A 115,343-nucleotide genomic window follows, 5' to 3' on the forward strand; every position below is an offset into this window, starting at 1 on the left:
TGTTGCCGTATCTGCCAGCAGTGTGGCGACCAATGTGCGTAATTCGTTGGACATGGTTCATTCCTCCCAGAGCGGTAACAGCCGTGACAGATCGGTGTCGGGATGATTGCCGCAGTTCCTGTAGCTGTCGTGGTCGATGGGCAGGCGGTATTTGACCCGCAGGGCGTGCAGCCCCCGCGCCAGCCGGATGTAATAATCCAGCGAGGCGTTTTTGAAGCTCCCCAGCGGGGTGTCGGGGCGCGGCGACCAGACGATGAAGACCGTGCTGACCCCCTGTTGCGCCAGGCCCTCGGCTTCGGCCAGCGTCCGTGCCAGCGCTTCATCCTCGCTGCGGAAACCGTGCGGCCCGGCCAGCTCGATGCCGGCCACCAGTCCGGTGTTCACCCGGCCCGGGCCGAATACATCCACCGCATCAATCAGACGTTTTTTCCACTCTCTGTAGCCGATCCATTCCGCCTTACCGGGGCAGAGACGGTTAAACTGCTCCTCGTCCAGCACTTCGATGTCGGAGGTATAACTGGTCAGCCCGGTCTGGGCGTAGAGCCTTTTCAGCTGATCTTTTTCAAAGGCGGTGCCGATCATCTGGCTGGGGAATTTGTGGGTACGGAAGTTCCGGCCGACCTCTTTCAGGATGGCGATGTAGTAATCCACTTCGTCATCGAAGGGCCGTGCGCCGCCAACCATGGAACCGGCGGTCAGGAACACGGTTGAAAAGCGCCCCTGCTCTTTCAACGCTTCGCCGACCACCTCCCCCACTTCGACCGGATCCAGCCTGGCCGGGATCTTGAGTTCCTTGCCACCTTTTTTCAGCTGGGAGACGATATCGCAGAAGGCGCAGCCCTTGCCGTTGTTCCAGAAGGTGCAGTAACGATAGGGAAAGATATTCAGCCGCTGGGGGCGGGCACTGACGATGTTCTTCATCGGCACCCCGGAACTGCTGGTCCTGGCATAAAAAGCCGGTGCCGGCCAATAGTCGACCGGTTCCACCGGCAGGCCTCCGTCAAACAGCCAGGGCTCCCCTTCCAGCAGGTCCACCACGTAGGGGCCTTCTTCCAGGGCGGTCGGGGTAGTGATGATCGAGCTTCCGTCCCGCAGCAGCAGCGACTCGGGACGGGCAGCGATCCGGCCGTCGCGGGCTCCGAAGATATGGGTGCCAGTAGTCTGGTGCAGCCGTTCATCCAGCAGTCCGACCGCCGCATCGCTATAAAACGCACCGCGCCGCTGTACGTCGGTCTTGAGGATAATCAGGCGGGGCACATCCGGATAGCGCTGTGCCACTAAATCCAGGTCTGATACGTGGGCTTTTCGGGCCAGAGCGAGTGTCATTGTCAGTCTCCTATAAACCTGTCCGGGCTAGAGACGGAGCCAGCGGTACTCCGGTCACCAGCGGCAGATTTTTGTCCCTGGACCAGCCGATCCAGGAGCTGTCGTAGTTATGCAGTTTATCCAGCGGTCAGCCGGCCAGATAGAGGGTAAACAGGGCCTGGGTTGAGCGCACGCCGGACTGGCAGTAGAAATACTGCTCTTTGCTGCGCTCGTAGCCGAGATTGTGCAGCACACGCTGGAGATCTGCGGCGGTCAGCCACTCGGCCTGGTTCTCCTTTTTCTTGAATACCGTCCAGTTGCTGTGAACGCTGCCGGGAATGCGGCCGGCGCGATAGGCACCTTTTTTCAGTTCCTCGCCGGTAAACTCCTTGAGATCGCGATTGTCCCAGATCTGCGCCGCAGCACTGTTCTGGGCGGCAATCACCTCAGGCGTATCCACCCGGAGCGCGGGCAGCGCGACCCTGGCGACGAACGTGCCAGTACGGACGGGTGCTGCATGCGCCAACAGATCGACCGGATAGCCGGCATCCTTCCAGGCCTTGATGCCGCCATCCAGCACCCGCACATCCCCTTTGCCGTAGTAGCTGAAGGCCCACCAGAGGCGGGTGGCATCATACCTGGTGTCATAAACCACCACCTGCGAATCCCGGTTGATGCCCAGTCTCTGGGTCAGCTTGGAGAAGCCGGCGGCATCGATGATATTGCCGCTGATACCGTGCTGTGTTTCCGGGGGGGCCTCTATGGCCGGCCGGTCCACCTGCAGTGATCCGGGGATATGCCCCAGGTGGTACTCGACGCTGTTCTCGGCTGCCAGGACCACCAGCCTGGGGTCTTTGGCATCGATCAGACGCTTGAGTTCCTGCACGCTGATCAGGGCCTGCCCGCGCGGATAGCCTTTATAGCCGCTGCCTTCGGCAAAGGCGTTGACGGTCAGCAGGCTCATCAGGGTCAACAGCGTCAGAATAATACGGATCGGTTGTGTGTTCATGATTGGCTCCTGTGTTGGGTGTGGAATAAAAAAAGAGGCCAGGCATGGACGGGGCATATCTATCCCGTTCCAAGCCTGGCCTCCAGTTTTTCTGGTCAGCCCGTTTTAGGTAACCTAGCAAACCATAAACAGCATGTCAACTTATTTATATATTATCTACAAGTTTTATATACATTAAAGACTGATTCAGGCGTTACAGCCCTGCCCTGATGTCCTCAGCCTTCATACAACAGCATCTATCAGGTAGCAATCCGGTCTTCCCGGATACTGAAGTCCGGGCAGCCGCCACCAGGTGTAACAGCCAGGATCTGCACCTCGTCAACCAGCCCGTTTTCGGGACCGATGCTGCACCATGCGATCACGGCATCAACAGCGCTTTCCTCGCCTTCAAGGCAGGCTTCTACGGAGCCGTCAGTGACGTTGCGCACCCAGCCGGTGACGCCGTGATGCCTGGCAACCCACTGGGTATGCATACGGTAAGAAACCCCCTGAACAATACCTTTAACCAGAATCTGTTTGCGTATCGACATGCGACATTCCTTGGTTATTGATGGATTGAAACCCAACATACTTCTACTCATGATACGGATACGACAGGAACAACGGCAGGGACAGCCCGGTTGGCTTGCGGGTCTTCAGAGAAAAGGAACTAGCTGACGCTGATCCTGTCACCCGCGCCCGTCAGCCGCTCAGGCAGCAACCGGTCGCGATCCACCAACTGGGGGAACAGGTACCGCCACACGCCGACGACCAGCAGGGTGCCGACGCCACCCAGCACGGCCGCAGGAACGACCCCGAACCAGGCGGCGGTCAGACCGGATTCGAACTCGCCCAGCTGGTTGGAGGCCCCGATGAAGACGGCATTGACGGCACTTACCCGCCCCCGCATCTCATCGGGCGTATCCAGCTGCACCAGGGATGAGCGGATGACCACACTCAGCATGTCGGCCCCGCCCAGGATGATCAGGGCCAGAAACGACAACAGCATGGAGGTCGACAGGGCAAAGACGACCGTGGCGGCACCGAACAGGGCCACGGCATTGAACATCTTCCGGCCGACCTTCTTCTTGAGGGGAAAACGTGCCAGGTACAGGGAGGCCAGGAAGGCGCCCACCGCCGGGGCGGAGCGCAGCAGGCCGAGCCCGCGGGGAGAGGCGAACAGGATGTCGCGGGCATAGATCGGCAGCAGGGCTGTGGCGCCTCCCAGCAGCACGGCAAACAGGTCGAAGGAGATGGCCCCCAGCAGGACCGGCCGGCTGCGGATAAAGGCGATTCCGGCAAACAGCCGCTCCAGGCTGATCGGCTCCCGGGAGCGGGCCATGTGCCTGATCCGCAGGCAGGAGATCACCACCGCCGAAAGCAGGAAGAGCGCTGCGCCGATGCCGTACACCACGGCAGGTCCGGCCATGTAGATAAACCCGCCCAGCATCGGCCCGACAATGATGGAGGCCTGCGCCACCGAGGCGTTCACCGCCATGGCCCGAGGCAGTTCCTCCGGTTCGACCAGCGACGGCACCATGGTCTGCATGGTGGTAAATTCAAAGGCCCGGCCGCAGCCCAACAGAAAGATGAAGGTAAAGATGACCTCCCGGCTGATCCAATTGCCGAGGGTCGCACTCAGCAGCACCAGCAGGGCCGTTGCCTCGGTCAGCTGCGCCAGGGAAACGATCCGGCGGCGGTCATAGCGATCGGCCGTGTGCCCCACCACCAGCACCAGCAGCGCTGACGGGATAAACTGCACCAGTCCCACCAGTCCCAGGTCGAGCGGCCGGCCGGTCAGCGCGTAGATCTGCCATCCGACAGCCACCGCCACCATCTGGTAGGCGATGATGCCGGCACTGCGCGCCATCAGCAGCCAGAGGAAGGAGCCGCGGTGCGTGCCGGTCTGCGGTTGTGTAACGTCTGATTTCATCGGCACCGGTATGTTGGATTTAATGGTGAGGATGCAGAACAATTCAATAGACAGCGGTCAGTCAAGGCGCCCCCCGCCGCGATTTGAACGGTCATCATGGTATTCCCTGATCACAAAACAGATGACAACATCAATGAGAAATGCTGCACCAACGGTGAGCTCCAGCTTGAGGAAGATGTCCGGACTCCAGGGCGCAAACCACAGCTGGACAACGCCAATCACAACTGCAGCAACAAACAGGACTGATCCAAGAAAAATACCCGTTTTCATACCTGCCCCGCCATCGGCTGAACGACAACCGCCGTCCCGTAACAAAGCACTTCGGTAACACCGGCCATAACTTCAGTGGCATCATATCTCACAGCAATGATGGCATTTGCTCCATGACTTTCCGCCTGGGTACACATGATCTGAAAGGCGTCTTTCCGGGTCTGTTCACACAGATTTGTATAGATGGAAATGTTACCGCCAAAAATCGTCTGCATCCCTCCCAAAAACGAACCAACGATTGACCTTGACCTGACAACAATACCGCGGACCACACCGATGTTGCGGACTATTTCATATTTTGGCAGTTCAAAAGCCGTAGTAACCATTTGCACGTTCATCAATGGCCTCCTTATCTAATATCGAGCAGTTCCACTTCAAATATAAGAGTAGCGTAACGCGGGACGGAACCGACAATACCATCATCACCATAGGCAAGATTTGACGGGCACTCCAGTTCTGCCTTTCCGCCGACCTTCATCATCTGCAACCCCTCGGTCCAGCATTTGATGACGTTTTTCAGCTGAAAATCAACCGGCCCTCCGCTTTTATAGGAACTGTCAAATTCGCGGCCGTTCAATAATGTGCCCCGGTAATTGACCCGTACCGTGTCGTCAGGGCGAGGAACAGATCCGGAACCTTCCCGGAGCGGGGTGTATTTCATCCCGGATTTTGTTGTTATTGTCTCTTTCGCCACCGGCTTAACAGGGTCAGCGGCAAACGAGGTCGCGGCAAGCAGGCAGATCATGGTTGAAATAACGAGTCTGTGCATATTAATTTCCTTTTCTTTCGCCCGGACGGGCTTAATCAGTGTAGCGGTTATAGCTCACGTTCGGATAATCCAGTTTTTCGGCGGGGACCGGCGTTTTGATCTCGTCCGGATACCCGATACTGATGATTGCGGCAACCTTGATCTGCTCCGAAAGACCCAGATGCCCCTGAATGAATGATTCTGCTGAGACACTTTCGCTGTGCGGCCGGCTCCGTATCTGTATCCAGCAGCTCCCCAGCCCCAATGACTGTGCCTCCATCTGAATCAGCAGTGCGGCTATGGCACAGTCCTCGATCCAGACATCCGACCTGGTGATGTCGGCACAGACAACAATCCCCAGCGGCGCCTGGCGCAGAAACGCTGAACCGTGTGTCTTGGCCGTCGAAAGCGTTGCCAGCAGTTCAGGATCATCCACCACGATGAATTTCCACGGTTTGTTGTTGCGTGAAGACGGTGCGCGCAGCGCCGCCTCCAGCAGCAGGTCGAGCGTTGGCCGGTCAACCGGCTGGCTGGTATATTTCCGGATACTGCGGCGTCCGCGTAACAGGTCAATCATAGATAGAAACCTCATTCTTACAAAGTGATTATTACGGACAATCCCCCAGCCGCTTGGCCTTGACCTTCATATTCATGGTCTGCCCCTGGCTCTGCATCTTCATGGTCGAATCGTAGGCATCACCCTTGTACACCGTCTCGCCGCTGAAAGTCCCGGCATTCTTTCCGGTACACTTCATCTTCCAGGTGACTTTGTTGCCGGTCTGTTTCAGATCGGTAACGGTACAGTTTTTGTCAGTAGAGATGGTTTTCTTCTGATCCTTGACATCTTCCTTGGTGTAGCAGTGCTTTACCTTGGTGGGCGCCATTTTCACCGGCATGCCGGGCATGTCCATAACGGTGATCAGTTCCCAGTAACCTTCACGCATGGTGTCGGCGGCAAAGCTGGTAGATGAAAGGAACAGGGCGGACAGAATGACAATGATACTTTTTTTCATGGCTCATCTCCTTTGTGGTTTGTTGTTCTGTCTCGGGTGGTGAAAAATCACTTGTCGGCATCTGTCAGAAGAAAAACAGTCCCAGCATTCCCGTGAGGACCATAACGATACCTGCGAGTATACGGAAAGCGGCATTATAATCATTTTTTTCTTCAGTAGAGAACGTACTCAGCAATCTGGACAACCCTCTGTTTTCAACCCTGAAAGGCAACCTGCGCCAACCACCGATGACGAGAATGACACCAACGCAGATCAATAGTACGAAAAAGGCTACGGGTGGATTATCATTCGGATTGGCAGCTCTCATACGTATCACCAATGTTGCCGGCACAGTTTTTTCAAATCGGTGACAAAACAGGAACGCTCCCCATTTGAATGGGAAGTTTCGCTATGTATCGCTTGCTAATATCTGATCAGGTCAATTTTGGTCAGCAGCGACTGATTCGAAACACGTGGTGCATTCACCATATTCCAGGCAACATACTGCTCAGCGTACGTACTGTCTGCAGACATGCCGTCCACGGGCAGGATGACCTGCATTCCCCGGAAGGCAGCCCCGCTGGCCGTGTACAATACGGCCCCGTGTGCTGCCGTTCCCGTTACCATAACGGTTTTTATACCTTTTTCCTTAAGGATTTTTTCCAGATCTGTCCCTAGGAATTTATCGGGCCCCGATGTCACCACCGGTTCTTTGCCGAGCGGCATCAACTCCCTGGCAATGTCGGCAACAGCAGCGCCGGCAGAGAGGCTGTATACCACGTAAACACCATGAGCGCGTGCCTCCGCAAGAAGTTTTTGCACTTTGGGAATGGAGGCAATACAACGGGGGCGTTTGTCGGCATTGCAGGTCTGTTTGTTAAAATCGAGCAGCAGGAGGGCTGTCACTTTCGGGTCGATTGTCACTGATTTCAATTCCGGCGCAGTGGGCGTCTTCACGGAGTTCCATTCATCAATGATATTCTGTGCTGCCGCGGGGTAACAAAAAAGTACCATTGCACAAAAACAGCAAATTAAAAGTACACCGTGCCGACATAAAGCATTTTGTATCCTTTTCATCTTCCTCTCCTTTCCAATCGGCAGCGCGAGTGCAGGCGGCTTTCAACGGTCAAATCCGGAATCAACGGAACGACGCGCCTTGAGTCGTACCGTGCAACGTATAAATATCGTAATACTCTTCCTTCTTTTTGTACGAATTCAGGATGTCACGGGCGGTTGAGTTGGCTGTTCGTTCCATCTCGCTGCAACTGTGCATCGGACGAAGACCTGAAAGTACGGTTTCGATTTCCTGCGCCGCTTTTATAGCAAAATCCTTGTGCCCGTCTTCATGGTTCTGGAGGGCCTTCGTATAGCTCTGCCAACGCTCCCTCAACTCCGGGCTCCCTTTGGCGGCGTTTTTCCATCGGGGCATGATGAACGTAACTTTTGCGGAAGTGCTGACATTATGCAGGCGACATCCCCCGGCAACCTGTTTCAATCCGAATCTGCAGCTTACTACCCACTTCGTGCGGGCATCTCCCTTGATTTGACCCTTGGCTCCGGGGCCGGCTTTATCCATCTGTGTTCTCAGGTCATGCGAACTAACTCCCGAAACAGGGTAGAACGTGTGCTTGATGGAAACTGACGGCTTGGCATGGGCAAAACCGGCCAAGCAGCAGAATAATACCAGCGCAATGAATAAACTTTCAATCCCTGTTCGGAGGCGGGAAATAGTATTGAACAAAAGCTCACCATCCTCTTCTGTAACCTAATCGAATTGACCGACCGGGTTGTCAACCCGGCCTGCCGTGCCGCTTGGCGCCTCTAAATTGTCATCATGCGATACTGCACAAAGAATTCATCCAGCTCCCTGATCCATCCCGCCTTGGTGCTTTCATCCGCAAAACTGGCCTGAAAACTGTTGCGGGCCAATTGGTAAGCCTCTTGCGCCCCTAGCTCAGGCTGTGCTGCAAAGGTTGCGGTGTAATTTTGGTTCAGGTAGCCACCGAAATAGGCCGGATCGTCGGAATTGATGGTTGCTGCAATGCCGGCTGCCAGCAGCTTGGCGATGTTGTGAGCGGAAAGGCTCGGGAACACGCACAGCTTAACATTGGAAAGGGGGCATACGGTCAATGGTACCTGTTGCTGGGCCAGCCGTGTAACCAGGGTGAGATCATCCAGGCAGTGCACGCCATGGTCGATCCGTTCCGCATTCAGAAGATCAAGGGCATGGATGATGTATTCGGCTGAACCCTCTTCACCGGCATGAGCCACCAGGCGCAGCCCCAGTTCCCGGCAGCGTGCAAAGACCCGGGCAAATTTCTCCGGCGGGTTTCCGCGCTCACCGCTGTCAAGGCCGACCCCAATGAACTTATCGCGGAACGGCAGGGCTTCCGCCAGGGTCATAAAAGCGTCCTCTTCACTCAGGTGGCGCAGAAAGCAGAGTATCAGGGAGGCGCTCAGTCCCAGTTCTTCACGGCCGCGACGGATTGCGCGATCCAGTCCGCTGATCACGGTTTCAAATTGAATCCCTCTGGTTGTATGTGTCTGCGGATCAAAGAAAATTTCTGCATGTCGTACATTCTCGGCTTTGGCACGCTTCAGGTAGGCCCAGGTCATGTCGAAGAAGTCCGCTTCTGTCTGCAGCACGCCGGCTCCGGCATAGTAAATGTCCAGAAAGCTCTGCAGGTTTGTAAAGGCATAGGCCGCCCGCAGTTCATCTATGGTCTGGTAAGGGAGTTGAATCCGGTTCCTGGTTGCCAGTTCGAAAATCAGTTCCGGCTCCAGTGATCCTTCGATGTGAATATGCAGCTCTGCTTTCGGCATGCGGCAGAGGATATCCTGCAGCTCTTTACGTGGAATAGAGTCGAAATTCATAGTGACGTCACTCCTGATTTCATTGAAATCGCGACGGGGTGCCTAAAATCTCTGGATTAGCGACTAACGGTTAAGGGTTGTGCAGAGCCGCGTCGTTTGCGGCATCCGACACCACACCCATGTTATTCGACGATTATTGCAGGCTATGAGTCAGATGGCTCTTTGCGCCGTATATTCTCTGGAATGAACCAGAAAAAGAATAGTGTTTCAAAGACCATTCTCAACTTTTGACCAACTGAAAATTCTGCGTAGTTTTCCTCATCAGTAACTTGGCGTTCAAGTAGATCGGTAATGATTTCCCTTGCTCTGTTTGCATCCGCAGGAGAAACCATAATGGTTTTTTTATTGAAGAGATCAATTTGCGGGCCGACTTGCATAGACCCGAAGTGATCGTTGTGAATGAAGTAATTGATGCTTTCGGTATCAAAGACACCGCGAATCATCGAAAGCTCAAACTCATCATTGGGAGAATAAATTTTTATCATTTTTTTTCACTTACAACGGTCTGAGTGTCTGTTTTGCTGGATTCAGCCTTTGCCTCATTATTGATAGTGATCCCACCATAAATCCAAAACGCAATCTCCAGTATGAAACCAAGTAGCGGCATCCAATAATAACCGGCTAGCATTCCGACACAGAGTAGCAATAGTACCAATGCATGAAATGCACTTTTAGTTTTCTTTGAGTTTTCCATAGAATTAATTCCGTAACTCGAAAATCACCGGAATCCGGTCATCTACCCATCAAAGCTTCAATTCAATGTTTTCATCACGTACAACATTTACATATCTCACTGATTTTGAAAGGAGCTGAATACCGGATAACTTCCCATGTGACCTGTTGACCGGTTTTCCGGCCAACATCCCGCCGTCTTCTCCTGAACATTTACATTGAACAAATCGAGGCATCTGCAAGAGGAGTCTGTTTAAGGATTTTCATCAAGGCGGACTATAGTACTGTTTATATGGAGTGTCAAAGGAGATCAGGCGGGGGAAGCTAGTCAAACAACGAGGCCAGAAGAATTATCTTCTAGCTCTTGTTGTTCAGTCATTCAATAGCAAATAAAATGCATCGTTCTCACATTTATATATCTGCCGCTACCGTCAAAATGTTTTCGCAGGCATCCGTACATTACGCCTGAGCCATCTGGTAGATGGCAGCTACCGCATGGCTGCGGTAATAATGGCTGATGCGCCGTAATCCGTGAGGATTTAACAGCGTATCAAGTTCCTCGTGGGTCAGGGTTTTGGAGCACTCGCCACACGAGAAATAGTCAGCACAGGCTGTGTCACATCTCTCCTGCGGATTGGGACAGCGCACCTCCATCAGCAGGTACCCGCCAGGCTTCAGGTTTGCTACGGCGTTATCCAGGTAGACATGCCGCTCTGCGCTGTTCATGATGATGTTGAAGACGTAGGTTGACAGCACCAGATCCACGTTCAGCTTGCTCTGGGGCAGCTCATTGGTGGCCAGCAGGCGCTCGACATGCATCAGGGCCGGACAATTGCGCAGCTTTTCGACCTGATCCGGAAGATCTGCGGCATAGACACTAAAGCCTTCCTGCGCCAGATAGACCGCGTTACGCATGGTGCCGGTTCCGTAATCAAGGACGTCCATGGCCTGCTGCTTTTTGAAAAAACGGCTGTAACGCCGGACACTTTCTGCTACTGCAACCATAGCAACCCCCTTCTACATATATTACCTATTCTTTTTATAGATTATGTATAGTCACACTAAATCTGTCAAGTAAAATTCGCTACAGCGTTTATCTGAATCGTTACGGCAGGTTTCATTCGTTATATCAATTGGACAGCGCTGTCGAATTAGATTAGGGTAGCGACCATGGGCACATAGCTTAGCTGGTAGAGCAGCCGACTCTTAATCGGCAGGTCGTTGGTTCGATCCCAACTGTGCCCACCATTTCCACTCCTCATCTCCCGCTGCATCAATCACATGAGCGCCATCACCCCCCACGGACGTCTTCATTAAATAGCCGCCCCATCTGTCACCAGGCCGTTTTCCAGTGCATACAGCCGGTCTGCCCATTCTTGTGCCCATATCCTCAGCTGCTTCTGGGACAATGGCCTGGGCTGCTGCTTGACCGTCAACCTGCTCGCTTCATCCACAATCTGGTTTGCCAGCCGCCGGTAAAAGTAGGATTGGTTCGATAAGGGCGACGCCTCTATAACCGTCTTGCCGTAAAGCTCGCACTGACGAACCATCAGCGATCGGGGTATCCTGCCCAGGGTATGGGTGCCGGTATGCTGGGCAAAGTCGGAAATGAACGACTCTTCGAATGAGCTGAGGATGCCGTTGGGCAGCAGACCGCCAAAGGGTACCGGTACATGATTGTCGGCAAAGCGTTCCAACTGCTCAACAATCGAGTTGACGGCCGTAAGTGACATGAAATCGGCCGTAGTAACAGCAAAGACCCGGTGCAGGTCAACCTTTTCACATAAGGTTTGCAGTACCGCGCTGGTCTGGTCTCCCGAAATATCGTAGAGCACAAAATCAGGATTCAGCGCCGATATCAAGTCATGCTTCAGGAGCAGATCAAGCCCCTGCCCCGCCCAGGATGCGCCCTGTTCACCCTGCGGTCGGCCCAGTTCAATGCAGTAGATATCCTTGAAACCGCGGCGTACAACCGAATCGAAGGTTATGGGATTGCATTTTTCCTGCTGCTCCCAGACCGAAGGGATCGGAAAGCCGCCGTTGAGGATGGCGCAGGAGTCACCTTTCTGGCTGAAGCCGATCTGCAGGATGCGGAATCCGGACTCAACGAGGGCGGCGCTGATATTGGAAATAAGGGTCGATGTGCCGACACCACCCTTGCCGAAAAATGCCAAATGATCTGCCATGATGCCCTCTTGCTGACAATTCCCACCACTGATACACAGTAATAAAAAAGGCCGGAGACTATTTTTCAATAGTCTCCGGCCTCCGGTTTTCCGGTCAGCACGGTTTGTTAACTCACTATTTCAATTACATTAAATACCGCAGCCGTCAATATGTCCCGCCCTGTTCAGGCGAATCTTCTCACTCTTGTCTACTTGTATGACCCGGCCATCCTGGACCACCAGGGAAACTGTCCCGAAACGGATCGATGCCAGCGCTTCCCGCACCAATCGTTCCAGCTCCCGGCTCCAGATGTCGGAACTGGGGGATGACATCAGATCCCTTCGAATAGTGCCGTGGAAAGATAGCGCTCGGCTCCGTCAGGCAGTATCACTACAATCGTCTTGCCGGCAAATTCATCCAGCTTGGCAAGTCGGACTGCAGCGGCTACTGCGGCTCCGCAGGAGATGCCCACCAGCAGCCCCTCTTCCTTGGCCAGACGCTTGGCAAACTCAAGGGCTTCATCGCTGGAGACCTGCTCGACCCGGTCCACTATGGAGAGGTCGAGGGTGTCGGGGATAAAGCCGGCGCCGATGCCCTGGATCTTGTGCGGGGCCGGTTTGATCTCCTGACCGGCCAGCTTCTGGCTGATGACCGGGCTTTCTTTCGGTTCGACCGCGACCGAGATGATCTTTTTGCCCTTGGTGTTCTTGATGTAGCGCGAGATGCCGGTGATGGTGCCGCCGGTTCCGACGCCGGACACCAGGACATCGATCCCGCCGTCGGTGTCATTCCAGATCTCGGGACCGGTGGTCTTTTCATGGATTTCCGGGTTGGCCGGGTTCTTGAACTGCTGCGGCAGGAAGTATTTCTCCGGTTCGGCGGCGGCGATCTCTTCAGCCCGGTTGATGGCGCCCTTCATACCTTCGGCGCCGGGGGTCAGGATCAGGTTGGCACCCAGGGCGGCCAGCACACGACGACGCTCGATGCTCATGGTCTCGGGCATGGTCAGGGTCAGCTTGTAGCCGCGGGCGGCAGCCACGTACGCCAGGGCGATGCCGGTGTTGCCGGAGGTCGGCTCGATGATCTCGACACCCGCTTTGAGCACCCCACGCTTCTCGGCATCCCAGATCATGTTGGCCCCGATGCGGCATTTGACCGAATAGGCCGGGTTGCGGGCCTCGATTTTGGCTAGGACGGTGGCCTTGGCGCCATCGGTAATGTGGTTGAGTTTGATAAGCGGGGTATTGCCGATGGACTGGGAATTGTCTGCGTAGATTTTGCTCATGTTATTCTCCTTTCGATAGGCCGCAGTATTTTCTATAGAACTAGTAGACATGTGTGGCAAAAAAATTAAATGCTGTAATCTACCACTTTTTCGCGCTTGCTTCGCTCAACTTCACTTCGTTCAACCATATCTGCCAATGTAAGACCGTCGAGTACATTTGAAAGTGCAACGTTAACATCTGCCATGGTTAACCGGATTCCACAGGTCACTTCATCCTGGCATTCTTCGCAGTGGGCATAATTGGTTGTGCTCAGGCATTGTACCGGGGCAAGGTCACCTTCCAGAATCCGAACAACAGCACCGATTGTTATCCTGTTGGGAGGCAGCGCCAGAGAATACCCGCCCCCTTTTCCCACCCTGCTGAGCAGAATGCCGCCTTTTCGCAGCGACAGGAGAATGAACTCCAGGAACTTTTTCGGTATGTTCTCATCCCGGGCAAGATCGGAAATCAGGATCGGTTGACCGCTTGGCTGACCTGCCAGATGTATGAGAGCCTTAAAGGCATATATAGTTTTCTTGGATAGCATATCTATTAAAAATATAGATAAAGCAAATTATTAAACCTGTCAAGATTTTTTTTCCAGGTACATGTCGGCGTTGTTTCACAATGACCCTGGGTAACACCATCGTACGCTCAGCAGCGAAACAACTCCTGTCTTTTAAAACTGAACGGCAATTACGCGGTTCCTGCCGGTCGCTTTTGCCCGGTACAGGCATTCATCTGCCTTGCCAAGTATAACATCCATCGACATTTCATCGATCAGACTGGTATTCTCGATGGTAATGGCGCCAAAACTTACCGTTACATCAACAGCTCCCTCTTGAACCATGACTGGTGTGGCGGCGATAAGTTTTCTGAAGCGTTCGGCAACAATCAGGCAGCCGGCCGGAGGGGTCTCGGGCAGGACAATCACAAATTCCTCACCGCCATAACGTGCCACCCAGTCGTTTTCATTGCGGATTGACCGGTTGATTCGGGTGACAAACTCCCGCAGGACCTGATCACCGGCCTGATGACCATAGCGATCATTGACAGCCTTGAAATGGTCAATGTCACACATGATGATCGATAGCGGGTGGCCATATCGCCAGCTTCTCTGGATCTCTTTGGACAGCTGCCGGTCAAGATAACCGCGATTGTAGGCACCGGTCAGTTGATCATGCAGGGCCAGCTGTTTCAAGGATGTTTCAAGATCAAGGAAGCGACGGGCCGCCTTCAATCGTGCTGCCAGTTCGACCGTATGGACCGGCTTGACCAGATACTCGTCTGCCCCGGCATCAAGACCGGCAACCAGCTCGTCCTTTTTATCCAGTGATGTCAGCAGAATAATAAATACATAATGTTCCGAGGGCATGCTGCGCATGGCGCGGCAGAATTCGATACCGTCCATTTCAGGCATGACCCAGTCTGTAATAATGATCGAAAAATGTTCCTTCTGGCAAAGTTCAAACGCCGCGCGCCCATTACCCGCAAGCACCACACTGTACCCGAGAAGCTCAAGAGCGTCTTTGAGGATGGTTTGAGCAAAGAGATCGTCTTCGACCACGAGAATTTTCATATTGAATGGGTTCACACGTACCTTTCAATTGAGCCAACGGATGCCGACCACCTTTGGCATCAATGCAGCTACATTTGTCATAGAGACAACACAACGCTATCTAGCATCCAAGCCTTCGATTCACAACAAAATAGTATACTCGTACAGACAATAATTAAACAGACTGTAATTTCCTGTTCCAGGTGCTATACTTTAATCAGCTGGAAGAGGTACAAATCGATTCACAAGGAGGCTTGCATTATATGGAAGACACTCCGCCTGGCCTGTTACTCAAATAAAATGCAACACACATCCGATTGACGTAATGGATCGGATACATGCCTGAAAAGGAATCAAAGACTCAATAAAATAGAAGCCCACCGAAATTTTGGTGGGCTTTTCATTTTTCACTTCCGCGCATCAGCAATCAAACCTCCTGACAGCTCAGGCCTGTTATCGAACATCCCGGTCTATCGACTGATGGGCCTTTCTGCCATGAACACGCTCATAGGCCTTGCAAAAGGGGCAGATGCTTGCCTCAACGTTCTTGACTATAGCAAAGGCTAATCCCTGCTGGCTTTGCCGGGCGTGGCGACAAACCGGGCACAATTCGCAAATCCGGGCCAGTGAACGATCCAATGATGTGACAATCCGCTTGTTCATGATTGCATCCTTTTTCCACCCCGCTTACCTTGCACGGGAACGGTACCAACTATGCTGCTAAAACCATTCGGGTCATATCTCAATATCACCCTCGCGCTTTACCATTGACGACAGACGCGTTTTGTTATAAAAATACCGCTTGCGAATGTTTAGCCGTTGTGGCTCAGGGGTAGAGCAGCTCACTCGTAATGAGCAGGTCGTCGGTTCGATTCCGACCAACGGCTCCATAAAACAGTTAGTTACGCAAGCAGTACAACTCATTATTATCATAAAATTACACCGAATTACACACAAAAAAAGCCGGTGAACCTCAGGAGGGCGAGACTCACCGGCAATGGGCACCACGGCCCGCAATTACCACGTATATCGTAAATTCACAAACGCTCCCGCTGCCAGCTCACCGCCAACCGTGCCAGCTCCACCAGCAGCTCCGATGTTGACCCCGCCGATCCGCAGTACATCCTGGCTAACATACATCAGCGCAGCGTCCCCTTTGGTAGTCACCCCGGCCATGGCACCGATTGAGGTCTTACCGCCAAACCCGAATAATGGGCGCGGTTCCTCTTTGGTGATGATCTCGGTTTTGCCGGTCTCAATGTTGGTGACAGCCGCGATGGTGTAACCGCCTTCACTCGGTTTTACTTTTCCATGTCCGACCAGCTCCAGCTTCGGATCAGATAGGATGATCTCCGGTATGTTCATCTTCTTGACGGCGGTCTCTTTATCGTACGCCTGCAGCTTGACCGGTGGCGTGGTATGCGTGGGCGCGTTTGCCATGCCTTTGGCCGGTTCTGTGCCGGTCCAGATACCCGTGACAGGTGCATGATAGAAAAACGTCTTATAGACGAATAGGCACCCGGCCAGCACCAGAATGCCCAGGCCGATATACATGGCGGTGCGCTTGCCTTTTTCAGGGATTACCGGCAGATTGATTTGCATCAGGCGACCCTTTCGTCTCTATCGTGGTGGTGGTGGCGGTGCTGGACGATGTTCCCTTTTCCTTGTAGGCGGTGATCCCCTTGCCGATGAACGAACCGGTTACCAGGGTGCCCACAATGATCTCCACGAAGGTCTCAAACGAAGGCGGGACCACCGGCAGGGATAATGACATTTTGAACAACGGACCTATCACCACGGCCACGACAAGCAGCATTACAGTCGTCAGGAACAGGAACAACATTACCCTGTTGTTTGATGGCTCCCCGTTCTCCGACATCTGGCGCCTGATAAATTCGGTAAATTTCATACTCCCTCCTGTCTGCAGATATCCAAAATGTTATTGTAACGCCGTTCGCAGTCGGCCCAATGCTCCCGGCCGTACTTGGTATGCTCCAGCTTGAAATGCTGCACATCCTGGTGAATGATCGGGCGCTTGGTGTCGATCTCGTTGAAATAGGCGGCGATGCCCTCCCCTTCGGATCCGTACTGGTTGACGTAATCAGCCACACACAGGATGGCGGCGGTCTCTACCATGATAATGCCGCGGGCGATATTAAACTCCATGGCCTTGTTGATGCAATAGGATAGCTGGGCCTGGTCGTACTGCTCAATTATGCTGGCATGGGCAATCAGGCGGGCTGCGAATGGTTTGACATCAACAGTTTGATTAACGATTTTTTTAATTTCGCCATCGTTGAAGCCGCAATCCACCAAACAGTTGATGGCCTGGCCGTTGTGCTTTGTGTCGAACTGGCATAGGCCGAACGACCAGCCGCTGCGCCCGCTGGCACCGTCCGGGTCGGAGAAGCGCAGGGCGGCGCTCTTGTTGCCGCTCAGTTCGTTTTGGAGGATGACCAGGTAGAACAGTTCGTTGATGGTTTTCATTCATTCTTCTCCTTGCAATACCTGCAGGTAAAGTCAGAGTAGGTACATTTCGCGCCGGTTATCGGGCAATAGCGTTCTGTTTTCATTTGGGTGCCTTTCGGATCACGATGCCGTTCTGATCCAGATAGGTGTGACGGGCCTCGATATCCTTAAGCCGCTGTTCGTGGTTCTGGACCTTCTCATCCATGCGGGCAACAACAACATCGTTTTTACCCAGCAGAGTCTCCACATTGCTGAGTTTCGCCAGGATCAGGGAGCACATGCCGCCCACGATCAGGATGGCAATCGACATAAGCACCGAACCGACCTTGAACCAACCGGATTGCTTACTCAGTTCCTTGTCCATTTCATCCATCCGTTTCTCATGTTCCTTGCAGTCCTTATCCTCCTGCCTGCGATCCTCTACCCGCTCATGCTCGTATCCGTTTGGCACCTGTCACCTCCCTATTTAAAACATGACCAGATTTTTGTATTTATTCCCCACCGACCACCCAGCCTTTTGCCGTTAATCCCACTATTGCTGAAGTACTTAAAGCGGTGCGGCCTGGATTGCTGGGCCAAAAGAAATAAGCATTAGTTACTTGACCGCTCATGCTGTTCAAGTTAATACACCACGCATCGATGACACCCGCAGGGACAGATGGGTTAGTTGCCAGTAAGACACTTCGTAGGTTGTTACAACCATAGATCGAAGCATAAGCCAGGCCTGTATTGAACAATCCGAGGTATGACAGGTTAGGCGCACTGCTTAGGCCCATAACATTGGTTACATTTTGTCCTTGATCGCAACTGAATCTAGTCAATGCGGATGCCGGTGATACGGTTACATAATTGTGTCGGTGAGCCACGCTGCCAAAAGAATGATTTCTGGAATCTGTATATGCGCCGGTACTGGTATATGTATCATCAGCAGAGCCATCCCCCCAATGCCACGTTATAGTAGCCGCGCCATTCACATCAACCCGCATAATTGCACCAGAGCCATCGGTTTCAAAAACAATCTTGGTTGCCGAATATGTCCTCACTGTATTTGATGCAGCAGAAGCAGCACCTGTGCCTATTGAGTTTGTGGCGGTTACAGTAAATGTATAGTCGGTATCGTTTGTTAAATCAGAAATAACAATCGGGGACGAAGTCCCTGATACCGCTATACCAGAAGGGCTGGGGGTTACTGTGTAACTGGTGATGGGACTACCGCCGTTTGCAGGTTCAGTAAAATCAATAATAACTGAACCACCGCCAGCGTTACCCGCCATAAGTATAGTAGGAGCAGACGGAGCGGTTACGGATGCTACTGTGGAATTTCTGGTTACTGACCATCCTCGCCCTGTTAGAGTTGTGGCATGTGCCTCCCCCGTAGATGTTGGCCCTGAATTTGTGCCGCCAACATTTATTGTGCCGTTTGTCCTTGCATTAGCAACCAGTTGCCCCAGTAGGTTATCTACCGCAACAGCACCCATCAAATTGTTATTCACATTGAGATTTGTTAGCTGGACACATCCGGTCACATCTATAGAGGTCAGTTCATTGTCGCTCAAATCAATCAGCCCGCTATTACCGAGATTTTGCAAAGCACCCCTGAAATCAGCAGATGTATAATGATTTCCTGCTGCCAATATCTCTATGTTGCGGGTAATACTGGTCGAGGGTACTCTAAACATTCCCGTTTGGTTGTCATTCCATATCCAAAACTCACTGACAACCGGCCACTGAGTACAATCAGCGAACATATTCTGGTACGACATCTGCCCATTATTGGGAATACAAATATGCCACTGGTTCATGCCAACCGATCCCCAGTTTATTGTAGGAAATCTATTGCTTGCACCTCGCAAATCCTGGAGATTTGGAGATGTAGATAAATCGAGAGCCAATAGATCACACTGTTCGAAACACGCTCTTATCAGTTGCGGAGTATTGGTCAATATTGCGACCTGCAGATTGGTACAAAGATAACATTCGATGGTGTGCAGTTTTGTGCAATTACTAAAATCTAGTGATATGAGATTTACGTTATTACCAGCCAAAAAATATAACAGTGAGGAAGAAACCTCAGAAATTCCGGTCACAGCCGTAACATTCTGCTGTGCCAACATCGTAAATTCAGTCGATCCGCCGTCACCAGCATCGTAACCTATGTTTATTCCTGTTACTGCACTCCAGGGAGTAACAAGCAGGGTGTTTACTCGGCTTGCCGCAGAGCCATAGTTTTTTGACGGGGTTGCAGATGTTGATGTAGTTCCGTCTGCAAAAGTCCACAGAATTACAGGAGTCCCTATAACGGTTATAATCGGGGCAAATGTTGATCCCTCTGAAGTGAACGTCATTGATCCTGATGGTGTCACAGCATTTGATGCAGCTGACGCTGCACCTGTACCGTGTGAGTTTGTAGCGGTTACTGTGAATGTGTAAGGGGTGCCATTGGTCAATCCAAATACGGTCAATGGGCTTGCCACACCTGTGGCGATAAAATTACCTGGGCTTGACGTGACAGTGTAATGATCGATAGTTGCGCCACCGTTATCTGCTGGGGGAGTGAATGGGACCTGTGCTGAACCAGTGCCAAGTATAGCAGTACCGATTGTTGGGGCTGCAGGTACAGTAATTGGTGTGCAGGGTATTGTGGGTTGTGACGCTGGACCTGTACCTATGGCGTTGGTCGCAGTGACCGTGAATGTGTAGGCCGTGCCATTGGTCAGACCTGTAACGACATGGCTCAATCCGGTAGACCCGGCATTGGAATCGACTCCACCGGCAGGGCTGGAGATTACCGTGTAGCCGGTGATCGCGCTGCCGCCGTTAGAGGCCGGAGCAGAAAACGACACTACAGCGCTACAGTTACCAGCTGTGGCCACAACAAAAACAGGCTGAGTGGGGACCGTTGCGGCTCCGTTCGCCATAGAATCAAGGACATACTGAGCGATATCCGCGGGAGTGGTTTTCGTTGCCAGGGTATTGCCGACACGGCCAATAGGAATGCAGTCAGTATCCTGTAACGCCCCTATATTGGTAACGGCTGGATCATTGAGTCTAGGCATAGGTCATCTCCTGATTATTGTCGAAAAGCATGGGGGTATTGTCTGAGAATCCCAGGCTGCTGGTGGATGAAAGATTGAACCCTCTGACGGTAAAGGCCGGAGTGATCACAACCTGCCGCACAAAGCTGGCAGCGTAGGGCGGGGTCAGATTGCCGGGGGTTATGACGGTTGTACGGCGGGTGACGACTATGGCGCTCACTGGACCACCCCCGGCGGGGTCAGGATGCCCCCCTGCAGTTCCGGCTGGTGGATGCCCTGAGGGTTGGTAATCCTGATCCCCCACACATGCCCTACGCTCGGATACACAGCCAGCAGGGCGGTGTTTGCGGAAACGAAATCAGTTTCGATCTCACCTTCCAGCGGGTTGGGGATCGAGCAGGTAAATGTAGTGATCAATTTGCCGGACAAATCTCGGACACAGCCGACAGCCGTGCAGCCGGTCAGGTTGGCCGGTGTCCCGGTATCCAGGTCGATCAGAGATACCGTGTCGCGGTAGGGGTAACCGGGTGTGATCAGTAATACGCACTGATGCATGATGTTGCCGTATATGTTGGACATGGTTGCTCCTTACCAGGTTGTCAGGGCGGTTCGTTTCCACGTATTGGTTGCGGTGCAAACATAGATATAATCAGCGGTGTATCTGATTTCGCCCAACACGCCGGCGGCTGTTGCAGATGCAGGAGGTGTGTTCAGAGCGCCCACTCTAAAAGCGAATGCCGCTATGATTGATTGTGTTGCGTCGACAAGCATATTTCCGACAGTAATTGTTGACGTATTTCTGTCGATTTCAAAAAGCAGTCCCTGTCTATCTTCAGTCGGCAGGAAGTTATCGTCGTTGACGATAAAGGATCCACCACTATTCAAAGCAATTGAGGCAGAATCATTTATCATCGTAGCGCCCAAGATGCCGGATACCCCATAAAACAACGGAAGCCACGCCGTATTTGCCGCGTTACGCTGTTTCAGCACCGGATTCGTCAGCGAGGTATCCACCCAGAACTGGAAGGCATAGGGTGTTGCGGGGGGTGTTGTGCCACTGTTATTGCTGGCCAGCGCCTGCAGTGCGGCGTTAACCGCGGCGCGAAAATCTGGGCCGCCGGGGGCGTCTGCATGGGTTATTTCAAAATCTACTTGGCTCATGACGGTCTCTCCTTACGGTATTGTGTCTACGTTGATGGACAGGCTGTGAACGGTCACTGCATCCGGAAACTGGCTGATCGCTTCAATGCTGAATGCCGCCCGCCAGAAGGTATAATCTCCGGCGAACAACGGCTGCTTGAAGGTCGGTGTGCTGTTATCCTGGGATGTGTAAATGAATGCCTGGACGTTGGATTTGCCCGAGGGGTTATCCAGGTCCAGCACGGCATCCAGATCGGTAATATCGTCAAAATTAATGGTATTCGACAGCCAATCGCATTGCGCGGTTACCCGTGCGGTTGTAAGTGCGCCAAAGTTGATGGCGGTACCGACCAGGTATTCGGCATTACTTCCGCCCGAGACGACCAGCTCGCCGGCGGCGATGTTGAAGTTTGTTCGTGTGCCGCCCCAGGTTGGGTCCTCCTGAATCAGGGCGTGCGGCGTCAGGCCGACGATGCAGGGAACGCTGGTGATTACTACGCTATCAGCGACAGCGGATTCTTTCGGCGGATTGCATGCGTCCATCGCCTTGATAAAGTACGTGCCGGGCTGGGCAATGCTCAGGTTGGCGTAGTTGGCGGCGGTGCGGGTCAGTTCGCTGGCACCGTACCAGCTGGCACCGGTCGTCAGTGGGCTGTGCTTGATCAGATAACCGGATACGTCCAGATCCGCGATACGCGACCAGTCGAAGCGAATGCCGCCGGTGGCCACCGGTGTGGCGTAAAAGTCGGTTACATTGGATGGTGGCGCGGTTTTGCCGAAGATGTAGGTGCGATACGGGACCAACCCTGCCAGGGACTGAGATTCACCGGCGAGGTTAACGACAGCTACAACGAAATTCCAATACGCTCCATCCACTGGTACAACCCATTCAAACGAATCGGCGCTGATCGGATTGTTACTGATCTTCTGCGGGGCGGATCCATCCTGCCAGGCCCATACCTCAACGGAGGGGAAAGCAAAGCGATTGAGAACCGGTGTCCAGTAGATCGTGGCGATGGACTCGACCAACCCGCTGCCGTATTTGCGCATGTACTCATCGACCGTCAGACCCACGATGCTTTCAAATGGTGGCGCGAATGTTCGTAACGGGTCTGTGTAGTCAAGCACACCTACAACAGGGATATCGTAATCCACGTTGTAGATACCTGCCACGTACTCCACCGCGCTGATTTTCGCTTTCAAGTCGCTGTCGCGGGAGATGTTGGAAACGCGGAAGGGTTTGGCAGTCTTCAGTATCTCCCCAACGGTGAAGACATCGAACTGCTGCGGGGCGCTGCTGAACGCCGGGGAGACGGTCAGCACGGTAGCATCTCCGGCTGCGTTGGTGATGTCGCGTTCCACCAGGCTATCATCTGCCATGCGTACCAGTATGGCGTACTGTGTTGCGGGCTGGAGAGTGATGGTCTGGTCAACGGTTATTGCCGTAGTGGTTGCCGATACGATCCGCCCACCGTAGCCCCATTGCGGCACGTCATGCTGTACCAGGATCACGTCACCAACGGTGCAGGCGATGGCGTCAATGTCCGCGCCAAAGTCGATGATCCGGCCGATGTGTTGATTATAGGCCAGCTTCCGCATGGCGTTGCGCCAGGCCATGGACGGCTTGGTAATCCCGAACAGCGATAGATTGACCTTGCTGGTGACGGTGGTCATCTCGGCATTGATAACGGTCAACTTGTCGCGCTGGTAGTTATTCTCCTGATTGATGAAATCGACCTCAATCTCAGCGGCGCGGTCCTCCATGGGCAGGAACGTTTCTTTGAATGAATCCTGATCGATGTTGCCCAGGCTAAACAGCTGGACCGGATCGGCGGGCTTGTCGATGGTGACTGATAGACGGATACCATTCCAGACCGGCGCGGCATAGGCAACTGTGCAGATACGTAGAACCGCTTCCCACAGGCTCATCTCGCTATCAAATCCGCCGTTGAACTCGATACGCTTTTCGGTGCCGCCGTTGCCGTCCGGCAGGAGCTCGTCGCAGTAATCCGCCCATTCCTTGAATTTGACATGATCGATGCGGGCGGGGTTTATGCCGTCGTAACGGTAAACGGGTGCTGAGTTATCGCTTATGGTTATCGAGTCAATTTCAAAGGCGTTGTCGTTGTCGTAACCAAAATAAAAGGATAGGCCGGTGATGGTGCTGCCGTTCCACGTATGACCAGAGCCTGAAGTAGCTGACATGTCCCATACGACATCTACGAAATCACCTGTCCATGTAGGCTGTGCAATACTCAACGTGAAAATATCAGCGTGGTCTGCTGTACTGGCGTAACACCATCCGCTCCACGTAGATCCTGCAGTACGTTTCATGCGTACCGTTATTTTGAAATAACTGGCTCCAATAAAATTGATTTCGCTTTTTATGATGCCAGCGTTAACGCCTGTTGGGGTCACGGTTATTGAATTCGTATTGATGCTTAACGTCGTGTTTGCAAGCGCAGTCCAGCCTTCAGCAACGCCATTGAACCCCCATGACATCGGGGTTGTCGATAATACGGGCTGAGTCAGCACGTCATAACATATCCATGCAGGATTGGTGCTGTATTGGTTGGTCCATGCGCTCCCGTCCCAGACACGCACAATGGCGCATTCAGCAATGCAGGAGAAGCGCAGAGACCCTGAAAGCTGATTAGTGGCAAGTGCACGTAATCCGACTAGTACCTGCCGGGGATAGGTAAACGCCTGGCCGGTTACCTCTTTGACGCTGGCCATGTATAATTCACCTAAATGGCGTGTTGTGGTGAAGTCTGCGGTGAGGCGCTCCACCTTGATATCGTAATAGTCTTTATCAGGAGTATTGCCGACACAAGTGATGCGAATAGGGTTTGCTTGTGCCCCGGTAACAACACCATAATCATGAAAACTTGTAACTATGCTTTCATTGCCTCCAATCCAGTGCCACCACTCCGTTTTGTATCCTGATAGCGGAGAAAACAGTCTGAAAATTTCGCCTTCGTAATGGGCGCTATAATCATTTGACCCTTCTGTTGTTTCGTGCCAGACCTTAGAAACTCCGTCAGGATAGACCCAGTAACCGGAACTCCAGTGGTTATCCGCTGTCAGGCCATGCTGGTATGGTGTCTTTGAAATGACTGTCCATACTGTATCGGTATGTTTTTTTATGGAGATCCTATACTGCACCGTCAGAGATGTTATCCCGCCCTGATCGTTGTAATATCCAAGGCCACGCGGGAGCTGCAGTAATATCTCCAGGCTGTCGAAGTCATTACCCTGTGTGGTGTAGATTACCGGAGTGCTGAATGTTACAAGTCGAGAGGTGCTGTATTCAACTGTCGCGTCCTTGAAATCAGATAATACAGGTTGGTTGACATATCCAAGTCTGATGTCCGGCGCCTGGACTCCGGAAAAGTTGGCAACTGGCTGGTCATTGATTTGGTAGTCAGTCAGGGATTTATAAGGACCAAGGCCCAGGTTTATAATGGCATTGACGTAGCTGCTGGCCCCGGAATAATCCACATGTGCAACGATGATGTTGCCGTACAGTTTGTTTTTGCCATACCAGCGGGGGAGCACGGTGCCTTGCTGCTGTGTGGATTGTGGCGACCATCCATATGATGGGGAGTTGGTGACATTATCCCCGTATGTCTGCAATCCTCCCCCGCCTGGTGTATTCGGAGCAAACGCCATGTTGACGATCAATCCGCCCACCATGGTGATAGCTGCGCCAATGATTGAGGCAGCGGCCATGCTCCCACCGAAATACGCCCCTGCAATTATGGGGGCGACGTACCATGCGACAACAGCGATGATGACCATGGCAATTAGGCGGCCAATCATTTTGCCATCATTGCCACCCTGTAGCACCGGAACGGCCGTGACCATATCGCCACCCCGCGGGATGGTCTCCAGATCGGTAACTGTGCGGCCATTGATCGACAGGGCAAAATCAACCGTTGCTGGCAGGAACAGAGTCTGCATCTCTGCCAGCGTCAGGCCGGATTCAATCTGTCGGGTATCCCGGCCGGTACGTTCAAATGCGTTATGTATGGTGACCAGCGTTACCCGTTCCATCGATAGTACCCCGCGACCTTGCGCTGCCATTGTAGTGAGTCGATCCGTTCCCGAGATACGCGGGTGCCCTTGGTGATGTGCAGAAATTCGTACTGAGTGACCATGTACCCGATGTGAGAGACGAAGGGCGGGCGCAACATGAAGCCGACAAAATCACCAGGCCGCGGGACGTCCACTCGAGTAAAACCCTTTTCCTCTGTTTCCTCTACCAGCAGGGCGATGCGCTCCGGTTCTTCCGCCCATGCTGAATCAGGGATGATCTGACCATTGCGGCGCGCCAGCTCGATGCAGATGCCGTAGCAGTCAAAGCGCTCCGGCCCACGTCCGCCCCATTCGAATTCTTTTCCCAGCAGGTCGATGTAATTCATGCGAGCCTCAATGATCCGGAAGCAAGGCCACGGTATCCGCCAAAGCGGGGAGCGTTGGCATGGGCGATACAATCTTCAAGCGTCCGCTTGCACGTTGTCAGTATCCCGGCATAGGCACACTCGGCACCCTTGTACTGCCAGTTGCAATGCGCGGCGATGTAACGATGTAGAGGGAAGCGCCGGCGCAACGGATTGGATGCACCCAGGCTGATCTCTGCCCATTGTGACGTGCAGGATGCGCTGATGATGTCGAAGTCCATGGTCAGTTCGGCATAGTTCTCAGACAGCAGGCCTGCGTTGACGATGTAGAGCGTGACCGGATTTCCGACACCGCCGCTGTATTTCTCGAACTCAACCTGCAGAAAGCGGGTGACGTTGGAGATTGATATTTTCAGCGAGGGGATTTCGCCTTTGCTGCTTTCCTTTGGCAGTTCGATATTGATAGGGCAGGCAATGTATTCCCGCGTCTGGAACGTGATGTCTTCGTTGTTGGCAACAAGACGAAACATAGGCCCGCCCACGCCGGTCAGGTCGAGGTCAAGCATGATCAGCCAGGGGGAATCCTGCCCGAACTGGTTCTTTGCCTGCCTGAGTGCGAGAGGAAGTGTTTTCACGCTGTCTCCAGGGTGAATTCAACGGGGTAGAGAAAGCCGGAGCCGGTCTTGATCGGGTCTGTTTTCGGCCGGGAGGTAAAACGGACCTGGTGAACGGTCGAATCGACAGGATCCGTCCAGTTGAAGATTGACCAGCCGCCGACCTGTAAATCAAAGGCTTTGAGTAGTGACCAGTCCGCTGGCGGCAAGATCATTTTTACCGGTCCGAACTTGAACCGTTGGCGCGTGTTGCGCGGGCGAGTCTGGTTGTATCCGCCCTCTGATTTGGTTGTAATGGTGTCGTCAATCGGCTCTCTTGGTACGGCCTGAGCGGTGACGCTGAGTGTCGGGAAATCTGCCATTACGCGCCCCCTCTCATGGCCCATCTAAAGGAGGGGTCCGTGTCCATGGCTTCGAGGAAGATGGTCTTGACCCAGCTGGTGCCGTCAAACTTCATGCCGCCGTCTTTGGCCTTCTGCTGCTGGCCGGTGGCGTTGATGATCTCGACCTTCAGGTTGACGTTGCCGCCCATGGCATTGTTGGGTGTGATGCCGCCCGATGCGCCTGGTGTGAATATCTCGGGACCGCGCTCACCGACCAGGTAGGATTGACCACCTGTTACGGGTCCGCCGTTTGCACGAGCTCCTGATATGTTCGGCGGATTGTTTGCCATCTCCATCGTGTTGGAATCATATCCACCGAGATAGCTGGTAACGGCGCCGCTTACCATACCGAAGAGGCCGGACACCGCCTGTTTCATCTGGATTCGCACGAGGTCGCTTATGATTGAGTTGGCCAGGTCCTTGAAATTGAGCTTGCCGGTCGTTACGAAGTTGGTCAGGGCCTGTTCCATCTGCTGCATGGTATTCACGGCCATGTCGCTGAACTGGTCCCCGAGGTTCTTTACTTCGTCGGCATAGTCCTGAATCCCGCTTTTCATCCCTTCCCATGGTGATGATCTGCGGAGGTCTTCCTGTTCCATCAACACCTCTTGATATGCATCGGACATGGCCTGTGCAGCTTTTTCGGTCGCGGCCTGCTGGTCCTGCAATTCAAGCTGGTATAGCTCTGACATCTGCCTGAAGACTGCAGCCTGCTCCTGCAATTCAAGCTGGTACAGTTGAGACATGAGGTTTTCAGGTTCTACGATAGCGGCTTTAACAGCGGCAACGGCTGCGGGCGCCGGAGTAAATGTTTTCCCCTTAGGCGGCTTTGCTCCCAGCGGGTCACTGCGGTCATCGAATGCAATGCCAGCTAGCAGGGCTTTGTTTGTATTCTTGGCATGCTCCACGATCTTGCCGGCAGCATCGCCGATGGTCTTTTCTCCGTTGGTCCATCCTTTGGCCAGCTCGGCCATGGCGCCCTTGACGTCACCTGTGGCAAGCTTGCCGATTGCCAGCACAACGCCTTCAGTTACGTCAACGAATGCTACCAACGAGGCCATGGTCCCCTTGATGGCGATGTACGCAGCCGAATCAAGGCCCAGTAGAATCGAAGAGAATGCCCAGGTAACGCCCCGGAAGAAATTGACGATAGATGGCCACCCGTCGCGCAGGTACGTTGCGAAGTTGGTCAGGATCGGCATTACATTGTCGGCAATAACACGCTTGATACCTTCGCCCATCAACCGCGTCTCGTTGTTGAACTCCAGCATGGCAACCTGGTAGCGCTTCACAGCATCTTGCGTGTCGGTGCCGATCCCGAGTCCATACTCGTCAAGCCGCTGTTTGGAGTTTTGCAGCTCCTGCTGGTTCACCCTGAGATAGTTATTGATCTGTTCATAGCCACCGATACCCATGGCAACGGCTGCGGAGTTGCGGTCCCATCCGGGCGTGAATTCATCCAGTTTGTTCTTGGCATTCTGAACGATGGTGGCGTTGTCCAGAATCTTGCCGTTCAGGTCTTTGTATGCGACACCGAGCCGGTCAAGCTCTGACGTATCCCCGTGTACCTTGGTGTCAACATTCCCGGCAACTGCGGTGATATCCAGTTTGTTGATTCCAAGCCGCGACAGGGCATCTTTCAGGGCATTGGCGTCTTGTGCTGCAATGTTCAGTTCCCGCTGAAGTTCAATGACTTCCTTGTTGGTTGCAATCAGCGTGTCAATGTTCTTACTCTTGTAGCTCTCTCCGGTAATCAGCCCTTTCATGAAGCCGGCGGCATGGTAGGCAGCGATTCCTACACCTACGGCAGTTGCAGCTACCGCCCCCAGCGCGATACCGACTGCTGCAATAGCAACCCGCGTGGCTACGAACTCTTCAACACGGTCAGTGGTGTCCTGCATCTGCGCGGCGGCTTCGGGACCGATAGCATCCTTGAACTTGGCCCCGGCAACGTCCATGCCTTTCGACAGTTCTTTCACGCCTTCCAGCGAAGCGTTAGCGGCTGCGGTGATGTCGCCAATTGAATCAGAGGAAACCTGAGCGGCCTTGGTTATCTCTACGCCTGATTTGTTTATCTCTGCGCCCATGGCTTTAGACTGCGACTGCACCTGAGCGGCGTCCTTGGAGAAGTTCTTTTGGAAGTCGTTAACAGCTGCAGACGATCCGATCATGTTGGCATGCGTCACAGCCTTAACGTCAGCCATGGCATTGACTACGCCGGAGACGTTGGCTGTAACGTTTATGTTCAGGTTTGCGAGTGCCATATTATTTTGACCTCATAACCTTTTCGAGTTCGGTCTGGAACTTCTCAATAGCCCTGCCCTGGGACATATCAAACGCGGGACGCATGAAGGGTTTTGCTGTCATCTTGCTTGTTCCGTATTCCAGCAGGACCGCATACCACTTGATCCCGCCCTTCTTGGAGTCAGCAACCTGGATGGTTGACCGCGCCCATGATTCTCTTGACCTTGCAAACGCTTCGATACTGGCCTTGAGCGCCCCGGTTTTAACTGGTGCGTGACGGGAGACTTCCTGAAGTATTTCGTTCCCAGCTATCTGAGTGATGCGCTCCAGCTCCTTGCCGCTGATCTTTCGGCAGAGGTCTTGAATATCGGTGTCGAGTTGGTCAAGACCTTCCACTGTTTGCATCCGTTGCCCCTATAGTCCGAACACTTGTGAATCGATCAGGCTGTACGTTTCTTCCGGTGTCAGTTCTTTTTCCGGCTCATTCAGGAAGTTCATAAAGCTGGCTACGGTCTTTGGTGCGCCTTCGTTCTTGAAGTGGGCGGCGTCAGTGAGCTGCATTAATTGGCCGTGTCGCAATTCGCTGCGGTACTCCCCGAACGGTTCGATTGCAGCGTACGCCTGCCATCCGTTCCACTGAGCAGCGGTCAAGCTGTTGATCAGCTCGTCTGGGTCTCTGATTCCGAGATGCAGGCAGAGTCGATAGGCAAAGAGTCTGTCGGGCCTGCATCGGAGTTTTTTATCTCGTCACCTGCAACGCCGTTCAGGCGCTTTGCAACTGCGGCGATTTTGAGTGTTGCGACGTAAGAAGCGCGGGAAAGCTCCGCAACGTCACTGTCGGTAAAAACTCTGTTGCCGGACTCATCAACCACAGCGCATGCAATCAGCGCCGGGGTGAACTTGGACATGTCAATGTTTCCGGCTGCGTCCTGGTATGATTTGTCGGTCCACAACCGGATGTAATCGGATGCCCCCATTTCAGAGACGATGAACGTCACACCGTTAACCTCGACGGGTTCGGTTTTGAGTGCCAGTGCTGCGAGTAGTGCTGATTTCATGGTTGCCCTCTGGAGTTATAAAATACGGCGCGAGTCGCCCCGCGCCGACTTGATTACGATACGGTTACTGATCCTGAACGTCTCAACTCGATGGAGCCGGATACAACTCCGTTGATTGCGGCCTCTCCGATGTCGGGGAATTTTTTGACAGATGCGCTGAACGTCCTGACCGGAGTCGCCCCGGATGGGTACGTGACCTTGAACGACTTGAGCGCCTGAGAGTTGAACGCGGCCAGCATTGCGGCCTGTCCGACGTCACTATCAAGGCAGAAGTTATCCAATGCGATGGTGCCGGGGTCAGCAAGGCCGGTCTTGAATTCCTTGGCTGTGCTGTCCAGGTCCGTGACGTCGATATCATCGGAGGTTGAGCCGGAAGGTTTGATGGTCTTGATGTTGCCGACCTTGATCCATGCCGACGGCGTGGCGGTGGCGGTGCCGATGGTGATGGTCCTACCCACGGTGTTGATCTGTACGGTAAACGTGTCGTTGGTTGCCCCGGTTGCCTTGTTCATAACAACGGCGGTCTGACCGTTCAGCAGTGCAGCGTCAGCTCCGGCGAAGTTCGCAAAGGTGACAACATCGCCGTTTGCAACTCCTGAATGACCTGTCATGGCGAGGATAGTCGGGAATCCGACTGTTACAGCTGTGAGTGTGGCGGGTGTGCCGGTTGATCCGGCGATGTGCAGGGTGGTGCCCTGTGCCTGAATGGCTGCTGAGGACATGCCCATGAGGACATGCAACGGAAAGAGAAATACGGCCCTGAAAAACGAGGTGATTTTTTCGTACATGGTGTTGCTCCTTTCGCAGCTGTCATCACGACGCGGCGGTGTTTATTTGTGTCAGTCTGTTGATCTCTTATGGTTAGCGTGTCGCTCGTCACAACGTGCGTTGATGGTTGCAATCGCCAGTGCGTTGGCTTCGGCCTGTGTCTGGTGACGATCGATCTTGTCCCAAAGCGTTTTGAATTGCCGCTCCACCTCATCTTTCATACTGGCAAATCCTGTGCTGAGTAGGTATCCGATTATTCCCAGCATGAGCAGTATCAAGCCCGCGATACCTGCCCACATAATGGCTCCTGCACTTGGCATGAGTGGCCTCCGTTAACTCCAAATTGAGAAATCAGATGATATGCGGTAAAGCTGTGTATCCTGTTCGTACAGTTCCCGGCTGGCAAGATGCACACTCTGCGGGAATGCGGTTTTCATTGCTCTTCGGGCGGTGCCACCCTTGCCGCCGATGGCCTTACATGCGCCATAGGTCGTGTGGTAAATGTCAACCTGTATCCGGGCATTGCTGAGGCTGTTGCCGTTTACATCTCCGTCCAGGTCGTTATCGGTTATGTCCGAAACCACGGAAAACACGATGTACGGTTTAGCCACCGGATCAGGCGCTACAAGTGGATAACATCGACCTGATACAAGTGCGCCGAGTGTTGCCTGTATAGTAGCAGTGCTCATCCTTCGTTCAATCCTTCAGACGCCATGATGATCAGCTCCCGGTGCCGCAATTCAGGATCAATAACCGATTGCAGGTTGTAAAATTTTCCTTCAAAAATGATTCTGTCCGCTGGCTTTACATCCGCCAAATACCGCATGGTGATGCGGGTTGATGTTTCCGCGTTGACCGTCTGAGCGTTGACCAGCTCCCGCCCCTGGAGCGGTTCGACTGAGGCCCATTGATTCGATATGTTCGCCCATGCCTCCACCGGCCCGCCAAAGTTATCTGTCGTCAAGGATTTGCGTTGTACGGTGATGAAATGTCGCAGTCTACCCGCTTTCATAGACGTACTTCCCATCGTTCAGGGTCAAGCAGTGAATCCACCACCGTCTGCAGGTCGATCACCCCGCCCTGCCCGATTACTATCGATTCCCTGTTTTCGTAGAGCGTTGCGATATTCAGCAGCATCCATGCTCGGATACATTGCGGCACGGCTTCCCCGGCGTTTATCGGCTCCCAGTTATCGGTAACGGTTGGGAGCGTTCCGGCTGCTCCAGTGAGAATGCAGGCGTATGCTGCCCCCTGGTATGTGACGCGCTGATCGATGGCATACACTGCTAATGCATCGAAAGCCGGGAAAGCATAGCCGGCAACAAACTGGATACGAACAGCGCCCGGGTAATCAAGCGATACGGGCCATGTCTGCCCGTATGCAGGGACAATTCGCCCTGGTGTAGTGTTGGTATCCACCGTGTAGAGAGACGGGCTTAGAGTGGTCAGCACGTTCGATTCATTCAGATACCTGATTGACGACACCGACTGCAGCGGCGGCAATGGTATTTCGATTACAGCAAATGGGTTGCGAGGTGAAGGCCATGGAAATGCATCCAGTGACAATTCCCATGCCTGAGGTATCAGCGCCCGTCTCAATGCAGTCTCGGCCTTTGCAGTCACGGCGGAGATATACACGTCAACCAGAGAATTTTCTGCTGTCAGATCAGCCCGCATATGATCACCGACATCGATGACGGTCAGTGGCTTTTCTGTAGGCGCTGTTATCAGTTTCAGAGTCATGTCACTGCCTTGTCAATTCACCGGACGCACAGCCGGTGAAGTTGGTAAATGGTGTCGAGTTGTTGACGATCCGCTGTGTTGTCGCATTGGCCGCCATGGTCTGCCTTGCCCCTGCCCTGGTTGCGGTACTCATCAACCGGTAACTGCAGGCCGTGGGGGTGTAGGCGCTCCAGGCGATATCGTCGCGCATGTCCTTGGTGACGGATACGACGGTGAGCGCCTGATTCTTTTTGCCGTCGGGGGCGAAGCCCATGATTTTAGTCCCTGTCAAATCCCTGGGAAGTTCGGGCTTTGCGGCAAAAGCGGCGGCGGCAATGAGCATGATTGCTGCAATGATCAGCTTTTTCATGGTGTAGCCCTCACATATTCTGCTAACCCGGCATCAACCTTGATTTTAGCCTCTACCGCATCAACACCGCACACCTGCCCTTCCTGCCAATTAAGCGACACGTCAGGTCCTGCCGAAGTTGTTTTCATGCGGATTTTGATAAGAGCGGCCACCGTTTCCGGCTCAATCTCCGGGGCGGTTTCTTCTGTCGTTTCCGGCTCAATCGCCGGGGCGGTTTTCACTCTTGCCATGTCAACCTCCCTTACGATGCCGCGTAAATGCCGACGCCCTCAAGAGCAGTGACTATGGCATTGATGCGGGTATTTGTAGCATTAACAGCGGCAATAACTTCGGCTTCTGCATCAAGTTCGCCTGTTGTGTAATTAACCTTTAGAGCGGTTAAGTGGGTTGCTTGAGTGCCGCTATTCGGGGTGATCTTTGCTCCGGTCAGTATCCGCAGTTCCCCGCCGATTACCTTACGGGCTCCGCCCTGCTCATCGTAATTTTTTGTATTATTTGACATCGATATAACCTCCGGGGCGGCTGTTCACCGCCCCTTTGAAAGTGGATTATGCGGCTGCGGGGCTTGTTGCGAATGAAGCTGCCAAAAGCTGAGTCGTAACTTCCGGTTTAACTTTTCCGTTGTATTGGACTGCGACAACGCCCAGAATTTCGGAATTGGCAACACCAAGCGTCAGCATCGCTTCAAGATATCGGCTGGTTGCAGGATCAGGTTGATAAATATCAACCACGATAGCCGATGAGGTCAGGGCGGCGGTTGTAGCAGTGACGGTATGAGTAGCACCTCCCGCAAGCTTTGTGCCGCCTGTTGCGTTGGTCGTATTGCCGTTAATATCGGCGGCGATAGTGCCTGTGTTCAGAATCGTACCGAGGCTGAAGATAAACATGCAGCCTTCATATCCGGCCATATCGAGAATGGCTGACTTGCGGGCCGTCTGCGCTGCGGCAAAATAGCCGAGTAACTGTGTGACTTTTACGTTTTTGCTGAGATTCATAGTTATTCTCCCTTGCCCCGGCTCTTCACCGGGGCTTAAATTGGTTGATTAAGGTGCTGCGACAGTACCTGTTTTGATACGGGTGAATGCTTCCGAAAGAACCGGCATGCCGTCAAACTCGGTATCAAACAGGAATCCGACCTGACGAGTCGCGGCAAACAGTTCATTCAAACGCTTAATGCGCAGAGAAAGAGACTGTGCAGTCCAGTACCAGGAGAAATCGCCAAACATACCGACGTACTGCCCGCTGGTGAACGTGTTGGGCACGTATTCCGACATATACAACTTAGAGCCTTTGAGCTGATCCATTTCGCCGATCTTGTCGGTCATCTCGAACAGGTAGTTACCGTCACCGTCCTTGACTTTGGCGAGCTTAGCAACAGCGGTCCGGTTGAACAGCCAGCAGGCGGTTCGCATGTACTGCGCTTTCTGGTTGTATTTGATATTGACAATATCGTCGCCGGTGAAGTCGTTGTTGAAGGTCAGAGTGAGATCTCGGTCAGTGTCGATACCCTTTGCAGACGCCACGAACAGGCCCAGAGGCTCCTGATTGCCTGTGCCGAGCAGATACTTGTTTTCTTTCAGGACGCTATACTTGTAGGCGGCGCGGTCCATGACGATTGCTTCCGGATTCATACCGTCGGCACGGAGCATGGCGTCACTGATCTTGATGAGCTTCGAGGAAGGGTGCGGCTTGAATTCACGCTTGCCAAAAGAAAGCGAGGTGTCTTCAGGGGCGGTTTTGATTTCCGTAATCATCTGGAAATCATCAACATCATTTTCCAGGGTGGGGAAACCAAGACCGTTTGCGTTGGTCGTGGTGTGGGCGGTTGCCAACTGCTCAAGGAATGTTAGGTTTTTGACCTTCGCGATGAGCTGCGGCACGAACTCCTGCGGGGCATTGAGAAAACCGCCGCCTGTGTCGCTGCCGGTGACAAGAGCGCGTTGCTCTTCTGCTGACAGGTTGCCGGTACGTAGCAGGTTTCTGAAAGCGGCGCTGCGGGCTTCAGCTTCGGGGGTGGTGGGCTTGTTGCGTGTTTCGTCAGCGGCTTCGAGCGCGGCGGCTGCGTTTGCGCGTTCTTCACTCTGTAATGTGGTCTCACGGTCGATGCTTGCGCGGAGATTACCGGCTTCCTGCATGTAGGCATCAACCTGTTTCCCTTCATCTTCTGTCAGTGCCCGCTTTTCGGCATCGGCCTTATCTACCAGCGCGCGGCCTTCTGTTACTGCTCTGTTTCTCTTTTCCAGCATTTCACGTAATTTGACACTCATGGTGTTGACTCCTTCGGGGCTGTCGTCACGACGCTCCTTTTTTGGGTTTATAAAACGGCTTCGAGTTCCAATCGACGGCGGCGTATTTCGTTATTGTTAACAGGCGGGGTTTCTGCCGCCTGGACTTTCTCAAGCGATCGCATTGCACAACCAGTGTCAGGATATGCGGGGTATGTGACAGGCGAAACATCCCAGAGCTGATCTATTTTGCTGATCGTGCGCGTCCAATTACCGCTGCCGTCCGGATCTCGCGCCCATTCGTCGCCATCTTCGGCAACCGTGAAGCCAAAGGACATTTCTTTTATGTCGCCGCGCCTCATCGACACCTGCAGGTCACGGCTGCACATGGTATCAGGAGGATCTATCTCTATTGCAAGCCCTGTGGCGTCCTCCTGAAGCCTGAGGGTCCCGGCAGACGTGCGGCCAAGGATGTTATCAGGATTATGGTTGAACAGCGCCCGGACGTCAGATCTCTTGATTGCTTCGGTAAACGCTCCCGGCTGGATAACTTCGCGGAAACAACCAGCAAGTAAAACAGACGGGGAATCAAATACTGCGGCATGACCGCGCATCATCGGCGTTTCGCCTTCGCCCATACCGTCCATGCGGAGTTCAATGGATACCGCGCGGCGTTCTTTATCGGGGATTGTCGGCTTGTTCATTTTTTCACGTCCTTTCCCGCGCCTGGTGCGAGCGGTTTTTGTCCTGCCATTTTTGCGGGCATCATGCCAGATTGGAGATACAATTGTTTACCCTCTTCGGTACCTGTGGGGTTCTCTCCCTCATATGCACGAACCTCATCAGGGGTCATCGACGCCATATTAACTCGGGCCTGCAAGTAGGTTCCGCGTGTTGCTGCGTCAGCCCTCATCAGTGAATCAAGATCAAAGTCAACTTCTACGCTCCCTATTTCTGAAGGGAAGAGAATGTCGCGCTCCATCGCACTTTCCCACCGAATCACAATCGGCAACATCGTATGGACTTTGAACGACATAAAGAACTGTTCAGCACTGGCAAAAGTCGCGGCCTTGTCACCGGCACCGATAAGAATCAGCGGGACGTTGAAAAAACGAGCGATATCTTCAACCTGGAATTTACGTGTTTCGAGGAATTGCGATTCATCGGCGGTCATTCCTATTTTTTCAATCGTCATGCCGCCTTCAAGGATCATGGTTTTACCTGCATTACCAGACCCTGCATATTCACCGTTCGACCTCAACTGTGCTTTCAGGCGGTCAAAGGCGTCATCTTTAAAAGCCGTAGGATGTTTGACCACCATAGGGATTTGTGCGCCGTTGCTGAACATCTTCGCGCCATGCTCTTCAGCGGCCATTGCAAGCCCGACGGTTTCTCTCATAACGCGCTTAATAACACCGATGCCGACAATCCCATTTGTGGAATAACCCTTTACGTGGAGAACTTCCGCCTGGCTCAATATCTCGGTCTCACCATATGGAGAGAGATATTCGTACCAGAGCACAGACCCCGCAGGAGGCGGAGGTGAATTGTCGTAGATGTAGTGTTTGGTGCCTGCAGATGTGACAATAAACGGCCACACATAGTCAGGGTGCATCGGTATCCATTCGTTTTTTTGCTTGCCCGGGTTGAACACATTTCGAGCGTATCCATTGCCGCGCCCCAGCCTATGGCCTTCCAGCATTTCAAAGAATTCAAAAGACGACTGCCAGCGATTCGCTCTGTTATGAATCTGCTTGTAGCAACGATGATCGCGTAAAATATCTTTGCCACCATCTGGTCTAATGCTCTTGATATGTTTTGGCAGCATAGCAAGAGTCTGTGAAAGGATTGTGATACAGGCAAAGACAGCGGATGTTCTCATTGCGGTATCAGCGGTCACGTTCTGCCCAGATGCAGTCTGACGCGTGCCGAAAAAATCAGAGACAGCAGGGTCCCCAGCCGAAATATTGATTGAAGAGCGAACCTCGAACATGCGAGAAAGCGCCCCCATTACGCGGCCACCCGCCTGAACATAGGCAGAACCACAGGAGCGATAAACAGTGAACCGATGATGATAAACATTGCGGGGGGATAAACGAGGTACAGCCCGTATCCAAGCATAGAAATGCCGGATACGAGCTGGACGTCTTGCAGATCTATCTGGGAGAGAAACTTTTTCATTGCGCTCCATCGTCACGACGGTGCTTGTTTTTAACTAGGTTACTGTTTTTTTACACAATGTCAAATGTTTTTTACTCAGTGAGTAGAAATCTTACACAAACCGTATGCGTGTTTCAACTTCCTCTGCAACCTCGATAATGCCAGCGGCCATGACTGATGCAACGATTCCGTCAATCCTTCCCGTTGACCTGGACTTGTCAAGCTTCTTATTTTCTGCAGGATCTTCAACCGCCACGGCGTTGGCTGCGCACCATGTCAACACGGGGTTGCCATCGTGCTTGATTTTATCGTCAAGCAGCTTCTCAAACTCCTTCACGGCCGGTCCCATGGACTGGAAACCCTGTCCGAACTCTACCATTTCAGGTAATTCAGCGCCTATTCTGTCCACCTCTTTGACGAAGTTTGCCATGTTCCAGCGGTCGAAGGCCGTCTTCTGGACGTCATAACCCGCGCAAATCTTCATCATGTCGGTAATGACGAACTCGTATTCGATGGTTTTACGGTCGATTGTGGTCAGATATCCGGCCTTTTGCCATGCGATATACGGAACCCTGTCCTGATCTTCCTTTTGCTTCAGGCCTATTCCCGGTATCCAGAACCAGACTTTCAGCCTCCAGTATGGATCTGAATTCCCTGGCTCGAACAACAGAGCAAATGCGGTCAGGTCACGCACTGCCGACAGGTCAAGGCCTCCCCAGCATCTACGGCCGACTAGCAATCGCTCGTCAAAGTCTTTATCCTGGCATGCAAACCATGCGTCACTTCCGATCCACGGGTTATCCGCTTCCGTCCACTGGCAGAAGCACAACCGCTTGACGGTGGCCATCTTCGAAGGCATGCCGAGTGCTTCCTTGACCTGGCTGCGGATGTAATCGTAACCGGGAATACCCGCATCAAGCGACGGGTTGACCTTCGGCCACAGAGTTTCGTCGGTCAAATACCGATCATCCACCAGATCCGCTTCATCCAGCGCGCAGATGTAAGCAAAAAACTCATCATTTTCCAGCTGGCCAGAGCTGACCATGACGCCCATGTCGTGATATTCCCAGCAGACGGTGGTCTTATCGTGCCCTGAATTGGTGATCATGACGGACAGCGGCTGCCGGCGGAACTTGAAGCCGGCGCGTAGCATCTCAATCACGGTGCCGTCTCGGTGTTCGTGGATCTCATCCAGCAGGGCCATGTGTGGCCGGGGACCTGACTGCCCTTTCTTCTCTGAGGATATGACGCGAAAGAATGAGCCCTTGTCCAGATATGCCAGGTTCCATCGTTGGGCGCCGGTGCCAGATGGTGTGAGTCTGGACTGCAGCTCCGGTGACTGATCGTAGAAAGCAATCGCATCGCGGAACAGAACCATAGCCTGGTCTTTGTACGTGGCGGCCGCGTAGATTTCAGCGCGGGGCTCGTTGTCGGCAACAAGGCCTTTCAGTCCGATGCCGGCGCATAATGGAGACTTACCCGATCCCTTCGGAGTCTCGATATAGACGACACGGAAGCGCCGGCAGTCGTCAGATATCCGTTTCCATCCGAAAATATTACCCACTATGAACGTCTGCCAGGGTAAGAGGTTGAACGGGACGCCCTCGAACTGGCCACCGTTCAGGCATAGGCACTCTTCGAAGAAAGCAATAGCCTCTGCTGCTTCGTTTTTATCGAAATAAAACCCACGTTCCCCGGCGTGTATCAGGTCATTCAGGTGACGTTTGCACGCGTCCCGGACGTGGGGCCCTGCGATGATGAGGCCGTCAACGACCTGCTGAGCGTAATCCGTGCACCGGTCGCTCATTTAAAAAACCTCTCTTTGCCTTCGGGTTTCTTTTCTTTCTTTCCGGACCCGCTGACCTTCGTCCGGCTGGCCGGCGTCAGTCCGAATTCAACCAGGAACTTGTGGGCTGTTAGCTTTGCCTTGTTGCTGATGCCCACCCATGGAGATTGGATTACGTTCCCGTTGGTGGTTTTGATAACATGGCCATGCCTCCGGATCATGTACTCAGCTTTGACATGATCGCCCCACGCCTGGCAGTACATGGCGAACGCTGACCGGTCGTGTTCAGTGATCAATCCCATCTCATCAAGAAGCGGAGACATGCGGTCCCATTCCTCCCGGGCGTGTTTCGACAGATGGTGAGGCGCTGAAGGTATTTCTATTTCCGGTTTCGGTTCATCATGAAGCGTCCGGCCTGGTCGGTTGGTTCCCTGTACCAGTTTTAATGCTGTCGGTATAGTAGGTCTGCCCATTGGTTTTGACCCCCTTTTGTTGTTTTGGTTTTGCGCAAGCGAAGGTTCAGGCTCGGTCTGGAAAGGAAACGCTCCAGAGATTTGACCCGCCCCCTATCGCTTCCACTCGTCATATGTGAAGTTCACTTTGTACCAGGATATCCATGCTGCTAAACGCATCAGCTGTGTTGAGATCCATATCCTGATACGGTACTCCTTGCACCTTCTAACCCTGACCGTGATTGTTATGGATTTAGCCGCTTCTTTCATCGACATATCTGTCTGTGGTTTCATCGTCATGCCCCTTTATTCCAATGATGTCTCGAATCAACAGGAAGCCCGTCAAGGCCACAATCTGCTTTTACCCTACCATTACCCTGCCTGTTTCCAAAAGCTCCATCCTCGCGGGCGGTTTTGCGGTCGTGGCACGTCTTACAGAGCGACTGCCAATTGGTCTTATCCCAAAACAAAACCATGTCGCCTTTGTGTGGCTTGATATGGTCAACGATGGTTGCAGCAGTCAGCCTGTTGATCTTGTAGCAATCCAAGCACAAGGGGTTTTCTCTCAGGAAGACGATCCGAGCTTTCTGCCATTCCGATGTGTAGTGTCGTTGATGTGATGTTAATCGTTTCTGCATAAAATTACCCCTGTTACAGCCTGTTACAAAACTTGTTACCTATGATTTCAATAACTTGCGCTGTTTTGTTACATGCCTTGTAACACCATTTTTATTTTTAATTTCAGCCACTTACGCTAATAAATAAATAAAAGTTACAATAAATATTATTATTATTATACATGTACGCGCACGCACATACGCGCATACGCACGCACACATACGCACACATATAGTTTCTTTTTCAGCAGTTGTAACGTAACACGTAACATGGTTGATGTTGTTGATGTTTTACCGTTACAAGGGGTTACGATGTTACGTAACAAATAAGATTTTGCATCGTTACGCATGTTTGTGAACATGATGTGCGCACTGTTAAAATTAAGGTTGTTAAGGTTAAAATTAAGGTTATCGTTAAGATTGCAGTTAAGATTTGACACGATTCGCCTCACGATATTTATTAGCCGTTCTCTGTAATTTGAAGTAGCACGCATCAAGTGGGTTAATAATTCCCCTGGATACCACGTTAGAAATTGCGCACACCAGTACGTCTATTGCCTCATCATCGGCCGCCTTTTGCGACTCATGCACCATGGCCGTGGCAAACTCATTCACCTCGTCAAAGAGCTTGTCAGCACGCGCCTCTGGTGTGGTATCGATGCTGAATTCCTTATGAAAGATATCGATGTGATGTAGCAGGTCTGGAAATTCCATTTATAACTCCCGCAGCAGCGGACTGATGAGGCCCGCCGCTGTGCTTACTGTTATAATCATCTTGGCTCTATGGCCTGTCGGCCAATGCTTCGCGCGCAATCAGTTGCAGCAGAGATATGGAAATTTCAGGGTCACACTCGTCGCAATCCTCAATTTTCTGTAGTGCCTCACGGTAATGATCCAGTTCCGCTTTCATCTTACGGCCATCTTCATAATATCGGCCAGAGGTTGCCTGAGCCTCTTCTGTCTGGCACCAAGGACACCCCCTGCGGTCTATATCCACCTCATGCAAATCACATTTAGTCATCATTTTTCACCCCCAGAGCCAAACGGGCTATATCTTGCATCTTGGTAGCTTGCAAATAGACATGCCCCGGTTCTATAGTTCCTTGTGATATTTGCCTTAGTGCTTTTTCCAGTTTCACAATCTTTTGTTCCTGCCTTAACATCGTCGCATGGCAATCGGCTATTTCAGCTAGATACATCTTTCGACAATTGTGTATCTGGCCCTCCATTATGCTCTGCCCGCAGTGTTTGCACTGGGCATACTGGTAGTTTTCACTCATAATTTCTCCTTATTGGTGCTTCACATCCGCAAACAGGACAATATGATTTTCTCCCCCATTGAGTGCGCCGGTCTTCTGGCTTCCCCCTCCATCCACATTGGCATGATGCGTAATCATCCATGTTTGACCCCCTATGCCTTCGGCAGTGCTCCGCACGCGCCAAGATGATTCTAACCAAACGTCGGACCCGACAAGCGGGTCAACTCAAGCCGTTATACTTCCCTCAACATCGTCATAGGTACCATCACGCCCCTGGACAGCCCACCACTGAACCGTGTGGCTTCTTGTTTGAATGCTCCAGGCAATCGCGCAAGGATACGACTCCAGTTATTTGCCCACGGCGTTTTCTCCAGCATCTTGGCAACACCTGAATGCTTGTTTGCAATGACGAACCCGCCCATAACATGCTTGATGCCATGCCGTGCCAGTATGTCCTTCTCAGGACAGGTACCGATTATATTGTCACTCTCCAGCAGCAGCTCTGACACGCTGAGGTTATGCCCTGGACCGACCATAATCAGTGATTCCAGTATCGCACTGAGACACGTCCGCTCGTCGCTCTGATCATCCGTAATAACGTGCCCTTCCCAGTCCTGACGACCTACAAACTCCCGCGCCTGTTCGATGGTGACGATATTCGAAGAGCACAGGGAATAAGCACAAGCCAGCAACGAACCATACTGATCACCGCAGCGCCTGGAGCCCATCATTGCCGTCACTGCCCGTTGGAATATCTCTGAATTTTTGTTTATGGTCGGAATCTGCATGATCGACCTGGAACGAATACCGCGCAGGTACTCTGGTGTGAAATGCTCCGTATAGAATGGAACGATTACCCCGTCAAACTGCTCTTTTGAGCCGTTGACCAGACTGAGCACTGACACCCGGGAGAGGTCTGCTTTCTGACTCATATTCACGTTGATTGACGCCACACCAATGCATGACCTCGGCTGATATGAGTTGACCCCACCACCACCTGACTTCGCCTTGTAGATCTTCGAATCTTCATTGCTTGACGCAGGCCTTGCAAACTCCAAGATTGCCTGAATCCTTGCCGCGGCGTTGCGGTCCTCTGCTTCGAACTCATCGAAGAACACCGAGAACGCATCATTCTTCAGAACGTTCCTCAATCCGGCTTCAGTTGTTGATCCGAGCATGCCCTTGATATGAGGTCCGGCCACCGCTTTGATCACATTGTGAATGATCCAACTCTTGCCGGATCCGGACGGACCGGTCAGCCACATGTGAGGGCGCCACTTGAGTGCACCGCATACGATAGCAGCGACACACCAGCCAGCCAGCAGCCGCCCGTTGATTGGCTTTTCCCATGACAGCATATCGCAAAGCTGAATCAGCTTGTTTGCTTCACTGGCCTGGACCGGCTTTGTCTCTTCGTCTGATATGGAGATTGCCCGCTCGTAAATGAAATGCGACTTGAACGAATTGAGAGGAACGCGCTTGCCATCCACCACAAGCGTATCTCCCAGATGCAATACGGACCTTGATTTATCTTCCCATGCGCCCAGGCCGCGCACCCTGCTGCTGTCGTAGATACCGACACCGTGACTGGTCTGTATCAGCATGTTCTTTGCCGCCGATTCGTTGTATGAGGTCTTTGCCGGAAAATGAGATTCCCACCAGACCAGAGGGGCCAGCGTCAAGAGGTGTGCCAGAGTATGCTTATCCGCGGTCAATGACTTGACCTGGCCATTGCCATTTGACAAATAAAAATACTCTCCATGGTCATATCCCAGCAGCTGGAACGGTGCCGAATTCAGCGGATGTTCCGTGTATTGATCATGATCGATCTCAGCCGGCATATAATCATCATCAACCGGTGGCGGCTCGTACTCTGCCATCGGCGGGGGGAATATCTGACGCTTGACAGCTGCAGCACCCTCGAGAACATGAAGGTCATTGAAGTCTGTCGGATGGGTGGATATGTCGGTAAAGGCAGGAAACTGCACTGCGGCCTTTATCGCCTTCGCGGCCTCACTGGCTTTGATCCTGCCAGTGTTGATCCTCTTGCCGCCGTTCAGCTCGCAGGGCACCTCATGGTATATCACCGTGCCATCGGGCTTGAATTCCTTCGCCCACTGGTCATCATCCCCGGCAATGATCAACGTCCAGTTGGGACGCTTCGAGCGGGTAGCCTCTGCAACAGCCTTCAAGTTGCCAGCGACAAATGCCACCAGCACAGCATGGCCAGTTGCTTCATGGATACTGGCGCCAGTCGCGTACCCCTCGGTAATGATCAAGGTATCATCGACCGGCTTACCGATCAGGTGCACCGCCCCGGTATAATCAACTCCGGTCTTGAATACCTTGGAGCCGTCCGGCTTGATGAACTGAATGCCCTGCAGCTCATTTTTCAACGTCTTGATAGGGACTAGCAAAGCATCACCCATCATTTTCAGGCCGTAGGCCTTGACCTGCTTCTTGACCAGGTACGGGTGGTCATCCGTGGCCGGCACCGCATTGGCCCAGATGGTTTTACACTTCGAAATGCACTCTTCAGCCGCCTGCTTGCGGTCTTCAACCTGCTTGCGCCTGAGGTCATTCTGTCGTTTGGCATAGGCGGCTTTCTCTTCTGGGGTGAATTCGGTCGCCGTTTTATTGCACCACTTGATAGCGCCGTTGCTGTCGCCCACCCATCGCCCGAACGACCCCGCCTGAATGCCGTTCTCAATGGGATACAGGATATACCAGTTCTTTTTATTCTGAGGCTGATCAGACGGCCCTGCATAACGGTGAATCTTGCCGTCATCGGTTAGTGTGTCCGGGGGATCTATCCCGGCATCTCGCATGGCGTTTATCATGCGGCCACCACCCTACGCGTGAACCAACGCCGCAAACAATACGATCTGACGACTGAAATCACCGTAAAATACAGCCCGATCATGATGTTGTCTCGGAACGCTACGTGAATACCGAACAGAGGGAATATTGCCAACTGCGAGGCCAGGGCTACGAAATACCCGATCAAAACATTGATAATGCTTTCGATGAAGCTATGGCGCCGTGTCTGTTTCATATCTCTACCCTCGCAGCCGTCAACCCATCCTGAATAGCCTTGACCGCAACACGCCCTGATGGTGATGTGATTTTTTCATATAATTGCATGGTTGAGACTCCTGGAATAATTTATGGAATAATTACAGCAACGGATTACACACGCCCAACGCTTCATCTACATTTCGAACTACACCAGCCCGCCCGCCATCCTTACGCACCGCATTGATGAAATTGGCCTGCTCGGGTGTCGGTTTGCCGGTAGCGGTCTTGACCTCCATGGCCAGAAATACCGCCACGTGCCTGCCCACCATCTCAGGTGTGATCGTGACCCTTCGCCAGCCGATCAAGTCGGAAGACCCGACGCAAAGACCGAACTGTACGCGCCGGCCGTTGACAATATGGAACTGCCCGCCCTCCTGTTTGACTACCTGACCGAGTACGCCGTTGCCGGTATTGTTGCGGAATACCTTTGCGCCGGCCTGACTCGCTGCCAGCATGATCTGGGTTTGTATGTTTTTTTCACTCATGCCGCCTCCCTTTCCAGCAGCGGCACTTGTAGCCATCCGTCTTCAATCTCCATGAACGGCGCAGTTGCCACCGGCTCAAGTCCTGTCCATTTCTGCGGCCAGGTATTGGCATTGATCAGACTTTCTATTGCTTGCTGTTCTTCGGGGTTGATCAAGAAATATTCTGGATCACCACAGGCTCTTGCACCGACGTTTACCGCCTCCTGAATATCAAGAACCTGCTGCATTCCCCACCGGCGTGCTTCCATGGTGAGCGGACCCATACGGTTCTGATTCTTACTAAGTACCCCGGCCTTTGTCTTTTCGCCCGTCGGTTTGCGTAGTCTGTTGTGTGGCTTTTTAAGTTCAGCGTACAAAGGGCGCAACCCCATTAAAGGCTGAAGATATGCCCACCGTTCATTTGTCAGTAAGGTTTCAAGGGCCATGTCACGAGCTGCAAGATTACATCCGACACAACCTGTCCGTGCGTTGATTTCCTCAGCCTCTTCGCCGCCGTAAGAGTCTGCAACGCGCTCGGTCGGAAAACCGCCTTGTGGAGCCCACTGACGCAACCATTTCCAGACGAAGCACACGCGCCAGTGCAGAAGTGGCGCCAGCGTATCCGCTACATGTTCAGGGGTAGTTTCCTGAAACCATCCTTGCCCGCATTCAGCGCCATTCTTTCCGCACGAAAGGGATATACGGGCGTCACGTTGTGCCGATTCCCCCAGGCGCACACCGGTCAACATAAGAAACTTCTGGTCGTGTTTCTCGCGGAGTTCTGCAAGCGCGGCCATCATCGGCTCGATCTTGATTTGCGAGGTGCACCAGCGGAACGTGTTAGAAGGGGGAGGGACGCCGCGGCCAAACATATAAACAAAAAATCTATCTTCCATTTTCGGAAGCACAACGTGACATTCGCAACCCAATTCCTTCAACCGATCCATGACGGCCATGGCTGAATTTTGAAGGGGTGGCAACTCCATACGTGTGTCTGCATAAAGTATAGTCAACGATTTAGGTGCCGGGATATTGCCGTTTGCTATTAACTGAGGTATGAGGGTGGCGACGGCTGAAGAATCTTTGCCTCCACTATATGCGATTACCCAGTGGTCATAGAGAGGGCCAAACAGGTTCATTGAATCGGTAGTGATTTGAATCGCCTCGGTCATTGTTTGACGAATTCCGTCAAATAAAGTCGGTTGTGCTTTTATAATTTCAGTGTCAGTTATATTGAGCCCAATATTCATTATCCCCTCCCATGATTAAGTGATGGTGCGCCGTGCCCGCTACGGCCCTGCTTTGCTCTGTACCGATGGTAGGCCCAACCAGGCGCATATCCGCGCTTATCAGCCAGCCGCTGGAAATCCTCCAGGGTCTTGCACTGCCCCTCTTCGCGCTTGCGGAACATCTTGGCGCGGTCGGCCTCGATCTCTGCCAGGCGCTTGGTGTCGAGCTCCTGCAGCTCCCCGTCAGCCGTCTCAATCTCTCTGGCTGTGACCTCATACACATAGCCGCAAAACGGGCACTTCGGAGCGGGTGCGTGCACGGCATAGCACTGCTCGCACTGCTTGATTTTCAAATCTTCATCGTCCTGTTTCTTGCTCTTTGCTACCTGCTTGGAGCCTTCAAGCGACCATTCCCGATCTTCCTCCGGCATGCCGTGCCGCATGACATTACCGACATGATCCAAAATGATTGCATGCTCTTTGCCGGGATACATCCGCAGCGCCCGCCCTACCTGTTGCAGGTACAGCCCCATTGAAGCGGTCGGCCTGAGAAGGATCGCCGCGCCCACTATCGGAATATCAGTGCCCTCACTTATTACGTCGCAGCTGGTCAGCACGTTCAGCCGGCCGTTCCCCAGGTCTGCAATCCGTGCCTTGCGGTCGGTATCGTGCATCGTGCCGTCGATACTTGCCGCCCGATATCCCGCCGCCCTAAACTGTTCAGCTACATGCTCGGCATGAGCTACCGAAGCACAGAACGCTATGGCCGGGACACCGTTGCAGAGATTGCCGTAATGCTTCACGGCACAGCCGGTGATTACCGGCTTATCCATCGCGGCGGCGGCATCAGCCGTAACGAACTCGCCGTATTTCTTCCGCAGGTTCGACAGGTCGGCACCGACGGGCGGGGCGTAAATCTTCGGTCTGGCCAGATAACCCTGCTCGATCAACCATGAGACTGTCGGGCCATTGACCATCGAATCGAAGAACCCGCCCGCAGATCGGCCTAGACCTTTGCCGTCCAACCGGCAGGGTGTAGCTGTAACGCCCAGGATGTTGGCCTGCGGGAATTTGCTGAAAATCTTTGACCAGGATGATGCCCCAGCATGGTGGCACTCATCTGAAATGATAAGCTGTGGCGGGTGGATTTTATCCAGGCGCCTGACGAGCGTCTGCACGCTGGCCACCTGGATATTATCCCATGAGGGAGTGAACCCCGGCGCGATAATGCCGTGATCCACCCCGATCTCGTTAAGTGAAGCAGAAGTTTGCCGAATGAGCTCCTGACGGTGCACCAGGATCAACACTCGGTTATTGCGCTTGCTGGCCCCCTCGGTGATGTATGAAAATACCACCGTCTTGCCGCCGCCTGTCGGGAGCTGGTACAGCACGTTGCGGTCGCCAGCCCTGAAACGGGCGCGTAATCCGTCAACGCCTTGTTGCTGGTATGGTCGGAGGGACAGGATCATTGCGGTCCCCCGAACAGGACGAGTCGGGCATACACGCTAACTTCAATTTTCAACTTTGCAGCAGCGATCTTGATATGTTTCAGTTCAAGGTCAGATACCCGCAGCGATAGAACGTTGTAGCGCGGGTTTTCTTTCATGCGTCCCATGGCTACGCTCCTATCATTTCCGCTTTGGCTTCACCGTTCAGCCAGTACGAGCAGCCAGCACCAGACTTCGCCAGATTCGGCACCAAATCCTTGGCATCGATCGTCATTGAAACCAGCGCCGGGAGGCCTGTCGCCTTGACAGTCTTGAACAGCCCATTGCGCCCGCCCTTGTCCAGGATATCGGCCGCATCGATCACCAACGCCTGAGACTTATCCAGCAGGGCCATGCCGATCTGGAGAATTACCCGGACGCGGAACTTTGCGGACTCGGACAACAGTAGGTAGATGGTCCCGCCATAGGTAGGGAGGAAATCAGGCTCCAGCGCCACTGTCCGCCAGCCGGCCGCTGTGGTGAACTTCTCCAGGGAGGTATTGAACGACTTCAGCGCCCGTGCGAGAACGTCGCAGCGGATACCCTCGGGGGCAATCTTCGCGTACAGTTCGGTATTATTGCAGATAGCCGTGTGCAGCCGGTCGGCTTCGAGCTTGGCCTTGAATGCCTTCAGCCGCTTCTCTGCCACCGCCAGGGTGGTGCGACAGTCGTCAACGGAAACATCGGACTTGCCAGCAACCGGCTTGGCCAGCTCCTGCTCGGCAAGGGAGGATTCCCCCAGCAGACGCAGCGCATCCGTAATAGCCCGCTCGTTCGCCTTCTCAGCTTCGCGGATATTGGCCTGAATGCCAGATACCGCCGTCATGTGCTTTGATATGGCGTCGTTGACGCTATCGAGCTTTGATTGAATCTCAGTGATTGCGGCTTGCCGCTTCGTTATTTCATCTTCAGACAGCACAGCAGCGACTGCCAGTTTATTGCCTGCTACCTGCAGCATGGTCTCGCAGTGCGGGCATGCCATACCGGCCGCCTGTTTTGCCGATGGTAGCTCGTTCAACTCTTTCTGAATGGCGTCCCGCTTCTCCGACATGCCCTTGATGAAGCCTTGCGCCTCATCGATCTGCGCTTGCATGGCAGGGTCAACTGTCGCAGCCTTGGCAGCGGTAACAGCGGCTTGACGTTCAGGTACCAGCGCGGCCAGTGCTTCGAGATCTGCCCGCTTGGAATCGTCAACGGCATCGGAAGCAATGGCAGATTCCAGCGCGTCTCTGGCATCGGTAACGAACGCGGCCAGTGTAGATTCGGACTGCCCCATCAGCTCGTTGTCGTATCCCTCGGGAATCCAGCTCTCTCCCTTCCTGCTGCCGTACTGTTCGCCAGCTACTTGCTGCCACTGGCCTTTCAGTCGGGCGCCCTTCTCTTTGATCTGTGCCGCTGCACCATCCCAACCCTGTTTTTCTATCAGGTCCCAAAGCTGGTCAATAACAGTAGCGGCAAGGTTCATGCTGGCCAGCTGCTTATCGAGGTCTTCCCGTGTCGGTGTGGCGCGCAGGTATTCGGTCAGAACCTTCACGCGCTCTTTGTCGTCCAGGTTGACGATTGATTGCAGGCCCGCGGCAAAGTGTGAAGCATACGGCGCGGTCCCTTCCGTTTTGACCTTCGCAGACGGCCATGTGATATTTGTATTGCCGTCAGCGCTGGACAGCTCAACGCTCCCGTTCGCAGTACCGGACCGGACCAACATGCCGGCCTGTGTTTTTTTAACACCGTAGATCGGGATCGGTTCTCCGGTCAGAGCTGCTGCCAGCGCCTGGCTTGCCGATGTCTTCCCGGCCTCATTCGGGCCAGCCAGTAGACAGATTTTGTCGATGTTGAGGCTGGCCGAAGCCAGCCCCCTGAAGTTGGTTATGGTGACGTTCATGCGGTCACCTCGGCTTTGAATGACGAGCACTCGGAAACATCCTTGCCGACATGCTCGATCGTGCATCCGTCAAAGGCGGATTTAGAAAAGGAAGGGCAGTCATCGTTCAGGCAAACTGAGGCTGCGACGACGGGTATTCTGTGGGGCTCATCCTTAAAACAGATGCAGTCGATTTCGTTCTGCTCGGTAAAGCAGATATCAGAGTGTTTGCATTCGTTCCAGGTCTTGCAGATGCCGGCGCGGCGGATGGATTCCTGCTCCTGCTCCTGCAAAGCAATTCCATACTGACAGTCGCAATACCCGTTGTTTTCGCCGTCCTCTATAATCTCCCCGGCGTTCCCGCAAATGCCGCATGTGGCTATTTCCTGCACAGCCTGCTTGCACTCCCACACCATTTCATACTGCTTGCAGCCGTTGCCCTCGGTGGCGTCGTGATAGTGGCATCCCTCATTGCCACAGATAGTAATATCCGGTTCATCCGGATTGTGCTCGATCTGCAAGAGCTCACCCTCAATGACCGGTGATGGTGCAGCTGCTTCCTCTTTGCGTTCCTCGGCTGCGTCTCTCCGGTCCTGCTCTCCTTCGAAGTCCAGCCACTCTTGACGTTCTTCATCTGACAGCTTACGTTGACCGATCGTGACGTCACTGTCTGTTCTGACGGTGTAAACCATGCCTGCTGCGTAATCGAATACCAGATCGCATTCAACCTGGCGGTCTTCTTTGCGGGTGGATATCTTGCGAGCCAGCAGCCGACTATCAGCCACACATTTATTCAGCTTAGCTGTGAAGTCGGAAAGAACCTCTTTCTTTTGAGCTTCAATTTCAGATTGCTCGGTTGTTACGTTGGCCAGCTCCTGGCTATATGTGGCGACCTCATCAATGGTCAGGTCGCAGGACAGAGTTTTCCATAGGGTGTGCTTTGACATTTATATTTTCCTCTCGTAATTGGTTGAGTTAGAACAGATCGCCCATATCTTCAGACGGTTCGGTTTCGGCGACGGCCGTCTCGTCGGCAGGGTGTGGCGGTTCTTCCTGATTTGTGCCGGGAGGATCAGGGAAATCGTCTTCTGTGACGTGTGCGGTTGTGGTTACCGGTCCCGGCTCCTGCGCCTTAGCATCCGCCTCATCAGCAAGCCGGTCCTCTTCGACTTCGGCGGCTGTACGGCGCTGTTTACCAGGGGAGGGCTTGCCGCGTTCACGGGTAGGAGCTTGCACCGTTTCAGTGACCTCACCGGTTCCAGCGTCAATGACTTCTCCGTCCTCAATCAGCGGTTCAACGAGGGCGGGTGTTTCTTTTGTGGCTGCGGGGCTGGTCTTTTCGGGGGTCACCGTTGTGGCGGCAACCAGGGCAGGTGCTTCTTTTCTTTCGGGAGTGATATTGATGGGAGACACATCTTCCATCTCTTCACGCGTCTGCATGCCCATGGTGATATTCGGCGCATATATCTTTGCGAAATAAGATGCAGCTCGGTAACGAAACATCAGGTCTGGCATGGTTTTCCACTTGCTGCCCTGCTTGCCAAGCCAGCCCTCGCCCTCAACCATCTGATACGTAATCCACGGACCCTGACAAAGTTTGCCGGTTTTCTTCATCGTTGCCACGGCACGGACCTTGAAGCTTTTTGCGTGCGGATCGTCGCCAACGACTTCGAAATCAAGAGGGTCAACAAATATCCCTGAATCATTCACCAGGGCGATGATCAGTTTCGCCTCCATGCTCGGTTTGCCCTGGATGATTACAAGCGACTGGAGCATTGCAAACGGGCTGATACCCATACGGTCTGCCATCTCAATGGCGATGAAACAATTTTCAGGCTTCCCCTTGTAGGCAACTGGCACCAAATCAGAAGACGCAAAAAGCTTTGACGCCCTCCAAATCTGATCAAATGCAGCGGGGTTATAAAGGGCAGGCTTGCCGTTATCTATCTTGGCAACTGCGGTGGTCTCCTGTACTGCTGGCATATTTTCAGTGCTCATTATTTATCCTTTCGTTAATTCGCAGAATGAGGTCCCGAATGCGGGACAGTATTTAGGTGTGCACATCATTGATGACTGGTTGCATGGGAACGCCAGTTCAAGATCACCCTGCGGCCTTTTATCCGTAACGCTGTCGTCAAACAGTGCCATGTCGGACTTAATCCGGTGAATCGTACCCATGGCGTTACGCTCGCACGGGGCTACACCGTAGGACGTCAGAATTGGCGGCGTCTGGTGTTTGGTCTTTCCCATCCGGGGGATGTACCTCATCCCGACACCTGATAGGTCCGTTATCCCGTTCGACCTGACAAGCAGGGAATACCCGCCCAGCTGGCCTTGATATGGCCGGACTACCGCGCCGGTTTTCGTATCCTCAAGGAATCTGTCAACATCGATCAAATCAGGGTGCCCGGTCAGAATCCACCCATCCCCGCAGTTGGCCGACAGGCCGAACTCCCCGCCAATCTCCACCGCTGGCTCACCGTTGCTGAGGGTCAGCGGCATGCGGGGTGTATATACCGCCGTCATTCTCTGTACCTGCAACTGTGCTGTGTTGAGATTCGGAGTCGTATCGTCCCAGACAGCCCCTTTTGACAGTTCGTCAACCATATCCACAATTGCCAATTCGACTGCAGCATTGATGTTGATGGTGTCCCCTCGCCAAAGGGCTTTATTGAGTTCTGCTGTAGCGGCATGCACCGCCGTTCCCACGGATGAACCAACGGAGGGCGGCAACTCTCTGAACTCGTAACCAAGTTTCTGGAATTTGCGCTTGTACTGCTTGGCTACGGCGCGGCGGGTACAGTCGCTGTATCCCGGCAGCATGGAGGCTCGGATGTTCATTGTCCAAACTCCACAAACTGGCCTGCATCATCCAGCGTGTACCAGACTTCTGCTTTGAGCTTTCCGTCACTGCCATCACCGCAACCTGTTTCAGCGCAGCGCATCTCCCCTCGCTCGTCTTCTTTATTCCACCAAGTCAGGGCGATACATCCGTACTTGCCAGCCTGTGCTTTACTGGAAAGGCCGGTACATACGGCGGCTGATCTGTCGCCGGTAGCCGATGATGCTGATCTGTCGCCGGTAGCCGATGATGCTGATCTGTAGCCGGTAGCCGATGATGCTGAGCTGTCGCCGGTAGCCGATGATGCTGATCTGTCGCCGGTAGCCGATGATGCTGAGCTGTAGCCGGTAGCCGATGATGCTGAGCTGTAGCCGGTAGCCGATGATGCTGAGCTGTCGCCGGTAGCCGATGATGCTGATCTGTAGCCGGTAGCCGATGATGCTGATCTGTCGCCGGTAGCCGATGATGCTGATCTGTAGCCGGTAGCCGATGATGCTGATCTGTAGCCGGTAGCCGATGATGCTGATCTGTCGCCGGTAGCCGATGATGCTGAGCTGTCGCCGGTAGCCGATGATGCTGATCTGTCGCCGGTAGCCGATGATGCTGAGCTGTCTGCAACAATGTGGTTCGACGTGGATGTTTCGTACTTGCGGGAAAACATAAATTTGAGACTTGCGCCGATGAAGTCGGGCAACGAGAGTGAGGCACCTATCTTGATTTCCGTGCAGGCAACCTTGCTATCATCTGCATGCTTGTCGGTTTGTCCTGATCCCTCGACCTGGTGGAAAACGCTTTCCCCTGGAGAGTAGTAGCTGAATACGTCCAGTGGATTTTTGCAGAAGTGGAAACCGGAGTTGCAGGCCGAAGCCGAACCTTCATGCTTGAATGTTTCGCCTTCCTTGAACTGGAAGCCTCGGCACTTCATATCCCGGTCAAACCCCTTGAAGCCGGTAATCACGGGTGTAGACTCTTCATTTTTCTTGATCTTTTTCGCCATTCTCATTATCCTTTCACTGCTAGTGTTTTGGATTAGCCCTGTTCCTGCAGGGCTTTTTCATTCAAGCAAGAGTCGCATATTCCGTGCGATACTCCCGATGTGCCCCTTCCGTCCTTCTGCCCGTATTCCTTGTTGCAGTACATACACACAACGGTGATCACCGACTGCCATCCGGCCGGTATCATTTCAGCCCCCTCGCCCTTTTCTCCATCTCGGCGTTAAATTCATACGTCCACCGTGCGAGTTCCGATGTTGAACCGGTCAGAATTTGTTCACATGTGACAGTCGGCAAGACGTGGCGATGGTTGATATTGTGCGCGATCCTCCATCCGATGGCTGAGAAGAGGGCGATCACCGCCAACACGCTTGCAATGGTTTTTACCGCCTCACTCTTGTCGATTCGTTCCGGTTCGATTCGTTCCGGTTCAAATCTGTTCAAATCCCTGCTGAAGATGTTCATTTGTGATTCCCTCCCGTTAGTTTTCTGTTCAGCTCGTTTCTAGTCTCCTGCAGTCTTGCGGCAAAACTCCCCGGACGTACGTTGACAACTTCTACCTGCTTTCCGGCGATCATTTGCCGTAGTAACTTGTTTTGCTCAACCAACAGGGCTGCTATGTCGTCTAGGGTGGCCATGGCTTAAATTCCTTGATTCTGTTTCACATCTTGTGAGTTAAATGCACCAGTGTTGACGAAAAAAAAGGACGGAGGTGAATCTAAAGCAGTCATTATCTTTGCAATGTTTTCAGTATTTGGCCGGACCTCCCCCCTTTCCCACAACGATACCTGTTGTGATGTTAATCCGAGCATTTCAGCAAGTTGAGCTTGAGTCAATCCCCTGGACTCACGAGCTAAAACAATTCTGCTTGGATCGAAATGTATTGCCATGCCTATCCCCTTTCCTGAATTAGTGTTTGCGACGTTGACAACTTACTAACATGAGCCAAATGCAACAGTCAATAAAAAATTGAGACAAAATAAAAAAATATGATATTCTTTTGTAAACCACATGAACCGGGAGGATATATGTTAACCGTACTGCAAGAATTCATTACCAAAAGTTTGCAGGAAGGCAAGACATACAGGACTATCGAAAAGGAATGCGGGGTGGATCATAGCAATCTATCGCGCTATCACACCAAAGGCACTACTCCGGATTCAAAGAACCTTGTAATGCTGGCTAAATATTACGGGGTTGAATTCCACGAACTGCTGGAGCAATCAAATAACAAGCGGGCCAATGACATACCATATAAAAATCCCCGGCAAATGCTTGCAGGGGATCTTTTTGCTTCTTTGCCTGAAAATATCCAGGAAGAGTTGATAGGAATTATGATTGAGCGGAAACAGAGGCTCGCCACTCGGTCAGAATAGAGCTCGTGTTTTCGGCATGGCTTTTCCCGATCCTGAATGAAATACGATTGAGTAGTTCGTCATGGTCACATGGTTTAATAATATAATCATCGGCACCAAATTTAAAACCGGCAACGATATCTTTTGCCGAGCTGAGACATGTTTTGACGATGATTGGAGTATCGCGAGTTCTTTTGTTTTCTCGTAACTGTCGGCACACTTCATGCCCGTCAACTCCAGGCATCATGACATCGAGCAGAATTAAATCAGGTTGTGAGAATATTGCACGATTGAAACCGGTTTCACCATCTTCAGCAACCAGTACTTTGTATCCGGCTGAGGTTAGAACATGGCTCATTACATCTAGTTCCCGGTAATCATCATCGATAATTAGAATAGTTTTCATACATCCTCCACGGTTTTTGATGGTCGCTGAGAACAGTAAATAGTTTTTGTTCTTAATGAACAATTAAATTAATGGCCAGTAGCGACAGAATACGCGCATCGGATTTGTGGGGCTGTTTGTGGGTACAAGAAAAACGATAAATTAGCGGGGAAGTATTGGAAAGAAATAATTACAGTTTAGCGTGCTCGGTTGTAATCAGGTGAATGATGCAGGCGGACATGTCCATTCCCAATTTCTCCGACAACTGTTTTAACATTTCTTTCTGATGTTCGGTCATGCGGATTTTTACACTTTCTGTCTTATATTTCGACATTTCACGGCAACATACAATAAATGGAGGAGTTATGAAAAGGATTTTATTGATTTTTCTGATGCAGCTTATATGCGGGTGTGGCGGTGGTAGTGGTAGTGCTCCCGAAACACCTCCTGCTACATCTCAAAATGTAAACCTATCCGGGGCATACGCTTTACAGAGTTACACTTTCCCCCTCCCAAATCCGAATACGGTAATAAACAACAGGCTTCCCGGCGGGAGCTTGACAATAAATCAATCTACATGGTCAGTTATTTATCCGGCCTCCCCTCTGGATGTTACATACAGTGGAACATACTCACTTGTTTACGCAGATACGACTTCAGGCACCTTCACGGTAAACTCATTCTTTGGCCCTATATCAGGTGCTTTTACACTTTTAGGAAATACTTTCCTCGTTAGATATACGTCCGTCCCTGCCACACTTGGAATAACTGGAGAATGGGACACCTATACCAAAATCAATTGAGGTAACACCATGAGCTACCGCAAGCATCCTACAAAAGGTGACGGCCATTGGTACATAGTTGTTGAAGGTGATTTTGTCAACAAGAAGGGTAAACCAATCCGCCAGAAGTATGTCAAGTTCCAGGGCACTGAGGCCGAAGTTCAGGCCGCCGATGCTGAATTGAACAACAGGCCGGCCGACCTACAATACCCGACCCTGTTAAGCATCATCCCCCGCTTCCTGGCTGCGTATCAGAACAACACACAGCCGAAGTCATATCGTGCCATGGAGACATCACTGACACATATTCTGCCGTATTACGGTGAAATGCGAATACCGCTGATATCCAGCCATCACCATGAAGAGTACAAGAGCATGCGGCTGGCGTCCACATACCTCCCCGGCAAACCATGGCAACAACTGGCAGACGATACCGAAGAGGAAACCGCAAAGCGTAGGGCAATCAGCAAACTCACCATCAATCGTGAACTTGCCAGCCTGAAAGCCCTTCTGACGTATGCAGAAGAACAAAAGATAACTGTCAACTCCCGGCCCCTCATCTTTGGGAAGCGCCAGTGTACTAAAAAAGCCATCGTACCGCTGGCCCCGAGTCAACTGGTATCGCTGGTCAACGTGCTGGACGGACCACAAGCCATATCAATTGAGTTAATGTTGTATACCGGCATGAGGTTGAATGAAGCCACATATATGAGGTGTGAGAACATTCACCTGGATAACAATACAATGTATGTGATCGGCAAGGGTGGAGCAATGCAGCTTGTCCCAATCCCCGCGCCGATGGTGCCACGGCTCAAAGCAGTTAAAGGAGATCGTGCCACCGGCTGGCTGTCCGTAAACCCCATAACAAAAGAACCTTATGGAGATATCACGAAGCGGCTGAATACCCTTTGCAAGAAAGCCAAGATCACCAAAACAATTGGGCACCACACCCTGCGGCATAGTTGCGCCACGGCTTTAATTCTTGCCGGTGTAGAGCTCCCAAAGGTGCAGTCCATACTCCGGCATGAAAGCATTGATACTACCATGCTGTATGTTCATATTGCCGCTTCGTTTGGGTATTCAAAGGAGGGATTGATAGCGCGGGCGCTGTTTGGATTGGACAGTAACGAAGAGTCATCGAATAAAGCCGGTGTAATTAGTGTAACTGAAATGTCACTAAAGGGGCCTGTTTATGCGGATTCACAGTCTAAGCTTTCTCACTCGTAATGAGCAGGTCGTCGGTTCGATTCCGACCAACGGCTCCACGTTTTTCAGCAGATCAATATTCCTGCACCACATGAAACCTGTATTTGACACAGTATTTGATCTGTGCTGACACAGGTTTTTCCATGCCTGTAAATTTACTTCAACCGCAACAATTGCTGTTTCTATCGATCAACGGCCTGACAAATACGTCCGGCAGGGAAAATCCCTGGCGGCCCGGCATCTGCTGAAGCTATCACACTGCCTGCAGCTCTTCAACAAGCTTTCGATGCCATTTAATACGTAGAGACAACAATCATCATCGGAGCAGAACACACTACAGCTGTTGCCCTTTATATTTCTCAGCATCAATGCTATGTGTTCTTGGCAGTTTTTATCAACGCCGCAATAACAAGATTTGCAGGGTACCCCATGCTGTTCAGATTGTTGCTGATACTTATACTGACCCTTGCGGCCACAACCGCCCAGGCAGATGATACTGTTTCTGCGGATGAAGATCCGGCATCAGAGCAAACCGATGTGTACTACAACGCCATGATCCGAAGCATTGATCTCGATAAAACCAGGTGGAAACCATTCAGCAGATCCATGGATAGCGGACCCTGGTTTTATGACACACAGAGTATCGGACGGAATGGCCAGAAGGTGGCCGTCATGGTAACGGTATTCCCTCACCCCCAAAAGACGGAGATGTATAGTTCCGTCTACAGTGACCACTCAAAAATCAGAAAAATCGTCTTCGAAACAGACATCAACTGCACGGCACATACCTACCGGCAGCCCCGGATACACGTCTACGGCTATTACAAGGATCTCCTGGCCGAACATTCAAACAACAACTCCAGGTTTTCAGCGATCAAAAAAGGGACCACGACAGATACCCTCCAGGGCCTTGTCTGTGGAACGGGTCACAAGAAAAAACGCTGAACAGCCCCGCATGCCCTTTAACAGACAGCGTGACAGGTTAATATGGTGCGGCACCATTTTCATCAGTGAATTTTTTTTCGATCTGCTGTATACTTACAACTATAACAATGTTCTCTGCATCTCATGGTATACAACTGCCCTCATAAACAGGATTAGTACGTGCACGATATCATTTCTGACGTACTAAAAAGGAAGTTTCCATGTCCCTGATTTTAGAAGCAATCCTTATGTCGATGGGAATGATCGTTATATTCTTTCTTGCCTTTCTGGTGCTGTATATTCTTGCGCTGACCCTGGCTCCCATCGAGCGGGGGCTTTCTAATTATATCTGGACACACACCACGCCACCACCACCCAAAATCCCGCTTCCAACCGGCTCGTTCAGGGATTTCAGCAAAAAATACTGATTCACAGAAGAAGCAACAAACATCAAGAGGCTGTTTCCGTCAGGGAACAGCCTCTTGATGTTTGCTCATGTGTCGGATCGGCAATCAGAAACCGAACAGACCCCGCAGACGGTCTCCCACTCCGCTTTTGGATTTTTCAGAACCTGACCCCGCCTCATCTTCAACAGCCCGCGAATCGCTGGAATCTTCGTCCTGCGACTTGGATGGCTGTCTTTTTTTGGATGAAGACCGGCTTTTCCCACCACTGTCATCATCACCTGCCAGCAATGACGTCATGCCGGTTGATTTGAGGCGAACCTTGACCGACCACTGGGGATTCCATGCCTGTTTGGGATCCTTGGGCTTGGGCGGATGCACCAGGTTCAGCTCTTCACCATAGGCGATGAACTGCAGCATGGCACCCTGGGTATTCTTGAAGACAGGAGGTACGGTGCAGGTTGTCCGGGAGGCATCCATCACCACCTTTTCCTTGATAAAACGCTTCACATCAGCGGGGGTCAAATAATCCTGCAGCGCAAAACCGATCTCGGGCACCTCACTGGCTGACCAGAAGATGGAGTCGCCGGATTGCTGGTCATGCCCCATGGCAGTGGCAAAATATCCGATTGCCGTTGGAATCGCCTGCCAGTCCACCTTTGTGCCGCCGGACGGGGTTGCCTGGAGCGCTGAAAACTCTACCGGTTCCATGAAGTCACGTTTCTTGTCAAGGGCAAACGAGATCTCCGGCAGATAATTTCCTTTGACGACATGGTTGCCGATCAGCGAACTGTCCTTGGGTACATCGCTTCGATCATCACTGTTGGGCCATTCTCCATAGGTCCAGCCTTTATGGGCCGAGGGCGGGACCTGGTGCGCCGGCGATCTGCCGGCAAAGGACTTGCCGAATTCAGCGGGACTCATCTTAGCCGTATCGATCACCCGGGGCTGACCTTTGCCGATGGCCTCACCGCACCCCCAGTAAATCAGCATGCGCGCCTTCGGTTTTTCATACCGCTCCGGACGCTCTCTTTCACCCGGCAGATGCTCCCGTTTTTCCACCTGGGGAGTTACCAGCGGCAGAGACTCGCCCATATTCTGTCCGGGGGGGATGACGTGGGCAGCCTGCGGCTTGCCGGCCGCCAGTTGTGGCGATTCAAGCTGCAGAAGTAACTCGCGACGCGGACCAAATGCGCTTTTCCCGCCAAACAGATAGGCCATTCCGGACATCTGCCCGGACATCCCGGGCATGCTCTGGCTGGTCGTGGCAACACTCATCCAGTAATGGGGATAGGGCTTGATTTTCTCGGCGGCATGAGCGGATACCGACAAGAGCAACAACATACTGCATGGGATCACAAGATTCACCACCCTGAAACCTGCCATAATGCCTCCTTCTCCACTGGTTTTTAAAAGCTTGACGACAAATACTGGTTATTAGGATTCAATACCCATCAATTTCGAAGAATTATACCTGGGTTTGCTGCATTATCAAACGCAATTTTGTCTGCACGACACTGGTGACAAGCTGCATGGAGTAATGGTATAGTCACACCCTTGCATCATGCAACCTCGGTAGCCGGGAGACATGCTGACCATGGATTTCATAACCTTCACTCCACTGAACCCGACGGATATCGAAACACTGCTTCCGTTGGCGCACCAGATCTGGCATGCCCATTACCCCGGTATTATCAGCGTTGAACAGATAAACTACATGCTCGAACGTGGGTACACCCGCGAGATCATCCTTGATGAGATAGAGCATCAGGACATTTCCTGGATGGTCATCCGGGATGGCATGACGATGATCGGCTTTATCTCTGTCGGCCCGTACGGTGACGGCATTATGAAACTGCACAAGCTCTACCTGCTCCCCGAATACCACGGCCGGGGCATCGGCACTCGTGCGCTGGCCGAGGTTGAACGGATTGCAAAACAACGCAATACCGCTACACTTGTGCTCAATGTGAACAGACATAACCAAAAGGCCATCAGCGCCTATGAACGTGCAGGGTGGCATGTCGCGGACGAAGTCACCGTCGATATCGGCAGCGGCTTTCACATGAATGATTACGTTATGGCTAAACAATTGACATAAGGAGAATGAATCATGCTGAACCTGAAAGATCCCACTCTTTTGAAACAGCTGTGCTACATCAACGGCCAATGGCTGACAGCAGACCACGGGGCAACCATTGATGTTGCAAATCCGGCAACCGGAGACACCCTGGGGACGATACCCAGAATGGGCGCAGAGGAAACACGCCGGGCCATACAGGCTGCGGAGGCCGCCCTGCCCGCCTGGCGGGCAAAAACAGCCAAGGAGCGCGCCACCATCCTGCGGCGCTGGTTCGACCTGATGCTGGCCAACCAGGAGGACCTGGCGATCATCATGACAGCTGAACAGGGCAAGCCGCTGGCTGAATCCCGGGGTGAGATCGCCTATGCCGCCTCGTTTATCGAATGGTTTGCCGAAGAGGCCAAGCGGGTCTATGGCGACACAATCCCCGGCCATACCGCGGACAAGCGCATCGTGGTTTTGAAGGAACCGATCGGCGTCTGTGCCGCCATCACACCCTGGAACTTTCCGGCCGCCATGATCACCCGCAAAGCCGGTCCGGCACTGGCGGCCGGCTGCACCATGGTGGTCAAGCCGGCCACCGCCACACCGTTTTCCGCACTGGCATTGGCCGAACTGGGCGAACGGGCCGGCATCCCGGCCGGTGTATTCAGCGTCGTCACCGGATCAGCAGCCGCCATCGGGGGTGAGATGACCGCCAATCCGATCGTGCGCAAGCTGACCTTTACCGGCTCGACCGAGATCGGCAAGGAATTGATGGCCCAGTGTGCCGCCACGGTCAAGAAGGTCTCGCTGGAACTGGGCGGCAACGCCCCCTTCATCGTCTTTGATGATGCCGACCTGGATGCTGCGGTGGAGGGCGCCATTGCGTCCAAATACCGCAATACCGGTCAGACCTGTGTCTGCACCAATCGCATGCTTGTCCAGGATGGCGTCTACGATGCCTTCGCCGGGAAACTAGCCGCAGCCGTCGCCAGGATGCAGGTCGGCAATGGATTGCTGGGTGATTTCCAGCAGGGCCCGCTGATCGATATGGCCGCAGTGGAAAAGGTGGAGGAGCATATCGCCGATGCCGTGGCCAAGGGAGCGCGCATCGTGCTTGGCGGCAGGCGTCACGAACTGGGCGGCAGCTTCTTTCAGCCGACCATCCTGGCGGATGTGACCCCGGAGATGCTGGTTGCGCGCGAAGAAACCTTTGGCCCGCTGGCGCCGCTGTTCAGATTCCACAGCGATGACGAGGCCATCCGCATGGCCAATGACACCGAATTCGGCCTGGCATCCTATTTCTACACGCGCAACATCAACCGTGTCTGGAAGGTGGCGGAAGCCCTGGAATACGGCATGGTCGGCATCAACACCGGTCTGGTTTCAACGGAACTGGCGCCTTTCGGCGGTGTCAAGGAATCCGGCATCGGCCGGGAGGGCTCGAAATACGGCATCGAAGAGTTCCTTGTGGTCAAATATCTCTGCATCGGCGGAATACAATGATCACACAAGGATGGCTATGACGACTCAGCCCGACATACCCGCCAAGCCGCGCGTCCTGATCGTCGAAGATGACCCGGTGTCGCAGAACCTGCTGAAATCAGCCCTGAAGAAGGAGGGCTACGGCTTCGCCGTTGCACATAACGGGCAGGAAGCGATCGATCTTTACAGCCAGGAATTTTTTTCGATCATCATAACCGATTGGCTGATGCCGGAAATGGATGGGCTCGAGTTGTGCCGACTGATCCGGAGCATGAATATCGATCGGTACATCTACATCCTCATGCTGTCCGGTCAGAACTCCAAGGCACACCTGGTCAAAGGGCTCGAATCCGGCGCTGACGAGTACATCTTTAAACCGATTCATCATTCGGAACTGAGGGTGCGTCTGGCAGGCGCCTGCAGGATTCTGAATCTGGAGTCGTCCCTGAAACGGAGCATGGCCGAGATCCATGAGCTTTCGGTTCGTGATCGCCTCACGGGGAGCTTCAACCGTGTCTACATGGATCACCAGCTGGCACAGGAGATCACGAGGGCCGCTCGATATCACCACCCGTTATCTGTTCTCATGTGTGACCTCGACCACTTCAAAATCATCAATGACACCCACGGCCACCTGGCCGGTGATGATGTTCTCAAATCCTGTGTAGCGAACCTGACCGCCACATTCCGCCAGGGGGTCGATTGGATAGCCCGCTATGGCGGTGAGGAATTCGTCATCGTCCTGCCGGAAACAGATCAACCCGGCGCACTGCTGGTGGCTGAACGGATGCGGGAGCGGATTGCCGCCACGCCGGTAAATTTTGGTGGTTGCGACATTGAAGTTACGGCAAGTTTTGGAACCGTAACACTGATTCCAACCCATAAAGAAAACACCCGTGTCACGGAACAGGTGCTGAACATAGCCGACACATGCCTGTACCAGGCGAAGAATGCCGGCAGAAACCGTGTGGTTTCTGCTGAAATGTAAGCTGGGGCCAGTATCAGAGCAATGAGCAGACACCCTCTTTATCCTGTACAGGGAACAGGGTCAAAGGATACTCTCCACTGATGTTTTCTCTTTTCGGCATACGCCGCAGGATGGCTTTTGCTTTCAGCGTGTTCCTGGTGATCGTCTCCATCGCCAGCGTCTGGGCTATCATGACAGCCGTCACAAGCATGTCCCGCGAAAACATAACCCGCCAGCAGACCTCAATGATCACGATGCTCGCCAGCAGCATCGACGACAAGCTCGGTCTCTACCTCAGCGCCCTGAGCGACCTTTCAACCACCCTTAAACCTGATCATTTCAGCAACCCTGCCCGTGCCCAGGCCTTTCTCGAAGATCGAAAAGTCATCCAAGGCCTCTTTAACAACGGCATCTACCTCTTCGACTCCCGACAGAATATTCTGGCCGAATCACCGCACGTTAACGTGAGACAAAACCCCAGAGTCGAGGAACTGGTACCCTTTTTGAAAAAAATCGCCGAATACGGCATGCCGGACATTTCAGACCTGTATTACTCTCCCCGCTCCCAGGGCGCGGCCATCCTGATGGCAGCTCCGATCTATGACCATAACAACCGTTTGCTGGGCTACCTGGCAGGCAGCCTCAACTTGGTGAATGATTATTTCATAGAAGAGGTCATGACCCACAAAATCGGCACAAAGGGCTACCTGTACCTGTTCAACACCAACCGCACCATGGTCGTCCACCCGGACAAATCCCGCATCATGAAGCAGGACGTCCCCCGGGGGGTGAACATACTTTTTGACAGGGCCAGTGAAGGATTTGAGGGGAGCGGCGAGACCGTCAATTCACGCGGCATAGCCCAGATTGCATCATTCAAGCGCTTGAAGATGACCAACTGGATCCTGGCCTCCACCTACCCGATTGACGAAGCCTACGAACCGATCAGACACTTCTTCTGGCATCATCTGCTGCCGGGAGCAGTCCTGCTGACACTGCTATCTCTGCTGCTGGTCTGGACGCTTTCCAGCAGGGTCACCGCCAAGCTGAACACCTTTACCGAACAGATCGGCCATATCCGTAAGCACCCAGAGGAGCTGCACGAAATCCAGATCACCAGTAATGACGAGGTCGGCGTGCTGGCCGATGCGTTCAACAAACTGATCAAGAGCCTCGACGCAAAAGAGACGATGCTGCATGAAGTCGAAGACCGCCTGACGCGCGCCCTGCAGGGTAGTAACGACGGCATCTGGGATTGGGATATGGCAGCGGGGCGGGTGTTCTATTCTCCGCATTATATCGACCTGCTCGGCTATACCCAGGAGGAATTTGAACCGACAATTGACTCCTGGGCCATGCTCATCCATCAACAGGACATTGACCGGGTCTGGGACCTGTTCCGGCAGCATTTCGAGAGTGAAACCGCCTTTTTCACGAGTGAACACCGCATTCTATGCAAAAGCGGCGACTATCGCTGGTTCCTGGCGCGCGGCCTGGCCTGGCGGGGTCCGGGCAACACCGTCGTACGCATGGCCGGTTCGCTTTCCGATATCAGTGACCGCAAGCTGATAGAGGATGAACTGGTCGCCGCCAAAGTGGCCTCAGACAGTGCCAACCGGGCAAAAAGCGAATTCCTGGCCACCATGAGCCATGAGATTCGCACCCCGATGAACGGCATCGTCGGCATGGGAGAACTGCTGGCAGGAACCGGACTCTCCCCTGAACAGCGCGACTACCTGAAAAACATCACGGTCTCGGCCGACAATCTGCTGGCCATCATCAATGACATTCTTGATTTTTCCAAGATCGAAGCCGGCAGGCTGGATCTTGAATGCATTCCGTTCGGGCTGCGGAGCACGTTCGGCCAAACCGCACGTGTTCTGGGGGTCAAGGCCGCTGAAAAGGGGGTCGAACTTCTGCTGGACATCGCCCCAGACGTCCCGGACCAGCTTACGGGCGACCCGCTCAGGCTGCGCCAGATCATCACCAATCTGGCCGGCAACGCCATCAAGTTCACCGAACGGGGTGAGGTGGTTATCAGCATCTGCTCGGATGCTCCTCACGATAACGCAATCCGCCTCAACTGTACGGTCCGCGACACCGGCATCGGCATTTCACCCGACCAGCTGGAATACATATTCACCCCCTTCACCCAGGCCGACAGCTCCACCACCCGCAGGTTTGGCGGCACCGGACTGGGGCTTTCCATCACCCGCAGACTGGTCGACCTGATGAATGGTGATCTCACCGTCGAAAGTACACCCGGCATTGGCAGCACCTTTCGGGTTTCCATCACCTGCGGTCTGCAACCTGAACTTCATCCGGAGCAGCACATGGCCCGGGAGCTTCTCGGCCGCAAAGCGTTTGTGGTGGATGACAATGCCGTCAACCGTTCCATTCTGGATGGTTTCTGCAGGATGTGGGGCATTGAATGCCGCTCTGCCGCCTGCGGCGTCACGGCATATGATGCCTTGCTGGCGGCCAGCCGGCAGGGGTGGACACCTGACGTGATCCTGATGGATATCCACATGCCAGGTCTGGATGGCTGGGAAACATCTGCCCGCATTCGAGCCATACCGGCCTTATCCGAATGCCGCATCATCGTCATGTCACACACTGCGTCTCCGCAGGATTCGGGACTGCGTCAATCGCTCCGGATCGATGGCTGCCTGTTGAAACCACTTATTCAGGAGGAACTCTACGAAGCCATCCGCCTGGCACTCAATGCCCCTGCAGCGGAGGCAGCCCCGCCAGTGTCACCAGGAGCGGTTGACTTGACGCCGGATCAACGGCTTTCGATCCTGGTTGCGGAGGATGCTCCCATCAACCAGAAACTGATTGAGCGGGTACTCGAAAAACAGGGCCACACGGTTACCATCGCCAATAACGGTGAAGAGGCGTTGCAGCTATGGCGGCACGCTGCCTTTGACCTGATCTTCATGGACATCGAGATGCCGGTTATGGATGGACTCACGGCTACAGCGGCCATCCGTGCCCTCGAACGGGAGCTGGGAGGGCATATCCCGATCGCCGCCATAACCGCCCACGCCCTTCAGGGGGATGAGGCAAAATGTCTGGCGGCCGGCATGGACGACTACATATCGAAACCGTTTAAGAGCCGCGAGGTGCGCGACGTTGTTGCCCGGCTGACCCCCCATGCTGAAAAGCATTCCTCCGGGTAAGGGATAACGGCATGCCACGCAGATTGTTGACTATGTTGCAGCGTGCAGCCAGGCAGACACAAATCTATTATTGACAATATTGGTGTATAACTGATATTCATATTCTCACGGTTTACACACAAAAAAGTAAACATACCTGCACTACTTATCTAGAGCGACCGAGGGACTGGCCCTGTGACGTCGCGGCAACCGGCCTGAAAAGGCAAGGTGCCAATTCCAGCGGGATCATCTGATCCCGGCAGATAAGGAAGGATGGAGCAATCCCCTTCCGACCCCGGATGGGGATTTCCATTTTTATCCTGCGCGACAGGATCAGGAGGTATGACATGCATATTTCAACACTGGCGGTTCAGGTAGGTCTTGAGTGGGATACCCGCACAGGCTCGGTAGCGGTTCCGGTCTACCAGACCGCCACCTTCAGGCACCCCGGCCTGGGACAAAGCACCGGCTTTGATTACAGCCGTTCCGGCAACCCTACCCGACAGACCCTGGAGGACGGCATCGCCCGCCTGGATGGCGCTGCCCGGGGTTTTGCATACTCCTCCGGCATGGCGGCCATCGCCAACCTGCTGCTGCTGTTCAAATCCGGTGACCATCTGATTGTCACCGAAGACCTGTACGGCGGCACCTGTCGCCTGTTCGACAAGATCTTCAGCCAGTATGGCCTGAGCTTCACCTATGTGGATACCAGCGACACCCCGGCTGTCCAGGCCGCCGTCACACCAGCCACCAAAGCCATCTTTGTTGAGACCCTCACCAATCCGCTCTTGAAATTCGCCGACCTGCCCGCCCTGTCAGCTCTCTGTCGCGAGCACGACCTGCTGCTGATTGCCGACAATACCTTTCTGACCCCCTACCTGCTGCGCCCGCTTGACCTGGGTGTCGACATCGCGGTCTACAGCGCCACCAAGTACCTGGCCGGCCACAACGACACCGTCGCCGGCCTGGTGACGGTCAAGGATCCGGGGCTGGCCGATCAGGTCTACTTCCATCAGAACGCCGTCGGAGCGGTGCTGGGGCCGCAGGATGCCTGGCTGACGATCCGCGGCATGAAAACCCTGGGCATCCGCCTCGACCGCCAGCAGGCAAATGCCCTCAAAATCGCCCTGTGGCTGAAAACCCATCCCCTGATAAACAAGGTTTTTTACCCCGGCCTGGAAGAGCACCCGGATCACGAGCTCATCCAGCGCGATGCCAGAGGCTTTGGCGCCATGATTGCCTTTGAGGTAACCAGTCACGCCCTGGTCGAACAGCTGCTGCTGAAGACGCAGCTGATCTCCTTCGCCGAGAGCCTGGGGGGGGTGGAGAGCCTGATCACCTTCCCCGAGCTGCAGACCCATGCCGATATCCCGCCCGAACTGCGCGCCCGGCTCGGCATCAACAACGTGCTGCTGCGCCTGTCGGTCGGCATCGAAGACGCCGATGACCTGATAGAAGATCTGCGCCACGCTCTGGAAGCATAGAAAGGAACATCATGAAACTTGCAACCAAACTGATCCACGGCGGCCCGAACGTCGACCCCCAGACCGGGGCACTGGGCGTACCGATCTACCAGATATCCACCTACCAGCAGACCTCGGTCGATCACTTCCGCAAATACGACTACGCCCGGGGGGACAACCCGACCCGCGAGGCGCTGGAGGACACCATCGCCGTACTGGAAGGGGGCTGCCGCTGCCTGGCCTTTGCCTCGGGCATGGCGGCCATCTCCACCACCCTGATGATCTTCTCCCCCGGCGACCACCTGGTGGTCTGCGACGATGTCTACGGCGGCGCCTACCGGGTGCTCTCCACGATCTTCAGCCGCATGGGGATCAGCTCCACCTTCGTGGACGCCACGAGTCTTCCGGCCATCGAGGCGGCGATCAGGCCGGAGACCAAGGGCATCTATCTGGAAACCCCCTCCAATCCCCTGCTGAAGGTCACCGATCTGCGCGGTGCGGTCGAGATCGCCCGACGGCACGGCATCATCACCCTGGTGGACAACACCTTCATGACCCCCTACCTGCAGCGTCCGCTGGAACTGGGCTGCGATATCGTCCTGCACAGCGGCACCAAGTTCCTCAATGGCCACAGCGATGTCATCTGCGGCTTTGCCGTGGTCAAGGATGCGGAACTGGGCCAGCGCATCCGCTATATCCAGAACGCCTTCGGCACCGGCCTGGGGCCGCAGGATGCCTTCCTGACCCTGCGCGGCGTCAAGACCCTCAAGGTCAGGATGGACCAGAGCCAGCAGAACACCATGAAAATAGCCTCCTGGCTGAAGTCGCACGGGCGGGTCACGGCCGTCCACTACCCCGGCCTGCCGGAGCATCCCGGCTATGCCGTCCATGCGAGTCAGGCCGATGGTCCGGGTGCGGTCTTCTCCTTTGAACTGGACTCGTTCGAGACCACCAAGCGATTGCTGGAGGGGTCCAAGCTGGCCGCCTTCGCCGTCAGCCTGGGAGGCGTGGAAAGCATCATCTCCTACCCGGCTCGCATGTCCCACGCCTCGGTCCCGGCTGAGGAGCGGCAGCGCAAAGGGATCACGGACACCCTGGTGCGGCTTTCGGTCGGGTTGGAGGATCCGGACGATCTGATCGCCGACCTCCAGCAGGCCATGGGCTGAAGCGCATGAAGATCGCTGTTGCCATGAGCGGCGGAGTGGACTCTTCGGTTACGGCCGCCCTGCTGAAACAGCAGGGACACCAGGTCATCGGCATCACCATGCGCCTGTTCACCCCCCACCTGACCGGCAGCGGATCCGCAGCCCACGATGCCGGGGTGGTTGCCGCGCAGCTGGGCATCCCCCACCATTGCGTGGATTTCGCGCCCGAATTCCGCGACCTGATCATCAATGATTTCATCAGGGAGTATGGCTGCGGCCGGACCCCCAACCCCTGTATACGCTGCAACCGTTTCATCAAGTTCGGACTGCTGCTGGATAAAGCACGGGAACTGGGAGCTGAGTTTCTGGCGACCGGACATTATGTCAGGAAGACGATTGACCCCGACGGCAGCTGTCACCTCTGCACGGCACGCAACAGCCATAAGGACCAGTCCTACTTCCTGTATACCCTCACACAGGAGCGGCTCGCCCGGCTGCTCTTCCCACTGGGCGAGATTGAATCCAAGGATGAGGTGCGCCGACTGGCCAGGGAATTCGGACTGCCCGTAGCGGAGAAGAGCGACAGCCAGGAGGTCTGCTTCATTCCGGATGATGATTACGTTGCATTTCTGGAGGGGAGCGGCGCATTGACCGGCACGCCCGGCGAAATCGTGCACCGGGATGGCCAGGTACTCGGTACACACCAAGGCACCCACCGCTACACGATCGGACAACGCAAAGGATTGGGCATCGCCTGGAGCGAACCGCTGTATGTCGTGGCACTTGATACGGGGAACAATCGGGTCGTGGTGGGTGAACAGCAGCATGTCTTTGCTGCCGGCCTGCTGGCAGGGGATGTAACCTGGATACAGCCGCCGCCGGCACAGGAATTCGGAAGTACCTGCAAGATCCGCTACCGACACCACCCGGTTGACTGCCGGGTGCTGATGCGGGCGAACGGCGACTGCGAAGTGCGCTTCCAGGAGCCGCAGAAGTCAATTACCCCCGGACAGTCAGTCGTCTTTTACCGGGATAACGAAGTCCTGGGGGGCGGCAGAATCCTCTCGGCACGTGTATAATACCAATTCCATATCAAGGCCCTATCTGCGTTGGCTCGTCTTCGGCTGCTCAACGTACTGTTATGTACGCCTCGCAGCCTCAATCCTCGCCGCCTTGATATCATCCTTGATCTGAAATTGGAATAAATCTTACGCCGGAGCGGATTTGGGATTACGGAGCTTGAATTCCAGATACTGGGCTGCCTTTTTCAGTTTTTCGCTTTTTGCGGCTGTTTCGCTGAATGTTACCAGCGACTGCATGACCCGCACCTCCGCTTCCTGATATTCAAACCCCCGGCCTTCAATAATCTTCCGCAAATACCCCAGAATCGCCTTTTGTTCATCCACATTTTCAAAACGTTCAGGTGCCGCCACAAACAGGATATAACGGGCCGTCTCACGAATGGCAGCATCCAGATCAGGTTCGGCGAGGAACATCTCCATGACCGCCGCAATACTTCCCTTTTCGGCATAGTTGAGATTCTTGTTCTCAACGTAATACTGCAGGTAGGCCAGGGCCGATGCCTGATTTTCCGTCCCTCCCAGCGTAAACAGCAGCACATGGGACACCTGCAGCTTGAGCGTTTCATCCGCGTCAGGCAACAGGAAGCAGTGCAGCATGAGGGCAATCTTCTCGCGAGCTGTCGCGCTCAGCGATTCATTCTCCAGCTTGCCCTTGATCTGTTCGAACAGTTCGCGCTTATTGGCATACTCGCCATACCTGATCCTGATGATCAAGGCGCGCACCTCGGTATCGTCGGTCAGTTCCCACAATTCATCAACCGCTGCGATAATCCTTTGGCAGATCCCCCTGAGCTTCGCCTCCTTGGACAGTTCGTCCTGGTTCCAGTAATCCGGATAGGTATCGAAGACCGTATCAACCTCCTCCGGGTGCCGGGCCTTCTCCATGACAAAAGCGAAATAGGTCAGTATCTTGGTTTGATAGTTCTTGTCACCGCCATTCAACGGTCGCAGCAGATCTTCCAGAAAGGTGGGAGTGAGACCCGAGGTACCGCTACAGAGATAACGATACACCCCTTCCGCCTTCTCGATCTGTTTTTCAACATACTTTTTTCGCAGGATCTCTCCCAGATTGGTCGACTGAACCTTCTTGAAAAAGACGCTCAACAGGGTCGATGCGTAATGTTTCATATTATTGTCGGCGTCATCGGACAGAATGATGTCCAGGCAGGCGTCGAAGATCTTGACCTGTTCCAGTTCATCGACGGACGCATCGATATACTCTTCCAGGATGGCGATGATCTCGGCCATATTGGCCCGGTTGCGACTGCTCAGCAGGGTCATGAAGGTATCACGCAGACTGACGGCATCGACAATTCCAAACAGAAACCGTACGGCGGAGTTGCGGCGGGCGCCGCCTTTGCTATCGGCTGATTTGAGAAGCTTGAGGATACTCTCGGCCGGATCCGATACCCAACCCGGCACAAGCGTTTCCATCATTATTTCGGCTTTTCTGCGCAGACGCTTATCCAGGTCGCTGATAAAGTACTTGGCAACCTCTATCTTGAATTCCCGACTGGCGGACGAGCTGGCAATGACCTCCAGAGCAGCCGTCTTGTCCTTGGAAGAGAGCTGGGCAAGATCCCGTTTAGCCTTGGAAGAGTCATTGATTTTAATGTAAAAATTTACTATGTCTTTAACGGATACTTCTGCATCGAAGTTCATCGCCCATGCCTTTCATAACGTAGTACGATCCTGAAACCAAGGTTTTAGTAAGTTAGAAATTATTTTCTGCGTTTTTTGACAAGAAAATAATTTAGTTAACTTACTTATCCTGTTTATAAGGGTTCGGGGAGTATATCTGCAAGTGATGACAAGCGCAACATCCAGATTAATGATACGGGAAAGGAGTCTGGCCATGAACATATGCATCACCCTGTGCACCCTGCTGCTGATTGCAGCAGGGGCAACACCAGCCCAGTGCAAAAGTGTGACCTTTTATACGGATGGAGCTATTGTCGAAACGGGAGCCAGTGCATCCAAGGGCATCCTCGAAATTCCTCTGCCAGCGGGCATGATCGACGGTTCGTTACAGATCAAGCCCGGCAGCGGCAGCGTTATCGAGCGGGTCGACATTGTGCCGCCCCCGGCAGCTACCGGCAAAGCCGCGAAAGAGCTGGATGCACTGCTCGAACAGAAGAACCGGCTGGGAGACCGGCTGCGGGCCCTGACCACCCGCGAAGCAATCTTCACGTCAGCCGCGAAAACCCAGAGCGGCAAGGCGCCGCGCAAGACCAAGACGAACCCTGAGCCGATGCAGTCGATCCGCCAGGGAACCGAATTCGCCATTGCACAGCTGGAGGCGGTCTACACGGCACGCAGGAAGACTGAGCAGGAAATCAAACGGCTGGACAACAAAATAGCAGCAGCAAAAAACAGTGGTCGCGGCTCTGAAGCCATCGCCCGGATTGTGATATCACCGCCTCGTGGAAACGTTATTGTTCGGTATGCCGTTAACTCGCACGCCTGGACACCACGCTATGACATCTATCTGAACGGCAGCGGCAGCGCCCAGGTGAACCTGTCCGGGCTGTTCCCGGGGGCTTTTGGCGGGTATCTGCTCCAGGCTGCGCCGGCGGCCCTGGCTGAAAGCAGCACTGCCCGTGTATATCCTCTGCAGCCCAGCACGCTGACCGGTTTGGTGAAATACCATCTGACTGCAACTGAAGAGCAATACGGGGCTGGAGTTGTGCCTTCGTATTCATTCGAGCTGAAAAATCCTGAACCGGTTCATCTGCCGGCCGGATCAGCCAACATCTACCGCAAGGGAGAATATGTAGGCAATGTACGCTTTGAAGGGCTCTCGTCGGGACGGACGAGAAAGCTAAGTCTGGGAAGGTAGTCACCCCGCCTGGAAACAGAAGCGGCCGGCAAGGGAATCCCCCGCCGGCCGCCCGCTACAGCTGGGAACAGAGCTTATTTCAGCAGCAATTCAATCTTGGCGGTTTTGCGTGTTTCCGTCAGAAAGTCTTGAACAGCGCCACCGGTCTTCTGATTCTTCAGGTACTCCTCAATGCGCGGCTGGGCCTCCTTGAAATCGACCTTCTCGGCAGCTTTCTTCTCCGTCAGCTTGATGATGTGATAGCCGAACTGGGTCTCGACCACATCACTGATCTCACCCGGCTTAAGCGCAAAAGCAGCCTTCTCGAAAGCAGGCACCATCTGCCCCTTGCCGAAGAAACCCAGGTCGCCCCCCTGCTGGCTGCTTGGGCAGGTGGAATTCCCCTTGGCAAGTGTTGCAAAATCAGCCCCCGCTGCCAGCTCCTTGCGCAACTTTTCAGCCTTTTCCCGGGCCGTTTTCTTTTCGTCAGCTGTCGCCTTGGGATCTACCCCCATCAGGATATGACTGGCCTTGACTGACTCACTTCTGCTGAATTTATCAGGATTTTCGTCATAGAACTTTTTGGCATCCGCTTCCGAAACGATCACCTTGGGCATGATCGTTTTTTCCACAAAATTTGAAATCATCAGATCCCGGCGGGTATATTCACGCAGATCCTTTTCATCCATTTCCAGGTCCTTGATCGCCTTGGCAAAATCCTGCTCATTGGCAAAGCGGGCCTTACCCTGGGCAAGCTTGGCTTCGATCTGTTTGTCGAGGTCCTTGACCTCCAGCTTCTGGCTTGCCTGGAACAGCAGTTCTGCTGAAATCAACTGTTGAACAGCCTGCTTGTCCATCTCCTTCTGCTGGTCAGGCGTTATCTGCGCACCACGCTGTCCGGCCATCATGACCTTGCTGGCCCGTTTCAGCTCAAGCGCAGTGATGACAGTTCCGTTCACTCGGGCAACAGGCTCCTGCCCAGCAGAAACACCTGCAGATTTTATTGCTACACCCTTCGTTTCAGTCTCAGCAGCATTGGAAACTGCCCCGCAGCACAGGAATACTGCCAGCAGCAACCCTGTTGCGCGCAGTGTTTGGCGTGATACATGCATCGTAACGATCTCCTTTTGAGTTTTTTCGATTCATAGCACATTTCATACAGCATGAAAAGGTAAACATACTTTTGACTTTTCATCTGGATTCAGTTACATTTGCAGCGCTTTCAGGGCAATATACCGCCATATGGCTTGCGGCCCAAGTCAATCCGTTTCCAGCTCCAAGGAGGAAAACCATCCCATGAAAAAGGTTCTAGTCGTAGACGACAGCCTTTCCGTAGCCCGTCAGCTCGAAAAGATTATCGCAGATTCCGGTGATTTCACCAGTGTCGGCCATGCCAAGAACGGTGCCGAGGCCATCAAGATGAACCACACGGAAAATCCGGACATTATCTGTATGGACATGAACATGCCCGGCATGGATGGCCTGACGGCCCTGCGTAGCCTGGTAGTGCTTGATAAAGACGTCAAAGTGGTGATGGTGACCTCCCTTGGCGGTGTCGGTGACAAGTTTACCGAGGCGCTCAAGCTGGGTGCAAAAAATGTCATTTCCAAGCCTTTTGAGGCAGACAACGTTCTGCAGATTCTGCGGGAACTGTAGCCAGCCAACAGATTGTTTCTACGCCGTTTGGCGGAAAAACAACCTGACAATCTCTCGATCACTGTTTATCCGCATCCATCCAATACAACAAGGGGATCTGATATGGCCGTCAAATTTTTCGGGCAATTTCTTGTGGAAAAAAACCTCGTTTCCCGGGATGCCCTTCTAAAAGCAATAGAACTTCAGGATCAGAAAAACCTCAAAATGGGTGAAATGGCAATCAGCATGGGCTTTGTCACCCAGGCTGATATCGAGCGGGCTCACAACGCCCAGATGTCAAAGGACATGAAGCTCGGTGATCTGCTGGTTGAAATGGGGATCCTGACGCAGGACCAGCTCAACGATGTCATTACCCGCCAGAAGAGCACCCACCTCTATATTGGTGAAGCACTGGTACTGGTCGGCGCAATCAGCAGCGAAAAACTCCAGCAGTACCTGGAAGAATTCAAGGTTGATCAGGCCCTGTATGTTTCCGACCGGATCGAATTACCTGCGGGCATTGCCAACAACCTCGTCTGGGAGATGGCCGCCGACCTGACCTATAAGATGATCACCCGCATGCTGGACCTGCAATTTCGTCCCGGCAAATGCCAGAAAGTTTCGACCATTGACAGCAACTTCATGATGGCAGCCATGGATCTTTCCGGCGATGTGGAAGCCCGTTACATTATCTCGGTTTCCGAGTCAGTGCAAAAGAGTGTCGCCAAGGCCATCCTGCGTGAGACATCCGTCGACACCGAACCGGCTGAGGTCCTCGAAGATACCGTTATGGAATTTGTCAATGTCGTCTGCGGCAACATCGCTGCAAAGGCATCGCAGACAGGATTAACTATCTCCATAAACCCGCCGGTTACAATCCATCCTCCTGCATCAGGGCTACCGGTTCCTTTCGGCCACACAGGACTCTGTTTTCCGATCCATGTAGGGGAAGACAACAAAATGGAGTTGATCTTACTTATTAGACTGTAATTAATTAAAATTAACAACACGTATAAAGCCTGCCTGATAATATCGGGCAGGCTTTTATATTTACATATGGTATTGCATTCCTCGGACATTCTCGATAAATTCACTTTCGTTGAGCATTGTCAGAGAAGGATGCCATGAAAACAGCCCCAACCATCGCCAAAATAACCCGTCCAAAACTATCGGGCATCGCCCCGCGTGAGCGTCTGTTTGCGCAGCTTGACCGCTGCAAAATAACGCCGGTGCTCTGGATTACTGCGCCCGGCGGCTCCGGCAAGACAACCCTGGCGGGGAGTTATCTGGATACACGCTCACTACCGTCGCTCTGGTACCAGCTGGACCAGGGGGATGGCGATCTGGCCGGATTCTTCCACTACTTGGGACTTGCCGCTAAAAAGGCTGCGCCGCGTTTCAGGAAACCGCTGCCGCACCTGACCCCCGAATACCTGCTGGGTATCCCCATCTTTACCCGTCGTTTCTTTGAAACCCTCTTCCAGCGCCTGCCCGATAATGCCATTATGGTTTTCGATGACTACCAGGAAGTCCCTGACAACACCGGCTTTCACGACATGTTTGCCCACGCCATGGAAACCATACCTGAAGGCATACGGGTGATCGTCCTCAGCCGCACGTCGCCTCCACCCCGGATGGCTCGAATGCAAGCCAATAGAAAATTGGCTGAACTGGGCTGGGACGATATCCGCTTTACCCCGGAAGAGTCAGTCGAGCTTCTGACGCAACATGGGCACACCATACCTTCAGATGCTGTTTTGAAAGAGCTGTACCGGCGCACCTCCGGTTGGGCTGCGGGGCTGGTGCTGCTAACGGCCCAGAACAATCTGACCGACCCGATTCCGGAAACCCCTGGCAACCTCGGCAGTCGTGAGGTCTTCTCCTACTTTGCCAGCGAAATATTCGAACGAAGCACCTCCGATACCCAGAATCTGCTGCTGCGCACCTCGTTTCTGGACAAGGTCGATCCGGCTATCGCCGTACTGTTGACCGGAATCTCCTCGGCAGGCGCCATCCTGGAGAAACTGCATCGCGACCACTACTTTACCCAGCGCTACGAGCTCGGCTACCAGTATCACCCGCTGTTCCGGGAGTTCCTGCGTGCCCGCGCCGGGGAGCTGTTTCCACCAGCTCGGATCATTGAAATTCAACAGCAGGCAGCAGCCCTGTTTGAGGAATCCGGCGCATACGTGACCGCCGCGGGGCTGTACCTCCAGGCCGGTGACTGGGAGAATCTGGGGAGACTGGCACTCGGGCATGCGCCGCTCCTGGCCAGCCAGGGGAGATGGCAAACGCTCTATAGCTGGCTGTCGCTCATCCCGGAGGAGGTTATCGAATCCGCTCCCTGGCTCGCTTACTGGCTCGGCGTCTCCCGGCTTCCCTACAGCCCGGCAAACGCCCGGGTATCCTTTGAACTTTCCTACCAGGCGTTCAGGAAAAGCGGCGACGTTGTGGGGATGCTGCTCTCCTGTTCCAGCGCCATCGACAGCATCGCCCATAACTGGGATGATTACCGGCCGCTGGACAGCTGGATCAGCCGCATCGAAGAGCTGCCCGTTCCGGCACAGGAGACCCTGCCGCCGGATATGGCAGCCAGGATCGCCCTGAGCCTGGCCACGGCACTGGCAATCCGCCAGCCGTACCGCGTCGTCGATGTCGCCGCCGGCATGGAACGCTCCCTGGCGCTCACACGCGCCAGCAACGATCTTAATCTGCAGTTCCAGGGGCTACTGCTCGCCCAGAACTACTACAGCTGGATGGGAGACATGGCCACATGCCGCGGCCTGGTCAATGAGGCCGCGCGCCTCGCCCACATGCCGGCCGTATCCCCGTTCTTCCGGCTCTCCTCGATGTGGCTCGGTACGGCGGCGATTATTATGAACTCCGCCTCCTTCGACAAGGCGCTGCAGACCCTGGAAGAAGGTCTGGCCATTACACGGGATACCGGCATCCACGTCCTGGACTACATGTTTGCCGCCCTGATTGTAACTGTCCATCTGTACAAGGGAGAGATGGAACAGGCACGCAGCGCCATTGATACATGCCAGGCCATGCTCGATCCGTCGCGCCCCCACTCCTATACCCTCTACCACTGTGAAATGAGCTGGTATCATCTGCTGCTGGGACAAACGGACCAGGCGGTCAGCCATGCCGCCTCGGCGGTGCGCATCTCCACGGAGGCCGGATACCTGTTTACCGAGATACTCTCCCGCACCATAGAGGCCCACGCCCTGCTCGCCAGTGGCGATGTTCAAAAGTCGCGGGCAGCCCTTGACCATACCGAAAAACTCATGGCCGCCACCGGAAGCAGCAGCATGCGCTTCCATTGGCTGCTGATCGCCACCCACCACGCCTTTGAACAGGGCGACGACCGAAAGGGACTCGATTTACTGAGAGAAGCGATGACACTCGGCTGCACGTGCGGCTTCCGCACCGTCAACATGTGGTGGCATCCCGGCGTCATGAGCAGACTGTGCGCCCGGGCCCTGGAGGCGGGCATCGAAGTCGGGTACACCCGCGAGATGATCAGGAATCACCGCCTGCTGCCGCCCGATTCCGCGACATCCCTTGAATCCTGGCCCTGGCCGATGAAGCTGCACACACTGGGCAGTTTTGAACTTCTGATAGACGGAAAGCCGGTTGATTTTTCCGGCAAACGCAAACTATCGGAGCTTTTGAAAGCGCTGGTCTCATTCGGCGGAACAGCTGTCGGCAAGGATCAGATTCTGGATCTGCTCTGGCCCGAAGCAGATGGTGATGACGCCCATAACTCATTCAAGATGACCATCTTGCGTCTACGAAAGCTATTGCCCGATGACGCCATCCGCTTTGAAGAAAACACCTACACCTTGAACCGCCGGCTGGTATGGGCTGATCTGTGGGACTTTGACCAACTGTACACTGCCGCTGTCACGTTGTGGGACAAAGCCCGTAAAGCGGAATGCATGGCTGCCGAGGCCATCACGATGACCGATAAGGCACTGGCATTATATCAGGGGCACTTTCTTTCCGGCGACACGTCCCATGCCTGGACTGTTTCGCAGCGAGAGCGGCTACGGACAAGACTCCAGAGGTTGATAGTAATTACAGGTACGCACCTTGAGGAAAATGGAGCATGGGACTCTGCCGCGGACGTGTACCGGCAAGGCCTTGAAGCGGACCCCTTGCATGAGGAATTCTATCAGCGGCTTATGATCTGTCACCAAGAACTGGGCCAGCGAACCGAGGCACTGGTGGTATATGAACGCTGCCGGGCCGAGCTGTCGGTACATCTCAAAATACATCCATCCCCCAAAACCGAAATGTTATACGCCAAATTTCGTATTTAAAATCCCATTCCCCGCAAAAGCACACGCCAACGCACCACATATCCCGCTACGTCATCAATAATGCCACCTCATTTTTCTGTGTCCCTGTTACCCGGTTTGTTACCTCCCCCTGCGGTAACATTCCCACCCATACCATAGAAATTTCCCCATAACAGCACCGGGACATGCAAACAAGCGCGTGTTTCATTCCCGGAGGAAAGGAAACTGCCATGTACAGTTGCAGCGATAGCTATGTCATCCGGGTCTACCGGAGGGAGGAGACCGACACGAACCGGCTGGTCGGGCTGGTGGAGACGGTGGCGAACGAGGAACAGAAACCGTTCGCAACCATTGAGGAACTCTGGAAGATCCTGGGCACGGTGCATAAACCCCGTAAGAGCCGGCAAGTGACATCCAAGCGCCACATCCGGGAAAACCATCAATAACACTCACGACAGAATGAATCACCATCACTCGGGAGGAACAAATGGATATGAATTTTGCTGCATGCCTTCGAGGTATGCTTATCCCAGACAGAAAGAGTACGGAGGTAGGAAATGAAACTAATTATCTTGGCATGTCGGAACAGACTATTGGATTTCCTTTTACTGATCATGTTGACGCTGCTTCTGCCGCCCCATACGGCCTCTGCCGACACTGCCGGGCGGCAGGTAGCCAGTGGGCCGTATTCGATCTCCCTGCGTGGTGGCGCCGAAAACAACTCGGAAGCGCTTGGTGCTGACGGGAGGTTTGATTACCTCAATCCACTTCTCAACATCCATCTGTTTGGCACCTTCGATCTGCTCAATGGCGGCCGAGGTGAAGGTGCTATCGACAACAACCGCTATGGAGGGGGGCTGGCCCTGTCCCATACCTATGCGCGGATGGCGAACCTCTTCCTGGGGGCTTCCTATATCAGCGAGATGGGAAAGGACTTCGGTCAGGCCTATCTGGGAGGCAAGCTGAAGGTCAGTGATTTTGCCATCCTCTCGGCCTCATACGGGTTCGGATTTGACCGCCAAAAGGAGATTCATAAGGTTGCCAATACCTATCTCGTTGCCGAGGCTGTTGACTGGTTGAAGGTAGGGACAACTCTGGTTGACCAACAGGGGTGGAAGGCGAATGCTTCCTACTACCTGACGGATCCGGGGCGACAGAATATCTCCGGGCTTGAAGGGGAACTTTCGTACCCTGTCCTTGACAATCTGACCATGGGGGTCAACGGAAGTGTTGATTTAACCAACAGGTCGAATCTGGAGCAGAGCTGGCGCTCCTTCTTCTTCGTCACCTATGCTTTCGGGCATCAAAAGGGAAGTCCTATCGATGTGGCCCTCGACAAGAACAGCCCGGTTTCATATCCGAACATCATCAAACAGGTCCTGGTAAAGAACTTATCAACGCCCACTCCGCCCAGTACTCCGCTAACTATTGCCCAGGACCGCTCATCATCAAACGGCTGCAGTTCACAACCGGTGAACTTTACGGCCAGAGGAGGGGTAGCTCCGTATACCTGGAGTACGACCGATACCCATAATGCGATCGTACCGACAAGCAGCACCACCGCACGATGGATTGACAGCTCTGATTCTTACTGTAGTGCCTATTTGTCAACTTTGACGGTTACGGTCAGGGACAGTGTCGGTGGGGTTGCGACAGCAACAATAAACCTGACCGGAGGCGCGTAAGTCACATAAGGGTTCGGAAGTTTCCAAAATACCATTTACCTTGCCTCAGCCGAACACTTCGTAGGAGCGGCATCCTGCCGCGATTGCTGCAATGGCCGACAATGTTGAATATTGCAGCAATCGCGTTTTGGAAAACGCTCCTACGGTGAAAACGGTATATCAATAAATTCCAAGCACCTTATAAATGGGAAAAAGCGGGACAGATTTTTCACAACTCCTTGGAAAATGAATCTGTCCCGTTTTATTCCTATCAGCAACTCTTTCAGAATTAGCCCAGGAGGCTCGCCATGCAGCCCATAAGACTGACCAGATTTACCACAGTTGCTATCCTCTCTCTTTTTGCCGCTTTTCCTGCAAACATCCTTGCCGCCCCCGTGAATACCTACGGTGACCTCAAAGTGACTGGCCTGCTTGACACCACCGGCGGCATCAAGTTCTCTGACGGAAGTACTTTGAATACCTCGAGTTTAGATGGCCTGCTGTTCAACGTCGGCCTTGTTGTCGATAACTCCGGCAGCAATACCGGGACTATCAATTCAGGCGCCATCAAGTTTGGTTCCGACCTGGGTGGCGTGGGGATCGGTTCGCAGCAAACCCTTGGTAACAATAAATACGGACTCGACTTTTTTACCGGCGGTACATCACGCCTCTCGATCCTGAATAACGGCTATGTGGGTATTGGGACGCGCTCTCCGGATTCCGCTTTTATGGTAACTACGGCTAATTCCTCGCCGGTACGAATCGGTGATACGGGGTGCTTGCCCGGCGGAGCTTTTGCCGGTATCGGACTGTTTGGGGGCATGTCGGACTGCACTAACTACGCAATCCTTGGTGATAACCGCGAACAGAAAAACCTGTTTATCAACCGCCCGGCCGGTGGCGACATCAACTTCCGCATGAACAACAGCAACCAGATGGTTCTGGATCACTTTGGCGGATTGATGCTCGATGCGAACAACACCAACGACGGGGTGCTCAATCACAGCGCCACGACCGGAGCCGGCCTCGCGTTCGGCAGCAACAGTGGTGAAGGCATCGCGTCCAAACGCACCGCGGGGGGCAACCAGTGGGGACTCGATTTCTATACGTTCAGCCACCCCCGGCTCTCCATAACCTCTGGCGGCAATGTCGGCATCGGAACAACAATTCCTGCCGCAAGGCTTGATGTGAGCGGCACAGCGGCCGGTATCAGGGGCGAGACATCCTCGGCAGGAGATTCTGCCGGACAGTTCATAAACTCCGGCGGCGGTAGAGCGCTCAGCGCCACGGTCAGCGGCGTCGAAACAGCCATGGTTGATTCCACCGGCATACACGCCGGAGCGGGCATGACCGGCACACCGATCGCCTATGGTTCGTTTGACGCGACCGGCACAACGCTGAAAGGCAGTTCAAACCTGAGGTGTTCCCTGACAGGGGATACCTATTACTGCACTATCAGCGGGGAGAGCTATTCGTCTTCGAATTTTGTGTCAATCGCCACGGTTTCCAACGGCACTCCCCATTTCTGCAGTACGGGTTGGGATAAAGGCCCGTCGTTGCAAGTTCGTGTCTACAGCCTGCCCAGCGGTACCCAAGTGCAGTTGCCGTTCCATCTGGTGATTTACAAACCGTAACGGACTTTTACTGAACGGGAGATAACCCATGAAACCAATAAAACCGGCTTTACCTACCACAGCTGCTATTATCTCGATCTCGCTCCTGGCCATCTTTCCCGCAACCATCCACGCAGCGCCTAACGCAGCCCGTGTAGCCGGTGATCTGTTGGTTGACGGTTTGGTTTTCAGCGGTGATACCAACAATACCGTTATAACCAAACCATCAGACTTTTCATTGCCTTGGACCATTTCCGGCCAGTACATCTATTACATGGGTGGCAATGTCGGTATTGGCAAGATAGATCCTGATTCTGCGTTAACGGTAACTTCTGCTAATTCCTCGCCGGTACGCATCGGCGATACCGGTTGCTTACCCGGAGTCGCTTTTGCCGGGATCGGTCTGTTTGGCCCCATGACCAACTGTAGCAACTACGCCATCCTTGGTGACAACAGAGTACCGCAAAACCTGTTTATAAATCGGCCTGCCGGTGGCGACATCAACTTCCGCATGAACAATGGCAATCAGATGGTTTTGGATCACTTTGGCGGATTGATGCTCGATGCGAACAACACCAACGACGGGGTGCTCAATCACAGCGCCACAACCGGAGCCGGCCTCGCGTTTGGCCTCAACAGTGGCGAAGGCATCGCATCCAAACGCACTGCGAGCGGCAATCAGTGGGGCCTTGATTTCTACACGCTCAGCCAACCCCGGCTTTCGATAACCGCTGGCGGCAATGTGGGCATCGGCACCTTGACGCCTTCCGAGCAACTTGAACTCACCGGTAACCTGAAGCTTCCGGCGACCTCCATCACTGCCGGACAGATTCGCCAGGGAGACTTCACCCTTCTGCATTCATTCGGTAACAACAACTTCTTTGCCGGAAGAAATGCCGGGAACCTGACCATGAGCGGAAACGAAAACTCGGCAGTCGGCTCGTACGCCCTGAATTCCAACACCACAGGGCGCTACAACACGGCCAACGGAGCATTTACACTCTATTTTAACACCGTCGGAGAAAGCAACACAGCCAACGGAGAGGGAGCGCTCTATTCCAACATCTCCGGAAGCGACAACACGGCCAGCGGAGCATTTGCACTCACTTCCAACACCACCGGAAACTGGAATACGGCCAACGGAATGCAAGCGCTCTATTCCAACACCACCGGATACTACAATACCGCCAACGGGTACTCTGCGCTTTATTATAACACCACAGGAAACTGGAATACCGCCAACGGAGTGGGAGTGCTCAATTCCAACACCACAGGAAACAGCAACACGGCCAACGGAATGGGAGCGCTCAGTTACAACACCACCGGAGGCAACAATACGGCCAACGGAACGCAAGCGCTTTATTCCAACACCACCGGAAACTACAACACGGCCAACGGGAACTCTGCGCTTTATTCCAACACAACCGGAAGCCTCAATACGGCCAACGGAAAGAATGCGCTGTTTAACAACACAACCGGTGGATACAATACGGCCATCGGTGACGATACCGGATTGATCTTAACTACCGGCAGCTACAACACCTTCGTGGGATCATCGTCAGGTACCGGTGTAAACAATATTAGCAATGCTACCGCTATCGGATTTAGCGCGATCGTCGATGCAGACAATCACGTTCGCATCGGCAACGCAGCGGTAACACAGATCGGCGGGCAGGTGGCCTGGACGAACCTGTCGGACATCCGCATGAAGAAGGATGTAACCGACGTGACCCACGGCCTGGACTTTATCAAGCAGCTCCGACCGGTGGAATACCGCATGAAACAGGGCAATGACAGGAAGGACTTCGGCTTCATCGCCCAGGATATCGAGGCACTGTTGGGGACCGAGTACAATGTGCTGGGTATCGGTGGTGATGCGGATCGGACCCTGTCGCTGCGCTACACCGACTTCATCGCCCCGCTGGTCAAGGCGGTGCAGGAGCAGCAGGAGGTGATCAGTAATCAGCAGACGAGCATCGACCGGCTGAATGCGAGGCTGGAGCGGTTGGAGGCGCTTTTACAGGCGAAGTAATTCCGAGTTGACTGGATCAAATATCACCATGATTGCAAAAGTGAATAGTTCACGTCTGACCTGATTGGTCGGACAATGCAACGCCAGACCAGGAACATCAAGCGATTGAGAGCGCGTCACGGCTGATACGCGCACCCTCACGACTGATGTGGCGCTGCGGTGTAATGATTGCTTACATCAGGTTCTCGTAGCAAAATTTCATTCACCCCGCATCAACCAATTTGCCCGACAACCGTCGCGGCAGTTTTTTTGTTTTTAATGTGAGATTTATTGCATTTTTGCAGCGATATGGATAAATTTGCCCTCTGTTGAACAGTGACGGGGAACACTGACAAATTCAAGCAGGATGCCATGAAAACATCCACTTCCATCGCCAAGATAACCCGGCCCAAACTGACCGGCATTGCCCCGCGGGAGCGCCTGTTTGCAGAGCTGGATGTCTTTCAATCCAGCCCGGTGCTCTGGATCACCGCCCCCGGCGGCTCCGGCAAGACCACTCTGGTGGGGAGTTATCTGGATGCCCGCTCACTGCCATCGCTCTGGTACCAGCTGGACCAGGGGGATGGCGACCTGGCCGGGTTCTTCCACTACCTGGGGCTGGCGGCAAAAAAGACCGCACTGCGCTTCAAGAAACCGCTGCTGCACCTGACCCCCGAATACCTGCTGGGCATCCCGGTCTTTACCCGACGCTATTTCGAAACCCTTTTCCAGCGCCTTCCCCATAATGCCGTATTGGTATTCGATAACTACCAGGACGTGCCGGATGGCACCGGATTCCCAGAGATGCTGTCTCATGCCCTTGAAGCTGTTCCGGACGGAATCAGGATAATTATTCTAAGCCGGACCGGACCGCCGCCGGCTCTTGCCCGCCTGCGGGCCAACCGCTGCCTGGCGGAACTGGGATGGGATGACATCCGCTTTACCCCGGAAGAGTCCGCAGTACTTCTGAGACAACATGGGCATGCCATTCCCGCTGACCCGATTCTGGAGGAGCTGTACCGTCGTACCTCGGGCTGGGCCGCCGGTCTGGTGCTGCTGACGGCTCAAAACAATCTGACAAATCCGATACCGGAAACTCCGGCCAACCTCAGCAGCCGTGAGGTATTCGCCTACTTTGCCAGCGAGATCTTCGACCGTAGCGCCCCGGAAATCCAGGATCTGCTGCTGCGCACCTCATTTCTGGACATGATCGAACCCGCCATTGCCGTGCAATTGACCAGCAGCGGCGCCGCCGGGAGCATCCTGGAGAATCTGCACCGCAATCATTTCTTTACCCAGCGCTACGAGAACAGATACCAGTATCACCCGCTCTTTCGCGAGTTTCTGGTGTCGCGCGCCGCTTCAGTCTTTCCGGAACCCGAACTGGCACTCATCAGGAATCAGACCGCACGGGTTCTGGAGGATTCCGGCCAGATAGAGGAGGCGGTCGGCCTCTATTGTGAAGCCTCCGATTGGCAGAATGTGGGGCGGATGATCATTGCCCATGCGCAGACAATGATCATGCAGGGAAGGAATAAAACCGTCGAACAGTGGATACATGCCGTCCCGGCTGAACTGAGAGCAGGTAATCCATGGATGTTTTTCTGGCTCGGAGCGTGCCGGGTTTACATCTCTCCAGCGGAGGCGACGCCGCTTCTGGAACAGGCATACCAACTGTTCGCACGTGCGGGTGACACGATCGGCTGCCTGCTTTCCTGCTCACAGATCATAGACAGCACGGTCTTTTGCTGGGATGACTATACGCCACTCGTCACATGGATTCCAATCATGGAACCCCTTCTGGATGGCAGCAGGGAACTGCTTCCTGAAGAGATCCTTACCCCGGCAGCCATAAGCTTCTTCTCGTCAATCCTGTTCTGTCACCCCTTCCGACAGGATCTGGAGCAACGCTTTGAGCAGACACTCGCGCTTGTTCGTTCATCCCGAAATCCTGCCGTCAAAATACATGGCTTCAACACCCTGGCAATCTACTGCTTCTGGCATGGAGACATGAACAGACTCCGGGCCCTGGCCCATGAATTGGCGCTTCTCAGGGATGTAGCGGATCAGCTGCCCCTCATGCAGCTCATGTCGCTCTGGATCCAGGCCCTGATCGCACTGTTCGCGGAAACCGAGCCGAGCAGTGCCCTGCGCCTGGTCGATCAGGCGATCACGGTTGGCGAAGCTTCCGGTGTCCATCCATGGGACTCCATTTTGTTCTCATCAGGTATGTACAGCGCCCTGGTCGCTTCCGACAAAACCAAGGCTCAGGAGTTTCTGGAAAAACTCCGGTCAACACTGAGGCCTGAGCAGCGCAACCCCAATGCCAACTTTCATTACCTTACGGCGTGGTTGCAGCTCATCACGGGAAACCACGCTCAAGCGGCGCTGCATGGGCAAACGGCGCTGCGCATAGCCGACGACACCGGCTACTATTTCTGCATTATTCTCTGCCAGCTGGAGATGGTCTGGATCGAAGCAGCCAGAGGCAATTTCACCCAGGCGGCAGAGCGGCTGCAGCTGGTGAAGCAGATGGTTGACAAGACCGTGAGCCCGGCATTCAGGTTCAGCTGTCTGCTGGCGGAAGCCCACATTGCCTTCAACAGCAGCGGTCCATCACACGGACTCGCGTATCTGAGGGACGCTTTGGCTATTGGCAGAGCACATGAATACCGCATCCTGATCTGGTGGTGGCAACCGGACGTCATGGCCCGACTCTGCTCCCAGGCGCTCGAACATGGCATAGAGACTGAGTATGTCCGCACATTGGTTGCGCGACATCACCTGCCCCCCCCGGAGGATCATCTTGCTGTCGAAACCTGGCCCTGGCCGGTCAAGATCAATTCTTTGGGGCGCTTTGAACTGTTCCTGGATGAAAAGCTGGTCGATTTCTCCGGTAAAAGAAAACTCCTCGAAATGCTCAAGGCGCTCGTTGCCCTTGGTGGAACCGCGATCCGGCAGCTACAGATAACCAACCTGCTCTGGCCCGATGCCGATGGCGATGATGCCAACAACTCCTTCAAGATGACCCTCTCCCGCGTGCGGAAGCTGCTTCCCGACGAGGCGATCCTGTTCCAGGATGGTGCGCTGACCCTCAATCGCCGCCTGTTGTGGGCGGATGTGTGGGCCTTTGAGCAGCTGTGCAACGAGGCTTCGGCACAATGGCTCAAGAGCCGTGAAACGGGAAAAAGCAGCCAGGAGACCAGGCGTGCCATGGACCTGACCCACAAGGCGCTCGGCCTGTATGCCGGACCATTCCTCCCCGGAGACGTTGATCAGCCTTGGAGCGTCTCACTACGGGAACGGCTCAGGACCAAACTCCTCCGCCTGACCCTGATCGCTGGGCAGCATCATGAAGAAAAAGGGAAATGGAACTCTGCCGTCGGCTTGTACCGGCAAGGGCTTGACGTAGACCCTTTGCAGGAAGAGTTCTACCAACGGTTGATGGTCTGCCATCACCAGCTGGGGCAGCGTACCGAGGCACTAGCCGTGTACGAACGCTGCCGGGCCGAGCTTTCAGTCCATCTCAAGATCAAGCCGGCCCCAGGAACGGAAGAGTTGTACGCCTCATTACTGCGATAATATCCGCATACAAACCCCCATCACTTGCAGACTCCATGTAATTCCCACGCAGACCAGCCTGTATCAACATTTTGCGCTGATCTCCCCGTACACAAATAATTCTTCCCCTGTTACCTGTTTGTTACCCACTCTGTTGTAAAGTTCCAATCCATACGCACAGATCTGCCCCCGGTGCATCTCAGTCCACTACGTGCCCCGGAGAAAGGAAACTGCCATGTACACATGCAGCGACAGCTATGTCATCCGGGTCTACCGGAGGGAAGAGAGCGACACGAGTCAGATGGTCGGACTGGTGGAGACCGTGGGAAATGAAGAACAGAAACCGTTCGCAACCATCGAGGAGCTCTGGAAGATCCTGAGCGTGGAACATACGTCTCGGAAGATCCGGCCTTCGACTAACAAACGACGCATCCGGGAAAACCTGAAATAAAACGCACGACAGGAGGATTCACCATGATACCCACCATCGGAAAACGGCTTGCGCTGCTGCTTCTGTCCCTCTGTCTGCCCTTTGTGTCGTTTGCGGCGGGACCGGCTGCCGGACCGCAGATTGCGGCAGGTGATTACCACACCGTACTGATTGACAGTGACAGCAGCGTCTGGACATGGGGAAATAACATGTCCTGCCAGTTGGGAAACAACAGCTCAAGTAACAGCACCACCCCGGTGCAGGTACTCAGCAGATTCGGAACCGGCCGTCTGACAACTATCATATCCGTTGCAGCGGGCAGTCTGCATACCGTGGCACTGTCCTCTGACGGCTATGTTTTTGCGTGGGGAGAGAGCACCTTTGGCCAGCTGGGAACCGGCAATTACAACGGCAGCGCCATACCTGCAGTGGTCATGGACAGCAGCGGTACCGGCTATCTCAGCAAGGTAACAGCCATCGCCGCCGGCAGGGAGCATACCTTGGTCCTGAAAAGTGACGGCACTGTATGGGCCTGGGGGAAAAACGACCAAGGTCAATTGGGACTGGATCCGGCAGCAACCGCTTCGAGCAACCTTCCGGTTCAGGTTGCCGGCCTTACCAACATAACCGCCATTGCAGGCGCGGGGACTCACTCTCTGGCACTGAAATGCGACGGCACCGTATGGGCCTGGGGAGGCAACGGAAGCGGTCAGTTGGGAGATAACAGTCTGACAGCCCGTTACACCCCGGCCCACGTCAAGGGAAGCGGCGGTAGCGGTGTGCTTTCCGGTGTGATCAAGCTTGCCGCCGGACGAGGTCATTCCCTGGCCCTGCTGGACGACGGCACCGTTTGGGCCTGGGGGAAAAATTACAATGGCCAACTGGGCAACAGCACGGGTCAGGACGCCCTGATCCCCGTGAAGGTTTCCGACCTTGGATTCGTGACATCCGTATCCGCGGGTGAAAATCAATCTTTTGCCGTTGTCGGCACTATCAGGTATGGATGGGGAGCTAACGAAAATGGCCAACTCGGCGATGGCACCACTTCCGACCGCCTTGCTCCCTCCGCTATTTCCGGTCTCGATGGCGCTGTTGCCGTTGTCTCCGGCAGGTATCATTCCGCAGCCATGACAGCCGACGGCAAGGTCTGGACCTGGGGGCGCAATAATTTCGGACAACTGGGAGACGGTACCTCCACAAACCGCCTTGCCCCGGCCATGGTAACCGGGCGCACCGTCGGGAAGATCACCGCAATTGCCGCCGGGGAAACCCATTCCCTGGCAACGGAAAGCAATGGCAACGTCTGGAGTTGGGGGGGCAACCTGAGCGGGCAGCTCGGCAGCGGCGACTACCTCGACGGTCTCTCGCCCGCCAGGACCGCTGCCGGAGTCGGCATAGCCAACGTCACCTCTCCGACCGCCGGTCGCATCAGTTCGCTGGCACTCTCCAGCAAAGGGACCGTCTACAGCTGGGGCGGCAACTCCCAGGGTCAGCTGGGGATCGGCAGCACCACCGGCAGCAATACCCCCGCTTACGTCTGGCTGGGGCTGCTCCCCTTTTCGGGTGTCAAGTCGGTAGCCGCCACCGGCGATTTCTCCCTGGCGCTCCAGGCTGACGGCTCGGTCTGGGCCTGGGGCGATAAAACGTTCGACCAATTGGGGCGGGGGGATGGCTCCACCGCGGACATCCTGTCGCCGGTTCAATCCTGGAGCGGGCAGCTGGACGGGGTAACCGCCATCGCCGCCGGCAGATACCACGCCCTGGCACTGCTCAGCAACGGCACCATCCGGAGTTGGGGCTATAACGCTCTGGGACAGCTGGGGGATGGCACGACCAGCAACTCCACAAGCGCTCCACTACTGGTCAAGGAAGGAACGGACATCATATCGGGCACACTGGGTAATGTAGCCGCCGTTGCCGCCGGCAACAATCATTCCCTGGCCCTGCTGAGCAGCGGTGTTGTCATGAGCTGGGGTTACAACGGTTACGGACAATTAGGCAACAACGACTCCAGCCACCAAAGCCAGAAACGGGCCGCACTGGTCGTATCGAGCACCGGCACCGGTTTCCTCGGCAGGGTGCTCGCCATCGCGGCCGGAGCAAACCACTCCCTGGCCCTGCTGGACGACAACAGCGTCTGGGCGTGGGGGAACAACACCTACGGTCAACTGGGGAATGGCACAACCACCAATAGCGACGTACCGGTACAAGTAACAACAGGACCCGGAGGATTTTTTAGTGGTCTCTACGGCGTGGTCGCCATTGCTGCCGGCGCCGACCACAGCATGGCACTGTTGTATAACGGCGCGGTTCTGACCTGGGGATATAACAATAAAGGCCAGCTGGGTGATGGCACAAAGAACAACAACAGCTATGCTGCCACGGCACCTCAAATATCCAGCCCCAGCGCACCCACCGTCAGCTTCACCTCAACTCCACCCCAGAAAACGGCATCCGATTACCTGCCTTTCACCTTCGTGTCCAGCCAGCTGAACTCCACCTTCACCTGCTTCTTTGATGGAGATGAAGGCTGGCCTTGCAGCAGTCCGATGCAATACAACCCCGGCGCCGGTAACCACACCTTCGGCGTCACGGCGACCAACAGCGCTGGCGTAACCGGCCCGGTCACCAGCTATACCTGGGACGTGGACCTGTGCGGATTTAAAATCGGAACCGTCTGTTACGCAAACATTGGCGACGCCTATGCGGCCGTGGCTGACAGCGGCACGATCAAGGTCAGGTCAAACGCCATCACCAGCCCGGCCAGCTTCAGCCGGGCCGACAATGTCACCTTCACCCTGCAAGGCGGCTACGAGAGTACGTTCACAACGCCCAACCTGGCCCCCTCGGCCTTTCCCGGCCTGACCATCAGCACGGGGAAGGTGATCGCGCGAAACCTGGTTATCAGATAACGGAACGGCAGAGGCCCGGAAGGAGCAGGTATGACACGGAATATTTCCCAAAGAAAACGACTGATCTCACAGCTGCGGCTTCTGATTTCCTGCCTGGCCCTTACCCTGCCGCTCTGCTTTGCCGGCCGGGCGCAGGGCGAAACCATCCTCTCCGGCATCATCTCAGCAGATTACACCCTGAGATTGATCAACAGCCCCTTCCACGCCACCGGGGATGTCACCGTCGCCAGCGGCGCAACGCTCACCATCGAACCGGGGGTAACCATTACTTTTGACGGCGGTACGAGCATGCTGGTCAATGGGACGCTCTTGGCCCAGGGGACAATCGACTCACCGATCACCTTCACCGCCAGCGCGGCCTCGCCCGTGGCCGGTTCCTGGGGCAACCTCATCGTCCAGGATGGCGGCAACGCTACCCTGGAACACTGCACAATCAGGTATGCCGGGAGCCGGTCTGGCTATAATTATGGCGCGATCCTCAAGGGGGGGGGCGGCACTCTGACCGTCACCGCCTCCAGCATCGACACCTTTTACACCAACGGCATCGTCCTGAACAATGCCAGCGGCACCGTAACCATCTCCAACACGTTGATCGACGGCAAGAACAACTATTACGGGAATCATGGCATATTAGCCACCGGCTTATCCAGCGCCGCCAACATCACCATCAGCGGCAATACCATCACAAATGCGTACACCAACGGCATCCTGCTGCAAAACAGCGCCGCTCCGCATATCAACGGCAACACCTTCAGCAACAACGCCGGATACGGCATCCTGGTCAACTCGGGCGCCGCTCCGGTACTGGATGCCGCCAACCAGTTCTCCGCCCCCGCCAGTGGTTGGGAAATGGGTTTTGACGCCCCGTCATCGGGGATCGCCCATACCTATGACAACGCGCTGACGGCCCCGGTCGTCATTACGGGGGGGACCATCGCCAGCCCGAACAGCGTCACCTGGAGCAGCAGCAGAACCTATCTTGTCGGCGGGACGGTGACGGTCAACAGCGGCGCCTCACTGACGATTGCCCCCGGCAGCATCGTCAAGCTGGGTGGGGGCGTCTCCTTCCAGGTGAACGGCTCGTTTGCCGCCGGATCGGACAGCGGCGCCCGGAGCTATTTCACCGGTTTCAAGGACACTACCATCGGCGCCGCCGTCAAAGGGGTCTCCGGAGCCCCGGCGGCGGGAGAGTGGGGCAACATCGCCGTCAATAACAATGGCAGCGCCACCATTGCCAACTGCGACATCAGGTACGCGGGCAGCGCCAGCGGCTACAGTTACGGGGCCATTATCAAGTCCGGCGCCGGGGGGCTGACGCTGAACCATTCGACGATTTACTCCGCCTACACGTACGGCGTCAGGCTCCAGGACACCACCGGTACGGTCTCCATCGATGGCAACACCATCCAGGCTGTCGGCTATTATGGGAATTATGACCTGGTCCTGACCAACGTCGGCAGCGGTACCACCATCTCCGGCAACACCATCACCGGCGCCAACACCACCGGCATCTTCGTCAGCGGTGCCACAAGCATGCCCCAGATCGTCAGGAACACCATCACCGGCAACGCAGTCGGAATCTCCGCCGCTTCCGCGGCCAATCCGGTCATCGGCGGCGCATCCGGCAAGGGCAACAACCTGTACAACAACAGCACCTGGTCGGTGCAGAACGCGACCGCCACATCACCCCCGCTGATCAATGCCCAGTTCAACTACTGGGGCAGCGCAGCCGGCCCCTACCACGCCACCACCAACACCGGCGGCAACCAGAGCAGCAAGGTCACGGACAACGTGGACTATGCCAACTTGTCATCTCCACCCTCCGGCTCCATCTCCATCAACAACGGCGCGGCCTATACCACCCAGGCCGACGTGATCATCGATTTTTCATGCAGCGACACCAGCGGCTGCGAACGGATCGCCCTCAGCAACGACAACCTGACCTTCAAGGAGCTGGATTTCATCCCCAGCAGCGGCTGGATCATCAACGAGGCGCAGGGGAGCACCACCGTATCGGTGAAATTCCGCTACGGCAGCGGCTTCTGGTCGCCGGTCTACCAGGCCGCCATCACCCTGGATTCGATCCCTCCCGCACCGCCGGTCGTGACCGGAAGCACCCTTAACCAGCTCCAGGGGCTGGTCTGGAACTGGACACCGGGTGGTGGCGGCAACGGCGCCTTCCGCTACCGCATGACCGGTGACGCCAGCTGGACCGAGACAAGCGCCACCACGTTCGCCCCGACCGGCGACCTGAGCGCGGGCAGATATAACCTGGACGTCCAGGAGCGTGACGCTGCCGGCAACTGGTCCGCCAGCGGCAGCAGTCTCGTCGAGCTGAAGGGGGACAACTGGTTGAGCACCACCGTCAACGGCTATGGCAACATCCAGGGGACCAGCGTCAAGGGACAGAACTACAGCAGTGACAACGGCCCCAACACGGCATCCTTCGCCCTCAACGACCAGATCACCCTAGCGGCCACCCCGGCCACTGATTTCACCTTTGCCGGCTGGTCCGGCGATTGTACGGCCGCCAGCGGCCCCTGCACCCTGTACATGGTCGCCGACCGGAACGTCACGGCCCGCTTCACCACGGCCAAGAGCGCCTTGCTGCTCGCCCCGGCCATGAGCGCCCACGCATCCCTGGGCGCGGCCTACACCGCCGCACTCCTCGACAGCAACGTCACCATCATGGGGCGCGACATGACCTTCGGGGAGACCCTGCTGATGGATAAATACGTCACCGTGACCCTGCTGGGGGGCTATGACGCATCCTTCACCACGGCCTCCGGTGTATCGACGGTGGTGGGAAAGGTAACGGTCAGAGCCGGGAGGCTCAATGCGGCGGGGCTGGTACTGCGATAACGGAAGCAACTGATATTCAGGGTAAGGAGTTGGATATGAAAACACCACGCAACACGACAACCCTATTCCTGCTGATACTGACACTGCTGGCCACCTTGACCTCCACGGCGCAGGCGGCAAGCAGCGGCATCATCGCCATTGCCGCTGGCTACGACTACAATATGGCGGTAAAGAGCAACGGTACGGTGATCACCTGGGGGGCACCCTCTTTCACCCTGCAATCAAAGATACCCTCCGGTCTGAGCGGGGTGGTTTCGGTCAAGGTGGGCACCGCACACTCCCTGGCCCTGAAGAGTGACGGCAGCGTGGTGGCCTGGGGGAACAACAACTTCGGCCAGTCCTCGGTACCGTCAGGCCTGGGCGGGGTAACGGCCATCGCCGCATTTTACAATCACTCCATGGTGCTGAAGAGCGACGGTTCGGTGATTGATTGGGGCAGTTACACCTCTTCCGGCACCATTACGGTACCGGCGGCCGCCCTGTCCGATGTGATTGCCATCGCCGCCGGCCTGGACCACTCCCTGGCGTTAAAGAGCAACGGCACGGTGGTGGCCTGGGGAGATGGTACGGCCAGCGGCGGCCTGAATGCCGTACCGGCCGGATTGAGCGGGGTGGTGGCCATTGCCGCCGGCGCTAATTTTTCCCTGGCCTTGAAAGGGGATGGCACCGTGACCGCCTGGGGGGTAAGTACCGGCGCCGGGGGTCAGAACGCGGTGCCGGCCGGACTGAGCGGTGTGGTGGCTATCTCGGCCAATGAGACACATTCCCTCGCTTTGAAAAGCGATGGCACGGTAGTGGCCTGGGGGGGCAATAGTTCCGGCCAGACTTCGGTGCCCCAGGGGCTTGCCGGTGTGGTGGCCGTGGCTGCCGGCCACATTCACTCGCTGGCGCTGAAGAGCGACGGCACCATCGTGGCCTGGGGAAGTAGCAGCGCTGGACAGTCCTCGCCAGCACCGGTGGCCCAATCGGGCATCACCACAATCGCCACCGGTGGAAACCATTTTATGGCATTGAAAGGGGACGGCAGCGTGACCACCTGGGGATCGGACCAGACCATCCCCGATACGATGCCGGCCGAGGCCCAGTCCGGGGTCAAGGCCATTTCCGCGGGCGACGACCATAGGCTGGCCCTGAAGAGCAACGGCACGGTGGTGGCCTGGGGGGGCAATAGTTTCGGCCAGACCTCGGTGCCACAGAATCTGGCCGGGGTAGTAGCCGTGGCCGCCGGTGGCAGCTACTCACTGGCTCTGAAGAGCGACGGCTCGGTGGTGCACTGGGGGCAAACCGGCACGAACCTGAATGTCATCCCCGCCGGCGCCCAGTCCCAGGTGACGGCCATCTCCGCCGGGTATGATCATGCTCTGGCCCTGCGCCTCGACGGTTCGGTGGTGGCCTGGGGGGATAACAGCAACGGCCAGGCCACTGTGCCGGACAGCGCGAAGGCGGGCGTCACGGCTATCGCCGCCGGCTCCTTCTTTTCCCTGGCCCTGAAGAGCGACCACACGGTGGTGGCCTGGGAGGATAACACACTAGCGGTGACAGCGGTGCCGCAGGGGCTCGGCGATGTCATCGCCATCGCCGCCGGTGAATATCACGCCCTGGCCCTGAAAAGCGACGGCACGGTAGTGGCCTGGGGGGATAACACTATTGGGCAGACCGATATCCCCCAGGGGTTGAGCGGCGTGGTGGCCATTGCCGCCGGCGGTTACAGTTCCATGGCACTCAAGGGGGACGGCACCCTGGTGATCTGGGGATACACCAGCGGCGCTCCCGGCGTGCTTCCCACCGGGTACAAGGGGGTCAGCACCGGAGGCCTTTATTCCCTGGCGATTAAGGACGACGGTACGGTGGCGGCCTGGGGACAGAACGGTACCTACAATCTGACCACCCTGCCGACCGGGGCCCAGAGCGGGGTTAAGGCCCTGGCCGCCAGCAGCACCCACGCCCTGGCGCTCAAGAGCGACGGTACGCCGGTTGCCTGGGGCGCCGCCGGTTACAACACCGTTCCCGCCGACGCCCAGTCCGGTGTCAAGGCGGTGGCTGCCAGCAAATACATCTTCCTGTTCCTGAAGAGTGACGGCACCGTGTCAGTACAGGGCAACCTGGTACAGTTGATCTCGACCTATAACAGCGGGGTTAAGGCGATCGCCACCGGCCAGGTGCACGGCATGCTCCTGTATCAGGATGGTTCCGTGTTTGCCTGGGGGTTGAGCGCAGCCGACGGCCAGGCCACGGTGCCGGAAGGCGCTACAAGCGGGGTTACGGCCATCGCCGCCGGCGACAAGTATTCCCTGGCCCTGAAGAGCGACGGCTCGGTGGTGGCCTGGGGACTGAACACCGGGACCGGCGGCCAGAATGCGGTGCCGGCAGGGCTGAGCGGCGTGATGGCCATCGCCGCCGGTGCGTCCCACTCCCTGGCGCTGAAAAGCAACGGTACCGTGGTGGCCTGGGGACTCAACACCGGGACCGGCGGCCAGAATGCGGTGCCGGCGGGGCTCACCGGTGTCGTGGCCATCTCGGCCAGCGGCAACAACTCCATGGCAGTGAAGAGCGACGGCACCATCGTCGCCTGGGGGGACAGCACCTATGGCCAGACCACGGTGCCCCAGGCAGTGCAGCACACCGTGACCATCACCAACAACACCGCCATACCTATCATCTCTGGCGCTACCGCCCGTCATGCCTATCACGGCGACTATATCCTGCTCGGCTTCCAAGGACCGCTGCTCCCCAACGTCAGTGGCTGCGGCGGGGCGCTCTCCACCGATGGCACCGTCTACAAAACCGGGCCGATCACCGCCGACTGCACCATCACCCTCACCCTGGCGCCGCCAACGATCCTCCCGGGCACCGGCCTGTATGAGGCCGGCTTCATCGCCAACTGGAGCTCCGTACCGAACGCCAGCGGCTATTACCTGGATGTGGCCACAGATTTCGGCTTCAGCAGCATACTCCCCGGTTACAACAACCTGGACGTGGGCAATGTCACCAGCTACGAGGTCAGCAGCCTCTCCCCGCTTGTCACCTACTGGTATCGCGGCCGCGCCCGCAGCGCCACGGAGACCAGCGCCAACTCCGTCCGCATGGCCGCATCCACGGCACCGGCCCCGCCCGGCATACCGACCGCTTCGGCGGCGACGGCGATCTCCCAGACCGGCTTCACGGTCAACTGGACCACGGTCGCCAATGCGGATGACTACCTGCTCTATGTGGCGACCGACAGCGGTTTCACCCAACTGCTCGTCAACTACAACGGAGTCACGGTGAACGACGTCAGTGCGCAGGTGACGGGGCTGACCGCTGGCATAACCTACTGGTACCGGCTGCGGGCCCATAATGCCGGCGGCTACAGCACTTATTCCAATGCACTGAGCGTCACCACCGTGCCGCCGGCGCCGGCCGCCAATCCGGCCACCAACAAGAGCGGCAGCGGCTTCACCGCCAGCTGGAACGCGGCCCCCGGCGCGGATGAATACCGCCTGGACGTCTCCATCAGCAGCAACTTCAGCAGTTATCTGCCCGAATACCAGAACCTGACCGTGGGCAATGTTACCTCGTATCCGGTGGGCATCAGCACCAGGAACCCCAGCGAGATTTACTACTACCGGGTCCGGGCAAAAAACACCAACGGCTTCAGCCCCAGCTCCAACACCGTCACGGCCGGCCCGGTGGTAACGATCACCGCTATCAACGGCAGCGGCCGCGGTTCGGTGTACAGCAGCCAGACCGGGATCGCCTGTATCACGGGCTCAAGCGCCGACTGCAGCGCCACCTTCGGTTTCAACGCCACCCTCAGCCTGACCGCAACGCCGGATTGGAAATCGCTCTTCGGCGCCTGGGGTGGCGACTGCGCCGGCAGCGCCAATCCCTGCTCGCTGACACCCCTGGCCGGAGACAGGAATGTCTCGCTGGCCTTTAATCCCAATTACCAGGCCATCCTGGCCGGCGCGCCGGCCACCGGCTACGCCACATTGCAGTCGGCCTACAACGCCACGGTGAACGGATCCACCATCCTGGCCCATACCTATATCTTCCAGGAGGATCTGCTGTTCACCACCAACAGCGGCAGCATTACCCTGGACGGCGGCAAGGACCCCAATGACACCACCTATCAGGCCACAAGCGGCTTTACGACGGTGCATGGGATGCTCATTGTCAGGGCGGGGAAGGTGAATGTCAGGAATGTCAGGTTACGGTAGTCACAATGAACAGGTCAGGTTTCCAATGGCCGCAACGGAAGTGCGAGGCATCTCATGGCATCCCTATCACGAGTATTGTACGTGGACGATGATTCATTCCTGGTAATGATCATGCAGAAATTCCTTCAGTCCCCCGACTGCGACGTTCATATCGCCGGTTCCGGTGAAGAGGGGTTGACGGCCTATGCCGAGCATGGTCCGTTCGACCTGGTGATCACCGACTACCAGATGCCCGGCATGAATGGCGTAGATTTTCTGCGTGCCCTGAAATCCGCATATCAGGAGACGTTCTGCGTTCTGACCACCGGCAGGATCGATCTCAATCTGCATGAAACCGCCGTTGATGAGGGCGTCTGCCGGCTATGCATTTACAAGCCGTTCAATCCCCATGTGTTCAAGAACATCCTGCATGAAATCAAAGCGGTGGGAATGGCCTCCGCTGTAAACGGAGAAACCCTTCTCATACAATCAGCTTGAACAAACGTGAAAGGAGCAGGTCATGAACAAAAAATGGTTTCATAAAGCGGTAACTCTGATGAAAACGGCAGTATGCGGTGCGGTGATGATGGCCGGAGTATCGGCAACAGCGGCAATGGCCGCGGAGCCGATCACCGACAGGGAGTTGACCTCCGTCAGCTGGATCACGCCCAAGGGAGAACCGCTGGAGCTCAACAGATTCGGCGGCTGGATCAACGCCGTGGCCATCTCGCCCGACGGTAAACAGGTGATCGCCGACACCGACAAGACCCTGCATTACTTCGACCTCTCACTCAAGCAGGCGGCCCCGCCCGTCGAGGGTTTTCGCGGCATGACGGACAAGGCCATGATCAGCCCGGACGCCAGGCGGGCCTTTCTGGTTTCCTGGGCAACCTCGCTTACCACCGTGAAAGGCAAGAAACAGATGACGGCCGCCGGTGAGCTTGCGGCAACCGACATTGCCACCCTTAAGAAGACCAAACTGATGACGTTCAAGAAAGAGGTCGAGTCATTCGCGGTTAGCGCTGACTGCAAACGGGTGGCGCTCGGCTACGGCGATGGCACGTTCCAGATTGTGGACGCCGCATCCGGCAAGTCCCTGCTCGGCCCGATTCAAGCCTACAAGGGGATCGCCATCGAGGGCAACACCATCGCCAATGTAACCGCCATCGCCTTCAGCCCGGACGGCAAGCGGCTGGCCCTGGGGGATGTGAACGGCCTGCTCCGCTTCCATGACGCGAAAACCGGTAAAGCGCTGGGCGCACCGGTGCCAGGGCACACCTCCCTGATCGAGGCCATGGCCTTCAGTCCCGACGGCACACAGATCGTCTCCGCCACCCAGGACAAGGGGCTGTTCCTGCTGGACAGCGCCAGCGGCGCGGTCATCGGCGACCGGCTCGACACCGGCAACAAGGTCACGGCCCTGGCCTTCAGCCCGGATGGTAAACGGATCGTGACCGGCCACTTCCAGGGCAATGTGCGGGTGTGGGATTTTGTACCGGTTAATTAATATACCTCCAAAGGGAGATTCTCCATGAAACCACTCATCTTCTGTCTCGCCATGCTGCTGGCCACCACGCTGGCCCATGCCACGGAGCTGGCCGTCACCATCAACGGCACGCAGGTCCGGCTGCAAGCCACCGCCTTGAATCGCGAGATCACGGTCAGGGACAGACAGGCGGGGGACCGTCAGAGCGCCGTCGGCTGTTCGCTGCTCTACCACTCCCTGCTGGCCGCGGGTGACATCGAGACGGCCAGCCAGCTCACCAGCGATCCGGCAAAAACCAGGGAGATGTGGACGGGCTACCGGGAGCGGCTCGGTGAAGCGGAGTTCAGGAAGACCATGGAGGAATATTTCACCACCAGAACCGTGATCCAGGCGGAGCTCGTCCACGGGAGCACGCACATGCTGATCGTGCAGCCGCCGGATGAACCGGCCGGCGCCCAGATGTACCGGAAAGAGAAGGATCGTTTCGTGCGGCTGGAAGGGATGGGGTCCGATGAGGCCAAGACCCTGGGGAAGGTCTTCGGCATGATCCGCAGCGGCGCGGTAAAACTACAGTAGCAGACACAAGGGGGCGTACATGAAGACAACACGACACGTGGCAACTCTATTCCTGCTGGTGCTTTGGCTGCTGACCGGCCTGTCCGGCGCCGCCCATGCCGCCAACCTGCTGACCATCACCAAGACAGGAGACGGCACCGGCACGGTGCGCAGCCAGACCGCAGGGATCGATTGCGGCAGCGACTGCAGCGAATCCTACCCCGGAATCGCCAATGTAACCCTGACCGCCATACCGGACCCCGGCTCCTACTTCACCGGCTGGAGCGGCGGCTGCGTCAGCCAGGCCCTGACCTGCAAAGTACCGGTAAACGCCGACACGGCCGTGACGGCCACCTTCAGCATCACTCCGCTGACCATCAAGAACTGGGTCAAGAGCTTCAACATGAACCTGGACGCCGGCAATGCCATCCTGCAAACCAGGGACAGCGGCTATGTCCTGGCGGGCAATCTCAATGCCCAGTTTCTCCCACCCGGACATTTCGGGGTCATGAAACTGGATAGTGACGGCACCGTAGTCTGGAAAAAATACTACGAGGGGACCGCCTCATCCGAGGCCACTACCATCCGGGAGGACGCCAGTGGCAATTTTATCGTGGGAGGGAGAACGCTCTCCTACAACGACGCCTATGCCCCGGAGTTTCTCCGAATCTCTTCTGACGGCACCCTGCTGGACGCCAAGTATCTGGCCACCAGAACCGTCTGGAATCCGGACGCAATCGGTTACGGCGGCACGGTCAACAGCCTGGACCTGAACCAGAACAATGGCGTGATTCTGGCCGGTTCTGTGCAGTATCCCGAATCGGGCAACTACAATCCGCACCTCTGGATTGGCGAGATGACCTTCGATCCTCCCCATTTAAGGGAGGAACTGCGCTGGCAGAAGGCCATCGGCGGCAGCGGCAGCGACACCGCCAACGCCGTGCGCGTCACCACAGACAGCGGCTATGTCGTGGCAGGCGAGACCACATCCTTTGGCGCTGGAGGATCTGACGCCTGGGTTCTGAAGCTGGACAACGCGGGGAGCATCGTCTGGCAGAAGACGTACGGCAACTGCGGCGATGACAGAGCCAGTGACATCCTGCAGACCGCCGACGGTGGCTTTGTGGTGGCCGGTTCCATGGGAATGCCGGCCATCGGTGCCTGGGTGGCCAGACTGGACAGCACGGGCACCATTCTCTGGCAAAACATCTACGGCAGCGGTGCGGCCCGGTCGATCCAGCAGACCGGCGATGGCGGCTATATCGTGGCCGGTTATACCACCGATGCCGCCACCGGCAATGATGCCTGGTTGATGAAACTGAACGCCGACGGCTCCATCGCCTGGCAACGCAGCTACGGCAGCAGCACCAACGATGAGGCCCGTTCAGTCCAGCCCACCGCCGACGGCGGCTACATCATGACCGGCAGATATACCACCTCGGGCGACGTCCTGGTGCTGAAGACCGACAGCTACGGCGCAGTCTACGGCTGCGGCCTCGGCTTCAGCAGGTCCCTGCCGGGCACGCCGGTCGTGGCAACCGCTTTAGCAAACGTTCCGGCGCCGGAAGCGGTCGTCATCAACGATAAGCCCGGCAATACGCTTGACACCCCCGATGGCTATGTCATCGGCGACATGGTCAAGGTCGAAGATATCCTCGTGCTGGGCAGCAGCGGCACCCTCTGCAGCGGTGCCGGTCCGGCCCTGTCGGTGACGCCGATGGCGCTGTCCACGCCATCGTCACAGTGGTACAACATGGGCACCTTCAAGCTCTATTCAACGACCACGCAGATCGTGACCATCGCCAACAACGGCAACCAGCCGCTGAACATGACAACATTCGCCAAAAGCGGTTACAGCGCCTATTTTACCGTCAGTCCCGGCGGCGGCTCCCGGCCATGCAATGGTTTTCCCAAGACAATAGCGGCCGGCGATTACTGCACGGCATCCGTTACCTACTACCCAAACTATGCGACCGGCGATCATTATGTGGATATCGCCGTGGCGTCCAACGATCCGAACAGGCCCAGCTTCACCATGCGCTATACTGCCACCTGCGCCCTGCCGGTCCTCCAGGCGACAACCATGATCTCGTTCGGGCTTTACATGGTTCAACAGCCCTCCTCCCCGCGGCCCCTGACCCTGAAAAACGGCAACACCACCACTGGCGACCTCCAGATGGGCGCGGTATCCATCACCGGCACCCATCCCGATGAGTTTTCCCTGACAGCCAACAACTGCCCAGCCACACTGACCCCTCAGGCCACTTGCACTCTTGAACTCACCTTTACCCCCAAGGGGATCGGGATGCGCTCCGCGACCCTGAATGTTGCCTCAAGCGATCCGCTCTCACCGACCAAAATCGCCCTGAACGGCATCGGCGGCTATCTTTTGACTGTGATCAACCTTGATCCGTCCGGTGGAAGGGTGACCGACACCGTGGTCGAGGGTGGCCCCAATATCGACTGCGGCACCACCTGCACCTACCTGCTCGGAGATGTCCAGACCATCGACCTGAATGCCGCCCCCTTTGCCGGGTTCCAGTTCACCGGCTGGTCAGGCGAGGGGTGCAGCGGCACCGGCGCCTGCTCAGTGACCATGAACCAGAATCGCACCGTGACCGCGGGCTTTATCGGCGATCACATCCTGACCATTCAGCTCAACCCTCTCGGTACCGGCACCGGCTCTTTCCTGGCCAAAACCACCAATGTCAATGCACTGTTCAATACCAACCAGCAGTTTCCGGTGCTCAGCCTCTCCACGGTGCTTCTGCAGGGCATACCCGATGAGTTTTCGCTCTTCACCGGCTGGGACGGCGCCGTCTGCAGCGGCAGCGGGGACTGCCAGTTCAGCATGGCCGGTGATTACACGGTAACCGCCACCTTCGACTTCGACGCGGCCCACAGGATCTACAACCCGGACCGGGACATCTATTACAGCTCCCTGCAGACCGCCTATGACGAGGCGCTGGACGGCAACCGCATCCAGGTATGGGGGGTGGATTATTCCGGAGGCCTTGCCTGCGGGATGCATAAAAATGTGATCGTCAAGGGTGGCTATAATCAGGGGTATTCAGGAAACAGCGGGTTCTCCGTCATAAAGGGGCCACTGTCCATCAGCCAGGGAGCCATGGTGGCGGAGCGACTGATTGTCAGGCAACCTTGAGCATTTACGGAGGGTTTTGTTATGCGATTATCCATAAAAACTATCACGTTCACCTTTATCGTCGCGGAGAGCAGCTGCAATCAGAAAGATGACGACTGTAACGGTATAGTGGACGATGCCGTGCCAAACAACAGCCCGGGTTGCATGGTGTTTTACCGGGATCGGGACGGAGATAAGTATTACGACCCCGACACTAGTGTTTGCGCCTGCGCACCTCCGGAAGGCTACGTCTCCCCGGATGATATAGGGGTTAATGGACCGGATTGTAATGACTCGAATGCCGATATAAATCACGGTGCAGCTTATATGTACACACCTATTCCGGGAAGTTCCCCCGCTAACTGGGACTGGAATTGTGATGGCCAGGTCACAAAAGAGGAGGATATCGCCGCAGACCAAGTATTTTTTAGTTGTAGTTCCTGGGAGTGTTGGTGTGAAGTTAGGGAATACTATCCTGGTGGCTCCATGATCCCTAGGAATGTGGAAGGGGCCTGGGCGACAGCCCCGAACTGTGGGGTTTCCGCCACTTATAACATATATCCCCCTAAAAGTGAGAGTAGTAATTGGATTGAGGGGAGGGATTGGGCTGGGCTTAATGGGCACCCTACTTGTCTTCCCTCCTCGACCATAATAAGAACCCAAAGGTGTAAATAGAGAAGCGTGGATGGATTGCTGAAAAGGCGTGGATAAAGGGACAGGCTGCTTATTGATGCCCCGCAAAAAAGCGGGCAAACAGGATACAGAATATCTGGCAGCTCGTTCTTAGTGTGTAAATGTGGTTCACTTCTGACCTGATTGGTCGGGTACCGCAGCAGCCATATCAGGAACATCAAGCGATTGAGAGCGCGTCCCGCTGATACGCGTACCCTCACGACTGATCTGGCGCTGCGGCGTTTTTTTGGGGATCGGAAAAGAGAGAGATCAACGAAGGATATGCGCCGCTTCTGCGGAGTATTCACCAGTATCATCATACACAATCAACGGCGGCTCCACCGTCAGACCGCCACGGCTCGACTTGGCCAACTCAACCAGGAACATCTTGGCCTCTGCTCCCACGCTGCCGTGTACCATGCGCAACCGGAGCAGGGCTAGCTTCAATCCTGCCGCGGTGGCAATAAATTCGGCCAGACGTGAGGGGTGGTAGATGAAACAGATCCGGCCGCCCGGCTTTACCAGATACTTGGCTGCCGCCAGAAAATCCGCCAATCCGGCGGTGGTTTCATGGCGAGCCGCATCACGACCGGCGTGGGGACTGGTTTTACCGCTGCCGGGGGAGCGGAAAGGGGGGTTGGAGACAACCATGTCAAAGCTTGATACATGATATCTCTTGCGGAGATGGATTACATCTTCAGCATGTACGGTGACCCTCCCGGCTAGTTCATTATGCCGGATATTCCGCTCAACTAGCGTTGCCATCCCGGGGTTGTTCTCAACCGCCACCAGCTCAGCCGCCGGATTGAGCCGGGCCAGCAGCAGCGAAATGATTCCGCTGCCTGCTCCCAGATCAACAATACTGCTCACCGGTTTCAATTCCGGGCAAAAGCGTGCCAGAAGAAGGGCGTCCAGCGAATACCGGTAGCCCAGCCGCGGCTGAAACAGCTGAATGTCAAACTGCCTGAGATGTTCTAGCGTGACCAACGCGCAATCACCCTTCACGCACCTGTTTTTTTCTGTGGGTCAACCATTCACGCACCAACATGCCGGCAAACAGTGCAAAGGAATTCAGTGTCAGAAATTTGCCGATCTTGAACGGGAGCGGATCAAACAGAAACTCAACCGTGTGTTTTCCGGGGGTCAGATAGATACCCCTCAGGACATGATTGACCGGATAGATTTCGGTCTGCTTCCCATCCACAAACGCTTTCCATCCCTGATAATATTTTTCACCCAGCACCAGCAGGCTGTTGATGCTGGTTGATGCGACAAGAGAAATTGCGTTCCCTTTATATGTATTGACGATAACATTGCCGCTGAATCCTGTGGGGACATTTCCTGCTGCAGCGAGCTGAATCGGAGGAGCAGATTCAACCAGCGCAGTCTGCCTTGGATTAAAACCCGGCGATTGAAGCACCTGGGGTGCAGGGAACCTGTCATCAAGTACGACAACTGATGGCACCAGCCACGCCTTGGGCAGGACCGACCTGTTTTCCAGGACAACATCCCGCCCATCAGGCGACTGGAATACCGGCTGGTATTTTTTATCCAACTGGCCTTGATCCTTGAGGTACTGCTCCGAGGAAAACACCAGGTATTTAACATTAAGCATGTCTGTCATGGATGAATTCAAGCCGAAATTATCAAGAAATTCCTGCCAACGGCGCTGTTGAACCGGGTTCGAGGTAAACAAGGCCGGAACCTTGTTGACGGAAAAAAGCATGGGATCGGTACCATTCATCGGAAGCACGCGGAATTGATCTCCGGCTTTGGAGACAAACTCCACCACCGGTGGCTTTACTCCGCGTAAATGTTCCGGAAGCTTGATCGTGAAAAGGAACTTGTCATTGATTCGCCCGACATCGACCAGAAACAGTATCAGCAGGGCACAGAGCGCAAATTTGACCGGAATCCAGCGCCGTCCGATCGCGACCAGCACCACGGCACAGCCGGCTGCCAGGGCGGCTGCTGTTCCTGTTTCGGTTACCAGGTTAATCCAGCGCTGGGTGATCAGCTGGGGACCCTGCTCGAAACGATTAGGTTCAAAGATAAGTGGCGACAACAGCTCCATCCAGCCCCGTTGTCCAAGCAGCTCAGTACAGAGCATCACAAGCAGGAACAGCGGCAGCGCCAGTATGCCGACAAGATAGCGCCGGAAGGCCGTTGTAGCTCGCACGACTTCATCCGCCAGCAGGTCCATGCCCCGCGCTGCCAGCACCCCCAACCCCAGGAGCGGTATGAACATGATCATCTTCGGCACCCTGAAACGGTTTATGCCGGGGAAATAATCGTACAGAAGATTATAGAAGGGCGTGTACTTGCCCATTGAAAACAGCAAGCCACCGACAATCGCTGCTAACGCCAGCCATGTGTAGCGGTCCCGGCGGAAAATCAGCGCCAGCGGCAGCAGCAGCCAGGGGAGCAGTCCCATGTAGCTGGCGGTCTGGGTAAATACCATCCTGCCCCAGTAATAGGCTGGGACATTGGTGGGATTTTCACCCCCCTCCTGCCGGGAAAGGCCGAAGAAGCCGGGGATCACCAGTGCCCCCAGCTCTTCGGGCGGCAGCGACCAGGACATGGCCTCTTCGCGGGCAAGCCCCCCCTTGCCCTGGTTGGCACCGCTCTTGACACCGCGGTTGGAATGGGTCGACCAGTTTGCCAAGGGGGCCAGTGACATGGCCACGGTTGACAGAAAAAAGAGCAGCACGACCAGGTTGCACAGCAGCAGACGCGGCAGGGAGGAAGGCAGACCTTCCGCGCGCTCGGAGAAGGCAATACCGGCCGTCCTGCCGATACCGTACACAGCGAGGGCCAGGCAGGTGTAATAGGCGATCTGCCAGTGTCCTCCGCAAAACTGGAAGGTCAGGATAACGCTGGTGGCCATGAACCAGATCAGACGGCGGGTCTGAAAGCCCTTTTCGATGGCATAGAACACCCAGGGCGCAAAACAGATCGTTGCTATCTTAATCACGTGGCCGGCGTTGATCAGGGAGGCTGTTTCAGGCGCCAGCACAAAGACCAATGCGGCAAACAACGCCGCCGTACGGCTTGTGCCGATCAGGCGACAGCCGGAATACACGCCGGCAGCGCCGAACAGAAGATGCAGCACAATAAACCAGGCCACGCTGGCAGGGGCCGGCAGCAGCATGAACAGCAGCGGGCGATACAGATGCAGCAGCTGACCGGCGACGCCGCCCCCCTCATCAGTGATACCGCTGTTGATGTAGATATCCCAACCGGGTGCCAGCTGGAGCGAGCTGATAAATTCCGCAAAACCGCCTCGGTGCAGACTGTCAACCCACCAGTAGAATTCATTGATTATGTCCGGCGCCCGGATGATCCGGTCCGTGAACAGAATCCGCGAAAACATGGCCAGCAGGATCAGCACCAGCAGAGCGATTACAGCACCCGTTTTTCTTCGTTCAGTCATACACGTCCCCGTTACTCGAGATGCAACTGCAGCGGTTTTCTGGCCACCAGATAGGTCTCCGATGCCAGCTTATGTGCGTTGGGATGTTCATTCAGCAGCAAATCCAGCGGCCTCACCAGGAGGCTGATCAGGTTCCAGACCGCCAACAGCGGCAGGGCAATGATGGTCGGCAGCAGGTAACGCAGGAATTTGGAGGTCAGGTTGAAGATCGTATAGATCGGCCCGACACACACCCCTGATTCGCTGATCTCGAAGCCGTTCGTGCTGAAGAGGTGCTGGTGGCCGGTCAGGGTAAAGTTATGGTAGTGGTGGGGGTAGCCATGATAGGCCTGCAGAAACGGGGTGGCCACAAAGGCCTCGCCTCCGGGCCGCAGGACCCGCGCCATCTCCTGCACCGCTTTGAAGGGATTGCTGAGGTGTTCCAGGACCGCTTCACAAAAGATGGAATCGACACTGTTGTCGGCGTACGGCAGCTGGTGGGCATCCGCCACCACCTCCACATGTGGAAAGGGGCCGACATTCAGGTTCACCAGCATGGGATGACTGCGCCCCGGACCGCCTCCGATCGACAGGCAGAGCGCCTCGGGCGGCTGCTGGCCGAAGATCCGCTCCACGGCGGCAATCGACGAGCGTTTCCGATAATCGGGGATCAGCATCTTTTGGACCCTGTTCAACAGGACGTCCAAAGAGAAGCGCTCCGGCTGTGCGCTGTACTCTGCATTCATCTTGTCCGAAGCCGTCAGGTAGTCGGCAAAGGCCTCCGGATCAGGCTGCATGATCGGAACCCGGCCATGCAGCAGCGGGTACGAGCGGGAACCGTCAACGGTTGTCAGCCACTGCTGTCCCGCATCCACCACCAGACGCTGGAAGGTCACCGGGCACACCAGGCGACCCTCGTCAATCTGTCTAACAACATCCATCATCGTGATTCTCCATCATTCACGGCGCTGTGCGCCCGGTAAAATCCATCCAGTTTTCCGGCAAACGTGTGCCAGGCGAAGCGTGTGAGCAGATACGTCCGGCCGGCCGCGCCAAGCTCCCGTCGTCGCCCGGCATCCTGCAGAAGCGCCACCGTTTCCGCGGCCATCGCCCCCCACTCATCCGGGTCGCAGAGAATTCCGGAGGTGCCTGCCTGAACATACTCAGCCAACTGCCCCACCCGGTCAGCCACCAACGGACATCCGGCCATCAGCAGCTCGGTCGCTTTGGCCGGGCATTTACAGCGGTTGACCAGCGTATCCGCAAAGGGATAGATGGCCACATCAGCGGCAGCCAGATAGTCAGGCAGGTCACCAGGCTCCACCCAGCCGGCCAGGATCAGGTTGTCACTGAAACCACCCGTCCGGGCGGCAGCCAGCAGCTGCGCCTCTTCGTTGTGGCGCCCACGTCCCACTATCAGAAAGCGGACCTGCGGCACCCTGCGGCAGATTTCGGAGAATACAGCAGCCAGCTTCATCTGGTCAAATTCGAAAAACCGGGTATACAGCAGCACCACAGGAACCGTTGTGTCAATTCCCAAGCGGCTGCGGACGACCAGGCCGTTGCCGAGCGGTTGTTCACGTACGCAGTTGGGCAGATACAGCATGCGATCTGCCGGAATCTCCATGTCTCCGGCCATGCTCTCCAGCCCCCGACTGGCCACCGTAAGACCTGCTGACCGCCGCATCAGCCATTTTTCCTGATAGGCGTAAAAACGCTTCTCCAGCGAAGAATAGCCATGAAGCTCATTCATCCCGCCGGCTCCCTCCCAGTCATCCGTGTCCAGCAGCAACGGCGGCAATCGTAACCCCGCTTTCTTCAGCAGAATCAAAGCCATCGCAGCCAGTCCGCCATAGCCTTTGGGCTTGAACAGATGGATCAGGTCGGGCTTTTCGGCCAGGGCACGCCGCAGCAGCCGCCACGCCAGAACAGGTGCCGCCAGTATCTTGTTGCGCGGGCCCAGGGTGATATTGTGAAGCGTCACACCCTGTACCGTTTCGCTCCTGCCCGAATCCTCCGGGTTGGTGTAGGGGGGGGCAATGATCATTATGCGATGCCCCCTGTTCTGCAGTTCCACGGCCAGCGGCAGCATGCGGGCGATAACAGTCCCCTTGGGGCGGATACCGAAGGGCGCCAGAAAAACAATCTTCATGGCCGTGAACCTGCGCCGGGTCCGGTCGCTGCCAGTTCCTCATACAAGGCGGCGAACTCCGCTGCCCTCTGCCGCATATCGAAATACTCTTCCACATGTTTTTTTCCGGCGCTGCCGATCTGCTGCCGCAATTGCGGATCATCCAGCAGTTGCCCGATTCGCGCCGTCAGTTGCTCAACATCACCGGGTGTCACCAGAAAGCCGTTTCGGCCGTCGCTAATGATCTCATCCATCCCGACAATCCGGTTGGCAATCACCGGCACCCCGCACGACATCGCTTCCAGCACCGAGATGCTCATGCATTCGTTCAGCGAACTGTGCACCAGGATGGTTGCCTCGCGAAACACCCGGTTGGCGTCTGCGGTCGGGCCGGGAAAAAAGACCCGGCCCTGCATCCCACGGTCGGCAACGGAACGCTGCAGCCGTGCAACAAAACCATGGGCCGACAGGCCAACCGTGCCATACAGATGAAGGGATACATCACTCCGCCCGAGCCGGCTGAAGGCCTCCACCAGCAGGTCCTGCCCCTTGTTCCGGTTGATGCTGCCGAGCATGACTATTTTAAAACCTGCGGGTACCGGTTCCGGCAGAGTCACGGTCGGAAGGCGAATAGCGTTGAGAATGGTCCTTCTCTGCCTGGCCGGCAAATCTGCATAATGCGCCGCACAGTTCTCTGCGCAGAAAAGCACACAATCCGCCAGAACAAAGGCTTTTTTTAATAGCCAGCCACAACGGCCCATTTTCTCATGCAGATGAAATACCACCTTTGCACCGAACAGTTTGGCTACCAACACCGAAAATGCCAGTTTGACGCTATTCACATGAACAATGTCAGCAACCGAGATCAGCCGCATCAACTGCAGATTAAGCAGAAACCTGTTGAGCCGCCAGACAAAAGGATATCGCCGCCCCACCACTGCTACAGAAATTCCGGCGGCCCGCAGATCATCGACATAAACCCCATCATAAGCAAACAACACCGTCGGCTGGACCCTGTTGCGATCAAGCGAACGGATCAGACTGGCCATAACTGCCGGCACACCGCTGCGCCTGGAATCGTGCAGCAGGAATAAAATCCGTATTGGCACAGAGCTACTCACTAATTATCCTTCCGACCTATTCCATGTTTTTTTGCTTCTCAGCCTATTACATAGGGACAACGAAACAGTGCCAGCAGGTAGTAGAACAGAGAATACAGCTTGATCCTGAGTTGCTGAGACTGCATCGCCTGCAAGAAATACCATCTGCATTCTGCATACTCGTGCAGATACTTTCTGGCTATTCCGATTTTGTAAGCCAATACACATTCAGCTTCACGCCGGTCTTCGGCATCGAGACGTGACTTGTACCTATCAATCAGGGCCTGTTCCTGCTCAATGTAACGATCTGAATAGCACGAAATGCCCTCACTGTTTGCCCAATAGGCCCCCAACGGCTCGCTAATAAAATAAAATTTCTCTGTCACGACAGACAAACGCAGCCAAAGGTCATAATCTTCAACCGGCACCAGAGCATGAATCTCGTCAAAGCCGCCGCACTGTTTCAGAAGATCCCTTCGAACGCAGACACTGGAAGTGATCAGCGCATTACCTTTAATCATCAAATCAACAAAGGCTGGTGATTTCAACTGTCGACTCTTCTTAATCCGCTTATGTCGACCGCTGGGTGAGTAAACATGGCAAGAATGGTATACAACGTCATACTCCAAGGTCATTGTAAAGATACAAGCCAGCTTTTCGGGATACCACCAATCGTCTGCGTCGAGGAAGCAGATCCATTCACCAACAGCAGCCTGAATACCCTGATTGCGTGGTCTGGCCGGCCCTCCAGAATTAGGTCCCCATAAATGTCTGAGATGCAACTTTCCAGCAAAATCAGCCACCACAGCCGCAGTTCCATCAGTCGAACCATCATCGCAAATCAGCACCTCAAATTCATGAAAACTCTGGTAAGTCAGCGATTTCAACGCCCGCCGGAGATCATCAGCCCGATTGAATGTTGGAATGACCACCGAAAAGATCGGAGCTGGTACCATCACGACGCAATCCCTTCAGGTCGAGATTCAAGTCCCATATCCTGCAGAGCCGTGCCGAGGCGCTTTTGCCAGGTATGATCCCGCAGGCATCGCTCGTAACCGGCCCGCCGGATCCGTTCCCGTTCCCTGTCATGGCTGAGATAGTAGCGGATTTTATCGACCATATCGGCCGGATCGGTGTAGCAGACGATCTCCTCGCCGATCCTGTAGAACTCTTCCAGCTCCTCCATCTGCTCGACCATATAAAAGCCGCCGCTCATGGGCACCTCGAAATCGCGCAGCCGCACCTGGAGGACCCGTTCCCCGGTCTGGTGGGTACCGCCGCAGGAAGAAAAACCGAGATTGATCCTGGAGCGGCTGTACATCCGGATCATCTCTTCGTCGCTGAGCAGTCCGCCGATAATCTGCGACGGCAGGGTCGTACCGGAGACGGTCTGCATCACCCCCACCACCTTGCCGTTCAACAGCCGCTGCAGCCTGCGTCCGGCGATTTCCCACCCTTCGCGGGACAACAATTTCCTGCCGATTCTCAATATTTCACGACCCCGGTCGCTGACTGCGGCGGAATGCTTCTCCCAGCCATAACCCCAGACCCGCACATCGATCCCCTGGTCCAGCAGATAACGGATGTAGCCGGGACGTTCACCATAGGCCTGGCCGACAAAGGTGACATCGAACTCAAGAGGGAGATCGGCCGGCCGGTAGATGAAGGGATTGGCGGCCTCCTGGCAGTAAATCGGCTGGGCGCCCAGCGCCCGGTAATCGGGCAAGCGGAATTTCTCCGGCACCAGGCACCAGTCATAATGGGGTGCTATCCCGGCCACCAGCTGCAGCTGGTAGGAGCCGTTGCAGTACCAGTTGACCGTGGTGATCCCCATGGCTCGAATTTCATCGATGACTTCAGGAAGGACGCAGGCGTCATAAAAATAGCTAAAAAACAGCTCGATCGGCTTGACTGCGTGGGCCGCCCTGATCTGCCGCAGCAGTTCGGCCGTCACCAGCGGTCGGTTGCGGGCGATAAACTCCTGCTGGCTCGGAATGGTGGGATCCACGTTGCGGAAGGTCTCGCGCAGGTCATAGTCAAATTCCACAACGTCGTGCCCCAGGTCGACCAATGGCAGATAGAGATTGTTCCGCCAGAGATTGGAGGAAAAGACCGGGTTGGGACTGGTTTCAGAGGCATAGAAAATACGCATTCAATTTTTCCTTGATTCGTATTACTCATGGTTAAATACGCGCTGACATGGGCAATCTAAATAAATGAGAAAATACAAAAATCAATCTATTTTAGTAGCTACGAAATTTGTAGTTCTAAATTGCTCATATATTTCTACATATGAATCGATAGGGAAGAGATAGCCGGAAGGTGTTATTCTTGATATTTTCATCCCTGTTTTTTTGAAAAAATAGTAAAAATCTTGAAAAAAAGTACCAGTATCAATGTTGCATCCGCCAAATTCAAACGTAATAATGTCAATTGCCTTTTTCTTAAACATATCACTTGCGCCTGCTAAAACATCCAGTTCATGACCTTCAACATCTATCTTTAACAAGTTAATTCTATTGATATTGTTTTTGTAACAATAATTATCAATTGTATCGATGTTAATAATTTCATTTTGTACAAAATCAATATCGAAGTGATCTAAACGTCGTTTAGTTAAAGAAGCCAGGCCCGACATTTTTTCGTCGTAATAAAGTTTGCCTTCCCCCTCTAACTTGCCTAATGCAACGTTATTCAGCTTGATCTCAGCACTAGTTGCAATGCTATTCATTAAAGCCGAAAAAGTAGATTTACCGGGCTCAAAACAATGAACATTTATATTGTCACTGCCAACGTTGGATATTATCAAACGCAAATATTGACCTGTATTTGATCCGACATCAAATATGCAGTACGGTGGCTGAGTTTTTTTTAACAGCATGTCAAAAACGCCTTTTTCACCACTTAATTCAGCGTGAGTTCCCGACCCTATTCCCATAAAAAACTGAGCATAATTAGAAATTTTTTGTAGAACTTGCTGTGAAGCCTTATTTCCAGTTGCCTGGAATAACAATTTCAATAGAGTAGACATCAAATCTCCTAACACTTTGGGTTACATTAATTTCAGCAACGTAGAAAACAAATCATTTTTTGAATTTATCATATCCTCACTTTGAAGAAACGCAGCCAATGCTTGGCGGTTTTCTGAACCAGAAGCATCCGCAGCCATACACCTGTTGTTTGACCAGCTCAGGCTCTGCATGACTAAGAAGCGTCCCATCATCCGGAACAAGTGCAAATTCCACTAACGATAGATCACTAAAAAACTCCATCACCTGCTCATAGGCATATATCCTGTGAGTATTAAACATGACCCTTGGACAACCAACTGGCACAACGAACAGCATATTTCCGCCCGGCGCTAATACCCTGTTCAACTCGGCAACCGCCTTCAGGTCGCCATCAGGATCCAGCGGATCACCGTAGCGTCCCAGCCCGACGTGTTCCACAACATGCATACAGGAGAGGGATGGGATGCTACAGTCCGCAAAGGGTAGTGCCATCAGATTTGCCGACTGAGACTGCAGATTGCTCAGGTTTAAGTCAGCTGGGCGATAATCGAAAAATGACACCGGCACAAAAGCGGAAACCATGCTGCAGAAAACCAGTGAGGACGAAATATCCACATGCAGATCAGGCTTGATCTCCGCAACGACGCGTGCCGCCCAGGCAGGGTGATATATGTAGTGACGATCGAATTCAGTGGATGAGGTCCGGTCCCTTAGGCTCGGCTGCAGGCTCCATAGCGGCAGGTCAAAGCGTGGCGAAGCCTGCCGTGTCAGCCAGGAAAAGCGGAGCAGGTCGTTCACATACCAGAACATTGCCGGGACCAGTCGCGCGGACCGGTACAGCGAATGTGCGAACGGAATCTTCTCGAAAAATCTCTTTACTACCGGATTCATCATCATATCACTTTCACTGAGATGTCTGGATCGAGATAAGTCGCTTGTTTGTCACGACAACAGCTACCAAATAGACAAGCGACGACACACAGAGCGCCAGGGCAACCCCCGGCAGGCCCTGCCATCTGGCCAGAAAATAGGCCAGGGGCAGAAACGAGGCGGCCTGTAACCCTTTGGGCCAAAGGTAGATCCGGGGCTGGTTGCGGGAGATGCCGCGTAGCGCAAAGATCTGGCCGATATTGAAAATGGCAATACCGCTCACCGTCAGCCAGAGCAGCTCATGGTAGGCAGCATAGCGCGCAGACGTCAGAAGCCGCACGATCGGTTCCCCCAGCAGAACTGCGCCCACGACGGTTGTCAATGACAACAGCACGGAGACAAGAAGGGTCTTGCGGATCAACCCTTCGCTCTCGTCTATCTGGACTGCAGTGGTCATGGTTCCGGCCCGCTCGAAAATGATCGGCACCATCAGCTGGTTGATCATGGCAAACAGCAGGTTGATCGGGGCGGCGGCAATCTGGTAGATGGCGGCGTAAATCCCCACTTCGCGAGCACCGAAGACCCCCTGGATCACCCAGCGGTCCGCATACATGCTGATCGCTGCGAAACCGGCAAAACCAACGAACGAAGCGGCATATCCGGTAAACTCCGACAGGCATTTCCGGTTACCCTCCGGGTCAGAAGCTGTCGGTAGCCACCACCGGGCAATCTCGGCGTTCTTACGGGCATAGAGCGCCTGCGAAAAGGTTACCAGAACCGTCCCCAGCACATATCCCAACAGGGCACAGCAACCGCTGGATCCGAGCAGATACACCAATAGCATCGCCAACCCGGTTCGCAGCCAGACATCGATTCCCTGATGCAGTGCCACCACGCGGCGCTGGCGGATAGCACTCTGCAAGGAGATGTACGACACATTGATACCGGCCGCAACAGAATACAAGGTGGCCGTCAGACCGATCAAGGCCCATTTCAGACCCAGCCAGGGCCAGAGAACCAGACCAACCACCACGGCCAACAGGGTAAGTGACACCGCCAGGAGGAGGTGACATTTTTTCAATACCCCGAAGTAAACCGCCAACTGGCCCCGTTCACGATA

General features: G+C 54.9%; 113 protein-coding genes, 3 tRNA genes, 1 pseudogene and 1 riboswitch (2 of these 118 only partly in view). Of the genes and pseudogenes, 33 read left to right on the forward strand and 84 right to left on the reverse strand.

Annotation, left to right across the window (positions count from 1 at the left end):
• From ACOCF6_RS04620 to ACOCF6_RS04700, 17 genes are all read right to left on the reverse strand, one after another.
• Positions 1 to 54 carry the 5' portion of a hypothetical protein gene (locus ACOCF6_RS04620; protein ID WP_482459219.1) on the reverse strand. Its footprint begins 435 nt before the window's first position, so 54 of the gene's 489 nt are visible here — the first part of the coding sequence; the start codon lies at positions 52 to 54; its stop codon lies off the left edge, out of view.
• Between the two features lie 3 nt (positions 55 to 57).
• Positions 58 to 1,326, reverse strand: a complete 1,269-nt coding sequence (locus ACOCF6_RS04625; RefSeq protein WP_482459220.1) for a radical SAM protein — start codon at positions 1,324 to 1,326, stop codon at positions 58 to 60.
• A 127-nt stretch (positions 1,327 to 1,453) separates the two neighbouring features.
• The gene (locus tag ACOCF6_RS04630) at positions 1,454 to 2,314 is read right to left on the reverse strand and encodes a sulfurtransferase (RefSeq protein ID WP_482459221.1); all 861 of its coding nucleotides are present in this window, start codon (positions 2,312 to 2,314) and stop codon (positions 1,454 to 1,456) included.
• A 239-nt stretch (positions 2,315 to 2,553) separates the two neighbouring features.
• Complete coding sequence (locus ACOCF6_RS04635) at positions 2,554 to 2,844, reverse strand: acylphosphatase (protein WP_482459222.1); 291 nt, start codon at positions 2,842 to 2,844, stop codon at positions 2,554 to 2,556.
• 119 nt (positions 2,845 to 2,963) lie between these two features.
• Positions 2,964 to 4,226 carry an MFS transporter gene (locus ACOCF6_RS04640; protein WP_482459223.1) on the reverse strand — a complete coding sequence of 421 codons (1,263 nt, stop codon included), beginning with the start codon at positions 4,224 to 4,226 and terminating at the stop codon, positions 2,964 to 2,966.
• Positions 4,227 to 4,283: 57 nt separating this feature from the next.
• Complete coding sequence (locus ACOCF6_RS04645) at positions 4,284 to 4,496, reverse strand: hypothetical protein (protein WP_482459224.1); 213 nt, start codon at positions 4,494 to 4,496, stop codon at positions 4,284 to 4,286.
• Entirely contained in the window at positions 4,493 to 4,834 is a 342-nt protein-coding gene (locus ACOCF6_RS04650; protein WP_482459225.1) for a YbjQ family protein, read from the reverse strand. Before ACOCF6_RS04650 ends, ACOCF6_RS04645 begins: the two co-directional genes overlap by 4 nt.
• 11 nt (positions 4,835 to 4,845) lie before the next feature.
• Positions 4,846 to 5,265 carry an FKBP-type peptidyl-prolyl cis-trans isomerase gene (locus tag ACOCF6_RS04655; RefSeq protein WP_482459226.1) on the reverse strand — a complete coding sequence of 140 codons (420 nt, stop codon included), beginning with the start codon at positions 5,263 to 5,265 and terminating at the stop codon, positions 4,846 to 4,848.
• A 31-nt stretch (positions 5,266 to 5,296) separates the two neighbouring features.
• The gene (locus ACOCF6_RS04660; RefSeq protein WP_482459227.1) at positions 5,297 to 5,821 is read right to left on the reverse strand and encodes a nitroreductase family protein; all 525 of its coding nucleotides are present in this window, start codon (positions 5,819 to 5,821) and stop codon (positions 5,297 to 5,299) included.
• Between the two features lie 31 nt (positions 5,822 to 5,852).
• Positions 5,853 to 6,257, reverse strand: a complete 405-nt coding sequence (locus ACOCF6_RS04665) for a DUF3617 domain-containing protein (RefSeq protein ID WP_482459228.1) — start codon at positions 6,255 to 6,257, stop codon at positions 5,853 to 5,855.
• Between the two features lie 64 nt (positions 6,258 to 6,321).
• Positions 6,322 to 6,564: a hypothetical protein gene (locus ACOCF6_RS04670; protein ID WP_482459229.1), complete on the reverse strand. Its 243-nt coding sequence runs from the start codon at positions 6,562 to 6,564 to the stop codon at positions 6,322 to 6,324.
• Positions 6,565 to 6,659: 95 nt separating this feature from the next.
• Positions 6,660 to 7,193, reverse strand: a complete 534-nt coding sequence (locus ACOCF6_RS04675; RefSeq protein WP_482459230.1) for a cysteine hydrolase family protein — start codon at positions 7,191 to 7,193, stop codon at positions 6,660 to 6,662.
• Positions 7,194 to 7,374: 181 nt separating this feature from the next.
• Complete coding sequence (locus ACOCF6_RS04680) at positions 7,375 to 7,977, reverse strand: DUF922 domain-containing protein (protein WP_482459231.1); 603 nt, start codon at positions 7,975 to 7,977, stop codon at positions 7,375 to 7,377.
• 80 nt (positions 7,978 to 8,057) lie between these two features.
• The gene (locus tag ACOCF6_RS04685) at positions 8,058 to 9,110 is read right to left on the reverse strand and encodes an adenosine deaminase (protein WP_482459232.1); all 1,053 of its coding nucleotides are present in this window, start codon (positions 9,108 to 9,110) and stop codon (positions 8,058 to 8,060) included.
• Positions 9,111 to 9,253: 143 nt separating this feature from the next.
• Positions 9,254 to 9,595, reverse strand: a complete 342-nt coding sequence (locus ACOCF6_RS04690) for a putative signal transducing protein (protein WP_482459233.1) — start codon at positions 9,593 to 9,595, stop codon at positions 9,254 to 9,256.
• Positions 9,592 to 9,804 carry a hypothetical protein gene (locus ACOCF6_RS04695; RefSeq protein ID WP_482459234.1) on the reverse strand — a complete coding sequence of 71 codons (213 nt, stop codon included), beginning with the start codon at positions 9,802 to 9,804 and terminating at the stop codon, positions 9,592 to 9,594. The genes ACOCF6_RS04690 and ACOCF6_RS04695 overlap by 4 nt, the downstream gene beginning before the upstream one ends.
• Before the next feature lie 437 nt (positions 9,805 to 10,241).
• Positions 10,242 to 10,787 (reverse strand): class I SAM-dependent methyltransferase, encoded by a 546-nt coding sequence (locus tag ACOCF6_RS04700; RefSeq protein ID WP_482459235.1) that lies wholly within the window; start codon positions 10,785 to 10,787, stop codon positions 10,242 to 10,244.
• Positions 10,788 to 10,954: 167 nt separating this feature from the next.
• Here ACOCF6_RS04700 and ACOCF6_RS04705 point away from each other — a divergent pair.
• Positions 10,955 to 11,030, forward strand: a tRNA-Lys gene (locus ACOCF6_RS04705).
• Between the two features lie 65 nt (positions 11,031 to 11,095).
• Here ACOCF6_RS04705 and ACOCF6_RS04710 read toward each other — a convergent pair.
• From ACOCF6_RS04710 to ACOCF6_RS04735, 6 genes are all read right to left on the reverse strand, one after another.
• Positions 11,096 to 11,968 carry a P-loop NTPase family protein gene (locus tag ACOCF6_RS04710; protein WP_482459236.1) on the reverse strand — a complete coding sequence of 291 codons (873 nt, stop codon included), beginning with the start codon at positions 11,966 to 11,968 and terminating at the stop codon, positions 11,096 to 11,098.
• 129 nt (positions 11,969 to 12,097) lie between these two features.
• Positions 12,098 to 12,280 carry a YezD family protein gene (locus tag ACOCF6_RS04715; RefSeq protein ID WP_482459237.1) on the reverse strand — a complete coding sequence of 61 codons (183 nt, stop codon included), beginning with the start codon at positions 12,278 to 12,280 and terminating at the stop codon, positions 12,098 to 12,100.
• On the reverse strand, positions 12,280 to 13,233 hold the full coding sequence (gene cysK, locus ACOCF6_RS04720) for a cysteine synthase A (protein WP_482459238.1): 954 nt from the start codon (positions 13,231 to 13,233) through the stop codon (positions 12,280 to 12,282). The genes ACOCF6_RS04715 and cysK overlap by 1 nt, the downstream gene beginning before the upstream one ends.
• A 65-nt stretch (positions 13,234 to 13,298) precedes the next feature.
• The gene (locus ACOCF6_RS04725) at positions 13,299 to 13,760 is read right to left on the reverse strand and encodes an RrF2 family transcriptional regulator (protein WP_482459239.1); all 462 of its coding nucleotides are present in this window, start codon (positions 13,758 to 13,760) and stop codon (positions 13,299 to 13,301) included.
• 132 nt (positions 13,761 to 13,892) lie between these two features.
• Positions 13,893 to 14,792, reverse strand: coding sequence for a diguanylate cyclase (locus ACOCF6_RS04730; protein WP_482459240.1), 900 nt, complete (start codon positions 14,790 to 14,792; stop codon positions 13,893 to 13,895).
• 432 nt (positions 14,793 to 15,224) lie between these two features.
• Positions 15,225 to 15,434: a hypothetical protein gene (locus tag ACOCF6_RS04735; RefSeq protein WP_482459241.1), complete on the reverse strand. Its 210-nt coding sequence runs from the start codon at positions 15,432 to 15,434 to the stop codon at positions 15,225 to 15,227.
• Between the two features lie 152 nt (positions 15,435 to 15,586).
• Here ACOCF6_RS04735 and ACOCF6_RS04740 point away from each other — a divergent pair.
• A tRNA-Thr gene (locus ACOCF6_RS04740) sits at positions 15,587 to 15,661 on the forward strand.
• 127 nt (positions 15,662 to 15,788) lie between these two features.
• On the opposite strand, the gene ACOCF6_RS04745 is transcribed toward ACOCF6_RS04740, so the two are convergent.
• The 47 genes from ACOCF6_RS04745 to ACOCF6_RS04975 all read right to left on the reverse strand — a co-directional run bounded on the left by ACOCF6_RS04745 (position 15,789) and on the right by ACOCF6_RS04975 (position 54,319).
• Positions 15,789 to 16,373: a hypothetical protein gene (locus ACOCF6_RS04745; protein ID WP_482459242.1), complete on the reverse strand. Its 585-nt coding sequence runs from the start codon at positions 16,371 to 16,373 to the stop codon at positions 15,789 to 15,791.
• A complete protein-coding gene (locus ACOCF6_RS04750; RefSeq protein ID WP_482459243.1) occupies positions 16,345 to 16,680 on the reverse strand; it encodes a hypothetical protein in 336 nt (111 codons plus the stop codon). Before ACOCF6_RS04750 ends, ACOCF6_RS04745 begins: the two co-directional genes overlap by 29 nt.
• Positions 16,677 to 17,258, reverse strand: a complete 582-nt coding sequence (locus tag ACOCF6_RS04755) for a hypothetical protein (RefSeq protein ID WP_482459244.1) — start codon at positions 17,256 to 17,258, stop codon at positions 16,677 to 16,679. The genes ACOCF6_RS04750 and ACOCF6_RS04755 overlap by 4 nt, the downstream gene beginning before the upstream one ends.
• Before the next feature lie 82 nt (positions 17,259 to 17,340).
• Complete coding sequence (locus ACOCF6_RS04760) at positions 17,341 to 17,691, reverse strand: hypothetical protein (protein ID WP_482459245.1); 351 nt, start codon at positions 17,689 to 17,691, stop codon at positions 17,341 to 17,343.
• 40 nt (positions 17,692 to 17,731) lie between these two features.
• Positions 17,732 to 20,296: a fibronectin type III domain-containing protein gene (locus ACOCF6_RS04765; protein WP_482459246.1), complete on the reverse strand. Its 2,565-nt coding sequence runs from the start codon at positions 20,294 to 20,296 to the stop codon at positions 17,732 to 17,734.
• Positions 20,289 to 20,495 (reverse strand): hypothetical protein, encoded by a 207-nt coding sequence (locus ACOCF6_RS04770; RefSeq protein WP_482459247.1) that lies wholly within the window; start codon positions 20,493 to 20,495, stop codon positions 20,289 to 20,291. Before ACOCF6_RS04770 ends, ACOCF6_RS04765 begins: the two co-directional genes overlap by 8 nt.
• Complete coding sequence (locus tag ACOCF6_RS04775) at positions 20,492 to 20,854, reverse strand: hypothetical protein (protein ID WP_482459248.1); 363 nt, start codon at positions 20,852 to 20,854, stop codon at positions 20,492 to 20,494. The genes ACOCF6_RS04770 and ACOCF6_RS04775 overlap by 4 nt, the downstream gene beginning before the upstream one ends.
• A 9-nt stretch (positions 20,855 to 20,863) precedes the next feature.
• A complete protein-coding gene (locus ACOCF6_RS04780; protein ID WP_482459249.1) occupies positions 20,864 to 21,436 on the reverse strand; it encodes a hypothetical protein in 573 nt (190 codons plus the stop codon).
• Between the two features lie 12 nt (positions 21,437 to 21,448).
• The gene (locus tag ACOCF6_RS04785) at positions 21,449 to 25,471 is read right to left on the reverse strand and encodes a host specificity factor TipJ family phage tail protein (RefSeq protein WP_482459250.1); all 4,023 of its coding nucleotides are present in this window, start codon (positions 25,469 to 25,471) and stop codon (positions 21,449 to 21,451) included.
• Entirely contained in the window at positions 25,459 to 25,839 is a 381-nt protein-coding gene (locus tag ACOCF6_RS04790) for an NlpC/P60 family protein (RefSeq protein WP_482459251.1), read from the reverse strand. The genes ACOCF6_RS04785 and ACOCF6_RS04790 overlap by 13 nt, the downstream gene beginning before the upstream one ends.
• Positions 25,836 to 26,453 carry a DUF1833 family protein gene (locus ACOCF6_RS04795; RefSeq protein WP_482459252.1) on the reverse strand — a complete coding sequence of 206 codons (618 nt, stop codon included), beginning with the start codon at positions 26,451 to 26,453 and terminating at the stop codon, positions 25,836 to 25,838. The genes ACOCF6_RS04790 and ACOCF6_RS04795 overlap by 4 nt, the downstream gene beginning before the upstream one ends.
• Complete coding sequence (locus ACOCF6_RS04800; RefSeq protein ID WP_482459253.1) at positions 26,450 to 26,794, reverse strand: hypothetical protein; 345 nt, start codon at positions 26,792 to 26,794, stop codon at positions 26,450 to 26,452. The genes ACOCF6_RS04795 and ACOCF6_RS04800 overlap by 4 nt, the downstream gene beginning before the upstream one ends.
• Complete coding sequence (locus tag ACOCF6_RS04805) at positions 26,794 to 29,079, reverse strand: phage tail tape measure C-terminal domain-containing protein (RefSeq protein ID WP_482459254.1); 2,286 nt, start codon at positions 29,077 to 29,079, stop codon at positions 26,794 to 26,796. Before ACOCF6_RS04805 ends, ACOCF6_RS04800 begins: the two co-directional genes overlap by 1 nt.
• A gap of 1 nt (position 29,080) precedes the next feature.
• Positions 29,081 to 29,464, reverse strand: a complete 384-nt coding sequence (locus tag ACOCF6_RS04810; RefSeq protein ID WP_482459255.1) for an HK97-gp10 family putative phage morphogenesis protein — start codon at positions 29,462 to 29,464, stop codon at positions 29,081 to 29,083.
• Positions 29,465 to 29,473: 9 nt separating this feature from the next.
• Positions 29,474 to 29,710 (reverse strand): phage tail assembly protein T, encoded by a 237-nt coding sequence (locus tag ACOCF6_RS04815; RefSeq protein WP_482459256.1) that lies wholly within the window; start codon positions 29,708 to 29,710, stop codon positions 29,474 to 29,476.
• 8 nt (positions 29,711 to 29,718) lie between these two features.
• Positions 29,719 to 30,117, reverse strand: coding sequence for a hypothetical protein (locus ACOCF6_RS04820; RefSeq protein ID WP_482459257.1), 399 nt, complete (start codon positions 30,115 to 30,117; stop codon positions 29,719 to 29,721).
• Positions 30,118 to 30,170: 53 nt separating this feature from the next.
• Positions 30,171 to 30,905, reverse strand: a complete 735-nt coding sequence (locus ACOCF6_RS04825; RefSeq protein WP_482459258.1) for a phage tail tube protein — start codon at positions 30,903 to 30,905, stop codon at positions 30,171 to 30,173.
• Positions 30,906 to 30,956: 51 nt separating this feature from the next.
• Positions 30,957 to 31,205: a hypothetical protein gene (locus ACOCF6_RS04830; protein ID WP_482459259.1), complete on the reverse strand. Its 249-nt coding sequence runs from the start codon at positions 31,203 to 31,205 to the stop codon at positions 30,957 to 30,959.
• A gap of 12 nt (positions 31,206 to 31,217) precedes the next feature.
• Positions 31,218 to 31,574: a DUF3168 domain-containing protein gene (locus ACOCF6_RS04835; protein WP_482459260.1), complete on the reverse strand. Its 357-nt coding sequence runs from the start codon at positions 31,572 to 31,574 to the stop codon at positions 31,218 to 31,220.
• Positions 31,571 to 31,897, reverse strand: a complete 327-nt coding sequence (locus ACOCF6_RS04840) for a phage head closure protein (RefSeq protein ID WP_482459261.1) — start codon at positions 31,895 to 31,897, stop codon at positions 31,571 to 31,573. The genes ACOCF6_RS04835 and ACOCF6_RS04840 overlap by 4 nt, the downstream gene beginning before the upstream one ends.
• Complete coding sequence (locus ACOCF6_RS04845; protein WP_482459262.1) at positions 31,894 to 32,628, reverse strand: head-tail connector protein; 735 nt, start codon at positions 32,626 to 32,628, stop codon at positions 31,894 to 31,896. The genes ACOCF6_RS04840 and ACOCF6_RS04845 overlap by 4 nt, the downstream gene beginning before the upstream one ends.
• A 1-nt stretch (position 32,629) precedes the next feature.
• Positions 32,630 to 32,977, reverse strand: coding sequence for a hypothetical protein (locus ACOCF6_RS04850; protein ID WP_482459263.1), 348 nt, complete (start codon positions 32,975 to 32,977; stop codon positions 32,630 to 32,632).
• Positions 32,974 to 33,207 carry a hypothetical protein gene (locus ACOCF6_RS04855; RefSeq protein ID WP_482459264.1) on the reverse strand — a complete coding sequence of 78 codons (234 nt, stop codon included), beginning with the start codon at positions 33,205 to 33,207 and terminating at the stop codon, positions 32,974 to 32,976. Before ACOCF6_RS04855 ends, ACOCF6_RS04850 begins: the two co-directional genes overlap by 4 nt.
• Positions 33,208 to 33,218: 11 nt before the next feature.
• Positions 33,219 to 33,479, reverse strand: a complete 261-nt coding sequence (locus ACOCF6_RS04860; protein ID WP_482459265.1) for a hypothetical protein — start codon at positions 33,477 to 33,479, stop codon at positions 33,219 to 33,221.
• 46 nt (positions 33,480 to 33,525) lie between these two features.
• Positions 33,526 to 33,972: a hypothetical protein gene (locus ACOCF6_RS04865; protein ID WP_482459266.1), complete on the reverse strand. Its 447-nt coding sequence runs from the start codon at positions 33,970 to 33,972 to the stop codon at positions 33,526 to 33,528.
• A 48-nt stretch (positions 33,973 to 34,020) separates the two neighbouring features.
• On the reverse strand, positions 34,021 to 35,244 hold the full coding sequence (locus ACOCF6_RS04870; protein ID WP_482459267.1) for a phage major capsid protein: 1,224 nt from the start codon (positions 35,242 to 35,244) through the stop codon (positions 34,021 to 34,023).
• A 47-nt stretch (positions 35,245 to 35,291) separates the two neighbouring features.
• Positions 35,292 to 35,906, reverse strand: coding sequence for an HK97 family phage prohead protease (locus ACOCF6_RS04875; RefSeq protein WP_482459268.1), 615 nt, complete (start codon positions 35,904 to 35,906; stop codon positions 35,292 to 35,294).
• Entirely contained in the window at positions 35,903 to 37,195 is a 1,293-nt protein-coding gene (locus ACOCF6_RS04880) for a phage portal protein (RefSeq protein ID WP_482459269.1), read from the reverse strand. Before ACOCF6_RS04880 ends, ACOCF6_RS04875 begins: the two co-directional genes overlap by 4 nt.
• 279 nt (positions 37,196 to 37,474) lie before the next feature.
• Positions 37,475 to 39,169 (reverse strand): terminase large subunit, encoded by a 1,695-nt coding sequence (locus tag ACOCF6_RS04885; protein ID WP_482459270.1) that lies wholly within the window; start codon positions 39,167 to 39,169, stop codon positions 37,475 to 37,477.
• Entirely contained in the window at positions 39,166 to 39,621 is a 456-nt protein-coding gene (locus ACOCF6_RS04890) for a phage terminase small subunit P27 family (protein WP_482459271.1), read from the reverse strand. The genes ACOCF6_RS04885 and ACOCF6_RS04890 overlap by 4 nt, the downstream gene beginning before the upstream one ends.
• Before the next feature lie 275 nt (positions 39,622 to 39,896).
• The gene (locus ACOCF6_RS04895; RefSeq protein ID WP_482459272.1) at positions 39,897 to 40,238 is read right to left on the reverse strand and encodes an HNH endonuclease; all 342 of its coding nucleotides are present in this window, start codon (positions 40,236 to 40,238) and stop codon (positions 39,897 to 39,899) included.
• Between the two features lie 405 nt (positions 40,239 to 40,643).
• Positions 40,644 to 40,931, reverse strand: coding sequence for a pyrophosphohydrolase domain-containing protein (locus ACOCF6_RS04900; protein WP_482459273.1), 288 nt, complete (start codon positions 40,929 to 40,931; stop codon positions 40,644 to 40,646).
• A gap of 67 nt (positions 40,932 to 40,998) precedes the next feature.
• On the reverse strand, positions 40,999 to 41,241 hold the full coding sequence (locus ACOCF6_RS04905; RefSeq protein ID WP_482459274.1) for a hypothetical protein: 243 nt from the start codon (positions 41,239 to 41,241) through the stop codon (positions 40,999 to 41,001).
• Entirely contained in the window at positions 41,231 to 41,497 is a 267-nt protein-coding gene (locus tag ACOCF6_RS04910) for a hypothetical protein (RefSeq protein WP_482459275.1), read from the reverse strand. Before ACOCF6_RS04910 ends, ACOCF6_RS04905 begins: the two co-directional genes overlap by 11 nt.
• A gap of 212 nt (positions 41,498 to 41,709) precedes the next feature.
• On the reverse strand, positions 41,710 to 44,316 hold the full coding sequence (locus ACOCF6_RS04915) for a toprim domain-containing protein (protein WP_482459276.1): 2,607 nt from the start codon (positions 44,314 to 44,316) through the stop codon (positions 41,710 to 41,712).
• Positions 44,313 to 44,531 (reverse strand): DUF7220 family protein, encoded by a 219-nt coding sequence (locus ACOCF6_RS04920; RefSeq protein ID WP_482459277.1) that lies wholly within the window; start codon positions 44,529 to 44,531, stop codon positions 44,313 to 44,315. Before ACOCF6_RS04920 ends, ACOCF6_RS04915 begins: the two co-directional genes overlap by 4 nt.
• Before the next feature lie 121 nt (positions 44,532 to 44,652).
• Positions 44,653 to 45,039, reverse strand: coding sequence for a VRR-NUC domain-containing protein (locus tag ACOCF6_RS04925; protein ID WP_482459278.1), 387 nt, complete (start codon positions 45,037 to 45,039; stop codon positions 44,653 to 44,655).
• The gene (locus ACOCF6_RS04930; RefSeq protein WP_482459279.1) at positions 45,036 to 46,268 is read right to left on the reverse strand and encodes a phosphoadenosine phosphosulfate reductase domain-containing protein; all 1,233 of its coding nucleotides are present in this window, start codon (positions 46,266 to 46,268) and stop codon (positions 45,036 to 45,038) included. The genes ACOCF6_RS04925 and ACOCF6_RS04930 overlap by 4 nt, the downstream gene beginning before the upstream one ends.
• The gene (locus tag ACOCF6_RS04935; RefSeq protein WP_482459280.1) at positions 46,268 to 47,716 is read right to left on the reverse strand and encodes a DEAD/DEAH box helicase; all 1,449 of its coding nucleotides are present in this window, start codon (positions 47,714 to 47,716) and stop codon (positions 46,268 to 46,270) included. Before ACOCF6_RS04935 ends, ACOCF6_RS04930 begins: the two co-directional genes overlap by 1 nt.
• Positions 47,713 to 47,862, reverse strand: a complete 150-nt coding sequence (locus tag ACOCF6_RS04940) for a hypothetical protein (protein ID WP_482459281.1) — start codon at positions 47,860 to 47,862, stop codon at positions 47,713 to 47,715. The genes ACOCF6_RS04935 and ACOCF6_RS04940 overlap by 4 nt, the downstream gene beginning before the upstream one ends.
• 2 nt (positions 47,863 to 47,864) lie before the next feature.
• Complete coding sequence (locus tag ACOCF6_RS04945; RefSeq protein WP_482459282.1) at positions 47,865 to 49,616, reverse strand: AAA family ATPase; 1,752 nt, start codon at positions 49,614 to 49,616, stop codon at positions 47,865 to 47,867.
• On the reverse strand, positions 49,613 to 50,542 hold the full coding sequence (locus ACOCF6_RS04950) for a hypothetical protein (protein WP_482459283.1): 930 nt from the start codon (positions 50,540 to 50,542) through the stop codon (positions 49,613 to 49,615). The genes ACOCF6_RS04945 and ACOCF6_RS04950 overlap by 4 nt, the downstream gene beginning before the upstream one ends.
• A 28-nt stretch (positions 50,543 to 50,570) precedes the next feature.
• Positions 50,571 to 51,593, reverse strand: a complete 1,023-nt coding sequence (locus ACOCF6_RS04955; protein ID WP_482459284.1) for a recombinase family protein — start codon at positions 51,591 to 51,593, stop codon at positions 50,571 to 50,573.
• Positions 51,594 to 51,596: 3 nt separating this feature from the next.
• Entirely contained in the window at positions 51,597 to 52,436 is an 840-nt protein-coding gene (locus tag ACOCF6_RS04960; protein ID WP_482459285.1) for a PD-(D/E)XK nuclease family protein, read from the reverse strand.
• Positions 52,433 to 53,434, reverse strand: a complete 1,002-nt coding sequence (locus ACOCF6_RS04965) for a DUF7666 domain-containing protein (RefSeq protein WP_482459286.1) — start codon at positions 53,432 to 53,434, stop codon at positions 52,433 to 52,435. The genes ACOCF6_RS04960 and ACOCF6_RS04965 overlap by 4 nt, the downstream gene beginning before the upstream one ends.
• Positions 53,435 to 53,615: 181 nt before the next feature.
• Positions 53,616 to 53,894, reverse strand: coding sequence for a hypothetical protein (locus tag ACOCF6_RS04970; protein ID WP_482459287.1), 279 nt, complete (start codon positions 53,892 to 53,894; stop codon positions 53,616 to 53,618).
• A 176-nt stretch (positions 53,895 to 54,070) separates the two neighbouring features.
• Complete coding sequence (locus ACOCF6_RS04975; protein WP_482459288.1) at positions 54,071 to 54,319, reverse strand: helix-turn-helix domain-containing protein; 249 nt, start codon at positions 54,317 to 54,319, stop codon at positions 54,071 to 54,073.
• A gap of 138 nt (positions 54,320 to 54,457) precedes the next feature.
• Here ACOCF6_RS04975 and ACOCF6_RS04980 point away from each other — a divergent pair, with 138 nt between their 5' ends.
• Complete coding sequence (locus ACOCF6_RS04980; protein ID WP_482459289.1) at positions 54,458 to 54,805, forward strand: helix-turn-helix domain-containing protein; 348 nt, start codon at positions 54,458 to 54,460, stop codon at positions 54,803 to 54,805.
• On the opposite strand, the gene ACOCF6_RS04985 is transcribed toward ACOCF6_RS04980, so the two are convergent.
• Positions 54,762 to 55,190, reverse strand: coding sequence for a response regulator (locus ACOCF6_RS04985; RefSeq protein ID WP_482459290.1), 429 nt, complete (start codon positions 55,188 to 55,190; stop codon positions 54,762 to 54,764). The two genes, ACOCF6_RS04980 and ACOCF6_RS04985, sit on opposite strands and share 44 nt — an antisense overlap.
• Before the next feature lie 344 nt (positions 55,191 to 55,534).
• Here ACOCF6_RS04985 and ACOCF6_RS04990 point away from each other — a divergent pair, with 344 nt between their 5' ends.
• The 5 genes and pseudogenes from ACOCF6_RS04990 to ACOCF6_RS05010 all read left to right on the forward strand — a co-directional run bounded on the left by ACOCF6_RS04990 (position 55,535) and on the right by ACOCF6_RS05010 (position 58,509).
• On the forward strand, positions 55,535 to 55,972 hold the full coding sequence (locus tag ACOCF6_RS04990; RefSeq protein ID WP_482459291.1) for a hypothetical protein: 438 nt from the start codon (positions 55,535 to 55,537) through the stop codon (positions 55,970 to 55,972).
• A gap of 354 nt (positions 55,973 to 56,326) precedes the next feature.
• Positions 56,327 to 57,004: pseudogene (locus ACOCF6_RS04995) on the forward strand (tyrosine-type recombinase/integrase); the annotation flags it as partial.
• Positions 57,005 to 57,097: 93 nt separating this feature from the next.
• A tRNA-Thr gene (locus ACOCF6_RS05000) sits at positions 57,098 to 57,216 on the forward strand.
• A gap of 370 nt (positions 57,217 to 57,586) precedes the next feature.
• On the forward strand, positions 57,587 to 58,102 hold the full coding sequence (locus ACOCF6_RS05005; RefSeq protein WP_482459292.1) for a surface-adhesin E family protein: 516 nt from the start codon (positions 57,587 to 57,589) through the stop codon (positions 58,100 to 58,102).
• 200 nt (positions 58,103 to 58,302) lie between these two features.
• Positions 58,303 to 58,509, forward strand: coding sequence for a hypothetical protein (locus ACOCF6_RS05010; protein WP_482459293.1), 207 nt, complete (start codon positions 58,303 to 58,305; stop codon positions 58,507 to 58,509).
• An 84-nt stretch (positions 58,510 to 58,593) separates the two neighbouring features.
• Here the strand turns inward: ACOCF6_RS05010 and ACOCF6_RS05015 are convergent, their stop codons facing one another.
• Positions 58,594 to 59,871 (reverse strand): hypothetical protein, encoded by a 1,278-nt coding sequence (locus ACOCF6_RS05015; RefSeq protein WP_482459294.1) that lies wholly within the window; start codon positions 59,869 to 59,871, stop codon positions 58,594 to 58,596.
• A 211-nt stretch (positions 59,872 to 60,082) separates the two neighbouring features.
• Here ACOCF6_RS05015 and ACOCF6_RS05020 point away from each other — a divergent pair, with 211 nt between their 5' ends.
• From ACOCF6_RS05020 to mnmA, 7 genes are all read left to right on the forward strand, one after another.
• Complete coding sequence (locus ACOCF6_RS05020) at positions 60,083 to 60,586, forward strand: GNAT family N-acetyltransferase (RefSeq protein WP_482459295.1); 504 nt, start codon at positions 60,083 to 60,085, stop codon at positions 60,584 to 60,586.
• Between the two features lie 12 nt (positions 60,587 to 60,598).
• Complete coding sequence (gene gabD / locus ACOCF6_RS05025) at positions 60,599 to 62,056, forward strand: NADP-dependent succinate-semialdehyde dehydrogenase (protein ID WP_482459296.1); 1,458 nt, start codon at positions 60,599 to 60,601, stop codon at positions 62,054 to 62,056.
• Positions 62,057 to 62,072: 16 nt separating this feature from the next.
• Positions 62,073 to 63,023, forward strand: coding sequence for a diguanylate cyclase (locus ACOCF6_RS05030; RefSeq protein ID WP_482459297.1), 951 nt, complete (start codon positions 62,073 to 62,075; stop codon positions 63,021 to 63,023).
• An 80-nt stretch (positions 63,024 to 63,103) separates the two neighbouring features.
• A complete protein-coding gene (locus ACOCF6_RS05035; RefSeq protein ID WP_482459298.1) occupies positions 63,104 to 66,184 on the forward strand; it encodes a response regulator in 3,081 nt (1,026 codons plus the stop codon).
• A gap of 142 nt (positions 66,185 to 66,326) precedes the next feature.
• A riboswitch (SAM riboswitch) is annotated at positions 66,327 to 66,433 on the forward strand.
• Positions 66,434 to 66,510: 77 nt separating this feature from the next.
• Entirely contained in the window at positions 66,511 to 67,647 is a 1,137-nt protein-coding gene (locus tag ACOCF6_RS05040) for a trans-sulfuration enzyme family protein (RefSeq protein ID WP_482459299.1), read from the forward strand.
• Positions 67,648 to 67,658: 11 nt separating this feature from the next.
• Complete coding sequence (locus tag ACOCF6_RS05045; RefSeq protein ID WP_482459300.1) at positions 67,659 to 68,792, forward strand: trans-sulfuration enzyme family protein; 1,134 nt, start codon at positions 67,659 to 67,661, stop codon at positions 68,790 to 68,792.
• Positions 68,793 to 68,797: 5 nt separating this feature from the next.
• Complete coding sequence (mnmA, locus tag ACOCF6_RS05050) at positions 68,798 to 69,850, forward strand: tRNA 2-thiouridine(34) synthase MnmA (RefSeq protein WP_482459301.1); 1,053 nt, start codon at positions 68,798 to 68,800, stop codon at positions 69,848 to 69,850.
• A 129-nt stretch (positions 69,851 to 69,979) separates the two neighbouring features.
• Here the strand turns inward: mnmA and ACOCF6_RS05055 are convergent, their stop codons facing one another.
• Positions 69,980 to 71,515, reverse strand: coding sequence for a hypothetical protein (locus ACOCF6_RS05055; protein WP_482459302.1), 1,536 nt, complete (start codon positions 71,513 to 71,515; stop codon positions 69,980 to 69,982).
• A gap of 193 nt (positions 71,516 to 71,708) precedes the next feature.
• Here ACOCF6_RS05055 and ACOCF6_RS05060 point away from each other — a divergent pair, with 193 nt between their 5' ends.
• Positions 71,709 to 72,692, forward strand: a complete 984-nt coding sequence (locus ACOCF6_RS05060) for a DUF4140 domain-containing protein (RefSeq protein ID WP_482459303.1) — start codon at positions 71,709 to 71,711, stop codon at positions 72,690 to 72,692.
• Positions 72,693 to 72,766: 74 nt separating this feature from the next.
• Here the strand turns inward: ACOCF6_RS05060 and ACOCF6_RS05065 are convergent, their stop codons facing one another.
• Entirely contained in the window at positions 72,767 to 73,783 is a 1,017-nt protein-coding gene (locus ACOCF6_RS05065; protein ID WP_482459304.1) for a peptidylprolyl isomerase, read from the reverse strand.
• 184 nt (positions 73,784 to 73,967) lie between these two features.
• Between ACOCF6_RS05065 and ACOCF6_RS05070 the strand changes: the two genes are divergently transcribed.
• The 17 genes from ACOCF6_RS05070 (at position 73,968) to ACOCF6_RS05150 (ending at position 103,702) form a co-directional block, all read left to right on the forward strand.
• The gene (locus ACOCF6_RS05070) at positions 73,968 to 74,327 is read left to right on the forward strand and encodes a response regulator (RefSeq protein WP_482459305.1); all 360 of its coding nucleotides are present in this window, start codon (positions 73,968 to 73,970) and stop codon (positions 74,325 to 74,327) included.
• Positions 74,328 to 74,429: 102 nt separating this feature from the next.
• Positions 74,430 to 75,296, forward strand: a complete 867-nt coding sequence (locus tag ACOCF6_RS05075) for a chemotaxis protein CheX (protein ID WP_482459306.1) — start codon at positions 74,430 to 74,432, stop codon at positions 75,294 to 75,296.
• Between the two features lie 134 nt (positions 75,297 to 75,430).
• On the forward strand, positions 75,431 to 78,634 hold the full coding sequence (locus ACOCF6_RS05080; protein ID WP_482459307.1) for an AfsR/SARP family transcriptional regulator: 3,204 nt from the start codon (positions 75,431 to 75,433) through the stop codon (positions 78,632 to 78,634).
• 209 nt (positions 78,635 to 78,843) lie between these two features.
• A complete protein-coding gene (locus ACOCF6_RS05085) occupies positions 78,844 to 79,059 on the forward strand; it encodes a hypothetical protein (protein ID WP_482459308.1) in 216 nt (71 codons plus the stop codon).
• A 111-nt stretch (positions 79,060 to 79,170) separates the two neighbouring features.
• Positions 79,171 to 80,298 carry a hypothetical protein gene (locus ACOCF6_RS05090; RefSeq protein WP_482459309.1) on the forward strand — a complete coding sequence of 376 codons (1,128 nt, stop codon included), beginning with the start codon at positions 79,171 to 79,173 and terminating at the stop codon, positions 80,296 to 80,298.
• A 287-nt stretch (positions 80,299 to 80,585) separates the two neighbouring features.
• A complete protein-coding gene (locus ACOCF6_RS05095) occupies positions 80,586 to 81,911 on the forward strand; it encodes a hypothetical protein (protein ID WP_482459310.1) in 1,326 nt (441 codons plus the stop codon).
• 28 nt (positions 81,912 to 81,939) lie between these two features.
• A complete protein-coding gene (locus tag ACOCF6_RS05100; RefSeq protein ID WP_482459311.1) occupies positions 81,940 to 83,922 on the forward strand; it encodes a tail fiber domain-containing protein in 1,983 nt (660 codons plus the stop codon).
• A gap of 351 nt (positions 83,923 to 84,273) precedes the next feature.
• Entirely contained in the window at positions 84,274 to 87,483 is a 3,210-nt protein-coding gene (locus tag ACOCF6_RS05105; protein WP_482459312.1) for an AfsR/SARP family transcriptional regulator, read from the forward strand.
• Between the two features lie 214 nt (positions 87,484 to 87,697).
• Positions 87,698 to 87,913: a hypothetical protein gene (locus tag ACOCF6_RS05110; RefSeq protein ID WP_482459313.1), complete on the forward strand. Its 216-nt coding sequence runs from the start codon at positions 87,698 to 87,700 to the stop codon at positions 87,911 to 87,913.
• Positions 87,914 to 87,936: 23 nt separating this feature from the next.
• The gene (locus ACOCF6_RS05115; protein WP_482459314.1) at positions 87,937 to 90,804 is read left to right on the forward strand and encodes an RCC1 domain-containing protein; all 2,868 of its coding nucleotides are present in this window, start codon (positions 87,937 to 87,939) and stop codon (positions 90,802 to 90,804) included.
• A 30-nt stretch (positions 90,805 to 90,834) separates the two neighbouring features.
• On the forward strand, positions 90,835 to 93,666 hold the full coding sequence (locus ACOCF6_RS05120; protein WP_482459315.1) for a beta strand repeat-containing protein: 2,832 nt from the start codon (positions 90,835 to 90,837) through the stop codon (positions 93,664 to 93,666).
• 35 nt (positions 93,667 to 93,701) lie between these two features.
• Positions 93,702 to 97,865: a fibronectin type III domain-containing protein gene (locus ACOCF6_RS05125; RefSeq protein WP_482459316.1), complete on the forward strand. Its 4,164-nt coding sequence runs from the start codon at positions 93,702 to 93,704 to the stop codon at positions 97,863 to 97,865.
• A gap of 54 nt (positions 97,866 to 97,919) precedes the next feature.
• Entirely contained in the window at positions 97,920 to 98,342 is a 423-nt protein-coding gene (locus tag ACOCF6_RS05130) for a response regulator (protein WP_482459317.1), read from the forward strand.
• Positions 98,343 to 98,364: 22 nt separating this feature from the next.
• The gene (locus tag ACOCF6_RS05135; RefSeq protein ID WP_482459318.1) at positions 98,365 to 99,351 is read left to right on the forward strand and encodes a WD40 repeat domain-containing protein; all 987 of its coding nucleotides are present in this window, start codon (positions 98,365 to 98,367) and stop codon (positions 99,349 to 99,351) included.
• 24 nt (positions 99,352 to 99,375) lie between these two features.
• Positions 99,376 to 99,906, forward strand: a complete 531-nt coding sequence (locus ACOCF6_RS05140) for a hypothetical protein (protein ID WP_482459319.1) — start codon at positions 99,376 to 99,378, stop codon at positions 99,904 to 99,906.
• 19 nt (positions 99,907 to 99,925) lie between these two features.
• Positions 99,926 to 103,048 carry a choice-of-anchor D domain-containing protein gene (locus ACOCF6_RS05145; RefSeq protein WP_482459320.1) on the forward strand — a complete coding sequence of 1,041 codons (3,123 nt, stop codon included), beginning with the start codon at positions 99,926 to 99,928 and terminating at the stop codon, positions 103,046 to 103,048.
• Between the two features lie 21 nt (positions 103,049 to 103,069).
• Complete coding sequence (locus ACOCF6_RS05150) at positions 103,070 to 103,702, forward strand: MopE-related protein (protein WP_482459321.1); 633 nt, start codon at positions 103,070 to 103,072, stop codon at positions 103,700 to 103,702.
• 267 nt (positions 103,703 to 103,969) lie between these two features.
• Here ACOCF6_RS05150 and ACOCF6_RS05155 read toward each other — a convergent pair whose 3' ends face one another.
• The 10 genes from ACOCF6_RS05155 to ACOCF6_RS05200 form a co-directional block, all read right to left on the reverse strand.
• The gene (locus tag ACOCF6_RS05155; protein ID WP_482459322.1) at positions 103,970 to 104,686 is read right to left on the reverse strand and encodes a tRNA1(Val) (adenine(37)-N6)-methyltransferase; all 717 of its coding nucleotides are present in this window, start codon (positions 104,684 to 104,686) and stop codon (positions 103,970 to 103,972) included.
• A 7-nt stretch (positions 104,687 to 104,693) separates the two neighbouring features.
• Positions 104,694 to 107,132, reverse strand: a complete 2,439-nt coding sequence (locus tag ACOCF6_RS05160; RefSeq protein WP_482459323.1) for a YfhO family protein — start codon at positions 107,130 to 107,132, stop codon at positions 104,694 to 104,696.
• An 11-nt stretch (positions 107,133 to 107,143) separates the two neighbouring features.
• Complete coding sequence (locus tag ACOCF6_RS05165) at positions 107,144 to 108,055, reverse strand: class I SAM-dependent methyltransferase (protein WP_482459324.1); 912 nt, start codon at positions 108,053 to 108,055, stop codon at positions 107,144 to 107,146.
• Positions 108,052 to 109,263, reverse strand: a complete 1,212-nt coding sequence (locus ACOCF6_RS05170) for a glycosyltransferase family 4 protein (protein ID WP_482459325.1) — start codon at positions 109,261 to 109,263, stop codon at positions 108,052 to 108,054. The genes ACOCF6_RS05165 and ACOCF6_RS05170 overlap by 4 nt, the downstream gene beginning before the upstream one ends.
• Complete coding sequence (locus ACOCF6_RS05175) at positions 109,260 to 110,351, reverse strand: glycosyltransferase family 4 protein (protein ID WP_482459326.1); 1,092 nt, start codon at positions 110,349 to 110,351, stop codon at positions 109,260 to 109,262. Before ACOCF6_RS05175 ends, ACOCF6_RS05170 begins: the two co-directional genes overlap by 4 nt.
• Before the next feature lie 50 nt (positions 110,352 to 110,401).
• Positions 110,402 to 111,298 carry a glycosyltransferase family 2 protein gene (locus ACOCF6_RS05180; RefSeq protein ID WP_482463266.1) on the reverse strand — a complete coding sequence of 299 codons (897 nt, stop codon included), beginning with the start codon at positions 111,296 to 111,298 and terminating at the stop codon, positions 110,402 to 110,404.
• On the reverse strand, positions 111,298 to 112,494 hold the full coding sequence (locus ACOCF6_RS05185; protein ID WP_482459327.1) for a CgeB family protein: 1,197 nt from the start codon (positions 112,492 to 112,494) through the stop codon (positions 111,298 to 111,300). The genes ACOCF6_RS05180 and ACOCF6_RS05185 overlap by 1 nt, the downstream gene beginning before the upstream one ends.
• 81 nt (positions 112,495 to 112,575) lie before the next feature.
• Positions 112,576 to 113,373 (reverse strand): FkbM family methyltransferase, encoded by a 798-nt coding sequence (locus tag ACOCF6_RS05190; RefSeq protein WP_482459328.1) that lies wholly within the window; start codon positions 113,371 to 113,373, stop codon positions 112,576 to 112,578.
• 76 nt (positions 113,374 to 113,449) lie between these two features.
• The gene (locus ACOCF6_RS05195; RefSeq protein ID WP_482459329.1) at positions 113,450 to 114,250 is read right to left on the reverse strand and encodes a DUF268 domain-containing protein; all 801 of its coding nucleotides are present in this window, start codon (positions 114,248 to 114,250) and stop codon (positions 113,450 to 113,452) included.
• A 7-nt stretch (positions 114,251 to 114,257) separates the two neighbouring features.
• A protein-coding gene (locus ACOCF6_RS05200; protein ID WP_482459330.1) for a lipopolysaccharide biosynthesis protein crosses the window boundary here: on the reverse strand, positions 114,258 to 115,343 show its 3' portion. 249 nt of this gene lie beyond the right edge of the window; the window shows 1,086 of its 1,335 coding nt (coding positions 250-1,335); its start codon lies off the right edge, out of view; its stop codon occupies positions 114,258 to 114,260.

Source organism: Geobacter psychrophilus (genome assembly GCF_056821595.1).

Coding starts and splice junctions, on each gene's coding strand:
- ACOCF6_RS04625 (WP_482459220.1), bottom strand. CDS start 1,326: ATGACACTCGCTCTGGCCCGAAAAGCCCACGTATCAGACCTGGATTTA.
- ACOCF6_RS04630 (WP_482459221.1), bottom strand. CDS start 2,314: ATGAACACACAACCGATCCGTATTATTCTGACGCTGTTGACCCTGATG.
- ACOCF6_RS04635 (WP_482459222.1), bottom strand. CDS start 2,844: ATGTCGATACGCAAACAGATTCTGGTTAAAGGTATTGTTCAGGGGGTT.
- ACOCF6_RS04640 (WP_482459223.1), bottom strand. CDS start 4,226: ATGAAATCAGACGTTACACAACCGCAGACCGGCACGCACCGCGGCTCC.
- ACOCF6_RS04645 (WP_482459224.1), bottom strand. CDS start 4,496: ATGAAAACGGGTATTTTTCTTGGATCAGTCCTGTTTGTTGCTGCAGTT.
- ACOCF6_RS04650 (WP_482459225.1), bottom strand. CDS start 4,834: ATGAACGTGCAAATGGTTACTACGGCTTTTGAACTGCCAAAATATGAA.
- ACOCF6_RS04655 (WP_482459226.1), bottom strand. CDS start 5,265: ATGCACAGACTCGTTATTTCAACCATGATCTGCCTGCTTGCCGCGACC.
- ACOCF6_RS04660 (WP_482459227.1), bottom strand. CDS start 5,821: ATGATTGACCTGTTACGCGGACGCCGCAGTATCCGGAAATATACCAGC.
- ACOCF6_RS04665 (WP_482459228.1), bottom strand. CDS start 6,257: ATGAAAAAAAGTATCATTGTCATTCTGTCCGCCCTGTTCCTTTCATCT.
- ACOCF6_RS04670 (WP_482459229.1), bottom strand. CDS start 6,564: ATGAGAGCTGCCAATCCGAATGATAATCCACCCGTAGCCTTTTTCGTA.
- ACOCF6_RS04685 (WP_482459232.1), bottom strand. CDS start 9,110: ATGAATTTCGACTCTATTCCACGTAAAGAGCTGCAGGATATCCTCTGC.
- ACOCF6_RS04690 (WP_482459233.1), bottom strand. CDS start 9,595: ATGATAAAAATTTATTCTCCCAATGATGAGTTTGAGCTTTCGATGATT.
- ACOCF6_RS04695 (WP_482459234.1), bottom strand. CDS start 9,804: ATGGAAAACTCAAAGAAAACTAAAAGTGCATTTCATGCATTGGTACTA.
- ACOCF6_RS04700 (WP_482459235.1), bottom strand. CDS start 10,787: ATGGTTGCAGTAGCAGAAAGTGTCCGGCGTTACAGCCGTTTTTTCAAA.
- ACOCF6_RS04710 (WP_482459236.1), bottom strand. CDS start 11,968: ATGGCAGATCATTTGGCATTTTTCGGCAAGGGTGGTGTCGGCACATCG.
- ACOCF6_RS04715 (WP_482459237.1), bottom strand. CDS start 12,280: ATGTCATCCCCCAGTTCCGACATCTGGAGCCGGGAGCTGGAACGATTG.
- cysK (WP_482459238.1), bottom strand. CDS start 13,233: ATGAGCAAAATCTACGCAGACAATTCCCAGTCCATCGGCAATACCCCG.
- ACOCF6_RS04725 (WP_482459239.1), bottom strand. CDS start 13,760: ATGCTATCCAAGAAAACTATATATGCCTTTAAGGCTCTCATACATCTG.
- ACOCF6_RS04730 (WP_482459240.1), bottom strand. CDS start 14,792: ATGAAAATTCTCGTGGTCGAAGACGATCTCTTTGCTCAAACCATCCTC.
- ACOCF6_RS04735 (WP_482459241.1), bottom strand. CDS start 15,434: ATGAACAAGCGGATTGTCACATCATTGGATCGTTCACTGGCCCGGATT.
- ACOCF6_RS04745 (WP_482459242.1), bottom strand. CDS start 16,373: ATGCAAATCAATCTGCCGGTAATCCCTGAAAAAGGCAAGCGCACCGCC.
- ACOCF6_RS04750 (WP_482459243.1), bottom strand. CDS start 16,680: ATGAAATTTACCGAATTTATCAGGCGCCAGATGTCGGAGAACGGGGAG.
- ACOCF6_RS04755 (WP_482459244.1), bottom strand. CDS start 17,258: ATGAAAACCATCAACGAACTGTTCTACCTGGTCATCCTCCAAAACGAA.
- ACOCF6_RS04765 (WP_482459246.1), bottom strand. CDS start 20,296: ATGCCTAGACTCAATGATCCAGCCGTTACCAATATAGGGGCGTTACAG.
- ACOCF6_RS04775 (WP_482459248.1), bottom strand. CDS start 20,854: ATGTCCAACATATACGGCAACATCATGCATCAGTGCGTATTACTGATC.
- ACOCF6_RS04780 (WP_482459249.1), bottom strand. CDS start 21,436: ATGAGCCAAGTAGATTTTGAAATAACCCATGCAGACGCCCCCGGCGGC.
- ACOCF6_RS04785 (WP_482459250.1), bottom strand. CDS start 25,471: ATGGAACGGGTAACGCTGGTCACCATACATAACGCATTTGAACGTACC.
- ACOCF6_RS04790 (WP_482459251.1), bottom strand. CDS start 25,839: ATGAATTACATCGACCTGCTGGGAAAAGAATTCGAATGGGGCGGACGT.
- ACOCF6_RS04800 (WP_482459253.1), bottom strand. CDS start 26,794: ATGGCAGATTTCCCGACACTCAGCGTCACCGCTCAGGCCGTACCAAGA.
- ACOCF6_RS04805 (WP_482459254.1), bottom strand. CDS start 29,079: ATGGCACTCGCAAACCTGAACATAAACGTTACAGCCAACGTCTCCGGC.
- ACOCF6_RS04810 (WP_482459255.1), bottom strand. CDS start 29,464: ATGCAAACAGTGGAAGGTCTTGACCAACTCGACACCGATATTCAAGAC.
- ACOCF6_RS04820 (WP_482459257.1), bottom strand. CDS start 30,117: ATGAAATCAGCACTACTCGCAGCACTGGCACTCAAAACCGAACCCGTC.
- ACOCF6_RS04825 (WP_482459258.1), bottom strand. CDS start 30,905: ATGTACGAAAAAATCACCTCGTTTTTCAGGGCCGTATTTCTCTTTCCG.
- ACOCF6_RS04830 (WP_482459259.1), bottom strand. CDS start 31,205: ATGCCAAGTGCAGGAGCCATTATGTGGGCAGGTATCGCGGGCTTGATA.
- ACOCF6_RS04835 (WP_482459260.1), bottom strand. CDS start 31,574: ATGAGCACTGCTACTATACAGGCAACACTCGGCGCACTTGTATCAGGT.
- ACOCF6_RS04840 (WP_482459261.1), bottom strand. CDS start 31,897: ATGAAAGCGGGTAGACTGCGACATTTCATCACCGTACAACGCAAATCC.
- ACOCF6_RS04845 (WP_482459262.1), bottom strand. CDS start 32,628: ATGACTCTGAAACTGATAACAGCGCCTACAGAAAAGCCACTGACCGTC.
- ACOCF6_RS04850 (WP_482459263.1), bottom strand. CDS start 32,977: ATGAAAAAGCTGATCATTGCAGCAATCATGCTCATTGCCGCCGCCGCT.
- ACOCF6_RS04855 (WP_482459264.1), bottom strand. CDS start 33,207: ATGGCAAGAGTGAAAACCGCCCCGGCGATTGAGCCGGAAACGACAGAA.
- ACOCF6_RS04860 (WP_482459265.1), bottom strand. CDS start 33,479: ATGTCAAATAATACAAAAAATTACGATGAGCAGGGCGGAGCCCGTAAG.
- ACOCF6_RS04865 (WP_482459266.1), bottom strand. CDS start 33,972: ATGAATCTCAGCAAAAACGTAAAAGTCACACAGTTACTCGGCTATTTT.
- ACOCF6_RS04870 (WP_482459267.1), bottom strand. CDS start 35,244: ATGAGTGTCAAATTACGTGAAATGCTGGAAAAGAGAAACAGAGCAGTA.
- ACOCF6_RS04875 (WP_482459268.1), bottom strand. CDS start 35,906: ATGAACAAGCCGACAATCCCCGATAAAGAACGCCGCGCGGTATCCATT.
- ACOCF6_RS04880 (WP_482459269.1), bottom strand. CDS start 37,195: ATGTTCGAGGTTCGCTCTTCAATCAATATTTCGGCTGGGGACCCTGCT.
- ACOCF6_RS04885 (WP_482459270.1), bottom strand. CDS start 39,169: ATGAGCGACCGGTGCACGGATTACGCTCAGCAGGTCGTTGACGGCCTC.
- ACOCF6_RS04890 (WP_482459271.1), bottom strand. CDS start 39,621: ATGGGCAGACCTACTATACCGACAGCATTAAAACTGGTACAGGGAACC.
- ACOCF6_RS04895 (WP_482459272.1), bottom strand. CDS start 40,238: ATGCAGAAACGATTAACATCACATCAACGACACTACACATCGGAATGG.
- ACOCF6_RS04900 (WP_482459273.1), bottom strand. CDS start 40,931: ATGGAATTTCCAGACCTGCTACATCACATCGATATCTTTCATAAGGAA.
- ACOCF6_RS04905 (WP_482459274.1), bottom strand. CDS start 41,241: ATGATGACTAAATGTGATTTGCATGAGGTGGATATAGACCGCAGGGGG.
- ACOCF6_RS04910 (WP_482459275.1), bottom strand. CDS start 41,497: ATGAGTGAAAACTACCAGTATGCCCAGTGCAAACACTGCGGGCAGAGC.
- ACOCF6_RS04915 (WP_482459276.1), bottom strand. CDS start 44,316: ATGATAAACGCCATGCGAGATGCCGGGATAGATCCCCCGGACACACTA.
- ACOCF6_RS04920 (WP_482459277.1), bottom strand. CDS start 44,531: ATGAAACAGACACGGCGCCATAGCTTCATCGAAAGCATTATCAATGTT.
- ACOCF6_RS04925 (WP_482459278.1), bottom strand. CDS start 45,039: ATGAGTGAAAAAAACATACAAACCCAGATCATGCTGGCAGCGAGTCAG.
- ACOCF6_RS04930 (WP_482459279.1), bottom strand. CDS start 46,268: ATGAATATTGGGCTCAATATAACTGACACTGAAATTATAAAAGCACAA.
- ACOCF6_RS04935 (WP_482459280.1), bottom strand. CDS start 47,716: ATGATCCTGTCCCTCCGACCATACCAGCAACAAGGCGTTGACGGATTA.
- ACOCF6_RS04940 (WP_482459281.1), bottom strand. CDS start 47,862: ATGGGACGCATGAAAGAAAACCCGCGCTACAACGTTCTATCGCTGCGG.
- ACOCF6_RS04945 (WP_482459282.1), bottom strand. CDS start 49,616: ATGAACGTCACCATAACCAACTTCAGGGGGCTGGCTTCGGCCAGCCTC.
- ACOCF6_RS04950 (WP_482459283.1), bottom strand. CDS start 50,542: ATGTCAAAGCACACCCTATGGAAAACTCTGTCCTGCGACCTGACCATT.
- ACOCF6_RS04955 (WP_482459284.1), bottom strand. CDS start 51,593: ATGAGCACTGAAAATATGCCAGCAGTACAGGAGACCACCGCAGTTGCC.
- ACOCF6_RS04960 (WP_482459285.1), bottom strand. CDS start 52,436: ATGAACATCCGAGCCTCCATGCTGCCGGGATACAGCGACTGTACCCGC.
- ACOCF6_RS04965 (WP_482459286.1), bottom strand. CDS start 53,434: ATGGCGAAAAAGATCAAGAAAAATGAAGAGTCTACACCCGTGATTACC.
- ACOCF6_RS04970 (WP_482459287.1), bottom strand. CDS start 53,894: ATGAACATCTTCAGCAGGGATTTGAACAGATTTGAACCGGAACGAATC.
- ACOCF6_RS04975 (WP_482459288.1), bottom strand. CDS start 54,319: ATGGCAATACATTTCGATCCAAGCAGAATTGTTTTAGCTCGTGAGTCC.
- ACOCF6_RS04980 (WP_482459289.1), top strand. CDS start 54,458: ATGTTAACCGTACTGCAAGAATTCATTACCAAAAGTTTGCAGGAAGGC.
- ACOCF6_RS04985 (WP_482459290.1), bottom strand. CDS start 55,190: ATGAAAACTATTCTAATTATCGATGATGATTACCGGGAACTAGATGTA.
- ACOCF6_RS04990 (WP_482459291.1), top strand. CDS start 55,535: ATGAAAAGGATTTTATTGATTTTTCTGATGCAGCTTATATGCGGGTGT.
- ACOCF6_RS05005 (WP_482459292.1), top strand. CDS start 57,587: ATGCTGTTCAGATTGTTGCTGATACTTATACTGACCCTTGCGGCCACA.
- ACOCF6_RS05010 (WP_482459293.1), top strand. CDS start 58,303: ATGTCCCTGATTTTAGAAGCAATCCTTATGTCGATGGGAATGATCGTT.
- ACOCF6_RS05015 (WP_482459294.1), bottom strand. CDS start 59,871: ATGGCAGGTTTCAGGGTGGTGAATCTTGTGATCCCATGCAGTATGTTG.
- ACOCF6_RS05020 (WP_482459295.1), top strand. CDS start 60,083: ATGGATTTCATAACCTTCACTCCACTGAACCCGACGGATATCGAAACA.
- gabD (WP_482459296.1), top strand. CDS start 60,599: ATGCTGAACCTGAAAGATCCCACTCTTTTGAAACAGCTGTGCTACATC.
- ACOCF6_RS05030 (WP_482459297.1), top strand. CDS start 62,073: ATGACGACTCAGCCCGACATACCCGCCAAGCCGCGCGTCCTGATCGTC.
- ACOCF6_RS05035 (WP_482459298.1), top strand. CDS start 63,104: ATGTTTTCTCTTTTCGGCATACGCCGCAGGATGGCTTTTGCTTTCAGC.
- ACOCF6_RS05040 (WP_482459299.1), top strand. CDS start 66,511: ATGCATATTTCAACACTGGCGGTTCAGGTAGGTCTTGAGTGGGATACC.
- ACOCF6_RS05045 (WP_482459300.1), top strand. CDS start 67,659: ATGAAACTTGCAACCAAACTGATCCACGGCGGCCCGAACGTCGACCCC.
- mnmA (WP_482459301.1), top strand. CDS start 68,798: ATGAAGATCGCTGTTGCCATGAGCGGCGGAGTGGACTCTTCGGTTACG.
- ACOCF6_RS05055 (WP_482459302.1), bottom strand. CDS start 71,515: ATGAACTTCGATGCAGAAGTATCCGTTAAAGACATAGTAAATTTTTAC.
- ACOCF6_RS05060 (WP_482459303.1), top strand. CDS start 71,709: ATGAACATATGCATCACCCTGTGCACCCTGCTGCTGATTGCAGCAGGG.
- ACOCF6_RS05065 (WP_482459304.1), bottom strand. CDS start 73,783: ATGCATGTATCACGCCAAACACTGCGCGCAACAGGGTTGCTGCTGGCA.
- ACOCF6_RS05070 (WP_482459305.1), top strand. CDS start 73,968: ATGAAAAAGGTTCTAGTCGTAGACGACAGCCTTTCCGTAGCCCGTCAG.
- ACOCF6_RS05075 (WP_482459306.1), top strand. CDS start 74,430: ATGGCCGTCAAATTTTTCGGGCAATTTCTTGTGGAAAAAAACCTCGTT.
- ACOCF6_RS05080 (WP_482459307.1), top strand. CDS start 75,431: ATGAAAACAGCCCCAACCATCGCCAAAATAACCCGTCCAAAACTATCG.
- ACOCF6_RS05085 (WP_482459308.1), top strand. CDS start 78,844: ATGTACAGTTGCAGCGATAGCTATGTCATCCGGGTCTACCGGAGGGAG.
- ACOCF6_RS05090 (WP_482459309.1), top strand. CDS start 79,171: ATGAAACTAATTATCTTGGCATGTCGGAACAGACTATTGGATTTCCTT.
- ACOCF6_RS05095 (WP_482459310.1), top strand. CDS start 80,586: ATGCAGCCCATAAGACTGACCAGATTTACCACAGTTGCTATCCTCTCT.
- ACOCF6_RS05100 (WP_482459311.1), top strand. CDS start 81,940: ATGAAACCAATAAAACCGGCTTTACCTACCACAGCTGCTATTATCTCG.
- ACOCF6_RS05105 (WP_482459312.1), top strand. CDS start 84,274: ATGAAAACATCCACTTCCATCGCCAAGATAACCCGGCCCAAACTGACC.
- ACOCF6_RS05110 (WP_482459313.1), top strand. CDS start 87,698: ATGTACACATGCAGCGACAGCTATGTCATCCGGGTCTACCGGAGGGAA.
- ACOCF6_RS05115 (WP_482459314.1), top strand. CDS start 87,937: ATGATACCCACCATCGGAAAACGGCTTGCGCTGCTGCTTCTGTCCCTC.
- ACOCF6_RS05120 (WP_482459315.1), top strand. CDS start 90,835: ATGACACGGAATATTTCCCAAAGAAAACGACTGATCTCACAGCTGCGG.
- ACOCF6_RS05125 (WP_482459316.1), top strand. CDS start 93,702: ATGAAAACACCACGCAACACGACAACCCTATTCCTGCTGATACTGACA.
- ACOCF6_RS05130 (WP_482459317.1), top strand. CDS start 97,920: ATGGCATCCCTATCACGAGTATTGTACGTGGACGATGATTCATTCCTG.
- ACOCF6_RS05135 (WP_482459318.1), top strand. CDS start 98,365: ATGAACAAAAAATGGTTTCATAAAGCGGTAACTCTGATGAAAACGGCA.
- ACOCF6_RS05140 (WP_482459319.1), top strand. CDS start 99,376: ATGAAACCACTCATCTTCTGTCTCGCCATGCTGCTGGCCACCACGCTG.
- ACOCF6_RS05145 (WP_482459320.1), top strand. CDS start 99,926: ATGAAGACAACACGACACGTGGCAACTCTATTCCTGCTGGTGCTTTGG.
- ACOCF6_RS05150 (WP_482459321.1), top strand. CDS start 103,070: ATGCGATTATCCATAAAAACTATCACGTTCACCTTTATCGTCGCGGAG.
- ACOCF6_RS05160 (WP_482459323.1), bottom strand. CDS start 107,132: ATGACTGAACGAAGAAAAACGGGTGCTGTAATCGCTCTGCTGGTGCTG.
- ACOCF6_RS05165 (WP_482459324.1), bottom strand. CDS start 108,055: ATGATGGATGTTGTTAGACAGATTGACGAGGGTCGCCTGGTGTGCCCG.
- ACOCF6_RS05170 (WP_482459325.1), bottom strand. CDS start 109,263: ATGAAGATTGTTTTTCTGGCGCCCTTCGGTATCCGCCCCAAGGGGACT.
- ACOCF6_RS05180 (WP_482463266.1), bottom strand. CDS start 111,298: ATGGTACCAGCTCCGATCTTTTCGGTGGTCATTCCAACATTCAATCGG.
- ACOCF6_RS05185 (WP_482459327.1), bottom strand. CDS start 112,494: ATGCGTATTTTCTATGCCTCTGAAACCAGTCCCAACCCGGTCTTTTCC.
- ACOCF6_RS05190 (WP_482459328.1), bottom strand. CDS start 113,373: ATGTCTACTCTATTGAAATTGTTATTCCAGGCAACTGGAAATAAGGCT.
- ACOCF6_RS05195 (WP_482459329.1), bottom strand. CDS start 114,250: ATGATGATGAATCCGGTAGTAAAGAGATTTTTCGAGAAGATTCCGTTC.